The sequence below is a fragment of the Zooshikella harenae genome, from assembly GCF_018837975.1.
Lineage (GTDB): Bacteria > Pseudomonadota > Gammaproteobacteria > Pseudomonadales > Zooshikellaceae > Zooshikella > Zooshikella harenae.
The window spans coordinates 1-91,184 of record NZ_JAGSOY010000015.1; the positions used below are offsets into that span (position 1 = coordinate 1).

Annotated in this window: 74 protein-coding genes and 1 pseudogene; 35 read left to right on the forward strand and 40 right to left on the reverse strand. The window is 41.3% G+C overall.

Translation table 11 applies throughout. From position 1 onward, the window contains the following. The 12 genes and pseudogenes from KCG35_RS08515 to KCG35_RS08570 all read right to left on the reverse strand — a co-directional run. Window positions 1-336 (reverse strand): annotated as a pseudogene (locus tag KCG35_RS08515) (hypothetical protein); the annotation flags it as partial. 1,199 nt (window positions 337-1,535) lie between these two features. Then, complete coding sequence (locus KCG35_RS08520) at window positions 1,536-1,910, reverse strand: hypothetical protein (protein WP_215819266.1); 375 nt, start codon at window positions 1,908-1,910, stop codon at window positions 1,536-1,538. A gap of 4 nt (window positions 1,911-1,914) precedes the next feature. Continuing rightward, window positions 1,915-3,987, reverse strand: coding sequence for an alpha amylase C-terminal domain-containing protein (locus KCG35_RS08525; RefSeq protein ID WP_215819267.1), 2,073 nt, complete (start codon window positions 3,985-3,987; stop codon window positions 1,915-1,917). A 13-nt stretch (window positions 3,988-4,000) separates the two neighbouring features. Next, the gene (locus KCG35_RS08530; RefSeq protein WP_215819268.1) at window positions 4,001-5,515 is read right to left on the reverse strand and encodes a glycogen synthase; all 1,515 of its coding nucleotides are present in this window, start codon (window positions 5,513-5,515) and stop codon (window positions 4,001-4,003) included. A gap of 287 nt (window positions 5,516-5,802) precedes the next feature. Then, window positions 5,803-8,355: an alpha-glucan family phosphorylase gene (gene glgP, locus KCG35_RS08535; RefSeq protein ID WP_215819269.1), complete on the reverse strand. Its 2,553-nt coding sequence runs from the start codon at window positions 8,353-8,355 to the stop codon at window positions 5,803-5,805. A 46-nt stretch (window positions 8,356-8,401) separates the two neighbouring features. Then, the gene (locus KCG35_RS08540) at window positions 8,402-8,710 is read right to left on the reverse strand and encodes an isoamylase early set domain-containing protein (RefSeq protein WP_230409094.1); all 309 of its coding nucleotides are present in this window, start codon (window positions 8,708-8,710) and stop codon (window positions 8,402-8,404) included. Window positions 8,711-8,855: 145 nt separating this feature from the next. Next, window positions 8,856-13,241: an amylo-alpha-1,6-glucosidase gene (locus tag KCG35_RS08545; RefSeq protein ID WP_215819270.1), complete on the reverse strand. Its 4,386-nt coding sequence runs from the start codon at window positions 13,239-13,241 to the stop codon at window positions 8,856-8,858. 145 nt (window positions 13,242-13,386) lie between these two features. After that, the gene (locus KCG35_RS08550; protein WP_215819271.1) at window positions 13,387-14,196 is read right to left on the reverse strand and encodes a substrate-binding periplasmic protein; all 810 of its coding nucleotides are present in this window, start codon (window positions 14,194-14,196) and stop codon (window positions 13,387-13,389) included. A 31-nt stretch (window positions 14,197-14,227) separates the two neighbouring features. Beyond that, window positions 14,228-15,259, reverse strand: a complete 1,032-nt coding sequence (locus tag KCG35_RS08555) for a tripartite tricarboxylate transporter substrate-binding protein (protein WP_215819272.1) — start codon at window positions 15,257-15,259, stop codon at window positions 14,228-14,230. A 45-nt stretch (window positions 15,260-15,304) separates the two neighbouring features. Next, complete coding sequence (lexA, locus tag KCG35_RS08560; protein ID WP_215819273.1) at window positions 15,305-15,901, reverse strand: transcriptional repressor LexA; 597 nt, start codon at window positions 15,899-15,901, stop codon at window positions 15,305-15,307. A 465-nt stretch (window positions 15,902-16,366) separates the two neighbouring features. After that, window positions 16,367-17,077: a ricin-type beta-trefoil lectin domain protein gene (locus KCG35_RS08565; protein WP_215819274.1), complete on the reverse strand. Its 711-nt coding sequence runs from the start codon at window positions 17,075-17,077 to the stop codon at window positions 16,367-16,369. Between the two features lie 590 nt (window positions 17,078-17,667). Further along, window positions 17,668-18,018, reverse strand: a complete 351-nt coding sequence (locus KCG35_RS08570) for a hypothetical protein (protein WP_215819275.1) — start codon at window positions 18,016-18,018, stop codon at window positions 17,668-17,670. A 332-nt stretch (window positions 18,019-18,350) separates the two neighbouring features. On the opposite strand from KCG35_RS08570, the gene KCG35_RS08575 reads away from it, so the two are divergent. The 5 genes from KCG35_RS08575 (at window position 18,351) to KCG35_RS08590 (ending at window position 22,590) form a co-directional block, all read left to right on the forward strand. Further along, the gene (locus tag KCG35_RS08575) at window positions 18,351-18,668 is read left to right on the forward strand and encodes a transporter substrate-binding domain-containing protein (protein WP_215819276.1); all 318 of its coding nucleotides are present in this window, start codon (window positions 18,351-18,353) and stop codon (window positions 18,666-18,668) included. A 6-nt stretch (window positions 18,669-18,674) separates the two neighbouring features. After that, a complete protein-coding gene (locus KCG35_RS08580; protein WP_215819277.1) occupies window positions 18,675-19,088 on the forward strand; it encodes a transporter substrate-binding domain-containing protein in 414 nt (137 codons plus the stop codon). 132 nt (window positions 19,089-19,220) lie between these two features. Further along, window positions 19,221-20,318: an acyl-CoA dehydrogenase family protein gene (locus KCG35_RS08585; protein WP_309227331.1), complete on the forward strand. Its 1,098-nt coding sequence runs from the start codon at window positions 19,221-19,223 to the stop codon at window positions 20,316-20,318. Next, on the forward strand, window positions 20,281-20,775 hold the full coding sequence (locus tag KCG35_RS26925; RefSeq protein ID WP_309227332.1) for an acyl-CoA dehydrogenase family protein: 495 nt from the start codon (window positions 20,281-20,283) through the stop codon (window positions 20,773-20,775). The genes KCG35_RS08585 and KCG35_RS26925 overlap by 38 nt, the downstream gene beginning before the upstream one ends. Before the next feature lie 93 nt (window positions 20,776-20,868). Then, the gene (locus KCG35_RS08590) at window positions 20,869-22,590 is read left to right on the forward strand and encodes a methyl-accepting chemotaxis protein (protein ID WP_215819278.1); all 1,722 of its coding nucleotides are present in this window, start codon (window positions 20,869-20,871) and stop codon (window positions 22,588-22,590) included. 70 nt (window positions 22,591-22,660) lie between these two features. Here the strand turns inward: KCG35_RS08590 and KCG35_RS08595 are convergent, their stop codons facing one another. Continuing rightward, window positions 22,661-23,905 (reverse strand): MFS transporter, encoded by a 1,245-nt coding sequence (locus KCG35_RS08595; RefSeq protein ID WP_215819279.1) that lies wholly within the window; start codon window positions 23,903-23,905, stop codon window positions 22,661-22,663. A gap of 342 nt (window positions 23,906-24,247) precedes the next feature. Between KCG35_RS08595 and dhbC the strand changes: the two genes are divergently transcribed. The 12 genes from dhbC to KCG35_RS08655 all read left to right on the forward strand — a co-directional run bounded on the left by dhbC (window position 24,248) and on the right by KCG35_RS08655 (window position 41,984). After that, window positions 24,248-25,483 carry an isochorismate synthase DhbC gene (gene dhbC / locus KCG35_RS08600; protein WP_215819280.1) on the forward strand — a complete coding sequence of 412 codons (1,236 nt, stop codon included), beginning with the start codon at window positions 24,248-24,250 and terminating at the stop codon, window positions 25,481-25,483. Beyond that, a complete protein-coding gene (locus KCG35_RS08605) occupies window positions 25,483-27,225 on the forward strand; it encodes a (2,3-dihydroxybenzoyl)adenylate synthase (RefSeq protein WP_230409095.1) in 1,743 nt (580 codons plus the stop codon). The genes dhbC and KCG35_RS08605 overlap by 1 nt, the downstream gene beginning before the upstream one ends. Window positions 27,226-27,332: 107 nt before the next feature. Further along, window positions 27,333-28,334: an isochorismatase gene (locus KCG35_RS08610; RefSeq protein ID WP_215819281.1), complete on the forward strand. Its 1,002-nt coding sequence runs from the start codon at window positions 27,333-27,335 to the stop codon at window positions 28,332-28,334. An 8-nt stretch (window positions 28,335-28,342) separates the two neighbouring features. Next, on the forward strand, window positions 28,343-32,356 hold the full coding sequence (locus KCG35_RS08615) for a non-ribosomal peptide synthetase (protein ID WP_215819282.1): 4,014 nt from the start codon (window positions 28,343-28,345) through the stop codon (window positions 32,354-32,356). Beyond that, window positions 32,353-33,822, forward strand: a complete 1,470-nt coding sequence (locus KCG35_RS08620) for an MbtH family NRPS accessory protein (RefSeq protein ID WP_215819283.1) — start codon at window positions 32,353-32,355, stop codon at window positions 33,820-33,822. The genes KCG35_RS08615 and KCG35_RS08620 overlap by 4 nt, the downstream gene beginning before the upstream one ends. Before the next feature lie 5 nt (window positions 33,823-33,827). After that, window positions 33,828-34,913 carry an ABC transporter substrate-binding protein gene (locus KCG35_RS08625; RefSeq protein WP_215819284.1) on the forward strand — a complete coding sequence of 362 codons (1,086 nt, stop codon included), beginning with the start codon at window positions 33,828-33,830 and terminating at the stop codon, window positions 34,911-34,913. Window positions 34,914-34,923: 10 nt separating this feature from the next. Continuing rightward, window positions 34,924-36,075 (forward strand): FecCD family ABC transporter permease, encoded by a 1,152-nt coding sequence (locus KCG35_RS08630; protein WP_215819285.1) that lies wholly within the window; start codon window positions 34,924-34,926, stop codon window positions 36,073-36,075. Beyond that, window positions 36,075-37,169 carry a FecCD family ABC transporter permease gene (locus tag KCG35_RS08635; RefSeq protein WP_215819286.1) on the forward strand — a complete coding sequence of 365 codons (1,095 nt, stop codon included), beginning with the start codon at window positions 36,075-36,077 and terminating at the stop codon, window positions 37,167-37,169. The genes KCG35_RS08630 and KCG35_RS08635 overlap by 1 nt, the downstream gene beginning before the upstream one ends. Further along, the gene (locus KCG35_RS08640; protein WP_230409096.1) at window positions 37,133-37,966 is read left to right on the forward strand and encodes an ABC transporter ATP-binding protein; all 834 of its coding nucleotides are present in this window, start codon (window positions 37,133-37,135) and stop codon (window positions 37,964-37,966) included. Before KCG35_RS08635 ends, KCG35_RS08640 begins: the two co-directional genes overlap by 37 nt. After that, complete coding sequence (locus KCG35_RS08645) at window positions 37,966-38,748, forward strand: 4'-phosphopantetheinyl transferase family protein (protein ID WP_215819287.1); 783 nt, start codon at window positions 37,966-37,968, stop codon at window positions 38,746-38,748. The genes KCG35_RS08640 and KCG35_RS08645 overlap by 1 nt, the downstream gene beginning before the upstream one ends. A gap of 188 nt (window positions 38,749-38,936) precedes the next feature. Next, complete coding sequence (locus KCG35_RS08650) at window positions 38,937-40,907, forward strand: TonB-dependent receptor domain-containing protein (protein WP_215819288.1); 1,971 nt, start codon at window positions 38,937-38,939, stop codon at window positions 40,905-40,907. Between the two features lie 297 nt (window positions 40,908-41,204). After that, the gene (locus tag KCG35_RS08655) at window positions 41,205-41,984 is read left to right on the forward strand and encodes a 2,3-dihydro-2,3-dihydroxybenzoate dehydrogenase (RefSeq protein ID WP_215819289.1); all 780 of its coding nucleotides are present in this window, start codon (window positions 41,205-41,207) and stop codon (window positions 41,982-41,984) included. Window positions 41,985-42,110: 126 nt separating this feature from the next. Here KCG35_RS08655 and KCG35_RS08660 read toward each other — a convergent pair whose 3' ends face one another. The 5 genes from KCG35_RS08660 to KCG35_RS08680 all read right to left on the reverse strand — a co-directional run bounded on the left by KCG35_RS08660 (window position 42,111) and on the right by KCG35_RS08680 (window position 48,059). Then, complete coding sequence (locus tag KCG35_RS08660; RefSeq protein WP_215819290.1) at window positions 42,111-44,474, reverse strand: hypothetical protein; 2,364 nt, start codon at window positions 44,472-44,474, stop codon at window positions 42,111-42,113. 283 nt (window positions 44,475-44,757) lie between these two features. After that, window positions 44,758-45,390, reverse strand: coding sequence for a DUF4360 domain-containing protein (locus KCG35_RS08665; RefSeq protein ID WP_215819291.1), 633 nt, complete (start codon window positions 45,388-45,390; stop codon window positions 44,758-44,760). A gap of 74 nt (window positions 45,391-45,464) precedes the next feature. Continuing rightward, the gene (locus tag KCG35_RS08670) at window positions 45,465-46,097 is read right to left on the reverse strand and encodes a DUF4360 domain-containing protein (RefSeq protein WP_215819292.1); all 633 of its coding nucleotides are present in this window, start codon (window positions 46,095-46,097) and stop codon (window positions 45,465-45,467) included. A gap of 220 nt (window positions 46,098-46,317) precedes the next feature. Beyond that, entirely contained in the window at window positions 46,318-46,884 is a 567-nt protein-coding gene (locus KCG35_RS08675) for a DUF4360 domain-containing protein (RefSeq protein WP_215819293.1), read from the reverse strand. A 395-nt stretch (window positions 46,885-47,279) separates the two neighbouring features. Continuing rightward, window positions 47,280-48,059, reverse strand: coding sequence for a substrate-binding periplasmic protein (locus tag KCG35_RS08680; RefSeq protein ID WP_215819294.1), 780 nt, complete (start codon window positions 48,057-48,059; stop codon window positions 47,280-47,282). Between the two features lie 469 nt (window positions 48,060-48,528). Between KCG35_RS08680 and KCG35_RS08685 the strand changes: the two genes are divergently transcribed. Next, a complete protein-coding gene (locus tag KCG35_RS08685; RefSeq protein ID WP_215819295.1) occupies window positions 48,529-48,921 on the forward strand; it encodes a hypothetical protein in 393 nt (130 codons plus the stop codon). A 328-nt stretch (window positions 48,922-49,249) separates the two neighbouring features. Beyond that, window positions 49,250-49,912, forward strand: a complete 663-nt coding sequence (locus KCG35_RS08690) for a YiaD family glycine zipper/OmpA-like lipoprotein (protein WP_215819296.1) — start codon at window positions 49,250-49,252, stop codon at window positions 49,910-49,912. On the opposite strand, the gene KCG35_RS08695 is transcribed toward KCG35_RS08690, so the two are convergent. After that, window positions 49,906-50,370, reverse strand: a complete 465-nt coding sequence (locus tag KCG35_RS08695; protein ID WP_215819297.1) for a GNAT family N-acetyltransferase — start codon at window positions 50,368-50,370, stop codon at window positions 49,906-49,908. The two genes, KCG35_RS08690 and KCG35_RS08695, sit on opposite strands and share 7 nt — an antisense overlap. Before the next feature lie 239 nt (window positions 50,371-50,609). Here KCG35_RS08695 and KCG35_RS08700 point away from each other — a divergent pair, with 239 nt between their 5' ends. The 3 genes from KCG35_RS08700 to KCG35_RS08710 all read left to right on the forward strand — a co-directional run bounded on the left by KCG35_RS08700 (window position 50,610) and on the right by KCG35_RS08710 (window position 53,119). Beyond that, on the forward strand, window positions 50,610-51,410 hold the full coding sequence (locus KCG35_RS08700) for a substrate-binding periplasmic protein (protein WP_215819298.1): 801 nt from the start codon (window positions 50,610-50,612) through the stop codon (window positions 51,408-51,410). Between the two features lie 135 nt (window positions 51,411-51,545). Then, entirely contained in the window at window positions 51,546-52,319 is a 774-nt protein-coding gene (locus KCG35_RS08705) for a substrate-binding periplasmic protein (protein WP_215819299.1), read from the forward strand. Between the two features lie 26 nt (window positions 52,320-52,345). Then, entirely contained in the window at window positions 52,346-53,119 is a 774-nt protein-coding gene (locus KCG35_RS08710) for a substrate-binding periplasmic protein (RefSeq protein ID WP_215819300.1), read from the forward strand. 111 nt (window positions 53,120-53,230) lie between these two features. Here KCG35_RS08710 and KCG35_RS08715 read toward each other — a convergent pair whose 3' ends face one another. The 4 genes from KCG35_RS08715 to KCG35_RS08730 form a co-directional block, all read right to left on the reverse strand. Beyond that, a complete protein-coding gene (locus tag KCG35_RS08715; protein ID WP_215819301.1) occupies window positions 53,231-55,213 on the reverse strand; it encodes a monovalent cation:proton antiporter family protein in 1,983 nt (660 codons plus the stop codon). A 137-nt stretch (window positions 55,214-55,350) separates the two neighbouring features. Then, complete coding sequence (locus KCG35_RS08720; protein WP_215819302.1) at window positions 55,351-56,520, reverse strand: cation:proton antiporter; 1,170 nt, start codon at window positions 56,518-56,520, stop codon at window positions 55,351-55,353. Between the two features lie 236 nt (window positions 56,521-56,756). Further along, window positions 56,757-57,251: a DUF934 domain-containing protein gene (locus tag KCG35_RS08725; protein WP_215819303.1), complete on the reverse strand. Its 495-nt coding sequence runs from the start codon at window positions 57,249-57,251 to the stop codon at window positions 56,757-56,759. Continuing rightward, window positions 57,235-58,893, reverse strand: a complete 1,659-nt coding sequence (locus tag KCG35_RS08730; RefSeq protein ID WP_215819304.1) for a nitrite/sulfite reductase — start codon at window positions 58,891-58,893, stop codon at window positions 57,235-57,237. The genes KCG35_RS08725 and KCG35_RS08730 overlap by 17 nt, the downstream gene beginning before the upstream one ends. Before the next feature lie 328 nt (window positions 58,894-59,221). Here KCG35_RS08730 and KCG35_RS08735 point away from each other — a divergent pair, with 328 nt between their 5' ends. Then, a complete protein-coding gene (locus tag KCG35_RS08735) occupies window positions 59,222-59,362 on the forward strand; it encodes a hypothetical protein (protein ID WP_215819305.1) in 141 nt (46 codons plus the stop codon). Between the two features lie 167 nt (window positions 59,363-59,529). On the opposite strand, the gene KCG35_RS08740 is transcribed toward KCG35_RS08735, so the two are convergent. Next, the gene (locus KCG35_RS08740; RefSeq protein WP_230409097.1) at window positions 59,530-59,829 is read right to left on the reverse strand and encodes a DUF2970 domain-containing protein; all 300 of its coding nucleotides are present in this window, start codon (window positions 59,827-59,829) and stop codon (window positions 59,530-59,532) included. Between the two features lie 69 nt (window positions 59,830-59,898). Next, entirely contained in the window at window positions 59,899-60,825 is a 927-nt protein-coding gene (locus KCG35_RS08745; RefSeq protein ID WP_215819306.1) for a tRNA-dihydrouridine synthase, read from the reverse strand. 234 nt (window positions 60,826-61,059) lie between these two features. On the opposite strand from KCG35_RS08745, the gene KCG35_RS08750 reads away from it, so the two are divergent. From KCG35_RS08750 to KCG35_RS08765, 4 genes are read left to right on the forward strand one after another with little or no spacing between them, the layout of a single operon-like run. Continuing rightward, entirely contained in the window at window positions 61,060-61,323 is a 264-nt protein-coding gene (locus KCG35_RS08750; RefSeq protein ID WP_230409098.1) for a BufA1 family periplasmic bufferin-type metallophore, read from the forward strand. Between the two features lie 44 nt (window positions 61,324-61,367). Beyond that, window positions 61,368-62,189, forward strand: coding sequence for an MNIO family bufferin maturase (gene bufB, locus KCG35_RS08755; RefSeq protein WP_215819307.1), 822 nt, complete (start codon window positions 61,368-61,370; stop codon window positions 62,187-62,189). Continuing rightward, window positions 62,176-62,976, forward strand: coding sequence for an HvfC/BufC family peptide modification chaperone (locus tag KCG35_RS08760; RefSeq protein ID WP_215819308.1), 801 nt, complete (start codon window positions 62,176-62,178; stop codon window positions 62,974-62,976). Before bufB ends, KCG35_RS08760 begins: the two co-directional genes overlap by 14 nt. Next, window positions 62,966-63,436, forward strand: a complete 471-nt coding sequence (locus KCG35_RS08765) for a DoxX family protein (RefSeq protein WP_215819309.1) — start codon at window positions 62,966-62,968, stop codon at window positions 63,434-63,436. The genes KCG35_RS08760 and KCG35_RS08765 overlap by 11 nt, the downstream gene beginning before the upstream one ends. A 132-nt stretch (window positions 63,437-63,568) precedes the next feature. Here the strand turns inward: KCG35_RS08765 and KCG35_RS08770 are convergent, their stop codons facing one another. The 7 genes from KCG35_RS08770 to ptsP form a co-directional block, all read right to left on the reverse strand. Further along, window positions 63,569-64,729: a tyrosine-type recombinase/integrase gene (locus KCG35_RS08770; protein ID WP_215819310.1), complete on the reverse strand. Its 1,161-nt coding sequence runs from the start codon at window positions 64,727-64,729 to the stop codon at window positions 63,569-63,571. Between the two features lie 96 nt (window positions 64,730-64,825). Next, window positions 64,826-65,683 (reverse strand): substrate-binding periplasmic protein, encoded by an 858-nt coding sequence (locus tag KCG35_RS08775; protein ID WP_215819311.1) that lies wholly within the window; start codon window positions 65,681-65,683, stop codon window positions 64,826-64,828. 112 nt (window positions 65,684-65,795) lie between these two features. Continuing rightward, window positions 65,796-66,884 carry a HEAT repeat domain-containing protein gene (locus KCG35_RS08780; RefSeq protein WP_215819312.1) on the reverse strand — a complete coding sequence of 363 codons (1,089 nt, stop codon included), beginning with the start codon at window positions 66,882-66,884 and terminating at the stop codon, window positions 65,796-65,798. 93 nt (window positions 66,885-66,977) lie between these two features. Next, complete coding sequence (locus KCG35_RS08785) at window positions 66,978-67,973, reverse strand: penicillin-insensitive murein endopeptidase (protein ID WP_215819313.1); 996 nt, start codon at window positions 67,971-67,973, stop codon at window positions 66,978-66,980. 432 nt (window positions 67,974-68,405) lie between these two features. Next, window positions 68,406-68,975: a 50S ribosomal protein L11 methyltransferase gene (locus KCG35_RS08790; protein ID WP_215819314.1), complete on the reverse strand. Its 570-nt coding sequence runs from the start codon at window positions 68,973-68,975 to the stop codon at window positions 68,406-68,408. 273 nt (window positions 68,976-69,248) lie between these two features. Beyond that, window positions 69,249-71,027, reverse strand: a complete 1,779-nt coding sequence (gene ptsG, locus KCG35_RS08795; protein ID WP_215819315.1) for a PTS glucose transporter subunit IIBC — start codon at window positions 71,025-71,027, stop codon at window positions 69,249-69,251. Window positions 71,028-71,090: 63 nt separating this feature from the next. Then, window positions 71,091-73,622 carry a phosphoenolpyruvate--protein phosphotransferase gene (gene ptsP / locus KCG35_RS08800; protein ID WP_230409099.1) on the reverse strand — a complete coding sequence of 844 codons (2,532 nt, stop codon included), beginning with the start codon at window positions 73,620-73,622 and terminating at the stop codon, window positions 71,091-71,093. Window positions 73,623-74,235: 613 nt separating this feature from the next. On the opposite strand from ptsP, the gene KCG35_RS08805 reads away from it, so the two are divergent. From KCG35_RS08805 to KCG35_RS08820, 4 genes are all read left to right on the forward strand, one after another. Next, window positions 74,236-74,943: an SDR family NAD(P)-dependent oxidoreductase gene (locus KCG35_RS08805; protein WP_215819316.1), complete on the forward strand. Its 708-nt coding sequence runs from the start codon at window positions 74,236-74,238 to the stop codon at window positions 74,941-74,943. A 65-nt stretch (window positions 74,944-75,008) separates the two neighbouring features. Next, entirely contained in the window at window positions 75,009-75,518 is a 510-nt protein-coding gene (locus KCG35_RS08810) for a hypothetical protein (RefSeq protein WP_215819317.1), read from the forward strand. 144 nt (window positions 75,519-75,662) lie between these two features. After that, a complete protein-coding gene (gene ansA, locus KCG35_RS08815) occupies window positions 75,663-76,694 on the forward strand; it encodes an asparaginase (protein ID WP_215819318.1) in 1,032 nt (343 codons plus the stop codon). Between the two features lie 383 nt (window positions 76,695-77,077). After that, window positions 77,078-77,695, forward strand: coding sequence for a hypothetical protein (locus KCG35_RS08820; RefSeq protein ID WP_215819319.1), 618 nt, complete (start codon window positions 77,078-77,080; stop codon window positions 77,693-77,695). A gap of 94 nt (window positions 77,696-77,789) precedes the next feature. On the opposite strand, the gene KCG35_RS08825 is transcribed toward KCG35_RS08820, so the two are convergent. The 7 genes from KCG35_RS08825 to KCG35_RS08855 form a co-directional block, all read right to left on the reverse strand. Continuing rightward, window positions 77,790-78,302, reverse strand: coding sequence for a GNAT family N-acetyltransferase (locus tag KCG35_RS08825; protein ID WP_215819320.1), 513 nt, complete (start codon window positions 78,300-78,302; stop codon window positions 77,790-77,792). A gap of 146 nt (window positions 78,303-78,448) precedes the next feature. After that, entirely contained in the window at window positions 78,449-80,236 is a 1,788-nt protein-coding gene (locus KCG35_RS08830) for an ABC transporter transmembrane domain-containing protein (protein ID WP_215819321.1), read from the reverse strand. Then, a complete protein-coding gene (locus tag KCG35_RS08835) occupies window positions 80,226-81,968 on the reverse strand; it encodes an ABC transporter transmembrane domain-containing protein (protein ID WP_215819322.1) in 1,743 nt (580 codons plus the stop codon). The genes KCG35_RS08830 and KCG35_RS08835 overlap by 11 nt, the downstream gene beginning before the upstream one ends. Window positions 81,969-82,117: 149 nt before the next feature. Further along, window positions 82,118-82,900, reverse strand: coding sequence for a phytanoyl-CoA dioxygenase family protein (locus KCG35_RS08840; RefSeq protein WP_215819323.1), 783 nt, complete (start codon window positions 82,898-82,900; stop codon window positions 82,118-82,120). Window positions 82,901-82,944: 44 nt separating this feature from the next. Next, the gene (locus KCG35_RS08845) at window positions 82,945-83,502 is read right to left on the reverse strand and encodes a GNAT family N-acetyltransferase (protein ID WP_215819324.1); all 558 of its coding nucleotides are present in this window, start codon (window positions 83,500-83,502) and stop codon (window positions 82,945-82,947) included. Beyond that, complete coding sequence (locus KCG35_RS08850) at window positions 83,499-84,467, reverse strand: hypothetical protein (protein ID WP_215819325.1); 969 nt, start codon at window positions 84,465-84,467, stop codon at window positions 83,499-83,501. Before KCG35_RS08850 ends, KCG35_RS08845 begins: the two co-directional genes overlap by 4 nt. Beyond that, a complete protein-coding gene (locus KCG35_RS08855) occupies window positions 84,457-85,161 on the reverse strand; it encodes a WbqC family protein (protein ID WP_215819326.1) in 705 nt (234 codons plus the stop codon). The genes KCG35_RS08850 and KCG35_RS08855 overlap by 11 nt, the downstream gene beginning before the upstream one ends. A 460-nt stretch (window positions 85,162-85,621) precedes the next feature. Here KCG35_RS08855 and KCG35_RS08860 point away from each other — a divergent pair, with 460 nt between their 5' ends. Continuing rightward, window positions 85,622-88,330 carry a collagenase gene (locus tag KCG35_RS08860; protein WP_215819327.1) on the forward strand — a complete coding sequence of 903 codons (2,709 nt, stop codon included), beginning with the start codon at window positions 85,622-85,624 and terminating at the stop codon, window positions 88,328-88,330. A 63-nt stretch (window positions 88,331-88,393) separates the two neighbouring features. Here KCG35_RS08860 and KCG35_RS08865 read toward each other — a convergent pair whose 3' ends face one another. Beyond that, window positions 88,394-88,783 carry a SirB2 family protein gene (locus KCG35_RS08865; protein WP_215819328.1) on the reverse strand — a complete coding sequence of 130 codons (390 nt, stop codon included), beginning with the start codon at window positions 88,781-88,783 and terminating at the stop codon, window positions 88,394-88,396. A gap of 109 nt (window positions 88,784-88,892) precedes the next feature. Between KCG35_RS08865 and KCG35_RS08870 the strand changes: the two genes are divergently transcribed. From KCG35_RS08870 to KCG35_RS08880, 3 genes are all read left to right on the forward strand, one after another. Beyond that, complete coding sequence (locus KCG35_RS08870; protein WP_215819329.1) at window positions 88,893-89,345, forward strand: hypothetical protein; 453 nt, start codon at window positions 88,893-88,895, stop codon at window positions 89,343-89,345. Continuing rightward, complete coding sequence (locus KCG35_RS08875; protein ID WP_215819330.1) at window positions 89,320-89,952, forward strand: DNA-3-methyladenine glycosylase I; 633 nt, start codon at window positions 89,320-89,322, stop codon at window positions 89,950-89,952. Before KCG35_RS08870 ends, KCG35_RS08875 begins: the two co-directional genes overlap by 26 nt. A 250-nt stretch (window positions 89,953-90,202) precedes the next feature. After that, on the forward strand, window positions 90,203-91,111 hold the full coding sequence (locus KCG35_RS08880; protein ID WP_215819331.1) for a hypothetical protein: 909 nt from the start codon (window positions 90,203-90,205) through the stop codon (window positions 91,109-91,111). Window positions 91,112-91,184: the final 73 nt, after the last annotated feature.

Sequence of the window (91,184 nt, forward strand, 5' to 3'; positions counted from 1 at the left end):
CACCGTATAATCAGGTTGATCTGTACATTCTCGTGTTAAGGCACTATAGCCCTGAGGATTTTCTTTTTGCAACGATTCATTAGGTCCACACACTGCAATAAAACCATACAGCACGTGGGTGAGGTTTTTAGCAGGAATATCATTAACGTGGAAGTTACGGCCATAAACGCCCCATTCAACAAAGTAAGTACCAACGACTTTGTTGGCGTTATTTTGGAATAGTGCTGAATCATTATTCAACATGGTTGCGTGGGACAATCCGGATAAACCTAGCCCTATGGCGACACCAATGGCCAATTTATTAGGCAACCAGCGGCGTAATCGCGTGGTGTGCATAATTTGTTCTCCTCAATGCATTTATTAAAGGCGTGCTTGTGTGGTCAATCACTCATTGAGTGACTGTTATGACACATTAAGTACACGCAAAACCTAATAACTCAGCAGTAAATACTTGTTGAGTGATGAGGTAAATAAGCTAGTTGTTGAGTAATATGTGTTAACTGGTTTTAGACATACATTAGATAAATAAAAGATTTTTAATATCTCGTTGTTTGTGTTTAAGCGGCTATTGATCCGCTGGCCTTAACTATCTGTATCTCATCGTCTTTTGTAGCGTTTCCTCCTTTTCTTCTGCTAGGGAGATAACAGCGGGTATGTGACACTTGTGGTCTTTTTATGCGTCGCAAAAAAACTTGCTGAACAAAAAAAGACGTGTTAGATGAAACAAATGAGAAAGCACACAAATGCCAAATAAGACACACGACGACTGCTGGATAGTTGTCCTTGAAGTTTAGCAAAGGTTTGTTAAATAAAATGGTAAACCAGTTCCAAGTTTAGTAAATAATCAAATAAAGGGTAGGTCGTATTGAATATGAATTTACAGGCAAGAATTGAATAATAAGTGCTAATGGTTAACGCGTAGTTTTGTTATACATTTCGCATTGAGTATATGTAGATAGGCTATATTATTGATAATAAATTGGAATAATTCAAGATAAATAAAGATCAAAATAATTCAGTTTGTTCACTAAAAAACGCCTTTTGTCGTATTTTTTGATTTGGGAATCAGTGCAATCGAATATAATTTTACCTTTATAAAAACCATTTAGTCCAACGTCTGCATAACGTCCCTTCGAATACGCAGTGAATCCTTCCTTGGAGGCTGCTGTTTGTCAAGATCCAGTCGTTGTCTACATCGAAATACCACAGGTGTTCATTTAATCATGATTAAGGTATAGCAAAATGTGGGTTTGCAGTGCTTGAGTTGGTTTGTGAAACAGGTGCTGGGAGTACCAGTACCGTGAGCAGTAGAGATCAGGGATGGTCTTCTGCTGTGGGAGGAACAAAATAATTCATGCGCTGCATTGGTGCAATGCCACATACATGAATTATTTTTATGTGCAACTGCCTGGAGTTGTTGCTTTCATAATATAAAAAAACAGAGACTAATAATAATCTCTGTCATGCGATTAGTTTTTTGAGTAATAGTTTTTTTACTCTGTTAGGGAGATAAGGTACAAATAAACGTTGTTGGTTTAGGCTGGGTTAATTGATTTCGTTGGCAGTTTATGTTGTTTAATATAAAAAACAGGTGTACCTATGTAGGTAATATATAAATAGGTTGCTTTAGCATATTGTTGGGTCGTTGTTGATACTCTTATACCAATGATGGCATTTGCGTTTTCAGGCGCCATTAACATTAATTCGTCAAGGGTTTCTTCATATTCATTACGTTTACGCTCTAAAAAGCCACGAATCAACCCTTTTTTGGAAATTTCAACAGCGCGGGTAATTTGCACCATATTATACATGTGTTTTATACGATAACAGCTTGGTAATTCTTCTGTTGTAAGTAACAACTTATTACTGCGTTCTTCAACATAGGGCGTTATTTTTCGATTGAGAAACATTTTCTCACCCTGACTTTTGAGTAGACCAATACTGACGATTTTTAAGCACGATGGTAGTGCGTGTTGGTAAGTATAGGTGAAGTCTTTGTGGATGGCCTTCAATGGATGAATCTTCAACAGGCAGTGTCAGATGGGTAACATGGGTATCAATACGGCTATGACCGCCAAAGTCAGCATCATCACTGCTTAAAATAACTTCATACTCGCCAGCAGGTGCAGGAATTGGATAGTCGGTAAATGACTTTTCAGGGTGAAAATTGAATACCCAAACTAACCCTTGACGCTCAAATGCCAGGACTTTATCGTCATCTCTCACCCATAGGATATGGACAGTACTATAACGAAGTACATCGTATGTTTTACATAGTGTAATTATCATGCGGTCAAAATTATTGAGTAAACTATATTTTAAGTTGGGGTTATCGGCTAACGACCACTGTCGGCGTGCATGATGATATGACCAGTGATTACCTTCGCGAGGAAAGTCAATCCATTCCGGGTGACCAAACTCATTACCCATAAAGTTTAGATAACCATGACCCGCAGTGCTCAAGGTTACCAGTCGAAGCATTTTATGTAATGCCATTGCCCGGTCAATGAGTAAATGTTCATCATCTCGATTCATATGCCAGTACATTGCAGCATCGGCTAAACGAAAAATAAGTGTTTTGTCGCCGACTAAAGCCTGGTCATGACTTTCTGTGTAACTTATGGTTTTTTCATCATGGCGACGATTAATAAGCTCTTGCCATAAATGAACGATTGACCAGTCTTCATCACGTATATCTTTAGTATATTTTATCCATAAATCTGGAATGCCCATGGCAAAGCGGTAGTCAAAGCCTATTCCACCATGTGCTGTGGAAAGGGCAAGACCGGGCATACCACTCATGTCTTCGGCAATGGTTATTGCATCAGGACGGAGGCGATGAATAACCTGGTTGGCTAGGGCTAAATAGGCAAGGGCATCCAAGTCAACATTATGGCTAAAATAATGGTCATATGAGGTAAAGGCTTGGCCTAGCCCGTGGTCGTGGTAGAGCATGCTGGTAATACCATCAAAACGGAAACCATCCACGTTGAATGTATCCAGCCAATAACGGCAATTTGAGAGTAAAAAATGAAGTACTTCAGGCTTAGCATAATTAAAGCAGCATGAGTCCCAGGCTGGATGCCGTCCCCGTCCCCCTTCATGAAAAAACTGGTAAGAGGTCCCATCATATAAGCCTAAACCTTCTACATGATTGGTAACAGCATGAGAGTGGACTAAGTCAATGAGTATCGCAATTCCCATCCCATGCGCGGTATCAATGAGCTCCATTAATTCTTCAGGCGTACCAAAGCGTGAAGAGGGCGCAAAGTAACTGGAAACATGATAGCCAAAGGATCCATAGTAAGGGTGTTCAGGAATACCCATAAGTTGTATCGTGTTATAACCTGCCGCTTGGATACGGGGTAATGTTTTTTCCGTAAACTCACGATAAGTGCCTACTTTTCCCTCTTCCTGAGCCATGCCGACATGTGCTTCATAGATTAATGGGGCAACCTGTGGGCGTTTGAATTGATTTTGCCATTGATAGGGTGACTTGGGATGCCAGACTTGTGCGGTAAAAATAAGGGTTTGGTTATCTTGTATGACACGTCGAGCATAAGCAGGAATTCTAGGGCCTTCGCCACCATGCCAAATCATATGTAAACGATAATGTTGACCGTGGTGCAGGGCATCTTCAGGTAGTTGCAATGCCCAATGACCATGATCATCAATACGTTGAAACTGAAACTCAGAAGATATTTGCCATTGGTTCATGTCTCCCACTAAAAAAATTGCGGTGGCATTAGGGGCCCACTCATGTAATTGCCATTTATTATCACGAAAATGTAAGCCAAAGTATTCATGACCACTGGCAATATCAATCAACTCGTTTTGGTTGTGACATAGCTGTTGGCGTCTGGCTTCAATAGCAATTAAGCGATGTGTTAATTGGCTACGGTAAGGCGCTAACCAGGGGTCATTGTGAATAATCGTATCGATTAAATGATGTATAGACATTGAGGGTGCGTTGACGATCGTATTCATCCTTGAAATCTACTTATTTACTAATGAGTGGACGACGTAACATCTTTTCATAAAGATTAATATATTGTTTAGCCGTATTAGCATGGTTATATGAAGTGATTGCTTCTTCCATGATACGGTGAATTTGTTTGGCTTTGGTATCCATGGAGCGTTTATAAAAACGCATCGCTTGGTCAACAGCCCAGCGCAAACTTTCGGGATTATAATATTTAAATAAAAAACCATTACCTCTATTTTTACGCGTATTTAAATCCGCAATAGTGTCATGAATACCACCTGTGTCATGAGCAATGGGTAAAGAGCCGTAAATAGGCCCTATCATTTGTGGCAATCCACAAGGTTCAAAAGAGGAAGGCATTAATACGAAATCAGAAGCCGCATAACACTGGTGTTCAAGGGTGTTATTAAAGTCGCAAACAGCAACACGCTCCTGAAACCCATGAAAGTGGACGATATCTCGAAATACTCTTTGGTATTCTCCATCTGCAACAAATACAATTTGTAGTCGTTGTTGCCAGTAGTCAGAAATTAAATGGTAAATAATGTCGGCTAACAGTTGACAGCCTTTTTGAACGGGATCAAGGCGGGAAGGCCAGAATAAAAGCGGAGCTTTGGGATCAACAAGTAGTCCCAATTGCTGTTGTACATGCTGCTTATTATGACGTTTTCCTGCAACATGTGATGCTGCATCATACTGTAAGAGCAGTTTGTTATCTGTGAGGGGATTAAATGCCGGATCTGGCGCATTTAAAATACCATAAGCACAACCTGCGTAGTATTTATTAATGAGTTCTTGACGCAATTTGTCAGGAACAAAGTGATGGTAACCTTCAACAATTTCCACTAAAAAGCGAGGACTAACCGTATTCACAAAGTGACCGGCAAATACGCCACTGGTCAGAAAGTCAACAGGGATTGATTCTCGTGCATTCTCATAACAATCAGCATAATCTTCAAAAAATAAATGTTGCCAAAACGCTGCCGCATCAATGCCTCGATCTTCAATGTGTGACATTGTGGCTTTTACACTATGGATATTGTGAATGGTGAATAAACAAGGGATACCCATTTTTCGGGCAAGTGAAGGAATAAGCCCTGTCATCCAGTCGTTACAGTGAATAAGATCAGGTTGTACGCGAGGAATAATGTTATTAATGACTTCACGCTGAAAAGCTAACGATAGCTTGGTATTTTCCAAATAGTATGCGGAATAAACTCGATTTAGATAGTAAAAAACACGGTCCTCAGCTAAATGTAAACGGCTATTAGGCACCGTTTGGCGTAAATTTTGATATTCCTTTTGTAAAAAGGGAGCTAAACGATCTTTAAAAATAGCGCGATAATCAGGTAGGGCTACATGGACATCAGCTCCTTGGTTAAATAAAGCACTGATAAGGGCGGCAGACACATCCGCTAAACCGCCAGCTTTTGCGGTCAAATATTGAGCATAGCTACCCATTCTATCGGGAAGATAGGTCACCTCCGGTGTGACAATTAAAACACGGGGATTTTTCCTGCCGCCGTTCATTCAAAACTCCATGGCATCATCTGCGGGATCACTTCGTGTGCAAGTTTCATCATGAAACAAAGTTAATTATCCAGAATTAAGTGTCTAGGTCTAATAATAGACAACAGTACGTGTGTTACTGTGAGGTTATAAAAATGTCACCTGACTGATAGGTATCCTAGCAAAGAAATATTGCTATTCTATGGCATTTTAACCGTTATGAAACATTGTCAGTGATGCGGGATAATAAAACTGATCCTCACTGACAATGTTTCATAGATAGAAAGTCAAATAGCTAAGCAGTTGCCTCACTTACCCCATGTCAATAAGTGAGGTTGAAACCGAAGCCACTCGTCAAATTGGGGAACCGCTCGAACGGTAAAGCCATATTGTCCAGAACCGTCACAGGTAATATCGCAACGATACAGATAGGAGCCATCTCCACGGTCTTCGGCAACGATCATGGGCGTTTCATGCCCGTCACACAGGTCATCAGCGCCATGGAGAAGTCCATAATAAAGCTGGACTTCGACCTCCTCAGGGGTGAGTTGACCAAGATGTACGACAGTTGACACATTAAACGTGTCGTTAACTTTGAATGGACCTCTGGAGCTACAGGTGGGGGATCCAATATGAATATGCTGCCAGTGTTGTAAGTAACGTTCGTGCTGGACAGCCAGTTGTTTTGCTTCAGCCCATTGGTTTTCACGTAAGGATTGCAGGCGCTGATGGGCTGGGATATAAAAACGCTCAGTATATTCTTTCACCATACGTAAGTTACAAAAATCAGCCATTGCCATTTTTATGGACTCACGCATTTTATAAACCCATTGGTTGGGTATACCTCCAGGTTTTCGATCATAATAACAAGGCACGACATCGTTTTCTAAAACATTATAAAGCGCCTGGCTTTCGATGGCATCTTGATAATCAGGATCATGGTATTCTTCGCCATTACCAATTCGCCAACCACGGTCATCCGTATAACCTTCGCACCACCAACCATCTAAAATACTTAAATTAAGCACGCCATTAACCGCAGCCTTCATTCCCGATGTGCCACAGGCCTCCATAGGGCGTCTTGGATTGTTCAGCCAGACATCACAGCCTTGCACCATCAGCCGTGCCGTATGCATGTCATAGTCTTCAAGGAACACGATTTTATGGCGGAAACGTTCCTGTTCTGCAAAATGAATTAACTGTCGTATAACTTCTTTACCTTCATGATCTTTCGGGTGGGCTTTACCCGCAAAAACAAACTGTACGGGATGATCACTGTTGTTAATAATCGCTTGTAACCGGTCTGGATCACGGAAAATAAGGTTGCCACGTTTATAGGTTGCATAACGACGGGCAAAACCGATGGTCAGTGCATCCTGATCAAGTACTGACTCTACCGCACGCATGACTCGGCGTGAGGCATTTCGACGACCATATTGTTGCGACATGTGCTCACGTACAGAGCGGATAAGTCGAGATCGACTAAGTTCATGGGCACGCCATAAATCCTCTTCAAAAATATCATCCACTCGGGCCATATTTTCTTTCATGTGGGAGGCAAGATACCATTGTGGTCCTAAGTGACGCTCAAACAACATCACTATTTCGGGAGAGAGAACGCTGGAGACATGAATGCCATTGGTTACATGGCCAATGGGAACTTCTTCATCTGCACGACTAGGCCAAATATGGGTCCACATATGGCGGGCTACATGGCCATGTAGCTCACTGACACCATTACAATATTGAGCCATACGTAAGGCAAACAAAGACATACAAAAGGGTTCATGCTGCTGGTCATCTTTTTCTTGTCCCCAACGAATCATTTGCTCAACGGGCAAGCCAAACAGCTCACTGTACACTTTAAAATAAGGGGCAAGGAGTTCCGGAGAAAATTTATCGTGACCTGCAGGAACAGGGGTATGTGTGGTAAACACGGTAGTACGAGGTACTATTTCCAGAGCGGTTTTTAAGTCAACCTGCTCTTTTTGTATGACTTGGCTGATACGCTCAAGATTGACAAACGCACAGTGTCCTTCATTAAGGTGAACTACAGAAGGATTTACTTCCATTGCCTCCAACACTTTCATACCACCAATACCCAATACAATCTCTTGGGTAAGCCGAGTATTATGTTCTGCAGCATATAAACGATTGGTAATTTCTTTTATTTCGTCTGAGTTTTCCGAAATGTAGGTATCCATTAAAAATAATGAAATACGACCAACCTGTAACTTCCAGGTTTGAAAATGAATAGGATGGTTAGGTGCAGGAATACTTATAATGAGATCTTGGCCATCTTCACCTTTGACTTTTTCCATTGGCAGGTGAAATAAATTAGTTTGAGGGTAATCTTCTTGCTGCCATCCATCTTGGTTAAGGTATTGGCTAAAATAACCATAGCGGTACATTAACCCTAACCCAATCAGTGGAACATCATTAACAGAAGCTGCTTTTAAGTGATCTCCAGCAAGAACACCTAACCCACCCGCAAAAATAGGTAGGCTTTCATGAATACCAAATTCCATTGAAAAATAGGCAATACAACCTTCTTTGCCAAAAGGGGTTTTCTGAGGATCTTGACGGGTAATGACGCGCTCATTAAATTCCGTTTTGACCTTATTTAAATTAGAAAGAAAGCTACGGTCTTTAGCTAGCGCATCTAAGCGATCTTGCTCAATATACGTTAAAAAGGCTAGTGGGTTGTGTTTGGCTTTACTCCAAAGGTGAGGATCTATACGACGAAAGAGTTCAATGGCTTCAGGTGTCCAACACCACCAGAGGTTTCTTGAAAGGGTTTCCAGAAAGGCAAGTGGTTCTGGAATTTGTGGGTAAACCTGATAGCTAGTGATCATTTTCATGAGGTAATAGCCTTGTGTGACAAATACAAAGAAAGAATAATCAATGTCATACAATCACCACAGAATTTTCACAATTAGCGTAAGCATTAAAAATATATTTGTCAGCTTCTCGGTCATTTTCCCAGCGGCGATTATCGATTAAATAACGGAATTGATATTCTTGGCCTGGACGTAGCTCAAGTGTGGCAGTGAAGTCACCACTTTTGAGGTATTTCATAGGGGTATTGTTGGTTGACCAATTATTAAAATCCCCAACGATGCACACATTATGTGCATTAGACAAAGATTCTTTAGGTATACGAAATGTAACTTTACAAACGGGCTTAGACTTTAAATATTGTTTTTTTAAACTCATTGTTGCATTCCCCATTAACAACCCAGGAGTGACTGGCTTGTCTATGACTCAATGAAAGAGTGTAGATTATACCTTGGGCTATACAACAAAATTTTTAACATTTAGCGATTGATAAATAGTGAATAAATAATCAATTTCCATTGAGTTATTTTGGTTTATTTTTGAGCATTCGTTTTTCTAGTTTTTGCCACACGCGTAAGAGTTCACTTACACCCCAAGCTTGGGCATCACAACCACGGTGTTGATGTGGGCGGTTGCCATCAATAATTTCTGGTAACTGCCCCACACACGCTTCATCTATTAATAATGAGGTTGATCCTAGCCAAGCAAGTGCAGTAGGAATAGCCTGTGAACCATAGCATTCAACCCACGCTTCAGCATAGGCCGGGAATACCCAAGTCCAGGCAGTACCATTATGGTAGGCCGGTTTTCGGCAAGTGTCTTCATCTCCCCGATAGTGGCCAAAATAAGGATGTTGAGGATTATTGATAGGTTTACCATGGAATGTAATGGCTAAGGGAGGGTGTACGGGCTGATCTGCTAAGGTTCGAATAGCACCTGGCACCAGTAATTGTTCGCAGGCTTCAAGTATACGACGGGTGATGTCTGGGTCATTAACCGCGCCCAATGTAATGGCATAAAGTTGATTTGGCCGCAACGCATTGTCCGCTACAGCTTTTGCCGCGGGGGTGTCAGGTACGCAATGCAGGCAGTCGGCTAAGTATCCCACATCAGGAAAATAATAATATTGTGTAATGGACTTTTTCACCTGGCTGGCCAATGATGACCAACGTGGTGTATTAGGGGCAATTTGGGCTAATAACTGTAGTGCAGCATACCATAATGCCTGTATTTCAATGGGGTAGCCTTGTCTTGGGGTTCCTGCAGGGAAATTAGTATCCATCCAGGTGAAATGAGAAGGGCTAAAAATTAACCCTGATTGTTCATCCATTTTTATCTGATTGGGGGTGCCTTGGATAATGCCATTTGCCATATCCACCAGCACGTGATGAAGCGATCGACCGGCACAGTCTCGGCCAAAAATTTCATCCCGACCAGAGGCTTGCCACAAGTCATCACAGGCAGCAAATAACCACAGTGGGGCATCTGAGGTATCTCGATTGGAGGCATCGCTACCCCGTATCATATTGGGCAATGTACCCTGTGTCTCAAACTGAGCAAACTGTAAAATAATAGACTCGGCTGTTGCCCAATCGCCTGCTGCAATAATTCCCCTGACCACAATCAGCGTGTCACGTCCCCAGTCTAAAAACCATGGATAGCCAGCAATGACGGTCTGTAATTTACCGCGGCGAACAATGAACTGTTGTAGGGCGGGTTTTAACACATTAGGCAAGGATTCTGTACTGGGAAATTGTTTAGTCCAACTGGTGATGGTTTCAAGTAACACGGGCAATGTGTCGTACTGTTTGGGTGACTCGTCCGTTGAGGTGATTTGTGCTGTGATAGTTACCATTTCACCGCCAGCCATAGGAATAGCTAAATACCCTGGGCAATATAAGTCGGAAACGGCATCGAGTCCACGTTCACCCTCTAGCGGTCGATACACCATATAGTGCCATTCAGGGGATACATGAAATTTACCCTGAGAACTTTGTAGGGTGAGCTGGTGGTGTGGATCAGGGGTGAAACGAAAGCCTTGAGCGTTAGGCAAAATGGCTTTTGGGAAACTGGATTCCAGGCCTGTATAGGCTTTCGTTGTTTCGTGGAAGTTACGGTTTTCAATATCGGGACGCAGCACTAAATCAATAACAGACTGGTCAGCAAGGCGATCATTGTGATCATCCTGGTGACAGCGATAAATTACCCATTGCACGGCATTTTGCTCAGAGATCATCGCCATGCCAATCTTTAATAAGACATGCTGGCCTTGCCCTACTGGCAGATGAAACAACCAATAGCCGCCCCGGTCGGGATGGCAGCCAAAAGCATCAAGGCATGCCTGGCTAATGGTTTGGGAATAGCCTTGATAGTTAAGCCAGCCACGTATCCTGGCAAGCATAATCCAACGATCATCTGGGTGGTCTGGATGTAAGTTAGCGGCCAAAGCGGCGTCATAACGACTGCGGAGCAATCCCCACTGGCTACTGGCACGAGACATCCCACCACGATTATTGGTGCCTAGCCATAAGTGGGGATGATCGAGTAGTTGGTTGCGAAAAAAGATATTTCGGGCTTTAGCCTGTTGACCTTCAGCTAAATACCATAGAGGGACTTCGCAAGAAATAACTTTATCTGCCGTATACAGTTTAATTTTTAGTACACGTTGTTGGTGATGCGTTGGTGTATTGAGCGGCTCAATGACCGTCATATAATGTGTACCAAACGCAAAGCTTCGCTCTTTGATGAATATGGTTTTGTTTGGCTCGCTGATGGTGAGATGAAAGGGATAAGGACAGCGAACGAGTAGCATGTGTTGTGGGGGAATCATGACTTCACGCCACTGATCTTGAGGGTACTGCCAAGTGATGACATACGGCTCTTCAGTAAACGGGGTGATAGCGGTACAAAATGCACGCGGATCTTTTTGTAGTAATTGGCAGTAGTAATCAAGGTTAAACTCACGAAGATCCTGACAACCCTGATAATGTTGATACAGTTTAAGTACTTTGCTTTTGATGCGTTGTTTGATCAGTTGAGCTGAAGGGAGGTGACTGTTTTTTTCATACTGCCGAAGCTGGGTAATCATATCATGTTGGTCGGTGAGGCAGAGAACCTGGCCAGGCTTAAGATTGAGCTTTTGTAGATCTCGATCGTTGATTGGATTAAAAGAGTTACCTGACAAAAGATCATACCAGGGAGGTGGCTCTAAATGCGTCCTGTCTTTGGGCCAGCAGGCCTGACATGAGGCTTGAGTATCTAGATTCGCCACAATAAGCAGGTTCTGGTTGTTGGTATTGGGATGCCGGCACACCACAATAAAGTTTCCTGGCCCTGTTTGCAGCATATGCTGTTGACCTTGTTGGTTGAAAACCGGGTGGTGTTTTAGCAAGGTGCTCAAGCGATGAATTAAGGCTACTTGGTTGTCAATACTGCCCCAGTTGAGTGAAGGGGAACCATGCACACTCACTTTTTCAGTCGCTAACCATTCAACACCATTTGCAAAGCCAAAGGCTCCCTGAGGAGAGAGGAGTGCGCAGAGGGTGGTTCTTAGCCTGGCCCAAACCGGTGATGTGGCTGCAAGTCGGTTATTATCATGGGTTTCACAGAAATGAACTGTGATGCCATCATGTTGGGAGATATCCAGTGCTTCGGGTAAATAGTGTTCAAGCTGGCTACGGTCATAGTTTTGAAATAACTCGGAATATGCCCAGTTAAAGTTAGCGTAATTTAATAGTTGCCGTGTGCTGGCAATCGGGCCACCTAAACCTTCTAGTAGAAAAATGGTATTTGGATATTGCTGACGTACCTTTGCAATAATATAGCGCCATGCTGCATCAGGTATCATATAACCGGCATCTGCCCGGAAGCCATCAACACCACGTCGACACCAGGTCAGAAAAATATTAGCCATATACTGCCAAAGGTCTTTATGCCCATAGTCTAGCCTGGTCAGGTCTCCCCAAATAACCCCCCAGGCACCAGGGTTTTCAATTTGGCCTGATGGGGAGCGAGCCACCCATTGCGGATGACTTTCATGTAGCCCTGCCGCCCATCCAGTGTGGTTTATGGCAATATCGAGTAGCAGTGATCCTTGATAAGCATGAACGGCATCAACTAACTCAATAAATTGCTCTAGTGGGGTTGCTTTAGGATCGAATTCTGCCAGTGCTGGATCAACGGCAGTAAAACTGAGTGCGGCATAGGGGCTACCAAAGCGTCCCATACGCGCATAGGTTGTAGGGGTAGGGTGAATAGGGAGCAGTAAGATATGACGACAACCAAGTTCGTTAATAATAAAGTCCAGCTCACCACGTAAATCTCGGAAAGTTCCTGAAGGGGGGATGACGGTGAATCCGGATTTATCAAAGTCTTTAAGCTGTTTATCAGAGATAGGATGACCAAAACCCAGGCCAGACTTATTTCGGCCAAATTGACGGACGAAGGCATTGTAAATGATATTGGCACAGCAGGCTTCAGCCGTATCTACATTGATAATGGTGTTATATCCAGTAGGCCATAGGGGATCTTTTTTCTTGCCAGGGAGGAAGTAAGCTTTAGCCTCAAAGTGACCCACCTCAGTTAACCCCAAGATCAGTTGGTATTCTCCATTGGCGCACTGCTTCATTGGAATATCAAACCAGTCACGGCCTAAGGAGGTTTCTTGATAGTCAACTTCACTGATGATTTCTTGGCGTTGGATATCGGCATGACCAATGTTGGTGCGTAACCAGGCCGTTCCTTGCCAATGGTTGGGCACAGATAAACGAAATGTTATCGTGTCGCCTGTATAGTGGACTATATGTTCACCTGGCGATGGGTGTTGAAGAATTTCCTCAGACTGGATCATAACGCTGTAATTATCCCGAAACTGTCGTTCATTCACGATTATTGAATGCTTACTAAGCATCCCTGGCTCAACGAATCACTCCGAGGGGGTGATTGTTTTTACTATAGGGCAGATTAAGTATAGGGCAGTCTGTTTAAAAGTAATGAGACGGTATGATGACGAGGATAAAGCAGTAGAAAGCAAAGGGGAGGAGGTTAGGGGGTGCTTAGGGAAGACTACTCCCACTGATGAGTTCGTCGAAGTAAGCGTCGAATTGGCCACTGTCTTTCAGCTCTTTAAGGCCTTTATCAAACAGTTTCACTAACGCCTGATTGGCAGGGTCTTGTTTTGTTAACAATAAGTAAGCGGGGCGGGAAGTGAGTGGTTTGGTATTATTGGTAAAGAGCATCGCAATATGTCTTGGAAAGGCTTGGTATATTTGGCCATAACCAACCAATATATCCTGAGGAAATAAATCGAGTCGGCCACGTATCATCATTTTTAAGATTTGAGTGTCTGACTTAATACGATGTACGTTAATTTTGCCTGCTTTGTCATACTCATCAAACTGATCAGAAATATGGTAGCCAATAGTGGCACCAATACGATATTTTTTTAAGTCATCTAATGTTTCCCAGGTAAAATCGAATTTTTTTAAATGAAAAAAAACCACTGTGATATTAGCAACAGGTTCTTGGCTAAAGAAAAAGAAAGGTTCTCGCTCAGGGGTTTTATACCAGAGAAAGGTGCCGTCGATAGTACCTTCTTTTGTCATTTTTAAAGCCCTAGCCCAAGGCATAATGCGGAACTCCACATCAATCTTAGACAGGGCGAAGGCTTCTTTAATGATGCGTCCAGTAAATCCTTTATCTTCAAGTGTGGGAGATATATAGGGGTACCACTCTTCAGCACCAAGTACAACGGTTTTTGCCCATACAGGATCGGCCAAACTCAGTAGCCAATAGACAATAACAAGCTTAATGATCGACCATGTTTGTCTAGCTTTTTTGATGACTATCTGTGCATAAAAGTGCATGGTTGAAGTCATTACTTTTTAAGCGTTGATATTATGGTTCATGTTGGTTTTTTTGTTGATATTGAATAATAAGTTGATTAATAAATGGTATTGCTGATTGTTGATCCATGTAATGGGGGAGTAAATCCATATAATTGTCTTTATTAAACTGTTGAAATGAGGGGGAAGCCCATGCTTGCTGAAGCTGTTGGGTTATTCGTTTAACGGTCTTTGGCGGTGTTGTGGCATGGAGAAAAAAACCTCGAAACCGAAACATGGGGGTGATGTTCAATTTTATATCATTTAGGGCTGGAATATTTGGGAATCCAGCTGGCCTTTGTTTTACCAAGCTGATAATGGGTTTTATTTGGGACTTTTCCAGTAAAAATTTAACATCTCCAGGTTGTTCAATTAATGCATCCACTGAACGATTTAATAACGCCTGGTAGCGTAATTGTGGGCGGTCATAACTTTCTTGAAAAATGGAAAGGTGAAGATTCTGTTGGAGCTGATTAAGTATTAAATATTCCATTGAACCGGTATTACCTACATTTGCTACGGTAATAGGCGCATGACTTTGAGCAAAAGCTACAAAGCTTTCCCAGTTATTAAAGCGGCTATCATCACTACGTACATAAATTTGGTTGTAGGTAAGCTGGGTAATACCAATTGGGATAAGATCTTTAGTTGGGTGGTAGCGGATATAGCCAGCTACATAGTTGCTAACAAGGTTATCAGTGGCTTGAAGAATATTGCTACCATCAGCGGGTTGGCTAAAAAAAATTTTAAATGCTTCCGCGCCACCATCAGCGGGGCGGTTTGTAACATAGACTTTCAGTGGGCTGGTATGCTCCAATGCCTGAGCCATAGCCCGGCTATGTTGGTCTGAGCCGCCACCAACACCATAAGGAACAATAATACGAATGTTGTTTGTTGTAAGTGCTAAGCTCGTTGTTGTGACGATTAGGCTGAGACAAAGACAAAGGTAAGGATACTTGGTACACAGCATGCTAAGAAATTTGGCAAAAAAGGCTTTTGCTTGTGGTGGCGCTGTAAGTCGCTTGAGAGTGACTAATGACGGCATACCTTTAACCTGCCTGTGATGATCACCCTCTAAGCATAGCAGGAGTTAGTGGCGTATAACGCCTACACACAACCCTTCTATCGTGAACTCATCGCGCTTCAAGTCAACATCAATTGGGGTAAAGTCATCGTTTTCTGGATAAAGCGTGACCTTATTACGCAGTTGATGAAAGCGCTTTACAGTAACATCACTGGCAATGCGGGCCACAATGATTTGGCCATTGCGTGCTTCATGGGTTTTATGAACAGCGATTAAGTCACCTTCAAAAATCCCCGCATCTTTCATGCTCATACCTTTTACGCGCAAGAAATAGTCTGCTTTAGGATTAAAAAAGCCTGGTTCGATGGCACAGTAATTTTCGATATGTTCAGCAGCCAGAATCGGACTTCCTGCTGCAACATTCCCAACAATAGGAAGACCTGATATGTCACCATTAGGTAAACGAATACCTCGAGAAGTTCCAGGGATTATTTCAATTGCCCCTTTACGCGCAAGGGCTTTCAGATGTTCTTCAGCGGCATTAGGAGAACGGAAACCCAGTTGCTTAGCAATTTCTGCTCGAGTAGGTGGATAACCGGTTGCTTCAATATGCTCTTTAATAAATTGCAGAATCTCAGCTTGCCGCGCTGTTAGCTTGGTCATTACACTGTCCTGATTAACAAGGCTTGCTCAACAAAGTTCGTTTGTTTATATCCACTAAAATCTAATACCGAATGAAATGGTATACACATCAAGTGGTTGCTTAATGGCATAGCGTTACTTCATCTGACTGGTATTTTATACAGTTACTGTGATTATATACAGAGAGAAAATGGTTGCAAGCTAATGAGAGAGAGGCAGTACCCGCTAATAAGACATAGAGCGCCTGATTATACTACAGGTTGGGTATATCATTAGATAGTCAAAACACTCAAAATCTTCATAAAGACTTTTCAATGCAGTTTGATCTATCTTGTAACGCTGTTTTCTAAGAACTATGGGGGGGTAATGGTAAGAGTGTATCGTCTTTTGTTCGGGATGTGACTGGCTACTCAGTAGGGTAGCCAGCAAAAATGAAAAAGTTAGAGGATCGATATTGTTTATTAGTGAGATGACCAATAACTCAAGCTAGTCACAAATTTTGCACGAGCAAACGGATGCTTGTCCCCACTGAGTGGTTCGCCAGTGACCCGTCCACTTGCCTCTTTGTTGTTGACAGACGCGCGGGCACTTATATTGAGCATCTTGGTTATCCCAAATTGGTCCTGCATTGATATCATAGTTGTAGCAGCTATAGCGTGGTTGGAATCGTTTCTGAGGAGGATAGCGATCTTCAGGAAAACTGTAAGGATAACCATCGTTTACTTGCTGTCTAATCATTCGCCATTTTTGATTGGACCTGCCATGAAATTGCCATACACCGACTTGTCCTCTGCTGACAAAGTGATCAAGCACAAAATCAGAATTTCGTCGATTATGTAGGTAAGGGCCTCTCCAGTACCAGCGTTGGTGTTTCTCTTTATTACATGTGTAAATGAATGCGGTATTACCTTGTCTAGGGTTACCTGCTTCAAGGCACATATGAGGTGCAGACTTAGAGTGGATACGGCCACGGCGGTCTGAAAACCAGAGCTGGTTGTCTCGTCCATGACAGTTGTAGGCTATAACAGGGGTTAGGTTGCCTGTACCATTACCTTTAACATCAAGGCAATAGCCGTTATTTGACTCAATTTGAAAGTAATTCCGGGCTTCAGCTGCTACAGTATGTGTGATAAGTAATACAAGCAATGTATAGATAGAATAAAAGGATAAACGAAGTTTGTTTTCTTTTTTATACATAGGCGATCTTCAACTTATATAAATAATACAAATTATAAAAAAATATTAAAAATTATAATTTGTTATTTTTGTTTTGAGGTGACTAAAACGCACAGTTAAATGTATGGAATATCATTTGCAAGGGGAATACGTAATATCACGCATGAGTTTAGTATGGTGCTAGTGATTTATACCTATTAGAGGACGTGATTTTATACATAAATTGTGGCATGCTAAAAACGTTTTAGTGCCTAGCATGAAGGGTTTAATGAAGGGGGTAGTTAAATAAAACAGAGTTTATTTATATGAAATTATATTCTTATTAACTACATTTTTTAGTATAACTTTGTAGTGTGAAAATTATACGGATGTACAAATGAATTTAGCAGTATGTTATTAAGTAGTATAACTTGCTAGGAAAGTTCCCTTTACGAAAAAATTTTCTTGGTTATGTCTATTGCAGTAATGGGTTAAAACCTTGGTGCAATATTTGAGTGTCTTGTTTGTATTAAATTGTATCATTTATAAGATATTTTTAACTTGTTTGGGAGGGGGAATGATAGCTTACATGCATCGAGGCAAATATAAAAATAAGGGCTAATAAGCCCTTATTAATCATTCGTACAAGGTGTGTGCTGTTCTGAAGCAATCTGAGTTATCTGAGGATTCATACGCTGTATGGATTTTGATAACTGGCTGATAAAGCGTTGTGCACTATCAGCAGAGTCAAAGGTTTTAGCGCCTCCTCTATGGCTGTATCCACCACTAGAAGTGGCATAGCACTGGCTAGTCCAACCTCGACAACTAAGGCTAATTGCCCATAGATTCTTGGTGACTGTTGTGCACTTGCTATCAGCATATGTGAAACTAATATGAATGGACGAACATAACATGAGTAGCAGAACTGTTAACTTTAAATACAGTTGTGATGTTTTCTTATTAAATTGTTTCTGGGTATTCATAATAAAATAAACGCAGTAAGAAGTTAATATTAGTAAAATAGTAGCAGTTTTATTATATATATTTAATCTATTTATGACTAGTTAAATTTAACTTGGTGCGATGGTTCGTGATGGCGTAAAACATCTGGTTTTAATTTGTTGCTCTAAAAATAATGACTTGCAGTAATTAACTTGATCATGGCTTCATATAATTTAGTCAGCAAGAAAAGTATCGTTTTTAAGCGTAAGAGAAAACGTTGCATAACGAGGGAAATCATTGTTGATGAATGAAGCATCAATAAGAAAGGGTTTATACTATACCCAAAACGCAGGGTTTTTAGGGGCGGCCGTCAATGATGGCAAGCCATGGTGTGACGGCTGAAAAAATAAAAATAACAATAGGCGAGTATTCTCCTTATCTGGCTGAAGAGTTAAAGTTTAATGGCGTTGCAGCCCATATTGTACAAGAGGCTTTTGCTCTGGTTGGTATAAATGTTGAGTACGGTTTTTTCCCATGGGCTCGTAGTTATGAGTATGCAAAGTTTGGTCGCTGGGATGGCACGATTATTTGGGTATACACAGAAGAACGGGCTCGAGACTTTTACTACAGTGATCCTATTATTGAGGGGCCAGCCGTTTTCTTTCATTTGACTTCAACCTCGTTTGAATAGCAAACAATGAAAGACTTAGAGGATATAACTATTGGCGGTGTATTAGCGGCTTCGTATACCTGGTTTGATCAAGCGGTGAAAAATGGGGTTCATTTAAAAATGGAAAGAGTACCTTTGGATAAAATGAATTTTGATAAACTGCTTAATGAACGAATTCCTGTCACTACGATGGATCTTAACCTCGGTCTTTATCTTCTTAATATTCATTTCAATAAATTGGCACGAAATAAAATAACTTATCATCCTAAAATAATTACCACTTATGTTTATCATATGCTGTTATCTAAAAAAAATAAGCAAAATATTCACAGGGTTAAAGTGTTTAATAAAGGACTAAGTTTGCTACGGAAAAAGGGTAAAGTTGAACAGTTTATTTTAAAGTCTCACCAAGGAGATTATCTGCTAAAAGGTAAACAGTAGATTTTTAACTATAGGTGTGCTGATTTGCTGTTTTGATTTGTCATCAGGTGTTCGTAAAGCAGGCTTAGAATAAAATAGCTGTGTTAAAGTAATCGACGAGCCAAGTAATTTATCAGGGATGTTTTAGTAACCATGACTAGTCAAACTATGGACGCAAAAATAAATATGGATGAAATTCATCAGGAAAATGAATTGTCTGAATTTAGAAGGTGTGCAGAAACTCATGAGGTGCTCAATCAGGCTACACCATTAGAAAGCTATAACGTTTATTCAGCTGACCCAACCTTAAAGCATTGGTTTTGTTTGTTTAGTCAATCATTAATAGCAAATAAAGATATCGATACTAATGAATCTATTTGTTTGGAATATGGTCGTGAGGTTGGCCAAAAACTACAACAAGCCGGTTTTTTGGCAAATAAATTTACGCCAGAGTTTCAATCTCATGACCGGTATGGGTATCGTGTCGATCAGGTTAATTACCATCCTGCGTATCATCAATTGATGACGACAGCTATAAAATATGGACATCATGTTTTACCTTGGCAATCCAGTTACCCAAACGCAAATTTAATTCGAGCCACAATAGCCTATTTACATAGCCAAGCTGACCCTGGCAGTGGCTGTCCTTTGACGATGACCTTTGCCTCCGTTCCTACGTTAAAAAAACAGCCTAATATTGCGGCTGAATGGTTACCTAAAGTATATGCACAACAGTATGACCCTGATAACAAGCCTTATTTTATGAAAAAAGGGGTGACGATTGGCATGGCAATGACAGAAAAGCAAGGTGGTTCTGATGTGCGTGCTAATACAACGATAGCAAAGCCATTAAATAAGGGAGGACCAGGTCAACCCTATGAGTTAGTAGGCCATAAGTGGTTTTGTTCTGCACCAATGAGTGATGCTTTTTTAGTATTAGCACAAAGTCAGCATGGATTATCATGTTTTTTATTACCGCGATGGCGTCCTGATGGCGAAAAAAATCAGTTTTATATTCAGCGACTCAAAAATAAAATGGGTAACGTATCCAATGCTTCTTCAGAAGTGGAGTTTCGTGGAGCTTTTGCCTGGATGATGGGTGAAGAGGGGCGAGGGGTAAATGCCATTATTGATATGGTATCACTCACGCGTTTTGATTGCATTATGGGATCTGCTGCATTAATGCGACAGGGGCTGGCACAGGCTATTCACTATGCTCGACAACGTAAGGCATGTACAGCATACTTATGAAACCATGGAATGTATTGGTGGTATGGGGATTGTCGAAGAAACCATTATGCCTCGACTGTATCGTGAAGCACCTGTAAATGCAATTTGGGAAGGTTCTGGAAATATTCAATGTCTTGATATTTTACGTGCAATAAATAAACAACCTAAAGTACTTGATGTGTTTATGCATATTATTTCCCAAGCGAAAGGTTGTGACTTACGTTTTGATTTGATGTTAAAACGACTTAAGTCTCAACTAAAAGAAGCTCAACATTCTGAGTTTTGTGCGCGTAGTGTCGTAGAGCAAATGGCAATTTTACTGCAAGCGAGTTTGTTACTTCAGCATGGCAAAAGTTATGTTGCAGATGCATTTTTGAAAAGCAGGCTGACTGAAGGTCATCATCAGTATGGGACATTACCTTATGGTGTCGAGGCTAAGCGAATTATCGAGAATGCTTTACATATAACTGCACTATAAAAACATCCTTGAGTAATGCAAACTATACTTCAGTCGCAATGCTAACTTTTGGAACAGTAAGTCTGCAGCTAAGTTATGTCAAGGAAGACGGTTATGTTACATTTTTTTAGAAATCTTAAAATCTCCACCAAAATACTGTCACTGTCTACATTATTATTGCTTTTTGTGGTGAGTGTTGCTGGTTATAGCTTAAGGCAAATGATGATGTTATCCGATAAGTTGAAAGCGATTGCCAGAGAAGAAGTATCATTATTAGGGGCTGCGAATGACATTTCTTCTTCACAGCAGAAAAAAAATATTTACTTAGAGCGGGCGTTAAGGTTAACGATAGAAAACAGAATGGTAACTTCCTTTGTTTTGGAGGAAGCACAAGGATCAACAGCATCACTGCAGCGTAATCAGCAATTAATCAAAAGTACAACGGTGGATATGGGAAAACGTCTGGCTGCAATTAACGCCATCATTGTTAAACTCCAGGAACAAAACTGGTCGACGCAGGTAGTACAAAATATTGAAAATATTCGTGAAGAGTTCGGTAAGTTAACACTGGAAGTAGCAGACTTTGATAAAAAAATACAAGTTTTTTTTGCTGATGGACAGACTTCAGAAGAAGTTCTGGAAGCAGAGATACATAAATTAGAGGGAACACAGGACATTATTGATAAGCATATTTTGGGATTGATGGATGGTGTTGAACGCTTAGCACTTGAGATTATTCGCGAGTCAGAACAAATTGAAACAAATGCGATAATACGTGCTGTCTTTTTTTCAGCGCTTGCTGTGTTGATTGGAACAGTTTTAGCCTTTTTTATCGCACAGAATATCCGACAGAATTTAAATCGTGCTATTAAAACTGCACAACAATTGGGCGCAGGTAATTTAACAGTATCCGTTGCCAGTAGGGAGCAACAGGACGAAGTAGGTCAATTATTGAGAGAGCTTGAGTTAATGAGCCAGCATTTTCGTAAGGTGCTTGGTAAAGTGACTGAGTCATCCATGCATATTGCCCAGTTGTCAGCTACTTTGTCCAGCAATACCTCTGACACAGCAAAGGATACTGAGGCGCAACAGAGTGGCATTGAGCAAATTGCTTCATCCATTACAGAAATGGTGAGTTCTATTCAGGAAGTATCGAAAAACGCCCATGTGGCTGCTGAGTCTACTCAGCAGGCTGATCAACAGGCAACAGAAGGGCATGATATTGTTTCTGGTGTCACTGGGTCGATTTCCACTCTGGTTACCAGTGTGGAAAATACCAGTGAAGTGATAAAACAATTAGCTAAAGAAACGGCCAATGTCGAATCAATTTTAGACGTCATTGGCAGTATTGCTGAACAAACAAATTTGTTAGCTCTAAATGCTGCAATTGAAGCGGCTCGGGCAGGTGAACAAGGTAAGGGGTTTGCTGTGGTTGCAGATGAGGTGAGAGGCTTAGCATTAAGAACGCATGAGTCTACGCAACAAATCCAGACCCTGATTCGCAACCTTCAACAACAAGCTACCAACTCGGTGAGTAAAATGGATGAAGGATGTTCCTATGCTGCTGAAACTGTACAACGTGCGACAAAAGCAGAAGAGTCTCTGAACAATATAGCCAATGCAGTGAATACGATTAATAGTATGAATATGCAGATTGCCAGTGCGGCGGAAGAACAGAGCAGTGTTGCAGAGTTAATTAACCAATCAATTGAAGATATTAGTCATAAAACACAACTCAATGCTGACCGGACGCATCAAATTTCAAAAGAAAGTCATGACCTTTCTTCGTTAGCAGAGACATTACAGTCAGTGGTTAAACAATTTAAAACAAGCTAGATGCTTGTCGTTGATGGTGTTTGGTGTGAGCGCGGCAACAACGACAATCCCTGTCTATCCGATAAAAAAATTATGTGGCTAAAGCACGTTTCTCTGTTTGCTGTTGTTTTCGCAATGTTAATGATCGATGTAGGCGACTGACTTGCCAAGGTAGCATAATTGTCAATATAACACTAAGCCATGCGACACTTGTCATATGTTCTAATGCCCCCGTTTCATTGGTGGTTAAAATAAGCGTCGAAATGGCAACCGCAAAGCCACTCACTAAATGGCGCACTGCTGATTGTGTAGCCATATAGCCTGCTCTTTGTTGGGGCGCAGGTATTCGGCTATTCGTTGTTTGTACAGCAACATTACGCATCGCATTACACGCCATAAAACCAGCAAAGGTTACTATGACAGGCCAAAGTGCTGGAGGCATAAATCCAGTGAAGATTATGGTTAAAGAACCGGCTGCGGCCAGCCAGGTTATGGACACAGGTCCCAAGCGATCTACTAAACGACCAGTGACGTGCATAATGATATAGGTGGCAAGGCCTCCAATCATATATAAGGTTCCAATTTCTTCTCGAGGATAGCCCAGGTTGAATTGTATATAAGGAGAAAGGTGAGGTATAAATAGAAAGCTGGCAAAAATAGCGGTTCCTGTAATGCTCAACCCTTGTCTCATTATTGGGTCTGTTAAGGCTGTGGTCATTTTAAAAGGTGGTGTTTTCCGGGCTGCAGCCAAGTGTGCACTTTGTGGTGGCAATATCCAGAAAATGAGAATCATCACAAAAAGTGTACTGACACTGACCAAATAGAAGGGCGCTTGCCAGTTAAACCAGTGAGCCATCTCCAGGCCTAATGGTACGCCAATAACGGCTGCTGTAGGAAATGCACTCATGAGTAGGGCCATTGCTTTACCACGGCGTTCATCTGGAACATGATCAATAACAATGGCCATTGCCAGGGAAGCCGCAGGTCCTCCAAATAAGCCAGCAGCAACACGTGCGGCAATGAGGGAGTAAAACCCTGTGGCTAGAGTGGCTAAAAAGGTGCTGATGGCAAGTCCTGCTAAGCAGCATAAAAGGGCTAAGCGGCGGTCCACTCGGTCAAGACGATTGGCTAAAAGCAGTGCCATACAGGCTGCGGCAAACGTATACACACCACCAATAAATCCTGCCTCATGAACAGGGATAGACAGTGCCTTGGCAAAGTCTGGACCTAAAGGCATGACCATCATGTAATCTACCATATTAATAAATTGCACAAGCACCATCAGCAAGATGATAACTTGCTCGGAAGGCGCGTTTAAAGACGCTTTAATATCCATTAACTACCTGCTAATTGTTGTATACCTTAAAGAGAAATGGGTAAATACTGCTCTCTTACTACATTAGTGTAAGCACAGTTTACGCAAAGTAAGCTTTGTTTCATTTCCAGGCTTGGTCATTTGATCTTTTTCTAATTGTAAACATTGTGCTCTTAAGTGAGATTATTTGACGTCACTGATGGTGATATCACCTATCAAGACAAAAGAGGACAGTTTAGTCGTAAAATTTTATTGATAATCATTATCATTTGCAATAATATTCATAACACACACTGTAGTGTGCCCCCTCAGCGCTAGACGGGATAAATAAGACAGATCGTCGTTGTATGCTACGAGGTTTCCATGAATGAGAGTAAATGTTCCACAATAACTGGGGCTGATTTGATTGCACAGTTTCATCAGCAACAAACCCCATTTTTCTTTACTACGGCTAATTATTCGCTGTTAACGTCGGGTAGCCAGGCTACTGTAAATTTAGCATTAAATGATCACACAGTGCTTTCAACCATACAGGGGGTATTGGCGGATGCACAAGCGCGTGGTAATGAAAACCCACTCATTGTGGGTGCTATTCCCTTTGCAGTGGATGCCCCCATGCACTTGTGGGTGCCGACAACGGTGAACTGGGGTAAGCCTTTACCCGTAGCACAAAAAAATACAGCAAGTGATGTTGAGCTAAACAATAATATTTCTAGTGAAAATAGTAATAATTATGCAATTCAGCATATGCCTTTGCCAGAAATGTATATGCAGGGTGTTGAAAATGCATTACAACGTTTTAAGCAATCTGATTTAAGTAAAGTGGTATTATCGCGTGCACTGGATATCACATTACCTCAGCAATTAGATATGCCTCACTTGTTGTCTAAGCTGGCGCAACATAATCGTGCGGGATATACCTTTGCAGTTTCTTTACCTGCTGATTTGCAACATAGTGAACATTGTAAAACGCTGGTGGGTGCCAGTCCTGAATTGCTGATTAATAAACAAGGTGCCACTATTCGAAGCAATCCTCTTGCCGGCTCAGCGGCGCGTAGTGCAGATAAAAATGAAGATCAACAGCGTGCTAATGCTTTATTGCAATCGACTAAAGATCAACATGAACATGCATTGGTGATTCAGTCAGTGAATTCAGCAATTGCACCATTTTGTAAACATCTTTCAGTACCTGAACAACCTTCACTGATTCATACAGAAACACTTTGGCATTTATCGACCGATATTTATGGTGAGCTTGATAATCCTGCAACAACGGTTTTAGAGCTGGCCTCAGCGCTTCATCCGACACCTGCTGTATGTGGATTTCCTGAGAATCATGCTCGGGATGCGATTGCTGAAATTGAACCTTTTGATCGAGGTTTTTTTACTGGCATGGTGGGCTGGATGGATAGCCAGGGCAATGGTGAGTGGGTCGTGACTATTCGTTGTGCCGAGGTAGATGCTTTACGTTTACGTTTATTTGCAGGTGCTGGTGTTGTTTCAGGCTCAATTCCACAACATGAATTAAAGGAAACTGCAACCAAATTTAAAACCATGCTTAATGCTGTGGGGTTGAATCATGTGGCAGAGGTTGCTTGATGAGCACTGTTGATTTAATAGAGGCAAAAGCCTCTGTTGTAAAAAGCTCAAATAATTTAATGCAAGACAATGGTAATACACATATGGATAGGCGTTTGAAAGTGGTACCTGATTGGTCGCCAGAGGTTGCCGATCATTATCGCCAAGCGGGATATTGGCAAGGAATTACCTTTGGGCAGTTATTACGTGAGCGTGCACAGCATCAGGGAAATCAGCTAGCGGTTATTGATGTAAACCATCGCTGGACGTATCAACAATTGGATCAATTAGCTGATCAATTAACGGCAGGACTTATAGAGCTTGGTATTGAAGCGGGTGATCGTGTCGTTGTCCAACTGCCAAATCAGGCTGAATTTTTTGTTATTTGTTTTGCCTTATTTCGCTTGGGTGCCTGGCCAATTATGGCATTACCAGGACATCGCCAGGCGGAAATCAGTTATTTTTGTGAATTTTCTCAAGCTAAAGCTTATTTTATTGCCGATAAAGGCGTTGGTTTTGACTACCGTGCATTAGCCAGAAAGGTGATGGCAAAAACAACAACAGTTAATCATGTTATTGTTGTGGGTGAGGCAGAAGAATTTTTATCATTTAATGATTTATTAAATACCGGAAATGTAGCGGCTGTCCATTCTTTACCAGAACCTGATCCCAGCTCTCCTGCATTATTGCAATTATCTGGTGGCACAACAGGTGCACCAAAATTAATACCTCGAACTCATGATGATTATATTTATAGTTTAAAGGCCAGTGTTGATGTATGTCGACTGACTTCCCGTAGTAAATATTTATGCGTGTTGCCCGTTGCCCATAATTTCCCCTTATCATCGCCTGGAACATTGGGCACACTTTATGCCGGGGGAACCGTGATTTTAGCGGTAGACACACAGCCCGATCACTGTTGGCGATGGATAGCGCAAGAGCAAGTGACTATGACAGCCTTAGTGCCACCTTTAGTGAATGTATGGTTACACGCAAGACAACAACTGTCGTGGGATATCAGTTGTCTTGAGGTTTTACAAGTGGGTGGTGCTCGATTAAGTCCAGAAGTAGCCAAACAGATACAGCCTGTCTTGGGCTGTAAATTACAGCAAGTATTTGGTATGGCAGAAGGTTTAGTAAATTATACCCGTTTGGATGATAGTGATGAGGTCATTATTCATACACAAGGTAAGCCGATGTCATTAGCCGATGAAATTCGTATTGTGGATGACAATGACGAAGTGTTACCCACTGGCACCGTGGGGCATTTACAAACACGAGGCCCCTATACCATTCAAGGATATTTTAAGGCACCAGAGCATAACCAAAAAGCATTTACTAATGATGGTTATTATCGAACAGGAGATCGTGTTCGGTTAACTGAGCAAGGTTATCTGGTGGTTGAAGGGCGTGCCAAAGACCAAATTAACCGCGGTGGGGAAAAAGTTGCTGCCGAAGAGATTGAAAATTATTTAATTACACATCCCTCTGTGCAAGATGCTGCGTTAGTTGCAGTGGCTGATGATGTACTGGGAGAAGCAAGTTGCGCATTTATTGTTGCGTTAGAGGCAACGGATGATCATCAATCGATAGCGCCACCGAAAAAAATTGAATTAAAACGTTTTTTATTGGCGCAAGGTGTTGCTAATTACAAAATTCCTGACCGGTTTGTGTTTATCAAACAATTTCCTAAGACGCCTGTAGGCAAAGTAAACAAAAAGCAGTTGCGAGCATTGGTTGAAAACGAAACGACGCCTGTGTGATCGAAATAAAGTCTATTCTCTGTTTTTACAGATTATTTATTTTCTTTTTTTAGTGAAAAATTATTTATACCTCATAATGAGGGGTATAGCGTTGGAGGCTGGCTATTGTGACTATTCCACGAATTAATAGTTATGAAATTCCATCACAAGACTGTTTTAATGCAAATAAAGTGAAATGGTCTGTTGACCCAAAGCGTGCAGTGTTGCTTGTACACGATATGCAGCAATATTTTCTCGATTTTTATGGTGAAAACTCATCATTGATTGCCACGGTGATTGAGCATGTTCAACATATTAAACAACAATTAAAAGCACTGGGAGTGCCGGTCTACTATTCAGCACAACCCGGTAACCAAACACCACAACAGCGTGCTTTATTGCAGGATTTTTGGGGTAAAGGTTTAGCGGATGATCCAAATCAAACAGCGATTATTAGCGAGCTAGCGCCAGAGGTTGATGATCAAATTCTAACAAAATGGCGGTACAGTGCATTTCAGCGAACTGATTTACTGCAACAAATGCGTGATCAAGAGCGGGATCAACTTATTATCTGTGGTGTATATGCTCATATTGGTTGTCAATTAACAGCCGCAGATGCCTTTATGAATGATATTCAGGCATTTTTTGTGACAGATGCTATCGCAGATTTTTCTTATGATGAACATCTTAATGCTGTTAATTATGTTGCGCAGCGTTGTGGTTACACTCTATCCACGGCTTCTTTGCTGGATAGTTTAGTTGAAAATAATATTGATCATACGACAGATGATGCGCATAATGCGCGATTACATAACGTAAGTACTTCAGTATACAGCGTCCAGCAAGAAAATATTGAAAGCAAAAGTGCAAAAATAATTCAGCAAAAAACACCTGTAAAAACAATGGATAATTGGCAACAGCAAGTTGCTAAATGGTTAGACGTTGAGCTGGATGAGCTGGCACCTGACGATAATTTAATTGAATTGGGCTTGGACTCCATACGGGTAATGAGTTTGTTAGAACAGTGGCAACAACAAGGCGTAAAAACCACGTTACTTGATCTTGCAGAAAACCCTACCTTGTCTGGTTGGGAGCAGTTAGTTACAGCTTCACAAGCAGTATCTGTGTGAGGTAAAAGATGAAGTCGACAGAAGCAGCAACAGTATTGCCCAACACCAATACACTACAAAAGACGGAGGAGGATTGGCAGCCTCTTACCCGAGCACAGGCTGGGATTTGGTATGCCCAACAACGGTTTCCGCAAAGTGTTGTATACAATACTGGGGAGTACCTTGATATTCGAGGGCAATTGAATCTGGACTTTTTTCAGCAGGCGATCAAGCAAGCTGTGATGGAAGCCGATTCGCTTCATTGTCGATTTCAGTTAGTTGATGGTGAACTGCAACAAGAGATTGATCCTTGTCGACCGATTGAGGTGGCGATTATTGATTGTAGCTGTGCTGCAGATCCTGTGGCTGATGCGTTACAGTGGATGCAAAATGATGTATCAAGGCCCATGGATTTACAGCAAGGACCGTTGGTTCGCCAGGCTATTATCAAGGTATTTCCAGATCGCAATTTTTGGTATCAAGGCATCCACCATATTGCTATAGACGGTTATGGTTTTTCGCTTTTGATTGCCCGTGTTGCGGAAATCTACCGTGCCTTAGTTACCTCATCTGCTGTTAAACCTTGCACGTTTCAGCCGCTTTCTACATTGTTAAAGGAAGATCAGGATTACTGGCAGTCGGCAAAGTGCCAGCAGGATAAACACTACTGGTTACAACAGTTTGCGACCTTGCCAGAGCCAAGCTCGCTGAGTGTACGTCGTTATTCCGCAGCTGCACAGTCTCAAGCACTTCGCCAGCAGGTCACCCTGAACGATGAGCTAGTCACACACTTAAAAGCGATCAGCCAGCAAGCTGATATAAATTGGCAGTTTATGTTTTACGCTGCAGTGGCCGGTTTTCAGCAGCGTATGACGCATACCGAAGAGTTAGTACTTGGTGTGCCGATGATGGGGCGTTTTGGCTCAGTGAGTTTAAGAACCCCCACGATGCAGGTAAATGTTATCCCTTTACGCATCTCATTAACGGCTGAAACCTCACTTAGTGAGCTGATGAACACAGTGGCTAAACAGTTTATGGGGGCAAGTCGTCATCAACGCTATCGATTTGAAGCGATTCAGCATGATCTTGGTTTAATTCAACAGGGACGCCCACTGTTTAATACATTAGTTAATGTGTTGCCTTTTGATGGGGATAGTGACTTTTTAGGCGATGCAGCGACACTACATAACCTGGCAGCGGGTCCTGTAGATGATTTATCGATCTATTTATTTGTCCGGGATGGACACTTTCAGCTGGTCTTAGAAGGCAATCCTAGTTGTTACAGTGACGCTGACCTGGCATTGCTTTTGAGGCGATTTCAGCGATTTCTGCAAAATTGGTGTCGAGCTGATCTTTCTCAGCCATTGGCCAGCCTGGGTATGCTGTTACCAGGGGAGTTTGATCTACTGATTAATGGCTTTAACCAGACAGCACATAAGGTTCCAGAAACAACACTAACCACCTTGTTACAGGCACAGGCAAGTGCTTCGCCAAGTAATACGGCTGTCGTCTTTGAAAATCAAACGCTGAGCTACCAAGCACTGTCGGTACGAGCTAATCAACTGGCCCATTATCTTATCCAACAAGGGGTAGGGCCAGGTAAGTTTGTGGGGCTAGCGATTCCCAGGAGTCTGGAGCTGATTGTGGCCCAACAAGCCATCATCCGGGCAGGGGGTGCTTATTTACCAATAGACCCAGATTACCCTGCTGATCGTATCAGCTATATGCAGGACCATGCACAGCCTGTGTTAATCCTGACCTGTCAATTGCTTGCTGGACTATTTGGTTTTCCTTGTATTTATGTTGATGATTTATTGCATGAGGGGGTAAACAATCCCTGGCGTTCACTTCCAAGTCACTGGCCCCTGGTAAGTGAAATGTTACAGCCATTGCAAGCAACTGATCCCGCCTATGTTATTTATACCTCAGGTTCGACAGGTAAACCTAAAGGTGTAGTCGTTTCACATCGTGCCATTGTTAACCGGTTGTTATGGATGCAAGGTCAGTATTTGATTGGCTCAGGTACGCAGGTTTTACAGAAAACACCGTCCAGTTTTGATGTCTCGGTATGGGAGTTCTTTTGGCCGTTAATGACCGGAGCAACCTTAGTCGTCGCATCGCCAGATCTGCACAAAGATCCGCAGGGTTTAGCGTTGCTGATTCAGCAGCAAGCCATTCACGTGATGCACTTTGTGCCTTCTATGCTGCAAGCCTTTGTAGACTGTCCTGAAGCACAAAAATGTACGAGTTTGCAAAAGGTCATGTGTAGTGGTGAAGCGTTGCCACATGAAGCGATTGCTCAGTTTTACCAATGCTTACCACAAGCAACTTTATATAACCTCTATGGACCAACGGAAGCGGCGGTGGATGTGACCTATTGGGACTGTCCTCAACAGCAACATTCTTCAGCGGTGCCTATTGGTAAGCCTATCTGGAATACTCGGTTGTATGTTTTAGATCGACAGCTACAACCCACGCCTATTGGCGTTAAAGGTGAGTTGTATATTGCTGGTCGTAATCTGGCTGAAGGCTACTTGAATCAACGAGAGTTGACGGCTGAGCGCTTTGTACCTGACCCCTTCGTAGAGAATGGCGAGCGGATGTATCGTACAGGTGATTTAGCGAGCTGGAATCCACAAGGTGAGCTGGAATATTTTGGTCGGATGGATCAACAGGTTAAGTTAAGAGGATTACGGATTGAATTGGGTGAAATTGAGGCAGTGATGGCTCAACACCCACTGGTGGCTCAGGCTGCTGTTGTAATCAAATATTCACCCAGTAATGAGCCTATGTTAGTGGGGTATGTTGTGCCAACCTTATCAGTTGAGACTGATCTGGGTGAGCTGATTGCAAGCATTCGTAATCAATTAATCAATCAGGTACCAGAGTATATGGTACCTCCCATCATTAGCAGCCTTTCGGCACTGCCACTATCACCCAGTGGCAAACTTGATCGCAAGCAGTTACCTGATCCTGAGTTTAGTGTGCAGGCACTAAAGGATGCACCTGCATCTTTCAAAGAACAACAACTCGTAACTGTCATGGCTGAGGTATTAGGGGTATCAACGGTTGGACCTCAGGATAACTTTTTTGCGCTTGGTGGGAACTCACTCTCGGTGGTGAAGTTAATCAATCGTCTACAACAGGTGTTGGGTATTAATATTCCATTGGGCACAGTGTTTGCCAAGCCTACGGCGAAAGGATTGCTTTCTGCACTGGCTGACAACAAACCACTGAATGATGGTTTGGAAATGCTGTTGCCATTGCGGATGCAAGGCCCGGAACGACCATTATTTGCTATTCATCCAGCGGGTGGTTTGTGCTGGTGTTATAGCGGGCTGTTACCCCATCTACCAGCAGATACTCCTATGTATGGGTTACAAGCACCGCTATTGTCAGCGACAGAGGGTCATCAGCATGAGCGCTCTTTAGCTGCGATGGCCAGTGATTATCTGAGCATGATTAAAAAAATACAGCCTGAAGGCCCGTATCAGCTGATAGGCTGGTCTTTTGGTGGCATGCTGGCCCATGAGTTGGCTACTCAGTTACAGCAGCAAGGGAAAGAGGTGGCGCTACTGGCTTTAGTCGATGCCTATCCCTCAGACCAATGGCGTGATATGCCTGCAGTGGGTGAACAGGAAGCACTGCAAGCGCTGTTACGTATAGCAGGCTATGAGCCAGAAACAGGATTTCCTGATGACTTAACTCCCACGCAAACCAGAACGCTATTAAAACAGCAGGGTAGTGCGCTGGCGAGTTTATCGGAAACAACCTGGCAGGCTATTACCCAGGTAGTGATTGAAAACAGTTATCTGGTACGAAGTTCAAACCACCCTGTTTTTAAAGGCGACATAGTCTTTTTTCAGGCAACAGGACCTCGTCCAGAAATTAATGTGGATTACAGTGGCTGGCAACCTTATGTGACAGGACAGCTTTACTGTCATGATATTCCTTGTACCCATGGCATGATGTTGCAGCCACCTATGGTTGATCTGATAGGGAAGACGCTAAAAAAATGCTTACAGGGGAGTGATGCGGTATGAGCGTGTTTGACTTACCGATGGCCCACTATCAGGTCGTGGAAAATCAGCAGGGGGATTTGGCTATTTGGCCTGTAACCCTAGTGTTACCCCAAGGTTGGCAGGTACGCTTTAGTTCTGATAGCACAGTTGCCTTATCCCAAATACCACTCACTGGGGCTTCAAATGATGCCCAAAATGACGCTGGACACATGCTTAGTCTGAAAGGGCAGGATGCTGTTATCAGTCAAGACACTCGAACAACCCATAAAGCATGTTGTATGAAGTTTATTGCTGAGCAAGGTTCAAGTGAGAGCAACTCGTCTACAAGAAATGTGGTGCTCAATAACCCTCAGGTGAATCTTTCTTCTTCTGACAAAAATCTGGAGGTGACCCCGTTGTCATCCCTTCAACCGGCAGCACAGGGTATAACCGCGCTGTTTGATCGTTATGATTTGGTTGGGTTGTCTGAGATGCACTGGCATTCTGATGTGATTGCTGCGTTTATCGACCTGTTACGTGCAGATGAGCTTGCCGCTATCGTCGATGACATTGTGGTGGAGTTTGGTAATGCAGCCTATCAGTCTGTGGTTGATGATTATGTGGCAGGCGCGGCAGTAACAGATGCTGAATTAGCACAAGCCTGGCGAAACTCCCTGAACTTTGTGGTGTGGCAGCCTACAGGTTATCAGCAGCTATTTAAAACGGTACGTCAACTTAACCAGCAGCGACCCAAAAATCAGCAACTTCGTATTGTCCTAGCAGAACCAGCGTTTGATTGGAGACAAATTAAACATGCTGATGATTGGCGTGTGCGCCAAACTCAGCGGGATCAGGGTTATTACCAGCGAATTAAGTCTGAAGTGCTGCAAAAAGGCCGTAAAGGTTTGTTGATTTTTGGCGGTTACCACCTTACGCGACAGCCCGTGGTGCGTCATCGAACTAGACAAGAAGCTGCTGTTAGCGCCCAGAAAACTAAAGTCTTACTGGGTGAGGAGGATATTTCCACACTGGGCGCGTTATTGGCAGAACACCAACCAGGGCGTAGCTATATGCTGTGGACTACCGATATCACACAGTTTGATGCACAAAAACGCTTGCTAGGCACTCTCGAAAATACGGAGAATTCATTCCCTGTATGGCCGCAAGTTATCAGGGCAGAGCAAGGCTGGTTGGGGGCGATGCCTTTTGCGGCCATCAGCGGTGGGCATCAACAGCAAGCAGTGGCTAACAAGGGACAGGCTCCTCAAGTAAAGCAAATGGTAGAAGGAGTGCTGTTTCTTTCAGGCTTGCAGCGCGAGGTTAAATTGCCTGATAGCGTTCTGGCTGATAAGGCTTGGCTAAAAACGATGTGGCAGCGTACCGAGCAGTTACCTAAAGGGTTTCGTCAGCGTTTGCAGTCGTTATTGCCTGAAGCAGCCGTGACTGAAACCTTACAAGATGAAGCCCGTAGTAGAGCCTCAGATAAGCCCTTAAAAAAATCAAAATGAACCTGATGATGAGAGATGTGATGCAAGGGGTATGTTTTCAACAAAGCGATAAATCAATGGGGGGGAGTCGTAGAGGCAACCCATTGCCAACCGTCTTCCATACAGTAATAACACTGTGCTGGCTTTTCATTGGATTGGTCTTGGCAGGTTGCCAACAAGAAGAGTCAGCATCATCTACGGTGACCCAATCAAGCTCACAACAAACAGCTGAACATCAACCTAGTAATGAACAGATATGGTACACATTCACGGATGTCACAGGTTATGAGGTGACATTAGCAGATGCGCCTCAGCGGCTGGTGGTACTCAGTGAGATGGACCTGGATATGCTACTGGCATTGGGCATCAGTCCTGTTGGTACCACCGCGGGCCGTGGTCAACCAGGAATCCCACGTTATTTGGCTGACAATGAACAGCTACACGATATCCGTATGGTTGGACGCTTAGGTCAACCCAGTTTGGATATGTTGGTTGAGCTGCAGCCTGATCTTATTTTAGTGGGGGGATTAAATAACCCTCAGCTATTAAAACAATTAAGAAAAGTCGCGCCTACTGCCGTGAGTTATCAATCTACGGAAGACTGGCAGACAGCATTACAGCGTGTAGCTGGATGGCTAAAAAAAGAGTCTTCTGCAGAGCAGTTTATTCAGTACTACCAACAGCAGGTGCAGTCTATACGGCAGCAACTAGGGGATCAGCAACAGGCAACGGTCAGTGTTGTACGTTGGAATCCCCAAGGACCAGGTTATATGTTGCAGGATGCCTTTGTCAGTCAGGTATTGGCTGATCTTCAATTACAGCGCCCTGAGGCACAACATCAGCCTGGACCAGGGCATTCACCACCACTGAGCTTGGAAGCGCTGTCATTAATCGATGGCGACTGGCTTTTTGTCGGCACACTGACAGTATCTGGAAAAGCGGTACATGCTCTGCAAGCGATGCAGCAAATGCCTGTTTATCAGTCATTAAAGGCAGTACGAAATAAGCAAGTAGTCAATGTGGACGGTTCACTATGGACCAGTGTGGGGGGACCATTAGCGGCACTGGCTGTACTCAAAGATGTGGCGGATAGTATGACAGCAGGGTCATAAGGGTTCATCCATGTCCACAGAAAAAGTAGTTGATTGCTCTCTGATGACACAGCGCTCAGGTTTCAGGCGCTGTTTTTTAGTAATGAAGTATCGTCTGGGTTTATCTAGACAAGGCCATCGCGCATGGGTAAACCGGCTGCTGTTGGTTTTTGTGTTAAATCTGTTGCTTGCCATTGCTTCCATGTTAGTGGGGGCAGGCTATATCAGTGTGCAGGATAGCATGGCATTGCTTTGGTCATGGGTGACAGCCCTTGGCAATGAACAGTCTCTGGTGAATGTTTCACCGACAGTCAGTGTGGTGATGGAGACGATTCGTTGGCCGCGAACACTGGCAGCTATGCTGGCTGGGGGTAGTTTAGGTTTAGCAGGTGCACTGATGCAGCGTATTACCCGCAACCCCATTGCCGAGCCAGGGCTACTAGGAATTAACGCAGGTGCTGCGCTGGGGGTGGTGGCGGCAATTGTCTTCTTTTCGGCAGAAGCCGGACTGTCCTATATGGTGGGTGCTTTAGTGGGGGCGCTAGCCGGTAATATGGTGATTGTAATTGCCAGCCATCGCGTTCAGACATCATTATCGCCATTACGTTTGGTGTTAGTGGGAATTGCGGTTAATGCCACAGGGCAAGGGCTGACAGCCATGCTGCTACTCACAAAGCAAACTGTCTTTGATCAATTTCGTTTTTGGATTTTAGGCTCATTAGCGGGTATTGATTTGGCGCGGGTACTGGCCGTTTTACCCTTTACCGTCATAGGCATGACGGTAGCATTGTTATTGGTAAGACCTCTGGCTGCTTTGCAACTGGGGGATGTTAGTGCGATGGCATTAGGTCATCACCCAAGTCGGATTCGACTGGGGTTATCAGTGGTCATCGCTTTGTTAGCTGGGAGTGCAGTGGCATTGACGGGTCCCATTGCTTTTTTAGGGCTATTAGCCCCCTTTTTAGCACGGTTGTTGGTGCGAGAATCTACCCAGGGCTTGCTGTTAATGGCCTTTGGCTTAGGCAGTGCCTTATTGCTGGCTATGGATATTCTTGGTCGTTGGGTCATGCAGCCTTTTGAAACACCGGTTGGCAGCATGTTGGTTGCAGTGGGTGCGCCATTATTGATCTGGTTGGTACGCAGTCAACGATTACAGCCCATGGGATCAGGAGGGGGTCGTTAATGACTCAGCCAGATAACGCGCTCACGCATGATACAAGCAACTCCTATTATCCAAGGCTTAAAAGAGCAGGTTATGGGTATTTTCAATTAGCGCAATGGTCCGTTATTTTCTCTAAGCGAGCGCTGTATCTTTACCTGCTACTATGGCTGGTACTGTTGATTGCAGGGGTATTTACCTTGACGCAGGGGTCAGTCACGATCAGCTTCCATGACTTTTGGCTACTGTGTCAGGGGCAGGGACAATCTGCTCAGCAGTTATTAATGTGGGAAATACGCTGGCCCAGATTATTAGCTGGTGTGGTAACCGGGGTTGCGTTGGCGGCTGCGGGTACTTTATTGCAGCAAGTCACCCAAAATTGGTTGTCCTCTCCAGAAGTATTGGGTGTTAATGAGGGAGCCACATTTTTGCTGTTACTGGGGTTACTGTTAAGTCCTGTAAATATGCTGGGGCCTTGGTGGTTGGCACCCTTAGGTGCGGTACTGGTAGGCGTTATATTGGCATTTTTGGCAGGTGGTATCGGTGGACGTGGTTATCAGATATTGCTCGTTGGCGTTGCTTTAGCCTACTTTACTCGAGCTATGAATGACCTGCTGATTTCAAGAGCTACAGCACAGCATGCCAGTGCAGTGCATAGCTGGACCTTAGGTAATTTAGCGAATAGTGATTACACCGAACTGATGCCCGCCAGTCTGCTGCTGATGATTTGTCTCGTGAGTGCGATAGGTGTGGTTTGGCATTTGCGCTTATTTAAGCTGATGGAGTCTCATGTACAGTCTTTGGGTATTGCCGTCCGTAAAGTACAGTTTGCGGCTTTGGCCCTTGCATTAGTCATGGCTGGTCTAGGGGTTGGTATTGGTGGGCCAATTAGTTTTGTGGCTATTGCGGCACCCATTTTGGTCGCTCGGTGGTTGCCACCTCAGGTATTGGGGTTAGGCAATAGTTGCATGTTGGGCGCCACGCTGGTGATTGTGGCTGATACCATAGGGCGTGTGGTGCTGGCTCCAAATGAGATCCCTGTTGGGGTGATTACCAGCTTATTAGGCGGACCTTTTTTGCTATGGGTTTTATTGCAGGAGAAGGAAGTAAAACACTAATGGCCGTTGCGATTAAAGTAGAGCAGTTACAGGTTAACTACGGTAGCTACCTTGCCGTAGATAATGTTGAGCTTCAGCTTAAGGTGGGGGAAGTGACTGTCATTGTTGGACCCAATGGCTGTGGAAAATCAACATTATTACAAAGTATGGCGCGACTACATCGTCCTTTTCAGGGGCAGATATGGGTCAATGAACAGGATATTTGGCAGCTTCGCCCTGCACAAGTAGCAAAACAGTTGGCTTTATTACCGCAGTCGCCTGAAGCACCTGGTGAGATGTCCGTTTTAACATTGATTCAGTTTGGGCGTCATCCTCACCAAGGTTTATTTCGGCAGTGGTCTGCTGATGATGAGCAAGCCGTGCAGGAGGCTATGGCAAAAACCGGCGTGTCAAACTTGGCTAATCGCTCATTACAGGCTTTGTCAGGAGGGCAACGTCAGCGCTGCTGGCTGGCAATGGTTTTAGCACAGCAAACACCTGTTGTGTTGCTGGATGAGCCAACGAGCATGCTAGATCCTGGTCATCAGCTAGAGGTACTGCAACTGGTCAGGACTTTGGCTCGTCAGGGTAAAGCGATGGTGCTGGTGCTACATGACCTGATTGCGGCGGCCCGTTTTGCGGATAACCTGGTGGCAATGCGCAACGGAAAGGTCGTGGCCAGTGGTGCTCCCAGGGAAATATTAACCTCAGCGTTAGTCAGGCAGTTATACGATATTGAAGCTGATATCCTGATGTCGCCAGAGGATGATGTCCCTGTTGTTGTTGCTAAATCGCTTGCAACCAAAGAGGTGGCTTAATGATCAGGGAAGCAGCTAAATCCATGATAAACAAGCAATTGAGTCAATCTGCGGCTTTGGCGATGATAGGCGCAGATCGACCTTCTCAATTTACTGATATTATCCCAGCCAGTGCGACCAATTTTTTGTTTTCAGTTGGTTGCCATTATAAAGTGGAAGATGTCTATTTAGCTGCATTTTTACGGTTAGGAATCACACTGCCTGAGGAGCAAAACAAGGCCGTATTAAAACGGCAAATTGAATTTATGGCTGGTCGTTATTGTGCACAACAGGCGTTGTATGCTTTTGGTGTTAAACCACCAGTAATGGTCCCAGTGAATAAAGATCGTAGTCCACACTGGCCTGATGGGATTGTTGGTGCTATTACCCATAGCGATCATCTTGCACTTGCTGTTGTTGCAGCCAAAAAAAATGTGACTGCGCTTGGGATTGATTTAGAAAAAGAGATAGCTACAACCGTTGCCAGGGATATTGCTAAGCAAATTATCTCGTTGACGGAACAAAACAATTGTGCAAAATGGGGCTGTCCATTTAATTGGTTTTTAACCCTGGCTTTTTCCGCCAAAGAAAGCCTTTATAAAGCATTATATCCACACGTAAAACAATTTTTTGGTTTTGAAACCGCAGAGCTTATTGAATTAAATACGTTAGAACAATCATTTCGACTGCAGTTAACAGAGGATTTATCTGTAAATTATAAAGCGGGTGATTGTTTTCGAGGTATGTATTCATACCAAGAAGGTTTTGTTTGTACGTTGATTATGTGTATAAATAGTGGTTAACCAATAGGGCTAATAAAAAGATACCCTAAAATAATTAGGGTAAAAAAAGTATAATTTTTCCGTGAAAGCCTGAGTTACAGACATTTTTTAGCAGTTAATTGCCGGGTCGCAACCGCCTTGCGTGATTCAATATTGCAAAAGGTAGAAATGCGAGATAAAGGCTCATATCAAAGAAGTTGATGGTGCTTATGTCGTCTAAAATAGGTAACTCAGTTCGTATATCTCCCGTCGCGCTCGCGGTAGTTGCGGCGATCGCTAACCAATCAGTCGCTGCAGAGACTACTGAAGAGGCTTTGCAGTTGGATAAGTATGTCGTTACAGCAACACAAACATCTCATGAATTAACCACTGCACCCGCATCGATGTCAGTGATTACGGGTAAAGCATTACAGGAAACACCTGTATCCGACATCAGTGATGCCATACGACATAGTGAAGGTATTCACCTGGAACAAAAGGGAAGTAATGGGCGTCGTGGGATTAATATCCGAGGGCTTAGCAGTGCTTATACGCTGGTATTAGTGAATGGCCGTCGTGTTGACTCTAATGTGTCACTGATTCGTGGTAATGATTTTGATTTATCAACCATTCCTGTTGATCATATTGATCGTATCGAAATTGTGCGTGGACCTATGTCTGCACTTTATGGGTCAGAAGCGTTAGGTGGCGTGGTTAATATTATTACTAAAAAAGGAACGAATCGGTTTCAAGGTAATGCGAGTATTGATTTTTCATCGCCTTTTGGCAGTGACGGTGGCAATGAAACTCGGAATAGCATCAGTTTACGAGGTCCATTGGTTGAAAATAAATTATTCTACAGTTTGAGTGTCGATGCCCAGCATCGTGATGCCTGGACACCTTATCAGGATGACCCCGCCACCGCGAATGCACAGGAAGATAAGCTATCACCTATTGAGAAAAAAGAATTATACAGTGTAGCGGGTAATTTAAACTGGAAAATAAATGATCAGCAAACATTAGATTTGGATATCACCCATAATAAGGATGAGCGTGATGGCGAATTTTTACAAGGTAGTAAAAGCAGTATAACAGACCAGGAAATTCGTCGTTATACTTATGGTTTAACTCACTCTGGTCAATGGGCATGGGGTGACTCACAACTGCGTTATTATCGAGAGGATATGAACTTTACCGAACGTGGTGCTTCAGGTGCGGGTAAAATGGAGCAAACCAACCAAACCGTGGATGGTTTTGTTTCGAAGTTGTTGGGCGATCACTTAATGACGACAGGTGCTGAATATCGTCATACTAAGTTAGAAAACGCTCGGGATTTTAAAACTTCGGGTGAAGCAACGGTTTCTCAAAAAGCCGTATTTCTTCAGGATGAGTGGTTGATTAATCCCAAATGGTCATTCACCTTAGGGGGTCGTCTTGATGACCATGAATATTTTGGTACGCATTTTTCACCCCGTGGTTATTTAGTCTATACGCCAACAACAGCCTTAACGATTAAAGGCGGTGTAGGTAAAGCCTTTAAGGCACCTTCATTACTGCAGTTGACTGAGGAATATCGATTAAAAAGTTGTGGTGGTAGCTGTTTTTTACGAGGTAATCCAGACTTAGACCCAGAAGTGGCTACCAGTTATGAGCTTGGCATTAATTACCAGCAGCCAGGCTGGCATGTAGGCGCGACAATATTCAGAACGGATGTTGATGATTTGATTCAGCTTCAGTCCAGCTCACAAGTGGTAAATAATACAAGAACCTATGAAAACGTAGATGCGGCCCGTATTGATGGCTTAGAGTTAAGTGCTGGAGTAGATTTAACACGTACTGTCTCATTAAGTGCAAATTACACATATACTGATGCCCGTGATAAAAATACGGATGAAATACTTCATAAACGTCCTCGTGAAAATGCCAATGTGCGTTTGGATTGGCAAGTAACGGATGCCATGGGAGCTTTTGTCAGAACTCATTATGTGGGCGAGCAGGAAGACTCTATTAAAGGCAAAGGTGATGTTGATCTACAAGGATATGCGTTGACTGATGTAGGCGTTACTTATCAGTTAACCAAAGACCTACAGTTAAGAACTGGCATTACCAATATAGAAGATAAAACCCAGGATTATGACTCAGATTATGGATTTTCTGAGCGGGGTAGAACGGTTTATGCTGGAGTGAGTTTATCGTTTTAATTTATACCTTTTACAGGCCGGTTTATGTTGGCTTCCTAAACGCGTTTGCTATAGCAACATGTTTATTAGAATGGAAAAGGCAGGATTATTTCTACAGAACCGTTTGCCGCAAGGATGCGGCAGCCGAGCCTCCAGGGAAGGATATACGGCGTGTTCAGTAGAGATATTCCTGCCTTTGGAATCATGTTTAATGGCACATCTAATAATACACTTTTTCTGTGAACGCTGTTTCCACGCTACTCTGATCTTCATTGTATTAGGTATAAAAAAAGTATATTTCCGAATTGTAAAAATACTATGAACTTTTCTAAAGATATTATTGTTGTCTCAGGAGCAGCCAATGGTATTGGTTTAGCTACGGTAAATCACTTGCTGGATAAAGGTGCACAGGTTATTGCATTAGACAATGACAAAGTCGCACTCGATGTACTTTCTGAAAAAAAATGGCTGAACAAGATAAACCTTTCTACTTATCAGGTTGATGTTGCCAACAGTCATGAAGTTGAGCAGGTTATTCAGCATATTGAAGATTCTATTGGTGCTATTGATAAATTAGTGTGCTCATCAGGCATTTTAAGAATGGGAGCATTAAATACGCTAAGTGACGAAGATTGGTATAAAACATTTGCAGTTAATACAACCGGAGTATTTCATCTTTGCCGTGCCGTAACATTACGGATGCAGCAACGTAAACAAGGTGCGGTTGTGGCTGTGAGTTCTAACGCCGCCTCAGTGCCTAGAGCTAACATGGGGGCTTATGCAGCATCAAAAGCAGCGGTGACCAGTTTAATTAAATGTTTAGGCTTAGAATTAGCCGCTGATAATATCCGTTGTAATATTGTGTCACCAGGGTCTACGGATACTCAAATGCAACGACAATTATGGACAGATGATTCGGGCCCTCAACGGGTGATTGAAGGGGATTTAGCGAACTATCGGCTGGGTATTCCATTACAAAAGATTGCAACTGTGGATGATATTACACAGGCAATTTTATTTTTACTATCTGACCATGCGAGTCATATTACCATGCATGATTTACGTGTTGATGGTGGGGCAACTTTAGGAGCTGTTTAAATTAACATATAGCTCTCCCTACTAGAAAAAAAGATAGTAGGGAGTTTCTCTAAAGCTTACAGTCTAATTTGAAGGTGGCGTACTTTAAAAATATATAAAGTGTTTTCCCTAAAATTTAAGGTTATATTAATTAAACTGTACCCATTTGTTGTGTGTAAGATAGCGTACTCCAAACACTTTTTCTGCTAGCCACTGATCATTTCCAAGTTTAAAGTGAGCTATTGCTTTAGAGTCACCATCAGGGCCATCAGCCTTTCCTAACCAATAACCTGCGAAACAGTCTTCATTTTCTTTTAACTTACAGTTTCTGCCATCATAAGCGTACATAACTCCAATTTGATTATTAGCTTTATGAATTAAGTTAGCTTTAACCTGTTTGGTAATTTCATCTTGTTCTGCAAGTGTAAATGTGTAATCAGGTGTACTGCTATCAAATTTAATATTAAACCAATCATGAGTAATTATTCGACGAATGATGTAAACTTTTTTCTTTTTCTTAAACCACCGTTTTTTCTTTTTTGTTTGTACAATAGTTTCAATGAATTTATATAAATTATATTTTGCGACATATCCTCGACGCACTTCTTCTTCGAACTCGTAATTTAAGGAAGGAGCTATATGAGCTGCTAATTTGTTTGTATCTTGAGGATAAAGGCTATCAGGGGCATATGATAAGCAGTATCCGCTCATACTTAAACCAATGGTACTGTTAATGTGCTCTGGAGCATTAACCGTTTCAGAAGGATAACGTTGTATGGTATTGTTAATCGTTCCCTCTCCCGTCGGCATTAAGGCTGACTCGTAGCCTAATAAGTTACTATCTTCCACTTTGGTATAGAGCACATTGGGTAAGCTGATATCGATATCACCAATGGGTGTTTCCTGTTGCTGTCGAGGCAAGGTGGCAATGACTTTAACATTGGTTAATGGCATGGGTTTAAAGGTGACATCAAGTTTACTGTTTAATGCTTGATACTGTTGAAGTTGATCCTGCCAGTTAAGGTTATAACGCACTTTTGCTGTGGCACCATCTAACTGAGCATACTCTTTAAAAACAGCCAGTTCTTTATTGGCTAATTTATAATACTGGCTTAACACATTATTTAATTGCTGATCCAATTCAACTAATGCCACTAGCTGTAATTCATAAGCATTAATCGCTTCATCATACGCAGCTTGCTTTTCACGACGCAGTTTTACGGCTTGGTCTAAAGCGGACCCAAGTTGGTTTAGTTTAGCTTGTTGGGTGGTTAATAATTGCTGTTCATTAGGGCAGCTACCACTGACATTGTTGGCTAAAGACAAACAAGTTTCCCACTGATAATCTAGTCGCGCATATTCTCGTTTAGCTTTTAACCATGCTTCATGCGCTTTATACTCTTCAGTATAAGCTGCTTGTAACGCTTGATAAGCCGATGTTTTCGTAGCCACCAATGCTCGCAAAGACTGAGCTTCATCCAAAGAACCGACAATGGTTTTATAACGAGAGGTTAAGTCCCCTAGTTGAGTCACCACCTGTTGTTTGGCTTTTACGGTACTTACCAATACAGGGCAGACTGATGTAGTATTTTCAGCAGGAATTAATTGTTCTAGTGTGGTAGTACCCGTTTGAGGAGGGGTGACATAAGCTGTGCGACAGATATCATCATACAAAACTGTTGATGGGTTTTGAGAGGGGTGGTTTGTCAGTAAATCTCGATTACAAAAACGACTCCTATAACGAGAGGGGCCTTGGTAATTACCTACCCCCGTGTCAAGCTGTATTGACGAAAGAAGGTTATCTTTTTGAACATATTGAATATACGATATATTTGAGTTTAACTTTTTGAATACAATGTCATCTTTTCCATCATTATTTCTATCTTGTATTAATATCTTATACTTATCCAAGTAGAAATCATTGAATGCTTGGGAAGAAATTAGAATAGGTGTATCTTTACCTTCCAGTTGTACAGTATTTGTTGGGTCTATACTTATAAGATTATTATGTCCAACTAAATTTCTGATTCCGTAAAAAGCAATTTTTGCAAGTGGTTTTGGAGGCTCAGCATTGTCCGCCCAACCATAGAGAATAAATAAAATATTCCTATTCTCCTGCTTATACTGTAGTAAAACGTCGTATAACCCATCACCATTGAAATCCCCATAGTTTTCACTTAAAAGAATGGCACTATTTGATATTTTCTGAAAAGGGCCAAGTGTGAGGTAACCAGGTTCATCACATACAACATAATTATATTCCCACTCAATAGGATCAACCCAGTAATCACATTTTCTATTATCGTAATAACTGAAAGATGAGTTTTTATTCTCATCGTTTGATTTAACTGATAGAGCAAGGTAGCTATGCAACTTTCCATCATCAATATATTGCCAGGTTCTTAGCAGATTCCATTTATAAGTATATTGGCCGGGATAAAATTCAACTGAGTGGGCACTTTGTAATATTCCCAAAAATAATATGATTAATAATAGCTTCTTCTTGTTCATTTTTATGATTAAATATTGTAAATTGTTGGATGCTTATTAACTTGTAATGCTAGCGTATTATAGGGTTATCATGAAGCGTTGAATAGCAGTTTAACAAAAAATATGACTTAGATATGCTATTCATTTTGGGGTGAGGCTATATGTTTAATGACGGTAGCGGATAATAGTCATGTTTTGTTGCTTTTTTGTGTATACCGAACAAACTTTAGGCTAGCCACCTAGCCTGAAGCCCGTTCTAGTATAATTGTTTAATGATGCAGTTATTGTAGAACACCTATAAAGTCTAACGGCAACGTTTATAATCCAATTTATAGGTAATATTAGCGGCACCTTCATCAATATGAATAATTGAGTCTTTGCCTTTAATACTCAATTGAAGCTTAGCTTTTAAATTGGCTGACTGTTCGCCACATCGTGTATAAGGAGTTCTACCTTCAGAAGTCAACACAATGTCTTGGGTGCTGCCATAGTCATAATAATAGGTGCGTTGTGTTTTAGGCATACGACGATGATTTAGTTGTCTACGGATATCGACTTTGGCTGCACCATGACGATTAAATTGTGCTGTTCCTTCAACCCCTAAACTTTTAAACCCTACACGATAACCTGCAGGGATTTTAATAGGAATGTTGATGGTACAATTGCTGATGGCTGGTCTTCGACCAGCAGCTTGTGCAAAAAACTGGTTAAAAATAATATCAATGCTTCCATCATCGTTGGCATCAATTATAGTTCCATTTTTTGAGCAGTAAGTCACTTGGTACCTTGCTGCGCCATCAGGTGAAGGTGGGGGCTCTGCATGGTCGCCCGTATTTTCGCCTTCTATTGATACATCACCAATTTCAGGCGTTATCGCATTAGCAGTGAGCGATAGGGTAGTGAGGGTACACATAAGAAGTGTTTTGTAAAAGGTCATTGAACTGCTTTCCTTTACGACTAAATTTACACACAATGCCTAGTTAACAATTTATTATTATCTTGGATCGTTGATTAAATATTTTCTGAATCAGGTGTACAGTCTTCTAACGTAATCGGTGGTATGAGAACCTCATTAATAGTTGTTGTTTGAGGTGTTGTTAGTGTTAAATTTGGGTCAAGACTGCGTGACTCAAGTACAATGGATAGTTTTAAGTATTGTGGTTGGCCACAGCTACTTTTTTCAGTGGTTAGACCTTTTTTTAGTACCACTTCGCCATTAGCTGTGCCATTAAATTCCCAGATAGAGGCGGGTCCCACTGTACCAGCATATCGATATCTAACACTTATGGTTGTTTTGCTATACTCACTAATATTGATGTTGCCTTTGATGATGGCAGGAGTAATTATCGCCTGTTTATAAGCTGGAATTTCTGCGGTATATTTTATCAGACAGATTGTTCTGTCTTCTTTTTTCTCTGAATTAATCGTGGTGTGCAGCTGAGATAACGCTAACTGCGTTATGCCTGTTGATTCATCATAATTTATTGTTGTTCCAGTTTCACAACCTTTACCAAGCAGTTTAAATTCACTAATCAATCCATGCGTTGCGTCTGAGTTGGCTAATTCATAAGCTTGATTTTGGGCACTAGTGATTAATGCAGCAAGGAAAACACAACTGAAAAGAGTTAAATCCTTATAACGCATTGCCCTATATCCTCCTAGTATCCCTGTGTTCTACACACCGCTATGTAAATAGACGGGTGTAGGTAAGAGTAGTGTATGAGTAGAGTTTTACACTATTGGCCAGCAGTTGCTAGCCAATAGAGGATACCTTTTGCGAGCATGTCTTCAATTTATATTGTCCTGTAAAAAGTTAAAACAGTCGCTATGAGTATCCGATATGTGTTTATATTATCCTTTTACATTAATATTGACATTGAACCATTTGATAACCATAGGTTACCACTGCATTGCTGCCAGCCGCTTCGTCAATAACTACGCGTCCATTTTTAGCTTCTACTGTAACAGAAGTTTTGAAGGTGACATCTTGTCCACAAGGGCTGTAAGTGTAACCTACAAAGTCTTTTTTGATGACAAGGTTTTGGGTGAAAGGTGCAGGATAAAATTCTTGAATGGCGGCATCACCTGTTGTACCTGCAAGACGGTGGCGCAGAGTGATCAAGCCTTTTCCTTGAGATTGAATATCTGCAGTACCTTCCAGACCTACTTTACTGATGGCAATTTGAAAGCCAGAGGGAACTCGAATGGGAAATTTAATGACACATGTTTTGCGCATGTGACTTGAGGTATAGGATTCCGCTAAGGGTTGTTGATCAAAAATAATATCAAATGATTTATCAGGGTTGGTATCAACAATACCAGAACAGCCACCAAGAAAGCGTACTTGGCCAGGATCAATGCCAATGCCATCGTCAAATGCCAAGGCTGAAGTTGATAAAGCTAAAGCAGAAATTAAAGCTAGCGTTTTCATTTTGCTACTCCTTGTTTTTATAATGCTATGTTGTATACATAATCCAGTGTATACAGAGGTTGTAAGTTGACTCTAAGTGCATTGTTTATTAATGCATCTATCGAGCTATTTTTTAGTAAAAGCTGCGATGAGTGTTATTACAGAGCATGTAGCCTAATTGTTTTGTGATTTGTGTCAAGAAAAATCGCAAAATACATCTAATGATGTATAGATTTATAAGTGGAATTTTAAACATTATGAACTAGCGTAAAGTTAAAAATGAATGGGTGGTGTTTATCTGCGGTAATAAAAGTAAATAGTCTTACTGTTAGACAATAATGCAGTATATAATTCTGTATTTATATCCGCTGGGCAGCATTTAAAAATGCACTTTTTTTAGAGTTGCCCACAATTGATTAATGTTGTTCTTGTAAGAAAGGGCAAAGCTTAAAACGGTTTGTTTTATTGATGACTTTGGCTAATAAATAAGCTTGTGCTTTGATTTGTCGATTGATTTTATCTGCAAGTTGTTTACTGCCTTGTGCTTTTTTACTAATGAGAATGTGAAAAAATGACTGAGCAATTGGTTGTGGATGAAATTCAAACAGTTGTTGTTTTCTAGGGGGAAGTTGACTAAGTAGGACTTTTCCGTTTTTTTCACTGAATAGTGCTGCCTTAACACGCTTTTTAAGTAATAAATTAAATAATAATTCATCTTTACGGACTTCATGGAGTTTTAAGTTGTAACGCCGAATAGCATGCTGAAAATCAAGGCTATAGGTGTAACTCTTGGTGACGCCAAAGGGACCAAGTGACTTTAAGTCAGCCAAATTATGCCATTCAAGTGGTTCATCCTTTAAATACATCAGTGCAATGTTATCGACGAATACGGGATTGGTGATTATAAAATCCTGAGCATTTTCAGGTGTGCAAATCCAGGAAGGTGTACCGTGGTGTCGCCCTGCGCGACTGGTGCTAATAGCGGCTTTCCAATCGGGATACCAAACAAAATTGATATCAATGTTTTCAGGGGCGAGTAGTTTTGTGAGTAGTTGAGCATGAAGCCCATAAGGAGGCTGTTGACTATAATAAGGTGGCCATGCTGCGATGGCTAAGCTGATCGTTTCTCCAAAAATAGGAAAACTTCTAAACAGAATAAGCAATAACCATAGATACAGGACTATGCGTATATTCATCTGCGGATCGTTATTTCAATTGTGTTATTTAAACGTATTTTAGTTCACAGTTGGTAATGCACGCAGGGTAATTGCATATAAAAATACTTCGTGATGAGAATAGATTGTGCCAATGCAGCGCATGAATTAGTTTGTTCCTCCCGCAGCAGAAACCATCTCTGCTCTCCCTCAATCATGATTAAATGAACACCCGTGGTATTTTGATGTACGCCAGTAGTAGACAAAGGTTGGATAATGCGCATCGAACTGTTTGCCGCAAGGATGCGGTAACTATCTTGACAAACAGTAGCCTCCAGGAAAGGATTCGCGGCATGTTCGAAGGGCGTTATGCAGGTTTCAAACATAAATGATGAGTGATTGTTTGGGACACTAGGTGATTATAAGGTAATTTGCATAGAGTGGCCTGGTGAGGTTACTGTTAGCTCTCTGTGACCTTTATATGACTAAACTTTGATGGAGTAATCCCACCATGAAGTGGATGAGTGTTGCTTTTGTGTTTTTGATTACAGGTTGTCAATTATTATCCCCACAGCCTGACTTGGATCCGAAGTATAGGACCTATTTTCTGCAGGATCATCAACGACAATGTCAACGTGCTGCGGATAATGCAGGTGATCCCAGGGTTTGTCCTTGTGTTGCCAATCGTATGATGAATGAATTACCTGCACAAACCCATGATTGGCTACAGCAGGCGTTTATAATCCGACAACAACAGCCTTCAATAAGTCATCAAGCGATGTTGGAACAGCTAGCCAAAACAACAGGAAAGACTACGAGTGAATTACAAACGACAATTGAGCAGTCTTTAGGTCAGGCATTTGTTGATGCACAGGCTATTTGTGTGAAACGGTCACAGGAGTAGTCTCATTTTTTTCTCTTAAATAAGGCGATAATGCTGGTGATATAACTGTTAAAGTGTTAACCATTAGGGGATATATCGACAATGGCTTGTATTTATAAATATGTCATGTAAATTGGCGGATGCTTATACTTAACCCGCTATACTATTTTGATACAGTTGTTTTACTTTTATCTGGAACACTTTGCAGTAACTATGCATGTTAATGGTTGAGTGAACTATTACACGTTTTGTAAGTCACAGGTTCGCATTTTGCTATCATTTGGGGTCTATTCGCGGAGTCCAAAAGTTTGATATAAATAACGTGCATTAAATGAATTAGGTAATATCAATGAAGAAAACTGTTTTAGCACTAACGGCTGCTGCTGTGTTTACTACAGGCTGTCAATCACCAAACCCTTATACAGGTGAGGCTGAGTTTAATAAAACATCCAAGTATGGTGGTATTGGTGCGTTGGCTGGTGCTGCTGTAGGGGCTCTGGCAAATGGTAAACGTGGTGCTTTAGCTGGAGCGGCTATAGGTGCTGCTGCGGGTGCTGGTTGGGGATATTATGCTGACCGTCAAGAAGATGCATTACGCCAACATCTTAGAAGTACAGGGGTGAAAGTTGTTCGAAATGGTGATCAGCTATCGTTGATTATGCCAGGTAACATTACATTTGATACTGACTCTTACAATATCCAAGCAGGATTTTATCGTACGTTAAACTCTGTGGGTATGGTGTTACGTGAATTTGATCAGTCAATTGTTGAAGTGGTTGGTCATACTGATAGTACAGGTGGACGTGCGCATAATATGCAGCTTTCTGAGAACCGTGCACGCAGTGTGTCCAGTTACCTGATTAATCAAGGGGTACTGGCTAATCGCGTTCGTTACTATGGTGTGGGACCAGACCGGCCGATTGCCAGTAATGGAAACGCTCAAGGACGTGCACAAAACCGCCGTGTTGAGATTAACCTACTGCCAATGTCTGGTGTGCAGTATTCTCACTGATAAGCTATAACACGGGGAGGATGCCAGAGTGTGGTCATTTGACCTGAAGCGGCATTACCCCATGTTGATAAAACCTGGCAGTTAAACTGCCGGGTATATAAGTGCATAGCTGCAATATTGTATTGTGCGACATCCCCATAAAACTGACAGGTAGGAAATCGCTTTAATAAGAAGAAAAATAATGTACTACCTAATCCTTGCCGAAAATATGTTGGTCTCACAGCCAGTAATGAAATATAAATAACCCTTGGTGCAGTGTATTCACAAAAAATTGTGCCACGTAGCTGTTGTCTGCGGAATATTCCCCATCCTGAACTATTTGCTAATAAGCAGGAATATGCTCTTTGAGAAGAAAATGCCTGTGAGCTGGCAAAGCTATCGTAAATCAGTGAGTGGACCGTATTTTTTACTTCTGCCCTGGTAGCATCAATAGGGCGAATTATTAATGGTTCATTCATTTACTTTAATACTTTATTTTTACTTACCCATAAAAAGAACTGGTTACTTGTTGTTTTTTGTTCTCTCTATTGGGGGCTACTGCTAAGGTTAACTTTATAAACATTAGCATATACCCTTCGTGAATCAATTTTATACCCCTATGGCTATACCCCTGGGACACAAAGGGTTTGTTAACCCCAAATGTTGATCTATTTGGGGTTATACTTCTTTATATCGTTCAACGAACTGGTGTCTACCTGTGAAGTTGTTGTATAAAGTCATTGTGTTGACTTGTTGTGGTTGGGGACTGCTCTGCGCTAGTTTCAATACAGTGTTGTCTAAAGAAAACGTAGTACGCTTGACAAACGGTGAATGGCCGCCATTTATGTCTGAGCACTATAAAAACTATGGTGCAGCATCTGATATTGTTTCACAGGCTTTTGCGCTTGAAGGTGTTAATGTTCAGTATGATTTCTTCTTGTGGGATAAAGCTATAAATCTGGCCGCTGCAGGGCAGTGGGATGGTTCGTTGGTGTGGACATGGAATGAGAAACGAAAGCAACTTTTCTACTATAGTGATCCGGTCATTACCTTACGCACGGTTTTTTTTCATCGAGTTGATACTGTATTTGACTGGAAAGATTGGTCAGACCTTAAAGGAAAAAGGGTGGGTGCCACTCGTGGCTATTATTATGGTGAAGATTTTAAACAAGCTGAATCAAGTCAACTGATTGAGGTTATTCGTCAGGATTCTGATTTAGATAATTTAAAGAAATTGTTAAGAAAAAAAATTGACTTATTTGTAATCGATACAGAAATTGGTTATGAACTGTTGAATACGCATTTTCCACCAGGTATTCGTCAACTGGTGACCAGTCACCCTAAACCACTTCGTGAAACGAGCTTTCATTTATTACTCTCGAGAAAGGTTAAGCACAGTCAGCAATGGATACGATTGTTCAATGCAGGTCTTAAGGAGTTAAAAAGCCGCGGGGAGTATGATCGTATCTTAGATGATGTGATTCAAGGAGTTTATCGTCTTCCTCCAAAAAACAATTAGTTATTTATAGTTGTTTTACGGAGATTAAATAAAGAAAAAACTATAGGTATTTAAAATTCCTACCTAATTATTCCACGCTAAACTTAGACCGTAGCTAAAATTAGAAGATAGCTAACTTATGTGGAGTAGGTGAGTATGTATTCAGTATTAAAAATTGCAGCTTTAAGCTATTTTTTATTATCGTTTAGTTGGCTGGCCTATGGGCAAGATGTCATTAAGCTGACTAATGGTGAATGGCCACCTTATATGTCAGAGGGCTATAAACACAACGGGCTGGTTTCTCATATTGTTGTAGAGGCTTTTAAAAATGAAGGGATAACGGTTGAATATGGTTTTTTTCCCTGGAAGCGTGCGATCAAACAGGCTGAGCTAGGTAAAGAGTGGAAAGGTTCTGTTGGTTGGAGTAAGAATAATGAGCGTGAAGCTATCTTTATTTATACGGATCCTATTATTGAGTTAAAAGATGTTTTTTTTCACCGTAAAGATTTACAGTTTGACTGGAAAACAATCGATGACTTGAAGAATTATAAAATTGGGGCTTCAGTAGGTTACTTTTATGGTAAAGCGTTTGAAGATGCTGAAAAAAGTAAAAAAATAAAAGTATCACGAACCTCTAAAGATGAGAATAATTTGAAAAAATTGGCTGCAGGTAAGATAGACTTGTTTCCTGCGACATTGGAGGTAGGCTATGAGTTGATTGCTGACAAGCTCCCCGAAGGCACAAAGAATGTATTAACAAACCATCCTCGCCCAGTAAGAACAACTAATTATCATCTGATCATCAATAAAAAAATTAAAGATGCACAAAAATATGCTGATGCGTTTAATAGTGGACTTAAAAAACTTAAAGAGTCAGGGAAATACGAACAAATGTTGAGTGACAGTATTGAAGGTAAGTATCGTCCATAACAAGCATGATTTTTGGCTCATTAAATATGGGAATGCTAAAACATTTTTGTTTAAGTGTCATTCTAGCGTTATCCATTGGTACTCAAAGTGTTTTTGGGCAAGAGGTTATTCGAATTACTAATGGCGAGTGGCCTCCTTTTATGTCACAAACGTATAAACACTATGGGGCAGGCTCTCATATTGTAACGGAAGCATTTGCACAGGAGAACATTACCGTAAAATACGGATTTTATCCCTGGAAAAGGGCTATGAAGGAAGCAAGAGAAGGTACCTGGGATGCGACATTGTTATGGGGGAAAAATGAGGAGCGAGAGAAGTCTTTTCTATATAGTGAATCTGTTTTAACGTTAAGAACCGTTTTTTTTCATCGTAAAGATATGCCGTTTAATTGGCAAAAGTGGGAGGATTTGAGTGGTTATAAACTAGGTGTCACGCGGGGTTATTATTATGGAGAAGGGTTAGCAAAGGCAATTGAAGAAAATATACTGCGAGTCGATATTGCAAACTCGGATGTCATAAATTTTCATAAGTTACTGGCAGGGCGTATACAGCTCTTTGTCATTGAGCCTGAAGTTGGTTATGAGATACTTTCTGAAAACTTCCCACAAACAAGTCGCGATTTGTTGACAAACCATCCTCGGCCTATAAGAGAAGCAGATTGGTTTTTGATTATTTCTAAAAAAAGCCCTAAAGCGGCATACTGGTTAGAGAAATTCAATAAAGGCTTAAAAAAGATTATTGCCAGTGGTAAGCATGATCAAATAATGGAAGATGTATTATTGGGAAAGTATCGACCGTAAGTCGCTTCCGTCGGAAATCATCTCTATCATAAAGTGTTATAACCCAGCATAATCCCCATAAACCATAATGGGGATTACGTCTGTTGATGTAAATACTATCCTGCGTGTAGATTAACTATAACCAGTGAGTAACAGGTTTTCTGCTTGTTCTAATTGTTCGTGGTTGCCTGAGATAACCACAATGTCGTTAACTAAAAGAGGCTGGTTTCGCCAATCATCCAACTCTATATCATGTCGCTTAAGGTGGTGAATTTCTATTCCACAGCGACCTTCTAAATCAACAAATTCCAACGTCTTGCCAAGGCTGCTTGCATCAGTAGGAAGTTGAATACCGTGCAGGAATGTTCGGGGGAGACCCTTTTTATCTATGATGGATGTACGCTCGCCCTGGTATAAGCCATGGAGCATTTGATAGCGTTCCTGACGGACAGCATCAATTTGTTCACGAATTTGTTCTGAGGGGGTGCCGAGCATGACTAAAACGTGTTTGATCATCATTAAGCTGGACTCAAATATTTCAGGAATAACTTCCGTTGCCCCTGCGTTACGAAGTGTCTCTAAGCTTGTATCATCACGTGTACGCACGATAATAGGAATTTGTTGGTTCTTTAAGCGGATGGCTTGGGTTATTTTTTCGGCATTCTCATTCACATCTACGCAGATTACAACCAAGTTAGCGCGGTCAAGTCCTGCAGCTTCCAATAAGTCGGGGCGGCGGCAGTCACCAAAAAAGACTTTTCGTTCAGCCTGACAGGCTTCTTTTACACGAATAGGATCATCATCCATTGCTACATAAGGTAAATTTTGTTTATCTAAAAAACGGCCAATAGACTGACCAACACGACCATAGCCGCATATTAGGGTGTGATTAGTAACTGATTCTAATGCGGCAGCAATAGCATTGGGTTCACTTTGGGTCGTTGGTGCTTTTTGGCTGGATAATTTGCGAATGAACCAATGGCTATAGCGGATGATAAAGGGTGTGGCAGACATAGAAAGAATGGTTACTGATAATACAACAGCACTTTGGGTATTGGTTAATAAATCATGTTGGTTGACAAGGGCGATTAAGGCTAAGCAAAACTCACCACCTTGTGCGAGGTAAAGTCCTGTTTTTAATGCTGTTCCTGGCATATCTGAATGTTTTCGAGCAAGCCAGGTAATAATGCTGGCTTTAAATATCAGTAACAGTGCAGTGAGTAGCAGAATCAGTAGCCAGTGTTGTAGAAACAGAGACAAATCCAGCATCATACCCACAGACACAAAAAATAGGCCTAGCAGTACATCTCGGAAAGGACGAATATCATGTTCTACCTGGTGGCGATAATGGCTTTCACCAAGCATCATACCTGCGAGAAAGCCCCCTAATGCCATAGAAAGGTGCATAGAATGGGTTACCCAGGCCGCTAATAGGGCAATAACCAGTGCCGTTAAAACAAATAATTCTTCAGAACGCACCTTGGCGATTTCATGAAACAGATGAGGTAGAATCCAGCGGCCAATTAAGAGCATGGTGACAAGGAGTAAAGTACTTTTGGCAAGTACCGAACCCAACGCTACCCATAAGTTTTGTTCGCTATTACCTGCCAGTACGGGTATAAGAATAAGAAAAAATACAGCAGCAATATCTTGGAAAATTAATATTCCCATTGTTTGTTGGCCAATGGGTAATTTGAGTTCATTTCGACTGGTTAATTCTTTAGAAACAATGGCGGTTGATGAAAGCGCTAAACCTGCGCCTAAAATCAGTGCGATAGGGAGCGGTAAGCCAAGTATAAAAGCAATAATGGCAATGCCTATCCCACAAAGCAAGACTTGATTGCCGCCAAGCCCAAATACAATTCGCCGCAATGCCCACATATGGGCAAAAGAAAATTCCAAACCAATCGAAAAGAGTAGGAAAACAACACCCATTTCAGCCAGTAGTGCAATATTTTCAGACTCGGCAATAGTGTCTGTGGCAGCGGGTCCTAGTAATACGCCTACAATAAGGTAACTTAACGTCGCGGGTAATCGTAATCGGTGAAAAACGGCAATAGCAACGACGGAGCTGATAAAAATAACCAGTAACTGATTTAATAGTGAAAAGTCCATAAAATTTCTGCTGACCAATTTACCCTAGGCGAATTAAGGAAACCTTCCCAAGAAAAGAAGAAGTTAACACTGGATTAGGATATAGACTACAAATGTTGAATAAATACTTCCTAAGTTATTCAATCATAATAACTTTATTAATCTCGGCGTAAGCGATCAGAAACGGCAATAGGACTTTTAAAGTTAAAGACAACGATATAGGAAGAAACCAAGAAGGTAATAATCGTGGTTGCTTGGATGACATGGGAGGCTTCTGTGCCTATTTGTTGAGTGCTTGCGGCTATGTAGGCGATGAGTATGGAAAACTCACTGGCTTGCCCCAGACGAAATCCGACCTCCCATGAAGTGTGCAGTGGTTCTTTGAGCCATTGTAATAGGTAACGGAATACCCAGGGCTTCAGTAATAAGGCAACAATACTGAGGATTAATGCTGGTATGATCACATCATCTAAAAGGGCTAGGTTGAAACTGGCTCCAACGGAAAAGAAAAACAGAATTAAGAAAAAATCACGTAATGGTTTAAGGCTGATCGCGATGTATTGAGCAATAGGGCTGGTTGCTATGGTAATTCCAGCAATGAATGCACCAATTTCTGCTGATAATCCAACATAACTTGAAAGCTCAGCAAGTCCGAGACACCAGCCAATGGCTACTAAAAATAAGTATTCATGAATACGGTCAAACTGTTGCATGATTGGCAGTATAACGAACTTAACCGCTAGCCATGCAACAAGGATTAATACCGGCAATGCAGCCAGAGCAATGGCTAATTGTGCACCACTGCTGTCTTGTTGTTGATGACTGTATAAAAAAAGAAGCACTACAATGGCAATGACATCCTGCAGTAATAAAATGCTCACCACAAGTTCTCCCGTATGGCGATGATGGAGGACGGTGGTGGGAAGCAATTTGATGCCAATGATGGTACTAGAGAACATCATTGCCGTACCAATAATAATGGCTTCAAGGGTTGTGAAGTCGAAGGTAATTGCGATTAAGTACCCTGTAGCCGCAAAAATAATCGAACTGGCTATTCCAATAACAGAACTTTTACTTAACATGCTGACCAAATGACTTGGTTGCATGTCCAGTCCTAATAAAAAGAGCAGAAAGATAATGCCGATATGTGATATGTCAGATAAGAGGCGGGTATCACCGACCCATTGTAGTCCATAGGGGCCTAATAACGCACCAAGTACAATATATGCGACTAGTAGTGGTTGTCGAGTATAAAGGGCAACAGTTGCGAACAGCGCAGCACCAGAAAAAATGAGGAAAAAAGAAAATACTAGCGACCCGTTCTCCATACCAGCCTCTTCGCCTTGGTCATTATCGGCTTTGCACTAAACCATAGCACTCAGCTGTTGTTTTTAAATGCGTATGGTAGCCATAGCCTGTCGTCTTTTTCTAGCATATAGGAAATTATTTAATAACAAAATGTACATAAAGTTGCTACTACTTAGCAGGCATTTTTAACTGTAGTTGATAATAGAGCCATACTGAGTATGGCTCTTAATTGTGTAGAGAAATGAATACGTTGGTTTTAGTGTAGGCGGCGGCGAAATAGTGGTTGGGGGTGATCACTGGCACCCTGGTAGCTGATTGAGAAGGCATTAAGTCCCCGTAGCGCTTCTTCTGGATCTTTTTCTGCGTGAAGTTTAAATGCATCAAAGCCACAGCGTTTTAAGTAAAACAGCTGATCATGGAGGATATCACCTACCGCTCTGAGTTCCCCTTGATAGCCTAAGCGTTCACGTAATACCCGTGCAATAGAATAGCCCCGACCGTCCGTAAATGAGGGAAAATTGATAGCAATGACGGCAAGTTGATGAATATAAGATGAAAGCACCTCGGGTTCGTGGTGGCTGTCAAGCCAAACACCGAGTGAACCTGAGTGTTGCTCAAACTGTGTAGGGTTGGCTAAAAAGTCATCAATAGGAATAATACTGCGTTCAGCAAGTACGTCTCCTGAGGTATAACTTGAGTAAAAGGTATAAGTATCACTGATAACTTTTTGATTTTTAATTATTACTGGCATAAACACGATCCTTAAAAGGCTGGATGCCAATACGACGATAGGTGTCAATAAACAGCTCTTCTGATGTACGATGTGCAAGATAAACATCGATAATGGATGTAATCACATCGGGCATTACATCCCGAGCAAAGGAAGGGCCTAAAATTTTACCTAAGCTGGCATCATTGTAAGCTGATCCACCCAACTGGACTTGGTAAAATTCCGCACCTTTTTTATCAACCCCTAAAATACCAATATGACCTACATGGTGATGACCACAGGCGTTCATACAACCTGAAATATTAAGATCTAAATCACCAATGTCATGTAAATAATCCAGGTCATCAAAGCGACGCTGAATAGCTTCGGCAATGGGCAGTGATTTGGCATTGGCTAAAGCACAAAAGTCTCCACCAGGGCAACAGATGACATCAGTGAGTAGGCCGATGTTAGGGGTTGCAAAACCAAATCGTAGGGCTTCCTGCCAAAGCGTGTATAAATGATCTTGTTGTACATCTGCCAGTACTAGGTTTTGTTGGTGGCTGACACGGATTTCACCAAAGCTAAATTGCTCAGCTAAGTCAGCAGCGGCTTCAAGTTGCTGGTCTGAGGCATCACCTGGAGCTTGCGCAGTTGCTTTGAGTGATAAGGTGGCAATCGCATAGCCAGGCACTTTATGAGCCGTCACATTTCGCTCATACCAGTGACGAAAGTTTGGATCTTGCTGTAGATCTTGCTGAAGTTGTGTATTTTCGACAGGCAAGTCAGCATAGTCAGGGCTGCTGAAGTGTTGACTGATGCGCGTTACTTCGGCTTCAGTCAGGGTTTGTGGTCCATCTTTCAGATGTTGCCATTCAGCCTCGACCTTTGCACGAAAAGCATCAGCCCCCAGCGCTTTGACAAGAATCTTTATCCGTGCTTTATATTTATTATCCCGGCGACCGTAGCGATTATAAACCCGCAAAATAGCTTCTAAATAAGTCAACAGGTGTCGCTCTGGGAGAAAATCACAAATTTCAGTTCCGATCATTGGGGTTCGACCTAAGCCTCCGCCCACCAGTACCCGAAAACCCAGCTCGCCTTGATCATTTTGCTGAGCATGTAAACCAATATCATGCACTTGAACTGCTGCACGATCCTGTTTAGCCCCATTGATAGCAATTTTGAATTTACGGGGTAGGTAGGCAAACTCTGGGTGAAAGGTTGACCATTGACGAATAATTTCACAATAAGGGCGAGGATCAACCAATTCGTCAGCTGCCACACCCGCAAACTGATCAGTGGTTGTGTTGCGAATACAATTACCACTGGTTTGAATGGCATGCATTTCAACCGTTGCCAGTTCGGCTAAAATATCAGGGACTTTCTCTAGCTTTGGCCAGTTGTACTGAACGTTTTGTCGAGTACTGAAGTGGACGTAGCCTTTGTCAAACTGACGAGAGATTTCGGCCAGTTTACGTATTTGCTTAGCTGAAACCATACCATAGGGAATGGCAACACGTAGCATAGGCGCAAAGCGTTGGATATACAGACCATTTTGCAGGCGTAAGGGTAGAAACTCAGCATCAGTCAGTTTTCCTTCTAGATAACGCTGGGTTTGATCACGGAATTGAGCGACTCGCTCAGCGACGATGGTTTTATCGTATGCGTCGTATTTATACATAATGCTCGCTTTTCAGCCTGTACAATCTGGTGAATGGGTATAACAAGCCAAGGCGTTCTTGCCTAAAGCGTGATTAGTACCTAACGAGTTACAAGGCGGCAGTCAAAATAATATGAGTAACTTAGCAGAACCGATATATTCTATAAATGAATATTTTTCTATATATCTAGAATTAATTGATATAGATAGTGATTTGTAGCAAAGAACTTAGGTGAGGGGAGCTGCTAAACCAATCAATGTTTAGGTAGTGTACATGTGGCGTATATCTAAGATACACTGTTGCTGATTTTAAGGAGAAAACATACCCAAGGTTGAGGGTATAGATATAATGAAAAAAACAGGTCAAGGAGATGATTCGATGAAAGAGGAAACATCACAGCATGCTGATAGCCGTATTGACGCCATTGCCGTCATTGCGTTGATTATCATCGCTGTGACAGCAATGGTTTATTGGGTGAGTGGACAATAACATATTCCCGTCATTTTCAAGCATTTGTTAAGCATCAATGATACTTTGGTGAAATGATAAGCCGTTGCCCTAGCTATGTTAAAACAGCTGTCGATGAGAGACGATAGTCGGTTGCTCAGTGACAGCTGTTACCTGAACGTATTTGATTCGTTAGACCTGCATGCTGTCTACAGCGCATTCAGGGCAATTTGAACCAATCCCACCATAATGAGAATAAATACTGTTGTAAATAATATACCCACCAACACATAGTGAATGGGTTTACCCTTACTAAAATCTTTTCGTCTTTTTTTCTGGCTCTGTACACCAAATGCAGCGGCAAAAACGCTTTGTAGTACACCAAGAAAGCTAATGGGCTTATCCTTATTTAACGAGTCTGCTTCTGGTTTTTTGCTTGAGTTTGAAGAATTGGGATTTTCTGTAGCCTTCATTATATGACGGTCCGTGTGCATCAATTTACTATCCATTATTTTCTTTAGGTGCGTTAATCATTTACTTTTTTTATCCAAATCGTATATGAGGCGTCAACCTATTATTTATCCCTTGATTATCTCGACAATTTCATGTGTCGTTTTCAATCGTTTAATACGTTCAAATAGGCACTGTGCTTCTGGGTGTTGAAGACGTAAATAACCCAGCCACTGTTTTATACGATGAGGATAGTAGCGGCTTTTTTCATGCTGCAGATCATACGTTGTATATTGCCATAAAAGGGTTTTGATTTGGGACCAGTTAATAGGTGACTGTTGTTTTTTTATCACGGCTGGCAGGTTTGGGAGTGCTAAGGCTCCGCGACCTATCATTAAGTCATGACAGTGGGAGAGCATTTGACATTGTCTGGCATCTTCTTCGTTCCAGATTTCGCCATTAGCTATTAAAGGAATTTGGATAACTGACTTGATTCTTGCTAGCCAGTGCCAGTGAGCAGGAGGACGGTAACCTTCTGTTTTGGTACGTGCATGGACAATGATTTCGGTTGCACCTGCTGAAGCCACTGCACAGGCATTTTCTAAGGCAAGTGTTTTATCTTCGTAGCCTAGTCTCATTTTAACACTTACGGGGAACGTCTCAGGGACAGCACAACGTACTGTTGCAACAATGCGGTATAGCTGCTCGGGTTCAGTTAGTAAGATGGCGCCTCCACGGCTGTTGTTGACCGTTCGTGCAGGGCAACCAAAATTTAAATCAATACCAGGAGAGCCAAGTGCTATTGCACGTTGTGCATTGGCAGCCAACCATTCTGGGTGTTGCCCGAGTAATTGAACTCTAACGGGTACGCCTGAATGCGTTTTTCCTTGTTGATGGAGTTCGGGGCATAAACGATAGAACACACGTGCAGGGAGGAGTTGATCAACCACACGCACAAACTCAGTGGTGCACAAATCAATTCCCCCCAGTGATGTCAACAGGTCGCGCATTAAATAGTCAACAACACCTTCCATTGGGGCGAGAAATACACGCATAAACAAACCTATAAAAAGGGGGGATCTTAACAAAACTGAGTGGCTTTTTTTAGTGTGCTTGCAAACTGTTGTCCTAATGGCTTGCGCAGGCAATGGTAGAACAAAATTATTTTTGAAGTGAAAGCTTTGTTCATAAAGGCAGGTCCTTAGTTCTGACTTTTGTTGATATCAGTCAATAATGCACATTTATTCAGTTACATCGTATTTTGGGTGTAGCTACTCAGTAGGAGCCTTATGATGAAGAAAACAGCTGTATTGTCTTTAGCGATGGGTACATTGGTTGCGATGTCTGGTGTTGCTACGACAGCATTAGCGGCAAAACCAGAGATGGAAAAGTGTTATGGCGTAGTCAAAGCAGGCAAGAATGACTGTGGTGCTAATGGACACTCTTGTGCTGGTTCTGCGACTAAAGATGGTGATCCTAACGAGTGGTTACTGGTACCAAAAGGGACCTGTAATAAAATCGTTGGGGGAAGTACTGAGCCTAAAGATAAGTGATGAATAGGGCACCTAAGCAAGACCATTGCAGGAAACTTCCTGCAATGGCGGGCATAGGCTTAAGACAACCTCATTATGATGACTTTCTCCGTCAACCGCCGGATATTGGTTGGATAGAAGTACATCCTGAAAATTATTTTGATATTGATAGTCCTCCAGCCCATTGGTTACAAAAATTATGTCAGCAGTATCCCTTAAGTTTGCATGGGGTAGGGCTGTCATTAGGGTCAACTGATCCGTTGTCTGAGCAACACCTTGCTAAGCTGGCGCAATTAATTGCTATTTACGAGCCTGCGCTAGTTTCAGAGCATTTATGCTGGACTTCCCAACAGGGTGTATATTTTCAAGACTTGTTGCCATTGCCCCAGAATCAAGAGGTTATTGCTCATCTTGTTCAACGAATCGAGCAAGTCCAAGATTATCTTAAACGGCCGATTGCTATTGAAAATGTATCCAGTTACCTACAACCAATGGGCAATGAGATGCCTGAGTGGGAATTCTTGATATCAACAGTGAAGCAAGCAGGCTGTTTAATCTTATTAGATATTAATAATATTTATGTGAATGCAATAAATCATGGCTTTTCTGCCAAGATTTATATTGATGTGATTCCTGCAGAATGGGTTGCGGAAATCCATTTAGCTGGGCATACCTCAGTAACGCTGGAATCAGAAACGGTTTTAGTGGATACCCATGGTGATGTTGTGTCTGATGAGGTTTGGCAGCTTTATCATTATGCCATCAAAAAATTTGGTCCTAAGCCGACCTTAATTGAGTGGGATACAAATTTACCCCCTTTGAACAGTTTGGTGGGGGAAGCTAAAAAAGCACAACATATATTGGATAAAGCTTATGACTGTGCTTGATGATTGGCAAAGTCAATTTGCTAAATGGCTGCTAACTGGAGATACGCAATTACTCAATTCTCAGGTCATTGCTGATAAGCCTGAGAGGCTGGGACTTTATCGAAATAATGTTCTGGCCAATATAACACAATCATTACAAAGTATATTTCCTGTATTGGAAAGGCTTATTGGAACGTCATGCTTTACATCGTTATGCCATCGCTTTATTCAGCAACACCCACCGCAAAAAGCGGCACTGAATCATTATGGTGGGCAGCTTGCTGACTTTATATCATGCCAAGCTGCGTTCAATGGACATCCCTATTTACCTGATGTTGCACAACTTGAATGGGCTACACATGTTGCTTTTTTACTAGCGGAAGTTAAACCGGTTGATACTCACACATTAGCATCATTGGAACAGAAGGAATTACTGGATATTCATTTGTCTTTAGCCAGTAGTGTACAGTTGGTGATGTCTAAGTTTCCTATTTTAGCCATCTGGCAGGCGAATCATTCTACTGTTGTAGATCCACCTACAGTGCACTTGATGGAAAAGGAGGAGCATTTAATTGTATTTAGAGAAGGCGAGCAGTTTGTCATTGAGCCTGTAACATCAACTGAGTGGTTTTTTTTACAAGCTATTAATCATACTGTGTCATTAAACCAGGCTTATGAACATGCGCTTACCCACAGCGCTGATTTTGATTTGGCAGGATGCCTACAAAAGTATGTTAGTTCTGGTGTTATTTCAGATGTTTTGCCCGTAATAGCAGATAAAAATTGGAGTAAGGCTAATGTCGAATAAGTTTGTATGTGTTTATTGTTGGTTATGCCAAAAAAGTAATCATTATGTTGCACCTATCGTTGACTTGGGCATGCGGCTGTTTATTGGTTGGGTTTTTTGGAAGTCTGGCATGACAAAACTTGAAGGCATTGACCAAGCTATTTTTTTGTTTGAGTACGAATATAATGTGCCATTGCTGTCTCCCGATATTGCAGCTTATTTAGCATTGTCTGCAGAATTAGCGCTACCTGTATTACTTTGGCTTGGACTAGGTACTCGTTTTGCGGCAGTAGGGTTAACCATCATGACACTTATTATAGAGATATTTGTCTACCCCAATACCACAGAACATTATTTTTGGTTACTAATACTCTCAAGTTTGTGGAGTCGTGGGGGTGGCGTTTTATCGTTGGATTATTTACTTGCTCGACATTTTGGGCCGAGTCAGAATGAGAGTGTGTTTACATATAAAAAGGCGTAAAGACACTACGCCTTTTTATATGATTTTTTAGACCATCCCAACATGTCTAGTGCTTAAATGTATGAACAATGCTTGTCATGTAGTTAGTTTCTCAATGATTAAAAATGTTAAGTTTCATGCCAGTAAAAACTGTTATATCCATTCTAAGCCATGATATTGAGTTTGTTTTGCTAGTTCTTCGCGCTCAGTTAATATATATCCCGCAGTCGTGTTTACATTACTGTGGCCAGCAAACACTCTAACTTTTTCCAAATCTAATTTATGTTGGTTCAGTAAGTGGGTTAGCGCTGTATGTCGCAAGGCATGAAACCCCTTGCTAATAATCGACTGTGCCATATGAGAGTCAACATTAGCTTGTTGTTCAATTAGACTAATGATTAATGATTTATAAAAGGTCCTTAGCTGACGTGTGCTGATATTGTTGCCATAGAGCAGTGGTGACAACTGTTTAATCGGTTTAACTGATGGTGCAAAAGGAAATGTATCAAATGCAGTTAGTTGCTCTGGGGCACCATGTATCCGTCGAAACCGATAGATACTTTCCATCACCATCTCATTAAGTGGAATGATACGTCGTGATGACCCTTTACCCAACACTTCCCATGTATAACCAAAGTCAGTTTTGTAAATGGAGTCGTGAGTATGGGTACATAACTCATGTTCCCTTGCAGCAGTACCGTAGGCAATACTTATAAAATAACGAGCACGTTCATAATGCAATTGCTGCCGTTGAGTGGCTTTAGGCAGTTGCTGCACAGCATGACAAATAAAAGACCATTCATCTAAGCTGTATGCACCTTGTGTGCCATGCCCTCTGGCATACTTATCGCCAAGCTTTTGCATCCCTGCAGCAGGATTTCGATCTAAATAACCCTGCTGATGTAAAAAACTTAATAGTGAAGCAATAACGCGCATAATGTTGTCAAAGCCACTGCCTTTTTTTACTGGAAATGGAAAAAGCTCTGCAACAGTGTATGAAGTTTGGCTCGTGCAGTATTGCCAACGTAAAGGTGGATCTTGTAAGAATTGGTGGTATTGCTGTAGGTCTTTTAAGGTAAGTCGCTTGAGCGTTATACCTTGCTGCCAATTAAGCCAAGCTAAGAAGCGCTGACATTCACGTTGATAACGGCGCAAAGTGTGTTCTGAGCGGCCACCTCGTGCTTTAAGAAAAACTGTAATGGCTTCTACATCATTATTAGCGCCAATTCCATTATTTAACGATGGTTTAGTCGGTAAAGGGGATAGGGTAGAGCTTTCTGCTAAAGCAGTGATGCTAAGTTCAAGTGGCTTCATTCGTTTTGTGCGTTAACTCATTAATCCTCAAAGTGCTCTATATTAGGGAGATGTGAGCAGAACGACAAGAACACAATAAATAATTGTTAAGAAACTTTAATGTTCGCCAGCTTGTTTAACGCACTTACTGATTGAGTCTGGGTCGCTGCATGCGTCATAATCAAAATAGCTTTGCATCCACTGTCGGTATAGTCCTTGCTCATGAATGATTCTTAATTCATCCCATAACTGCTCAACAAGTGTAGGGTAGTTTGTTTGCATTTGTTTAGAAAACATTAAATACATTGGAATCGTTTCAACAGGGATAGGTTCCATCACAATATCTTTAAAACGGTTATCTGTTTCCATCAGTGGCTTTGCAATAGTATAAAAGCCTACAAAACCCGCTAAGTGTTCTTTCTTTACACGCAATAGTAGCCTTTCCAGGCTGAAATCTTCCACGACATCAATGCCCATATTATTAAGTGTATCAACAATGGAAAAGCCTAGCGTTGCCCCTAATGGACCATTTAAGTTTTGAAAGGTAGTACCGTCCCAGGTTATAGGTGCATCTTTGAGTTTAAAAAGATGAAAACTATTACTTATCATCTTTCTTGAAGTGTCAATTTGTCCATTCTTGAATGGATAAACTCCAAACTCTAAACGTTTAGGTAAGTAGACAGCGTGGAAGCTAGCATCAACACTATTTTGTTTTAACTGCATTAAACAGCGTTTCCATGGTGAGCGTACATGGATCACTTTGAAGTGATACTTTTGTGCTAGATATTGGATGATTTGTAAGCTGATGCCTGGGTGTGAGGTAATGATAGGCTCATCTTGTGTGTTGAGCACAAAAGGAAAATTAGCTTTAGGGATGTAGCAAAAACTAATCGTGTTCGGCTTGTCAGTTTCTGCTGCACTACCTATAGATGAAATAAATAGAAATAAAACTATAGAAAGCCAATGAGTGCTCATTCAGGGGCTCAGTTATTAATGGCTTCAAATTAACTATATATGCTAACAATGACTCCTCCTCCATGAGTTATCAGAGTAGCAGTTAATTATAATCGTAGCTTGTTTTACCTGCTTAAGGTGCTACAGGTTCAGTGGTTGATGCCGTTTCTACTTCAGCGGAAGCATCTAACTCAGCTTGAAACTTTTCAAAGATTTTATAGTGAGACTCTGACATAGGAAGGTCAGCGAGTGTTTGCCAAGCAATTTCACGTACAACCCAATCTTCATCATCGTTTTTAACAAGATCTACAAGAGCACTGGCTACAGATTGATCGGAGTATCGAGATTGCGCAAGCGCAAAAGCTGCACCAGCACGAACGTCCGCAGAATTGTCTTTCAATGCATCGACAACAGGGTCAAGTTTTTCTCGATCATTTGCCCAGTTAGCGACAGCAATCATTGCTCTACGACGCAGTTCAGGGTCATCATTTTGTGTTAATGGTTTTAACGTATTAATTATTTGGGTTGTTTCTTGAGGGCTTGTAGGGTGCTTTGGGAGTGCATAAAGGGCTGCACCCATAACATTTTTATTTGTTTCACTTGAAAGAAGTTTCATAACATGACTGCGCTGTTTCTCCCCATAGATACCTAAACGCGCCATGAGCTCAAGTCCTGCAATTTTTTCTTCCGAGGAGCTTCCTTCTACAAGCTCTATGGATGCCGCTTCAACTTCAGGATCTTGGATAACGCCAAGTAATGCACCTAAGATTTGACCCGTTTCAGTACTTAACCCATTTTTAAATTGTGTTATTGCCCAGCTTAATGCAGCCGGATTATGGCTCATTTCATATAACAATTGTGCTTGTAGAGCACTTTGAATACTTTCTGCATAGGGTGATGGTTGGTTAAGCGCTTCTTCTAATTGCCCAAATAAATCTTTAGCCATTAAAGCCTTGGGGGGCTCTGTAACTTCTGTGGCTTGTGCTGCTTCTTTGGGGGGGGTATCTGGCGTTGATACATCAGGTTTGTTTTCTGCCAATGCAATAGTGGCTGAATTAGGTTCAGAACATGCATTAGCATTTGTCTCTGATTGAACAAGTGGTGGAGGCACTTGTTTCGTTGCTGTTGTTGCAGAGCTTGAATGTCCCAAATAAAAACCAACTACAGTACTGATCAACGAAGAGCATAACACAGTTGCGCTAAGCTTCATGTTCAGGTTCATGTTACTCTCCTACTACTGAGACACTCTCTTCCTTTAATATACACGTTTAAGATGAACCCTCGTTGATTGTTCACCTGGAAAAATGTCATCACCTTAATTTATTCTTAGATGAAAATGATCATGATGGTTTGGCCAACACATGACGTACGATAAACCCGACTTACCAGGTTTTTGTCGACATTCGCCCCGACGTTTGCCTGCGTATCGTGGTAACATACTGAACATATTGCGATCATTGAAAAAGATTAAGTTAACTTTGAAGTACTTTTTTAGATAGTTGTTTAGAAATTCTCTGCTACGCTTATACGAGTAACTATTTTTATAAATACTTGAGCCTTGGCGCAGTCCATCTTTTCTTATAAGTCGAATATCAACATCAACACCTTTACGATGACTTGCATGACCTCTGAGTAGGCCGCCTTTTTGAAAGGAGATATCTCCAATACCTATCTCTCCCCAGGTTGGCTTTTCTTTTTTCCACGCAGCTGCAACACGCTGTAGTCCGTAGACTAAGCGAGGTTTTCCCCAAGCGCGTTTAGCCGCAGTATAAGTGTAAAAGCCTCTGCCTCCTGTAGGCATTTGAATAAAGCTGGTTTTTGACTTTGGACGAGCGCTATTAACACCATTCAGGTATTTACCATGAACCCAGCGTTCATTACCGTTAAAAAATATTTTAAACCAAGGGCCTCGTTTTATTGAATAAGCCCACTCGGCACCTTTGCTGGTTAGATTTACAACACGATAAGAGGTACCAGGACCACTCCGTACTTTTAGTTGTGTTGCTGTAACAACACCATTTGGCAGACTGCTTGAAACAACATACTGGCCATAAATCCAACCTGATTGATTATTGACCCAGATTTTATGCCAGCCTCTGGTTTTGGCTATAGAAACGTAGACTTGGTCTTGGGTGATGCGGCCAATGATCTTATGTTGAGTGCTTGGCCCGTTACGCACATTAAGTGCAGCAACGTTGACCTTGATACTCTGACCAGCATATGCGTTAAAACAGATTAAGCTAAAAGCATACAGCAATACTAGGGTAAATTTTTTTAGTAATGCTCTGCTCGCTGTTAACTTCACTTGCATAAATTAAAGACCTATTGCCAACAGCGACTCGTTGTTAAATAAATAATTAGAATCGCAAACACTCCAGAAAAACGATACGACAAATCACCCATAATATTTTTTAATGGTATTAAAAATTTTGTGATTCTTGTCATACTGAGTTAACACACGCCTTTACTGATATGTGTAGTGTTAATTGAGTTGGTAGATGTATAGAGTGCTAAGAAAATAAAGGAATGTATATGAAGTATGTAACAGACTATAAAATTATTATTTTTTTATAAAACCTATTAACTGATTTGTTATTAATGTCGCTGAAAATATGAAGGTTAAGTCTCATTAAGATTGAGTGGTAACGAGAATCTTATGAGCAGGAATATGTGTGAAAAGTATGTAAAAGTAGGTTGGGTAAAAGAAAAAAGTTGATGTTGGTTTAATTTTTAATGTTAAGCATTAAGCTTTTGTTGTTTCAAATACTTGCCAGTAACAACCAAATCGGTGGGCTTGATGCATATGCCAGGTCAGGGGAGATGCATCTAATGCACTTAATACCTGATGATTGCCAAAACTTGCAAAGCTAAAATAGCACTGCCCATTGTGGGTTAGATAGAAGTAGACCTGATTTAAGAAGTCATCGTATAGTTTTTTTATGTCAGTAACTACGTAATCCCAGCCACTTTCAAGGATGGGAAGGTTGGCAATAATGACATCAAAAAGCTTGTCGTTGGCTGGTAGAGCTTCGAAAACATTAATACTATCTAATTGGTGTCGAGCAATATTTTCTTTGCAGTTTGCAATGGCTACAGGGTCAATATCGCACGCAATGACTTTTTTGGAGAGATCAGGCAGCTTGCTTAAGAGGAAACTTGTTGAGTGAGTTAATTCAGTACTAGGACAAAAAACCTGTTGGTAAACAATGATGGGGATATTGGCAGCGGTATAATTGGTAGTAAAACGTTGCTGATTAGCTGCAAGCCAGAGTTGGCAATAGGTTTCTTGAGAAACATTTTCAGGAATACGCATGACTGTTCCCTGTATTCAATCAGGTCTTTTCTTCAATTCCATTTTGATTGCTAGGGTTAGATTAGGAGAAAGAAGATAAACAGGGAAAGATAAAATGAGAATAAAAAAATAACGGATGGAGTAATAGGCTTCACCCGCTTTAATATATTTGACCTAACAAATGAACACCATTATGTAATCACATTTACTTGAAAATTACAAATCAGGTGATATGAAAATTTTAAACAAAAAAAAGAGGGGCTTATGCCCCTCAAAGGTTAATGCACCAAGTAGTTATGCGAGTTGGTTACTCATTTCTTTGGCAAATGCTTCAGCATTTAAGCCAACAAGTAAGTGCAATTTGTTGTTATCAAGTTTAACAACCCCATTTGCACCTGCCTGTTCAAGAGCAGCTGTATTTACAGCGCTACTATCTTTTACTTCCATCCGTAGACGTGTTGTTGCACAGCATTCAACGTTACGGATATTTGAGGCTCCCCCCAACGCTAGAATAAAGTTTTTAACTTTTTCTGCTACTACGCTGGGGTCATGCGCCTTTGGGCTGTTGCTTACTCCTCCAGTAGCTGCAGCAGGAGCTACAGGTGCAACTATCTCATCATCGCCTGATGAGCTTTTCAGATATTCTTCCATATCTGTTTTGAAGTTTTCAGACTGAGGACCAAAGATCGCTTGTACACCATTACCCACTACGACACACCCAGCAGCACCCAGTGCTTTCAGTTTTGCTTGGTCAACTTTTGCTATGTCCTCAACAGAGACCCGTAAGCGAGTGATACATGCATCAAGGTTAGTGATGTTTTGTCTGCCACCGAAAGCGATAACAAGCTGCTTGGAGAAGGCAAAGGCACCATCAGCATGAGCTTCTTCCAGAGTATGTTCTACTTCATCTTCACGGCCAGGCGTTTTCAAATTGAATTTAACAATCACTGTGCGGAATACGAAGTAGTATACAGCTGCCCAGATAGGACCTATTACTAGGAACCACAGTGCATTAGAGGATTGATTAAACAGCACAATGTAATCAATTAAACCGTGAGAGAAGGTTGTGCCATGTTTGATACCCAGTGCGATACAAGTATAGAAAGCAGCACCAGCCAGTAATGCATGGATAGCATACAGAACAGGCGCAACAAACAAGAAGGCAAACTCGATGGGTTCAGTGATACCAGTCAGGAATGAAGTCAATGCAGCTGACAGCATGATACCGCCGATTTTAGCGCGGTTTTCAGGCTTAGCGGTATGCCAGATAGCAATGGCTGCTGCAGGTAGACCCCACATTTTGAACAGGTAGCCACCAGCTAGGTTTCCTGCAGTTGGATCATAAGCAATATAACGATGGATTTCACCACGAACAGTATCACCTGCGCTGTTAACAAACTCACCCACTTCAAAGAAGAAAGGTACGTTCCAGATGTGGTGTAAACCAAATGGAATCAATGAACGTTCGACAACTCCATAGATGGAGAAAGCAAGTCCAGGACTTTCACTAGCCGCCCAGTGAGAGAAGCTTTGAATGGCTGCACCAATAGGAGGCCAAATGAAGCTTAATACGGCACCTAATAAAATCGCGGCAAACGCAGTTACGATGGGAACAAAGCGCTTTCCAGCAAAAAAGCCTAAGTATTGAGGCAGTTTTATGCGGTAGAACTTATTAAATAAGCCACCTGCAATACCACCAATGGCAATACCGCCAAATACCCCTGTGTCAATTGAGTTGATACCCATAATTGCCTTGGTATCAACACCATTAGCTGCAGAGATGACTCCCATAGTACCGAGGAGTACGGCATAACCAACCACTGCGGCTAGAGAGGCAACACCATCATTCTGGGTTAAGCCTAGTGCAACACCAATCGCAAAGATAAGTGGTAGGTTACCAAAGATGGCCCCACCAGCTTGCTCCATTACATTGGATAGAATTTCTGGTAACCAAGTGAAGTCTGCGGCACCAACACCTAACAAAATACCTGCTACCGGTAATACTGATACAGGTAGCATCAGCGCTTTACCGATCTTTTGCAAGAATGCAAAAGAAGACTTGAAGTCAATCATCGTGTCCTCCTTCCTTTTTCAAGGAAACTGCTTTTTTATTTAATTTGTTTTGTACTGCTCATTTCATTTTTCTAAATTAATTTTTCTTACTTCGGCTGCAGACTCTAGATTGAGCGCCTTTTCGGCCAATTGTTGGCAGTTAGCCAGCTTGAGTTCTCGAATCTGAGCTTTTATTTCAGGTATACAAGGAACACTAACACTCAACTCATCCACACCTAGCCCGACAAGAAGAGGTACTGCCTGAGGGTCAGAAGCGACAGCACCACATACTCCTACCCATTTGCCATGCTGGTGAGCGCCTTCAACGGTTTGTTTGATGAGACGTAAAATACCTGGATGGAGGCTATCGATTTTCGCAGCCAGTTCAGGGTGTCCCCGATCCATCGCTAGAGTGTATTGAGTGAGGTCGTTAGTTCCAATTGAGAAGAAGTCAACTTCACGGGCGAATTGCTCTGCCATCACTGCAGTAACAGGCACTTCAACCATGATACCTATTTCAATGGAACCAACATTTAGTTTTTCTTGTTCTTCCCGAATGATGGCTTTTGCTTGACGGAGTTCATCAAGGTTGGCAATCATTGGAAACATAATGCGCATCTTACAGCCATTGGCGGCTTTTAAGATTGCCCGAATTTGAGTGCGGAGAATATCTGGATAGGCTAGGCCGATTCGGATACCACGCTGTCCCAAAAATGGGTTTTCTTCGTCAGGTAAGCGCAGGTAGGGTAGGGGTTTATCACCACCCACATCCAGGGTACGGATGATAAGTGGACGATTCTTTCCAAGGGTATTAGCTATATTGCTATAAATAGCTAATTGATCTTCTTCACTGGGTTCAGTAGTGCGGTCAAGATAAAGAAACTCTGAGCGTAACAGACCAACACCTTCGCCACCCATTTTGACCGCTTCAACGGCTTCTTGCTCATTACCAATATTGGCTGCGACCTCAATACGGTGACCATCAACAGTTACAGCAGGATTATTAGCTGCTGCTAAATCCGCTTGGCGTTTTTTAGCAATTGCCTTTTTACGGGCAATGGCATCATCAATAGTCGCCTGATCAGGATTTAAGCGAAGCTCGCCTTTACCGCCATCTAAAATTGCTGGTGTATTGTTAGCAACTTCAAGTAAATGTTCATTAAGGCCTGCAACGTATGGTACGTCTAGAGAGCGAGCGATAATTGCCGCATGTGAAGAAGTGCCTCCGAGTACAGTACATAAACCAATGACTTTGCTACGGTCCAGATTAGCGGTATCAGAAGGGGTTAAGTCTTCTGCGACCAAGATGGCATTTTCTGGAAGCTCCATGTGGCTTTCTTCTTCACCCAATAAGCAACCCAATACACGACGGCCAACATCTCTTAAGTCATTAGCACGCTGTGCCATCAAGTCGTTGCTGAGAGAAGACAAGACTTTAACATGCGTGTTGACAGCATCTTGCCAAGCAAAAGCAGCACTTTTGTTTTGATCAATCGCGTCATTAGCAATGTCGAGTAAGTCGGGATCGTCTAGTAACTCACAGTGGGCTTCAAATATTTTGGCATTTTCGGCATCACCATCTGCGGCCATTTTGTGCTGAAGGGCTAATAGCTGTTGCTTACTGTGTTCAATTGCAGTTTGCAACATTTGACGCTCAATAGCAGGTGCTTCGCCTGTTTCTGGAACATCAAACTGTTGTTGTTTTTTCTGTACTATAAAGCCATGAGCCAGGCCTGGAGAGGCGCTTACACCACACAGTAGGTTAGGATCATCGCTGGTTTCAGGGTGAGGTTTGACACCATGTGGTACCCGCTTTTTCTTAACAGGTTCCGCACCTTTTTCTCCCAGCCCGTCTAACATGGCATTCTTGACTTCTGCTAAGGCTGCTTCAGCATCTTCACCAGAGGCAGAAAGATAAACTTCTTCATTGTGGCCTACATCTAAGCCCATGATCGCAACAACTGATTTAGCGTTAGCTTGTTGGTCACCCTTATGAAGGTGAACAGCAGATTTGTATTTTTTTGCAAGACTACTCAGTACTGCTGCTGGGCGGGCATGTAAGCCAGAAGGGTTAGGAATTGCAAAAGATTCAGTCGTAACGATTTCGCTAGAAGCTTCTGTAGTGGATTCAGTATATTCGCCCAAATGTAGGGTTAATACTGTATCGCGGCTAGCTTCAACTGGACCTTCGGCATATTGGAATTTTGCAACTTGGTCACTATTGGTAATAACAATTTGAGTAAGTAGGCTTGCAGCCTTAGAGGCAACAATATCCATATCAAACTCAATCAGTGCATCACCCATGTTTACTTTATCACCTTTCTTTACTAGTGGCTTAAAGCCTTCTCCTTTCAGCATTACGGTTTCTAAACCAATATGTATCATTACCTCGATACCGTCTGGAGTAGCAATGGTTACCGCATGATTAGCTGAATGGAGTTGGCTTACTTCACCACTACAAGGTGCCAGTAAGCAATTAGTGACAGGATCAATAGAAATACCATCACCCACCATTTTTTGAGAAAACACTGGATCAGGCACTTCAGTTATGGGAAGTAAATATCCCGTAAAAGGGGCTTTAAGGACAATTTTCTTGGCAGAAACTGCTTGGGGCATTATTAACATCTCCTTCCATACCCACACGGATTAAAAGCCATTTTGGGCAAGGCATGCTGCGGATATTGTTATATGCAGTCTTTTAAATGCTGCTTAATTTAGTAAATTCAGTGTAGGCACCGTGCTTCTTAAAATACTTGATTTATCGCAATTAAGCAGGATGAGGTAGGCAACAAAGTGTAAGGATATACCCAGTAACGCTCAGCTTTGTAACAGGAGTATTACAAAGGAAGACAAACTATTATTAGTGTTGCCTAAAAGATACTTACGTAAAAAAGGCGGGGGATTTGTAAAGATATATTTAATTTAAATATGAATGATATGAGTGTCTTTAAAGTGCTTGGTCAAAAAAGTCCATTGGGTAGTAAATAATGAAATAGGAAAACGTGGGGTATAGTAATGGATCTAGCTTCACTAACACAATACGGAAATAGCGAAGCATTATTGTCAGTCTTCACAAGGCTGTAACGTAGATCTACTGATATAGAACGAAACTTCATGATTGTTAGCGAGTGCATAAACAAGTATACATAAGCTGTGGTATAGCGTAGAACAAGAAGAGATTGAAAGGTCCTAAACCAATGGGCTTGAATGTATATTAAGTGAGGCGCTGATGTCGGCTGAATTAAATCAAAATGTTGTTGTTACGGGGGCAGGTAGTGGGCTAGGAGCTGCTTTAACAGCACAATTGTCATCACAAGGCTATCATGTTGTTGCGCTTGGCAGGAGTTTGGATAAGCTTGAGCAGTTAGTGACGCAGTATAAACAGGTTACGCCTTTTGTAGTGGATTTATCCTGTGAAGAAGAGGTGAGTCAAATATTTTCTGAGCTTGCTGTTTGGCAGGCACCATTTACCAAGGTCTTTTGTTGTGCGGGCTCTGGTAAATTTGGTCCTTTAGCTAATTATAACCAAGTAACTATACAACACATGGTGAACGATAATTTGATCAGCATGATGTTAGTTGCACAAGCCGCCTTAGGTTTATTTCGTCATCAGGACTCTGCTGGAACGCTTATTAATGTGATGTCCAGTGCAGCTCAGGTAGGTAAAGCAAACGAAACTGTATACTGTGCAATGAAGTGGGGATGTCGAGGTTTTACAGAAGCTTTACGGGCAGAGCTTGCTGGGACTAACATACAAGTAGTCGGTGTGTATCCCAGTGGAATGCGGACAGCCTTTTGGCAAAAAGGTACTGTTACACATGATCAGTATTCGCAGTACATGGATCCAGATGAAGTAGCGAGAATTATACTGTTGAATTTACAAGAGATGAGCAGTTGTTATACGTCAGATATAGTCATTAATAAACTAAAACGATAAATTTCTAACAACTGAACAGGGATATGTAATAAAAACTAAAATTGATATTTGGGAAGACACTCATTATGTCTGCACTATCTGTGGCCCTACATGCACTCTTTAATGATGACGCTACACGTAACCAGGTCGCTGTGTTGTTACATCAGTTAAAGAGTAAAACCACGCAGGAAAACCCGAATCCTCGCCCTCTTGAAATTGCTGAAGTACCCAGTCCAGACTGTATAGAGTCTGTGGGAGACAGTGGTTTAACCTGTATTTGGTGGGAGTTAGACAGTGGTAGAATTGCTTCAAGCGACTTAATTCATGCTCTAGCCAAGGCTGGTGCTCAGCGTTTCTTCTCATACTTTAATGCTGTGGAATATGAGCATGAAGAGTATGGCAATGACTTTTTCTTTACACTCGCAGGGGATGGAGTCCATGTACTGGAAGGTGAGTTGCAGGATTTGTTTCACCGATTAGATCATGCACGAGAAAATAATCTGTCACCACAAGCTGTGCTGTTAAAAATTCTGCCAGAATTGGCTACGCGTGTAAATGAAGGTTCTGTTTATCTTGGACGTGCTGTTCAGGTGTAAATCATTACACGGCCATTGTTGAGTATTTCTATAGGGTAGGAATTTATTTTCAGCCTCTTTACAATGCGCGTCAAAGTAACCGTGACAAGGTTATGTCTACTGTGTCATTGACACAATGCTAAGCCATTAATCATGGAGCAATGCATGTCTCGCAAGAAGAAAGTTTTTATCGCCTATACCGGTGGTACCATTGGTATGAAGAAGACCGCTAACGGCTGGGCTCCTGCACCCGGTTTTCTAGCTGAAATGATGCAAAATAACCCCGTGTTTCATAGCGATGTCATGCCAGAATATGACATATATGAGTTTTCACCCTTGCTAGACTCATCAAATATGACACCTCGTAACTGGGTGATGATTGCAGAAGTGGTCGCTCAGCGAATAGATGAATATGATGGCATAATTGTTCTTCATGGTACGGATACTATGGCATATAGTGCATCAGCACTATCGTTTATGCTGGAGAATTTACATAAGCCAGTAGTATTTACTGGGTCTCAGATACCCATGGTTGAGCCTCGGACTGATGCTATTAGAAATTTAACGAATTCCTTGCTTATTGCTGCACATGAATCAATTCCTGAAGTATCGCTTTATTTTGACCAAAATTTATACCGTGGTTGTCGTGCAGTAAAAGCACATTGCGATAACTTATCTGCTTTTGCATCACCTAATTTTCCCCCGTTGGCGATTGCAGGTATCAATATTGAAGTCAATCACCAACTGAAGCGTGCTGAGCCAACAGCAGAACATGGTGGGTTAAGCTTACATAAAGAAATGGATCCTTATGTAGGTATTCTTTGGCTTTTTCCTGGGATAACAGCAGAGGTCGTCAGTAACTTTTTGCAGTCACCACTTAAAGGGGCTGTGATACAAGCATATGGGGTTGGTAATGGGCCTAGCGCTGATCCTAATTTTGTTGCAGCTTTACAAGAGGCTCATCAACGAGGAGTAGTATTAGTTGATTGTACACAGTGTTGGTCAGGACGAGTCAATATTACGGGGTATGCGACAGGAACAGGTATGGCGGCTGCGGGGGTGGTCAGTGGTTATGATATGACCCCTGAAGCCGCACTCACTAAATTATTTTATTTATTTGGTAAAGGTTATTCATCTCAGCAAGTAGAGAAGCTTATCCAACAGGATTTAAGAGGTGAGTTAACCGCACAGTCCTAATAACGTCCAATGGCACTCAATAGTGAATAATTAAGCAATATATAAACTAGCTAAGCTAAAATGTGGAATTTACGACAGTTTTTTTCTACAGCATGTGAAATACTGTTACGCGTAGTACTGCTACTGAAGTGTAATTGTGTATATTGACACCAGCAGGCTTTTACGAGGTTTTGTCTCAGTAAATAAAAGTCGCTTGTGTATTTGTATGTGATTCAGTTGTAGTGAAAAGCTGCGTGGTGACATGTTCAACATCAGGGATGAAGCCACAGACTATATTGCCAACAAGGACGACAATAAAAATTAAATGCTGGCAGAAGCGGGTGGCATTTTACCTGAGTTGGTTTCATGTACTAAATATGGACTTTTTACCTTGAGAGAGGATCATGAAAAAACAACTTGCCAGCTTTGCGGTTTTTGCGGTGGCATTTTTGAGTATATCTGCGGTGCAGGTGCAGGCTGGAATTATTCGAAATGGTGGGTTTGAGTCAGCTGATATTGATGATGGTTGGTATTATGATGCTAATCCTAAGCCAGTTGAAGCTGTAAAAGATGTTGTGTCACAAGATGGAAATCATTACAAAGCTTCGGAAGGCGCGTATATGGCTAGCTTACCGACAAGTAGTGCTTTATTGAATAATATGCTGACTTGGCAAGCAGGGGATAAACTTCAGTTTAAATGGTTAATTACTGATGAGAATGTTGCGGCCACATTTCTTATGATGGAAAACGGCATGTCAGTTTCTGACCATTTAAACCTCACAGGAGAAGTAGGTAAATGGCATACGTTTACGTTTACCTTTGGCATGGATGGAATTCCCTTTAATCAAGCATTTGGTTTTCAAGGGTTTGGTATACCAGGTAAAGGTCATTTACTCATTGATGATGTACAGTTACTAACGGCTAGTGCCATCAGTGAACCTTTTAGTCTAGGGCTAATGGTATCCGTTCTATTGCTGTGGCGCCCTCAGCGCAACAAGAGTTCTATTAAGCTCATAACCTAAGGAAGAACAAACGCTTTATTGTGAGCAGGGTGCATAGCAAATGCACCCTGCTGCTTGAATGAATTGTTATATTTCAAAGGGTTATCAAAGCTTATTAAGATGCTTTATTACTTAGGCGGCGCAGAGCGTTACCTGTTAGAGCATAATATAAATGCCCAGACGCTTTTGTCGCCCCAAGCGCTTTATAGAAGCCAATTGCAGGGTCGTTCCAATCAAGTACACTCCACTCTAGACCAGCATAACCACGAGATAGACAAACTGTGGCTAGCGAAGTAAAAAGGTGTTTTCCAATACCTTTACCACGAAATCTAGGAAGAATAAAAATATCCTCCAAATAAAGATAACGTTTGCCTAAAAAGGTACTGTATAAGGTTTGAAATAAAGCAAAGCCAGCCGCTTGATCCTGATAAAACGCAAGAATTGTTTCTGCAAGGGGAGACTCACCAAATAAACATTCATGTAAATTTTCTGGCCTGGCAATCATATCATGGGGGCGTTGTTCATAGTCTGCCAAACCTTTAATCATGGAGTGAATAAGAGGGACATCCTCTGGCTTAGCCCAACGAAGTGATAATCGAGAATCATTAAGTTGAAAAGCTGAACTCACAAGTAAACTCCTAACTATCTTTCTCTTTATTAAATATTACTGCTTTGTTGCAACCTGTTTAAAGCTTTACACTAAAAATAACAAGCAATTAATGGGAATTCATAAACTCAATATTTAGACCATCCCAACACAAATAAGTAAAAATTTTAACCGACTGCACCACTAAATTGTTGTAACTCATAAATATCCCTATAAACTCCACCAACGGTAAGTAAACAAGAATGATGCCCTTGCTGTACAAGCTTTCCCTTAGCTAACACAAAAATCTTATCAGCATGTGTTATCGTAGATAACCTATGTGCAATCGCAATAATGGTGATCTTACCATGCATCATTTGCAGTGTTTCTAAAATTTGCTGCTCTGTTTCACTATCAATATTAGCTGTTGCTTCATCCAAAATAAGCATTTTAGGTTTTCTTAATAATACTCGAGCTAAACAGATAAGCTGCCGTTGTCCCGTAGAAAGGTTGAGTCCTCGTTCACCAATGTGAGTTTCAAGGCCATTAGGTAGTTGTTCTAATGTTTCCTGTAAACCAACAGCGCTGATAGCTGAGTTTAATTCATCTTCATCTACTGTAACACCAAAACTTAAATTATCTCGAATAGTTCCACTAAATAAGAAAGGTTCTTGCTGCACGATGCCAATAAATTGGTGCAAAACCTGTTTATTGATAGCCGATAATGAATGACCATCAACCTTAATATCCCCCTTTACTGGACTATAGAGCCCTAAAAGCAAACTGGCCAAAGTACTTTTACCACTCCCTGTGTGGCCCACTATCGCACAAAATGTTCCTTCTGGAATAAAAAGGCTAATACTATCCAAAACAGTGTTATCTGCTTCATAAGCAAACGATACCTGATGACATTCAATATTGGCATGGTGGATTATTTCTCTAACAGGGGCATTGGCTTTTGGTAATTTTTGAGTAGCATTACCTGGTTGGTCTAATAACTGGAAAACCCGGTCAGCAGCTACAATAGCTTGTTGTAATAGGTTCAGTCGCTGTGTCATCTCGATCAGAGGTTCAGTAAAGCGATTCACATAGTTTATAAACGCATAAATTACACCTATTTCAGCGATTGATGAGAGTGCTTGATAACCAAAACCCAACAATAATCCTGCAAGCACTAGCATTGCGAGTAAATCAATAGCGGCTCGAAGCATCAACCCATCCAACAAAACCGTTTTCAATCGAGCTTGATAGTGTGCTAAAACTGTATTAGAAAAATGCTGTTTAAAACGAGACTGTTGGTTGAATATTTGAATAAGCGCCATTCCTTGAATCGATTCGTTTAAGCGAGTGTTTATTTCACTTAGTAAACTTCTAACTCGTTGAAATAAAGGGGCACTTAAGCGTTGATAAGCAACCATACAGATCACCGTAACAGGCAAAATAGCCGCAGTAATAAGCATTAATTGCCAATCTAATATAGCCATTGCTATGAAAATACCTACAACTAATACTGTATTTTTCAGCATGCTTGCCAGTACGTGAACAAATAAGTCTTTTATCACCTCAGTATCATTACTCACTCTAGAAATAACCCAAGCAGTAGAGGTTTGATCAAAAAAACGTAAAGGCAAATGCAAAACGTTAGCAAATGTTTCAAGCCGAATTCGCTCAATGACTTTAAGTGCAATTTGATAGAAATTGATTGTTTCATAATAAGCAGCAAAAGCGCCTGTAATATGAAACAAAATATAACCCGAGGTTAGTACCACTAAAGGTAACCATGGGTAAGAACCTGTCATTAAGTAGTCGTCGATAAATATTTTGACAAGAATAGGACCACTAACTTGTGCAACAGTACCTATAACAAGTAGGCCTATAGCCCATCTCCACTGTTGAGGAAGATGTCGGCTAAAACCCAGTAAACGTATAATTACGCACCAAAGAGAAAGGGAAGTTGATTTTGGTTTAGCGGGCATTGATCCGTTGCTCTAATTGCTGGTAGTGATAAGCTTGAGCATACCAACCATTATGATTCAATAGCTCATTATGCTTGCCTTGTTCTATTAACTTACCTTGTTGCAAAACGATAATCTGATCAGCATCAGTAGTAGCACTGATCCGATGTCCAGCAATGATAGTGGTACAGTTTTGTCGTACATGTTTAAGATTAGACAGAATAGCTTGCTCCGTTTTCACATCAACAGCTGACAATGCATCATCTAAAATAAGCAATGGCGCGTCTAATAATAATGCACGTGCAATGGCTAATCGTTGCCGCTGACCTCCAGATAAAGTAACCCCTCGTTCACCCACTTGTGTATTATAGCCCTGTGGAAATAGCGTAATATCTTCATGAATGTCCGCTATTTGAGCAGCTTGTTGTATTTCTTCAATGGATGCATCAGGTTTTCCTAACGCAATATTTTCCGCAATACTCATTGAAAATAAAAAAGGATCTTGAGGCACATAAGCAATGTGCTTACGCCAAGAGTGAGCAGTACATACACGATAACTGTGTTCATTAAAGAACAGTTGTAAGTTACTGCATGGATAGAGTCCCATCAATAGCTTTAACACAGTACTTTTTCCACAACCTGTTGGGCCTAAAATACCCAGTGTCTGACCAGAAGAAACCTGAATTTTTAGCGCATGTAAAACACATGTACTGTAAGCTGGATAATGAAAATGATGTAATTCAAGGTTTATACTGATTGTTTGAGCAGAAAAGGATGCTTTGCCTTCTGGCAGTGGTATTGCTTCATCTATTAAGCTTTGGACACGTTCATAAGCGGCTGCACCACGCTCCATAATGTTCAATAACCAGCCAAAAGCAAACATAGGCCATATTAAAAAACCAAGATACATTGTAAAACTGGTCAACTCACCCAGTGTTATCCTATTGTTCGCAACTAGCCAACCGCCAAAAGCCACTGATAATAAAAAAGAACTCGCAACCGTTAAAGTAATAACAGGATCATATTGACTATCCACTTTGGCAACCGCAAAAGAAGCATCTGTTGCTTTGACTGCTTGTTGTTGGAAAAGGTGTTGAGCATAGTGTTCTTGCCCACAGGCTTTCACTAATCTGATACCCGATAACTGTTCTTGCACACAATCATTCAATTCACTAAATGCTGTTTGTGATGTATGAAAAGCAGAAAAAAGTTGTTGGCTGATGCGATACATAAAAAAGCCCATCACTGGCCAGGGCAAAAGTGCAACAAGCGTTAGCGGCCATGAGATAAAAAACGACATGATAAATAACACAATAATACCCGTTAACAAGCCATCAATCATCGCCAAAACACCTTCACCAGCAGTCATAACGACGGCATCAACGTCTTGAGTGGCACGCGCAAGCAAGTCACCACTTGGATGTTGCTGATAAAAAGCAGAGTTACAACTGACTAACCGATTAAAAAGTTGCTGACGTAGTATGGCGCCTAAATGATGAGAGGCACCAAAGAGCCATATGCGCCATAGCACGCGCAATCCATAAATAAATAATGCTAATAAGGCTAAGCCCCCACAGTATTGCAATAATTGATCTGCATTCAAATGCTGTTGGTTGATCTGATCAACAATGTATCCGGCCAATTTAGGCGGAATCATCACTAAACCAGAAATAATGAGGAGAGCAGTCACTGCAGAAAGATAACGTTTACGCTCTAGTTGGAAAAACCATCGCAACTTCCAAAATAAATGCATAAGTTACGCCTTTAACTTAAAATATTCTTCGACATGGATGACTTGTCAGAAGCAGATTAATAGCATAACAAAAAAGCAAAATGACCCAATCGTTTTATTCAATTAATTGTCAATAGACTAAGCCCTTAATCATATTACTAAACACAACGCTAATATTGATTTTTTTTGTAAAAGCGTTCTTTTACTGGCTTATACCATTCCATCAACTGTGATGGTATTCGCGCATTATACCCCAGTAATTGTTTCGTATTTTCGGATAAACTAGAGCAAAAGTCATATCCTAATGCTTTGCAGTAATCAAATTGCGGCTTAATAAAAGGCCGTGTAAATGTCAATGTCGCTGCTCGACGTGGGAGGTTGGTTACATTTTTTCCAGCACAGTGCCATAAGTATCCATCAAAAAAAAGAATATCACCTTGCTCTGGTAATAGCGGCTTCGCTTCCTTAAAAAAAGTTTGGTCGTCTGGTTTTGTTTGAGTCATTTTGGCTTTAGGAAATATATAAGTACCTCCTGTGTCAGGTGTAAACGTGTCTAAAGGTATGAGTGCATTGAGCATAGCAGGGAAGGGCAAATGGGATAACTTTGAATCCTGATGAATATTTCTAACATAAACATCATGGTTATTATCAAAGATACTATATGAGTTCAGAATACAAGGGCCACCAAACAGTCGAGTTAATAACGCAACAGGTAAATATTCAAGAAATAACAAAAAAGGAAAACCAAAGATGATAATATGATGGCAAACACCATCCCCCTGTTGATGGTAGTTAAGTTGTTGATGTATTGTTTTATAGACGGGTTTTATTTGCTCATAGCCTGCAGCCAACTGAGAAATGATATCTTGTTGCAGACAATTTTTGAGTATAAAAAAGCCATGATTATTGAATTCTTGTTGATATTTACTTAAGTTTTTTTCGTCAGTAGACATAAACTATTGCTCTTTCCAGTTGGCTTTCCTATGGGAATGAATAATTAATTCTGCTTTGATAAACTTTGTTCAAATGTATTAAATTGATCACGAGTGATCCCCACCAGATATTTATCCCAATACTGACCTTGCCGATAGAACCATTGTTTTCGTTGTCCCTCAATATGCCAACCGCACTTTTTTGTATAGAAAGCCAGTGAAGACTCGTTATACTCTATGATATCAGTATCAATTCGTTGCAATCCCAACTCATAAAATGCAAATTTCATCAGTGTATAGAGCGCATCAAAACCAATGCCCTGACCGCGATGTGTTTTATTACCAACAAATAAACCATGAAATGCATTACGATTTTTCCAGTCAATATCAGATAAACTGATAGTCCCAACAAGCTCTTTATTCTTTAGCTCTATAGCAAAAATAAAACGCTCTTTATTTGTATGTAACGTTTCCCACCATTGATTAATGGAGTGTTGTGTATAAGGAAAGTGCCAGCCAACTAACCAGTGCCATATTTCAGGGTCATTGCTCCATTGATGGAGTAACGGCAAGTCATTTCTTTCTATTGCTCGCAATATTATGGTATTACCAACTAAGTTCATAAGCCAAACTCCACGAGTAACTGATAGATTTTTTCCAAATCAGGTTTCGAATACCGTTGATCCATAGGTAGGCAACACAGGTTACTCATCAACGTTTTTTCAAACGGCGGTAATACGGATACATCGAGTCCTGGCCAATATGTTGGTATATAAACACGGTGTTTGAGTAAGTAGGATTTTAACTTTGGCGTATCAACAAGTAATGGGTAAGACAAAGCAGGGCATACTGGTTTAGGTATAATGATGTTATTGATTGCCTGTAAACGTTGATGCCAAAAATCAAAATTATCTTCTCGGCGGTGAAGAATATCAGTATAGTCAATAGAGTGTAACAATGTATCTGTTAAGATTGACATTCTCTGTAACGGTGCTTGGTCTAGTTGTTTTTCATGTTGTTGGTAATCAGTAAATGCGGGTTCAGGACCTAAGTCTAGCCGTTTTAATAAATAACCACAGGTTGACCATGAACTTGCCTGAGGTAACGAATTAACCAATTGCTGATCTATATTTCCTGTTAACCAGGCTCCATCAGAAACCCCTACGAATTTTCGAGGAGAATAAACAGTAGCAGTGTTCGGGAGAGGAGGACTAAACAGTGCCTGGCAATTATCGATAATACACTGTTTTTTTGGCACATTTTTAAATAATGTTTGCTGATACTCACTGTGAATACCAAAATAGTTAATCCAGAGCAAACCACTTTGTTTATCGAGTGCGGGGAATGAAGTCAGTTCAAATGAGGGCTTCAGTGAGTAAAATGCCAACTTCACGGGTATCTTAGCTAACCAATTTGTAACCTCTGGACAAATATAATAAGGCAACCATAATACTTTCCATTGTTTTTGTTTAACCACCCAATAAACAGCCTGCCTTGCTAAATGGAATTGGGTAACATCCTTATAGAGAGGCAAGTATCTTTTTAGCTCAAGCCCGAAAAAACCACCTAAAGATAAGTTATTGTTCATAGAGTTTATAATAAGATAAAAAATCAACAACATCTTGTACAGAATTATTCATGAGTATATCCAGGATAGATAAGTTATCGATAAAGTCATGAGGATGGTTATACTGGTTATAATAAAATGGTTTTTTTTCTAAAAACAACAATTTTATTCCATTCGCTTTAAACGTTGACGAATTATAAAGCTTACACCCGCCTAACATATTAATATAACAATGGGCATTCAGTTGCCGACAAATATCTATGACTTTTGTTTCTCCTTGCAATGCCATATCATGTTTAATGGTTGATGCACGAATTACCTTCTTTTTTATATTTAATAAAGTCAGTATTTTATTGAGTGAAAAATGTAGATAGTCAACCAAGTGATTTGAGGAGTATTCCAGGCATTCACATAAAACAGGTTTTATTTGGTTAATATAAGGGGTATGAGCATAACTTTGTATAAGCGTTTTTAATACTTTCTGTTTATTTCCATCTAACACTATGTCTTTAATTAAAGTATGACTGCTTGCTTGCTTTATAGATAGCGTAACCCACTGTGGATGTCCGTTCACAATAAATTTATTTCGATTAATCCAACCTTGTTTTATATAAGTGACCGTATCATATAAAACAAACTCATCCACAGCGTGGATTAACTGCCAGTACCCTATATAAGGCAACCAATAAGGTTGCATAATGGCAATTGTTTTCATTCAATTCCAGTCTGAACGGTTGTTTATTTGTATTATAGTTCACTACTAAAGTATGTATATTCCTTACACAATAGTTGTGTATATGCTGATCTTTTTTTGTACAAACGATATTGGCGGAGTATGAATGATATTCCACACGAAAGCGTTATCCTAAACGATTGTTCACACAACACCCGAAATCACTGCATACCTGCACAAAAGTCCTTTTATAAAGATCATTCACAGCACTATTGGCATACAAAATGACAAGTATTTCACAATATTAATAAAATACAGATTACATTTTTTTTGTGATTTGATTAACTTGCACAACCAGTGTCGCCTACCTGCTCGTATAAGCACCCATCAGGATAGATGTAGGTTGGCACTCTTTTCTAAATATTTACAAGCCCTAAATACTCTCAACGATGTAACTAATCGTTAGAAAGAGTATAGATATAGAATTAGCAGGAATTGCATCATGGTACATAAATCATTGTCCACTGTATTATTAGTGGGTCTTAGTCAGCTTTCTGTAGCAGTATGGGCAGCAAACCAAGCACCAGAAGTACGCGGTCAAAGTGAAACAGTTCGACAGGCAGGTCAACATCAAAGCTGGGTATGGGGGCAGGACCCAGAAGGTAAAACATTAACGTTTGAAGTTGTTAAGCCTGCTCGGCATGGAAAGGTCACATTAGACCCTAAGCTTGGTCGTTATTCTTATGAACCAACACAGTCTGCAGACTATGATGAGTTTTCTTTTCGAGTGTTTGATGGACAATTATGGTCCTCTCCAGCGCCAGTGCAACTAAGGTTTACCGTTAAGCAATCCACTCATCCAACCACCAATACAAAACAACCAGTACAACCTACTAAGCCCACAAACACTAACAGCTCAACCCATAGTAATAATCAAGCGCCTGAAGCGAGAGGCCAGGCAGAACAACTGACGTCTTTTGCGCCTCATCACAGCCATGTTTGGGCTCAAGATAAAGATCGGGATCAAATTACCTTTCAGGTTGTTCAAGCACCTAAACATGGAAAGCTGAAGCTTAATCGTAAAACAGGACGTTATACCTATACGCCTCAAAGTAACCAAGCTAGCTACGATGAATTTAAATTCCAAGCCAATGATGGCCACAGTACGTCTAAAGTAGCTACAGTACAATTAATGCTAAATTTTGTAGACCGCAAACCCACACAACCGGTGACGCCGACTACACCCACGACTAATAACCCAAGTACACCTAAACAACCAACCACACCCGTTAATAACAATCCAACGACAAAACAGCCCACAACCCCCGTTGATAAAAACCCAACAACAAAGCCAAAACAACCAAAGGTTGATAATAAATCACCGAATAAACCAACAACCCCTATTACCAAAACCCCCGAGAAACCTGTTGACCATTACCGATCAAAAGACGATTTCTCAGCCAATGTAAAAGAAGTTTTAAGCAATGACTTTTTTTCACCTACCTTCAATCATGGTGCCACCAACCGTTTGCATGATGTAGCACTGGCTATCGACTTTCTTGCCCGCAGTGGGGATATCACTGATGGTGACTTGGACAAATTGCTCTATTACATCCGCGCCTTCAATTATTATGGCAATATGAAAGAAATCCCTGTCGCGGATTTAGCACAGCTCAATAACGCATTACTGGCTGTGACTCAAATGTCAGACTTTTATGCCAAGCAGGAAAATGCCGCAGCAGTCCAAGAAGGCTATGTTGTTGCAATAAGCGGTTTATTCCGTCAGGCAAGAGTTGCTGAACAATTGTTGTCACATATAGATGTCGTAGCACAGTTATTGACGCATTATCAACAAGCAGGCATCAGTGATATTAAGCGTCATGCTGATAGCATGTTCGAAACCCTGAATATCGTCGACGAGCTGGGTTATCACGCAAAAAATACGCGTGAAGATGCTTATAAGTCAATGAAGGATAAAATTAAGCAAGTAAATCTAGCAGAGCGTGTTGCTAAACTCGGCGCTAGTGAGCAAGGACTGTGGCAAGGTAAAGACGCCTTCGTTCTCTTTAACGCTATTGAAGCGCTGGGTAATTTGTATTTACGCGATGATATCGATTGGAATAAGCAACTCGATAATTATGCGGCAGATTTAGTACGACAATATCAGCACTACGCCGATCAAGAAGAGTTAAAAAGTAACTTTTATGTCTACTACGTAAACAAAACACGTTACTACGATCGTAATACCACCGCCGAACAAGCGTGTGAAAAAGACTTTCCTGGCTTGTGTCATATTTACAAAGTAGATGAAGTACTGCCTGTTGAGCATACCTGTAGCTCAACACTTAAAGTGAAAGCACAGGAGTTAACCACGGCACAATTAGGTTATATCTGTAGTGAACTTAAAGATATGGAAGCTACTTTCCATCAAAAGTTTACCAGCTCCATTAAGCAACAACCCGTTGCTGACGATTATAACTCAAATCTGGAGCTGGTGATTTTTGACAGTCCAGAGGATTGGCATAAATACGGTGGTGTGTTATTCGAAGTATCCACTGACAATGGTGGAATTTATATTGAAGGTGATCCTGCCAAAAAAGGTAATCAAGCTCGATTCTATGCTTATGAGCGCCATGATTTAAGTGAGTGGCAAGTGTGGAATTTACGTCATGAATATGTCCACTACCTGGATAGTCGTTTCAACCAATATGGTCGCTTTGGTCACCACCCGCTCCAATTGACCACATGGTGGGCTGAAGGCCTGGCTGAGTATATGGCCCATGGCGAAAGCAACAAGCGAGGTATGAGTGTTATGCAACGCTATGCGCCGGCTCGTCGTCCAGGTTTTACTGATATCGCACAAACGTCATATGACAAGGGTGATGATATGGTATATCGCTGGTCTTACCTACTACACTGGTATTTAGATGAAAATACTCCCACACAATACTTGGATCTAGCCAGTGCTTTACGTGAAAAAGACTCATCCATTTACAAAGAACGTCTGGAAAAACTGGGTGAACATTTTGGTGATAAATTCACCACATGGCGTGATAGCAAGTTAACACAAACAAGCCCCATAATTGCAGCTGACCGTTATGTGGCAAGCGATGTTCAACCTGCATCAGTCTCTAACCCTCGCGATAACTTAGCGCATTCACCATTGCAACAACGTCGATATAGCACAGCAAGACCGCCTCTTCGTAAATAAAACGTTTTAAAACAAAGCGGTATAAGGCAATTGTAGTTTATCTGCAATCGCCTTTTTCTTTTTTTAAAGAGATAATAGACCTAAATGAGGACTACGTGTTAACGCTACACCAACGATATAAAAAAAAGCTAAATAGGCACCAATAAGCGCAAACAGTCGTCGTTGATACGTTTTACCTCGTTTTAACGCTACCATTCCCAATAAAATATAAACAATTAATGCACAGACTTTAGCCGTTAACCAACCATGAATGAACGGATACTGTTGAAGTATTATCGTCAAAACGATTGCACTTACTAACAGCACTGTATCAATAATATGTGGTAAAATACGTGCTACACGGCTATTGAGCCAAGGAGAAACAGTGAGCATGCCATAGGCTCGTACGCTAAATGAAATAAAGGTTAGGGCCACACAGGTTAAATGAACGTGCTTCCATAAAAAGTAACTCATTAATTCGCCTTATCTTCATTTTATTGATATAAAAACGCTTTTAGTTAGCCGTATACAACATAGTCATGCTTAATATGTCAAACTCATCCAAACAGGTATGCAAGACAATATGATTAAATGGATTCTTGGTATCTTGGTTGTTGTGGCTTTATTAGCAGGTATAGGCGTTTGGTGGTTTACATCCTGGATAAAAAGTCAGGAAGGCGACTTCACGGAGACAATGGATTATGCCACCCAGTTTGCCCAAACTCATACTGCAACCCAGTGTGCAGAAGAGTCAGCGAAACTTGCTGGTGACTGTGGCTCGTTTAGTATGAGTTGTTTAATAAAAGCACAATTATTTATGCAGGTATGTTTTGATAACACCCAGGATACACTGGCTTTTTGCCAAGCAACACCTTACAAAGAAGGGAATGTCGCCATGGCAACCTGGGCAACAACATTTTGTGCAGAACAAAACAAATCAGGGCAGGGCTGTATCTCCACGCTGACCCAGTTAGGTGACTACTGCAGTAATCAATTGATTGATGAGCATAATGAAAAAGCAAACGACGCATCGTAAACCCAAAATATCCATTGATATTGAAGCTCAACGTTGTCCATGGTGCGGCACAGATCCACTCTATGTCAGTTATCACGATGAAGTATGGGGACGTCCGGTTAAAGACGACCAAGAACTTTTTGCCAAACTCTGTCTGGATGGACAACAAGCTGGGTTAAGCTGGATTACTATTTTACGAAAACAACAGCACTATGAAGAAGCATATGATCAATTTAACCCAGAAATAATCGCTCAATATGACCAACACAAAATTGAACAACTTTTACAAAATTCTGGCATTGTTAGAAATCGTCTTAAAGTTGAGTCAATCATCAAAAATGCGCGTGGATATTTGGCTATTCAATCCAGTAACGTATCATTTAGTGAGTTTCTTTGGCAGTTTGTTGATGGCCGCCCCATTCAAAACCACTGGCAAAGCCTAGACCAGGCTCCCACGAATACCCCCCAATCTGACGCTATGTCCAAAGCACTTAAAAAAGCCGGTTTTTCATTTGTCGGTAGCACTATATGTTATGCATTTATGCAAGCGGTAGGTATGGTCAACGACCATCTGGTGGTGTGTCCTCAGTATCAGGAATGTCATGATTTAGGAAAAGCCTTTTTGTAAGTTTGTAAACTCCAATCAATAGGATTAAGTTCATATTGTTTTTATATAATACTGGCAGATACTTGGTAAAATAACCCTATATTTTTGTTAAGCAAAATGAAAAATTAAAACTTACTAGATAAGTAAGTTTCATATCAAGTCAAAATAGCTATATAAATGCCACCTTAAATACAAATAAAGCTAATAGACTCTGGCAGTATCATCTACATTAATTACTTAACAGCAATAATGCTAAAGAAGTAATTGATAAATGTTAGTTTTTTTCAGCAAGCACATCTGTTTATTGCTTAGGCTTTATAAATTAGAGCTCAGGTATTCTCTAACCTTATTGTGTTTAATCAATATACTAATTATTGGCAAAGTCCAAGCCGCTCATACTATTTCTGTTGATTATAAGGGACTTCAAATTTGTGAAAACGACGCTAAAAATCAGTTTGAAAGTTGCTTTTCTGACATCGTTCCACTAGATCAGATTTCACAATACCAATTAATAAACATTACAGACGTTAATACTCCGACTGACACTACCATTCTTTCAATTCCCCTTTACCTCTTACCAAGTAAGCACTTTTTAAAGCATAAGCCTTTACTGATCCTTGATAATGGATTTGACAGGGGACTTGCCAAACAAACGTGTAATCACCTAAAAAACAAAGGGTTTACAAAGTTTCATTTTTTAAATGGCGGATGGCCTTCCTTAATTCGTCAACATAAGAAAGCTTCATCAAAGATGAATACAGAAAATTCCTTCAGTTATATAAAACACATTACTTTGACACCAAGACAAGTTGTCAGCGAGCTGTCTATAACAAGCAATCAAGATCTCATTAAATTACTGCTAATCAATAAAAATATTGATAAAAATGAAGTTATTGGCTTTGAGGACTTTATTGTTGATATGTCAAGTTACTACTTACAAGACAGGGATAATTTTTGGTCTATTTTAGATGAAATGGTCAAGAGTGAAGAAAATATTCGTGCTGTAATTGTCTGTCCAGATGACAAGTTAAGTGAGTTGATCAGCGAGCTATCAAATAAAAAACCTAGAAATACTTTCTTACTTGATGGTCAATTAAAAGATTTACAGAAACAAACTCTCTTAAAGAGACTCACGATCCTTTCTCAACTGCAGGCAACAAACCACTATGTTTGTAATTAGCGATATTATCAGTAAGGGATGTAAGTTTCCAAACAAAGGGTTAGTGATTATTGTATTCATGAGCTTATCCCTA

Coding starts and splice junctions, on each gene's coding strand:
- KCG35_RS08520 (WP_215819266.1), bottom strand. CDS start 1,910: ATGTTTCTCAATCGAAAAATAACGCCCTATGTTGAAGAACGCAGTAAT.
- KCG35_RS08525 (WP_215819267.1), bottom strand. CDS start 3,987: ATGAATACGATCGTCAACGCACCCTCAATGTCTATACATCATTTAATC.
- KCG35_RS08530 (WP_215819268.1), bottom strand. CDS start 5,515: ATGAACGGCGGCAGGAAAAATCCCCGTGTTTTAATTGTCACACCGGAG.
- glgP (WP_215819269.1), bottom strand. CDS start 8,355: ATGAAAATGATCACTAGCTATCAGGTTTACCCACAAATTCCAGAACCA.
- KCG35_RS08540 (WP_230409094.1), bottom strand. CDS start 8,710: ATGAGTTTAAAAAAACAATATTTAAAGTCTAAGCCCGTTTGTAAAGTT.
- KCG35_RS08545 (WP_215819270.1), bottom strand. CDS start 13,241: ATGCTTAGTAAGCATTCAATAATCGTGAATGAACGACAGTTTCGGGAT.
- KCG35_RS08550 (WP_215819271.1), bottom strand. CDS start 14,196: ATGCACTTTTATGCACAGATAGTCATCAAAAAAGCTAGACAAACATGG.
- KCG35_RS08555 (WP_215819272.1), bottom strand. CDS start 15,259: ATGCCGTCATTAGTCACTCTCAAGCGACTTACAGCGCCACCACAAGCA.
- lexA (WP_215819273.1), bottom strand. CDS start 15,901: ATGACCAAGCTAACAGCGCGGCAAGCTGAGATTCTGCAATTTATTAAA.
- KCG35_RS08565 (WP_215819274.1), bottom strand. CDS start 17,077: ATGTATAAAAAAGAAAACAAACTTCGTTTATCCTTTTATTCTATCTAT.
- KCG35_RS08570 (WP_215819275.1), bottom strand. CDS start 18,018: ATGAATACCCAGAAACAATTTAATAAGAAAACATCACAACTGTATTTA.
- KCG35_RS08575 (WP_215819276.1), top strand. CDS start 18,351: ATGATGGCAAGCCATGGTGTGACGGCTGAAAAAATAAAAATAACAATA.
- KCG35_RS08580 (WP_215819277.1), top strand. CDS start 18,675: ATGAAAGACTTAGAGGATATAACTATTGGCGGTGTATTAGCGGCTTCG.
- KCG35_RS08585 (WP_309227331.1), top strand. CDS start 19,221: ATGACTAGTCAAACTATGGACGCAAAAATAAATATGGATGAAATTCAT.
- KCG35_RS26925 (WP_309227332.1), top strand. CDS start 20,281: ATGCTCGACAACGTAAGGCATGTACAGCATACTTATGAAACCATGGAA.
- KCG35_RS08590 (WP_215819278.1), top strand. CDS start 20,869: ATGTTACATTTTTTTAGAAATCTTAAAATCTCCACCAAAATACTGTCA.
- KCG35_RS08595 (WP_215819279.1), bottom strand. CDS start 23,905: ATGGATATTAAAGCGTCTTTAAACGCGCCTTCCGAGCAAGTTATCATC.
- dhbC (WP_215819280.1), top strand. CDS start 24,248: ATGAATGAGAGTAAATGTTCCACAATAACTGGGGCTGATTTGATTGCA.
- KCG35_RS08605 (WP_230409095.1), top strand. CDS start 25,483: ATGAGCACTGTTGATTTAATAGAGGCAAAAGCCTCTGTTGTAAAAAGC.
- KCG35_RS08615 (WP_215819282.1), top strand. CDS start 28,343: ATGAAGTCGACAGAAGCAGCAACAGTATTGCCCAACACCAATACACTA.
- KCG35_RS08620 (WP_215819283.1), top strand. CDS start 32,353: ATGAGCGTGTTTGACTTACCGATGGCCCACTATCAGGTCGTGGAAAAT.
- KCG35_RS08625 (WP_215819284.1), top strand. CDS start 33,828: ATGATGAGAGATGTGATGCAAGGGGTATGTTTTCAACAAAGCGATAAA.
- KCG35_RS08630 (WP_215819285.1), top strand. CDS start 34,924: ATGTCCACAGAAAAAGTAGTTGATTGCTCTCTGATGACACAGCGCTCA.
- KCG35_RS08635 (WP_215819286.1), top strand. CDS start 36,075: ATGACTCAGCCAGATAACGCGCTCACGCATGATACAAGCAACTCCTAT.
- KCG35_RS08640 (WP_230409096.1), top strand. CDS start 37,133: ATGGGTTTTATTGCAGGAGAAGGAAGTAAAACACTAATGGCCGTTGCG.
- KCG35_RS08645 (WP_215819287.1), top strand. CDS start 37,966: ATGATCAGGGAAGCAGCTAAATCCATGATAAACAAGCAATTGAGTCAA.
- KCG35_RS08650 (WP_215819288.1), top strand. CDS start 38,937: ATGTCGTCTAAAATAGGTAACTCAGTTCGTATATCTCCCGTCGCGCTC.
- KCG35_RS08655 (WP_215819289.1), top strand. CDS start 41,205: ATGAACTTTTCTAAAGATATTATTGTTGTCTCAGGAGCAGCCAATGGT.
- KCG35_RS08660 (WP_215819290.1), bottom strand. CDS start 44,474: ATGAACAAGAAGAAGCTATTATTAATCATATTATTTTTGGGAATATTA.
- KCG35_RS08665 (WP_215819291.1), bottom strand. CDS start 45,390: ATGACCTTTTACAAAACACTTCTTATGTGTACCCTCACTACCCTATCG.
- KCG35_RS08670 (WP_215819292.1), bottom strand. CDS start 46,097: ATGCGTTATAAGGATTTAACTCTTTTCAGTTGTGTTTTCCTTGCTGCA.
- KCG35_RS08675 (WP_215819293.1), bottom strand. CDS start 46,884: ATGAAAACGCTAGCTTTAATTTCTGCTTTAGCTTTATCAACTTCAGCC.
- KCG35_RS08680 (WP_215819294.1), bottom strand. CDS start 48,059: ATGAATATACGCATAGTCCTGTATCTATGGTTATTGCTTATTCTGTTT.
- KCG35_RS08685 (WP_215819295.1), top strand. CDS start 48,529: ATGAAGTGGATGAGTGTTGCTTTTGTGTTTTTGATTACAGGTTGTCAA.
- KCG35_RS08690 (WP_215819296.1), top strand. CDS start 49,250: ATGAAGAAAACTGTTTTAGCACTAACGGCTGCTGCTGTGTTTACTACA.
- KCG35_RS08695 (WP_215819297.1), bottom strand. CDS start 50,370: ATGAATGAACCATTAATAATTCGCCCTATTGATGCTACCAGGGCAGAA.
- KCG35_RS08705 (WP_215819299.1), top strand. CDS start 51,546: ATGTATTCAGTATTAAAAATTGCAGCTTTAAGCTATTTTTTATTATCG.
- KCG35_RS08710 (WP_215819300.1), top strand. CDS start 52,346: ATGGGAATGCTAAAACATTTTTGTTTAAGTGTCATTCTAGCGTTATCC.
- KCG35_RS08715 (WP_215819301.1), bottom strand. CDS start 55,213: ATGGACTTTTCACTATTAAATCAGTTACTGGTTATTTTTATCAGCTCC.
- KCG35_RS08720 (WP_215819302.1), bottom strand. CDS start 56,520: ATGGAGAACGGGTCGCTAGTATTTTCTTTTTTCCTCATTTTTTCTGGT.
- KCG35_RS08725 (WP_215819303.1), bottom strand. CDS start 57,251: ATGCCAGTAATAATTAAAAATCAAAAAGTTATCAGTGATACTTATACC.
- KCG35_RS08730 (WP_215819304.1), bottom strand. CDS start 58,893: ATGTATAAATACGACGCATACGATAAAACCATCGTCGCTGAGCGAGTC.
- KCG35_RS08735 (WP_215819305.1), top strand. CDS start 59,222: ATGAAAAAAACAGGTCAAGGAGATGATTCGATGAAAGAGGAAACATCA.
- KCG35_RS08740 (WP_230409097.1), bottom strand. CDS start 59,829: ATGGATAGTAAATTGATGCACACGGACCGTCATATAATGAAGGCTACA.
- KCG35_RS08745 (WP_215819306.1), bottom strand. CDS start 60,825: ATGCGTGTATTTCTCGCCCCAATGGAAGGTGTTGTTGACTATTTAATG.
- KCG35_RS08750 (WP_230409098.1), top strand. CDS start 61,060: ATGATGAAGAAAACAGCTGTATTGTCTTTAGCGATGGGTACATTGGTT.
- bufB (WP_215819307.1), top strand. CDS start 61,368: ATGGCGGGCATAGGCTTAAGACAACCTCATTATGATGACTTTCTCCGT.
- KCG35_RS08760 (WP_215819308.1), top strand. CDS start 62,176: ATGACTGTGCTTGATGATTGGCAAAGTCAATTTGCTAAATGGCTGCTA.
- KCG35_RS08765 (WP_215819309.1), top strand. CDS start 62,966: ATGTCGAATAAGTTTGTATGTGTTTATTGTTGGTTATGCCAAAAAAGT.
- KCG35_RS08770 (WP_215819310.1), bottom strand. CDS start 64,729: ATGAAGCCACTTGAACTTAGCATCACTGCTTTAGCAGAAAGCTCTACC.
- KCG35_RS08775 (WP_215819311.1), bottom strand. CDS start 65,683: ATGAGCACTCATTGGCTTTCTATAGTTTTATTTCTATTTATTTCATCT.
- KCG35_RS08780 (WP_215819312.1), bottom strand. CDS start 66,884: ATGAACCTGAACATGAAGCTTAGCGCAACTGTGTTATGCTCTTCGTTG.
- KCG35_RS08785 (WP_215819313.1), bottom strand. CDS start 67,973: ATGCAAGTGAAGTTAACAGCGAGCAGAGCATTACTAAAAAAATTTACC.
- KCG35_RS08790 (WP_215819314.1), bottom strand. CDS start 68,975: ATGCGTATTCCTGAAAATGTTTCTCAAGAAACCTATTGCCAACTCTGG.
- ptsG (WP_215819315.1), bottom strand. CDS start 71,027: ATGATTGACTTCAAGTCTTCTTTTGCATTCTTGCAAAAGATCGGTAAA.
- ptsP (WP_230409099.1), bottom strand. CDS start 73,622: ATGCCCCAAGCAGTTTCTGCCAAGAAAATTGTCCTTAAAGCCCCTTTT.
- KCG35_RS08805 (WP_215819316.1), top strand. CDS start 74,236: ATGTCGGCTGAATTAAATCAAAATGTTGTTGTTACGGGGGCAGGTAGT.
- KCG35_RS08810 (WP_215819317.1), top strand. CDS start 75,009: ATGTCTGCACTATCTGTGGCCCTACATGCACTCTTTAATGATGACGCT.
- ansA (WP_215819318.1), top strand. CDS start 75,663: ATGTCTCGCAAGAAGAAAGTTTTTATCGCCTATACCGGTGGTACCATT.
- KCG35_RS08820 (WP_215819319.1), top strand. CDS start 77,078: ATGAAAAAACAACTTGCCAGCTTTGCGGTTTTTGCGGTGGCATTTTTG.
- KCG35_RS08830 (WP_215819321.1), bottom strand. CDS start 80,236: ATGCCCGCTAAACCAAAATCAACTTCCCTTTCTCTTTGGTGCGTAATT.
- KCG35_RS08835 (WP_215819322.1), bottom strand. CDS start 81,968: ATGCATTTATTTTGGAAGTTGCGATGGTTTTTCCAACTAGAGCGTAAA.
- KCG35_RS08840 (WP_215819323.1), bottom strand. CDS start 82,900: ATGTCTACTGACGAAAAAAACTTAAGTAAATATCAACAAGAATTCAAT.
- KCG35_RS08845 (WP_215819324.1), bottom strand. CDS start 83,502: ATGAACTTAGTTGGTAATACCATAATATTGCGAGCAATAGAAAGAAAT.
- KCG35_RS08850 (WP_215819325.1), bottom strand. CDS start 84,467: ATGAACAATAACTTATCTTTAGGTGGTTTTTTCGGGCTTGAGCTAAAA.
- KCG35_RS08855 (WP_215819326.1), bottom strand. CDS start 85,161: ATGAAAACAATTGCCATTATGCAACCTTATTGGTTGCCTTATATAGGG.
- KCG35_RS08860 (WP_215819327.1), top strand. CDS start 85,622: ATGGTACATAAATCATTGTCCACTGTATTATTAGTGGGTCTTAGTCAG.
- KCG35_RS08865 (WP_215819328.1), bottom strand. CDS start 88,783: ATGAGTTACTTTTTATGGAAGCACGTTCATTTAACCTGTGTGGCCCTA.
- KCG35_RS08870 (WP_215819329.1), top strand. CDS start 88,893: ATGATTAAATGGATTCTTGGTATCTTGGTTGTTGTGGCTTTATTAGCA.
- KCG35_RS08875 (WP_215819330.1), top strand. CDS start 89,320: ATGAAAAAGCAAACGACGCATCGTAAACCCAAAATATCCATTGATATT.
- KCG35_RS08880 (WP_215819331.1), top strand. CDS start 90,203: ATGTTAGTTTTTTTCAGCAAGCACATCTGTTTATTGCTTAGGCTTTAT.